General features: G+C 48.0%; 72 protein-coding genes and 1 tRNA gene. 41 read left to right on the top strand and 32 right to left on the bottom strand.

Annotated features, from left to right (window positions below; translation table 11 throughout):
* Positions 1-626 (top strand): T9SS type A sorting domain-containing protein (locus NDK19_RS14490; protein WP_250632620.1); only part of this gene is annotated, 626 nt, incomplete at its 5' end.
* 84 nt (positions 627-710) lie between these two features.
* Here the strand turns inward: NDK19_RS14490 and NDK19_RS14485 are convergent.
* Positions 711-2,249 carry an FAD-dependent oxidoreductase gene (locus NDK19_RS14485; protein ID WP_317207175.1) on the bottom strand — a complete coding sequence of 513 codons (1,539 nt, stop codon included), beginning with the start codon at positions 2,247-2,249 and terminating at the stop codon, positions 711-713.
* Between the two features lie 107 nt (positions 2,250-2,356).
* Here NDK19_RS14485 and NDK19_RS14480 point away from each other — a divergent pair, with 107 nt between their 5' ends.
* The 3 genes from NDK19_RS14480 to NDK19_RS14470 all read left to right on the top strand — a co-directional run bounded on the left by NDK19_RS14480 (position 2,357) and on the right by NDK19_RS14470 (position 4,968).
* The gene (locus NDK19_RS14480; RefSeq protein WP_250632619.1) at positions 2,357-3,406 is read left to right on the top strand and encodes a M28 family peptidase; all 1,050 of its coding nucleotides are present in this window, start codon (positions 2,357-2,359) and stop codon (positions 3,404-3,406) included.
* Positions 3,407-3,635: 229 nt separating this feature from the next.
* Positions 3,636-4,457, top strand: a complete 822-nt coding sequence (gene pyrF, locus NDK19_RS14475; protein WP_250632618.1) for an orotidine-5'-phosphate decarboxylase — start codon at positions 3,636-3,638, stop codon at positions 4,455-4,457.
* A 4-nt stretch (positions 4,458-4,461) separates the two neighbouring features.
* The gene (locus NDK19_RS14470) at positions 4,462-4,968 is read left to right on the top strand and encodes a methylated-DNA--[protein]-cysteine S-methyltransferase (RefSeq protein WP_250632617.1); all 507 of its coding nucleotides are present in this window, start codon (positions 4,462-4,464) and stop codon (positions 4,966-4,968) included.
* A gap of 58 nt (positions 4,969-5,026) precedes the next feature.
* On the opposite strand, the gene NDK19_RS14465 is transcribed toward NDK19_RS14470, so the two are convergent.
* Positions 5,027-5,860 carry a formylglycine-generating enzyme family protein gene (locus tag NDK19_RS14465; protein WP_250632616.1) on the bottom strand — a complete coding sequence of 278 codons (834 nt, stop codon included), beginning with the start codon at positions 5,858-5,860 and terminating at the stop codon, positions 5,027-5,029.
* A 66-nt stretch (positions 5,861-5,926) separates the two neighbouring features.
* Between NDK19_RS14465 and guaA the strand changes: the two genes are divergently transcribed.
* Positions 5,927-7,453 (top strand): glutamine-hydrolyzing GMP synthase, encoded by a 1,527-nt coding sequence (gene guaA, locus NDK19_RS14460; protein WP_250632615.1) that lies wholly within the window; start codon positions 5,927-5,929, stop codon positions 7,451-7,453.
* Positions 7,454-7,517: 64 nt separating this feature from the next.
* Here guaA and gpmI read toward each other — a convergent pair whose 3' ends face one another.
* The 3 genes from gpmI to NDK19_RS14445 form a co-directional block, all read right to left on the bottom strand.
* Positions 7,518-9,044 carry a 2,3-bisphosphoglycerate-independent phosphoglycerate mutase gene (gene gpmI, locus NDK19_RS14455; protein WP_250632614.1) on the bottom strand — a complete coding sequence of 509 codons (1,527 nt, stop codon included), beginning with the start codon at positions 9,042-9,044 and terminating at the stop codon, positions 7,518-7,520.
* A 25-nt stretch (positions 9,045-9,069) separates the two neighbouring features.
* Positions 9,070-9,498: a putative quinol monooxygenase gene (locus NDK19_RS14450; RefSeq protein ID WP_250632613.1), complete on the bottom strand. Its 429-nt coding sequence runs from the start codon at positions 9,496-9,498 to the stop codon at positions 9,070-9,072.
* A gap of 104 nt (positions 9,499-9,602) precedes the next feature.
* Entirely contained in the window at positions 9,603-9,887 is a 285-nt protein-coding gene (locus NDK19_RS14445) for a hypothetical protein (protein ID WP_250632612.1), read from the bottom strand.
* A 219-nt stretch (positions 9,888-10,106) separates the two neighbouring features.
* Between NDK19_RS14445 and NDK19_RS14440 the strand changes: the two genes are divergently transcribed.
* The 4 genes from NDK19_RS14440 to recG all read left to right on the top strand — a co-directional run bounded on the left by NDK19_RS14440 (position 10,107) and on the right by recG (position 15,365).
* Complete coding sequence (locus NDK19_RS14440; protein WP_250632611.1) at positions 10,107-10,496, top strand: BlaI/MecI/CopY family transcriptional regulator; 390 nt, start codon at positions 10,107-10,109, stop codon at positions 10,494-10,496.
* On the top strand, positions 10,493-12,577 hold the full coding sequence (locus NDK19_RS14435) for a M56 family metallopeptidase (protein WP_250632610.1): 2,085 nt from the start codon (positions 10,493-10,495) through the stop codon (positions 12,575-12,577). Before NDK19_RS14440 ends, NDK19_RS14435 begins: the two co-directional genes overlap by 4 nt.
* A gap of 197 nt (positions 12,578-12,774) precedes the next feature.
* A complete protein-coding gene (locus tag NDK19_RS14430; protein WP_250632609.1) occupies positions 12,775-13,188 on the top strand; it encodes a hypothetical protein in 414 nt (137 codons plus the stop codon).
* 83 nt (positions 13,189-13,271) lie between these two features.
* The gene (recG, locus tag NDK19_RS14425; protein ID WP_250632608.1) at positions 13,272-15,365 is read left to right on the top strand and encodes an ATP-dependent DNA helicase RecG; all 2,094 of its coding nucleotides are present in this window, start codon (positions 13,272-13,274) and stop codon (positions 15,363-15,365) included.
* 53 nt (positions 15,366-15,418) lie between these two features.
* Here recG and NDK19_RS14420 read toward each other — a convergent pair whose 3' ends face one another.
* The gene (locus NDK19_RS14420; protein ID WP_250632607.1) at positions 15,419-17,062 is read right to left on the bottom strand and encodes a SulP family inorganic anion transporter; all 1,644 of its coding nucleotides are present in this window, start codon (positions 17,060-17,062) and stop codon (positions 15,419-15,421) included.
* A 228-nt stretch (positions 17,063-17,290) separates the two neighbouring features.
* Here NDK19_RS14420 and NDK19_RS14415 point away from each other — a divergent pair, with 228 nt between their 5' ends.
* Both NDK19_RS14415 and NDK19_RS14410 read left to right on the top strand, forming a co-directional pair.
* Positions 17,291-18,604: a dicarboxylate/amino acid:cation symporter gene (locus tag NDK19_RS14415; RefSeq protein ID WP_250632606.1), complete on the top strand. Its 1,314-nt coding sequence runs from the start codon at positions 17,291-17,293 to the stop codon at positions 18,602-18,604.
* A gap of 10 nt (positions 18,605-18,614) precedes the next feature.
* On the top strand, positions 18,615-19,625 hold the full coding sequence (locus NDK19_RS14410) for an ABC transporter ATP-binding protein (RefSeq protein ID WP_250632605.1): 1,011 nt from the start codon (positions 18,615-18,617) through the stop codon (positions 19,623-19,625).
* Here the strand turns inward: NDK19_RS14410 and hemW are convergent.
* A complete protein-coding gene (gene hemW / locus NDK19_RS14405; protein ID WP_250632604.1) occupies positions 19,622-20,752 on the bottom strand; it encodes a radical SAM family heme chaperone HemW in 1,131 nt (376 codons plus the stop codon). The genes NDK19_RS14410 and hemW overlap by 4 nt on opposite strands.
* 79 nt (positions 20,753-20,831) lie before the next feature.
* Between hemW and NDK19_RS14400 the strand changes: the two genes are divergently transcribed.
* The 3 genes from NDK19_RS14400 (at position 20,832) to NDK19_RS14390 (ending at position 24,982) form a co-directional block, all read left to right on the top strand.
* Positions 20,832-20,905 (top strand) — tRNA-Arg (locus NDK19_RS14400).
* A 168-nt stretch (positions 20,906-21,073) separates the two neighbouring features.
* On the top strand, positions 21,074-23,614 hold the full coding sequence (locus NDK19_RS14395; protein ID WP_250632603.1) for a DUF5686 and carboxypeptidase-like regulatory domain-containing protein: 2,541 nt from the start codon (positions 21,074-21,076) through the stop codon (positions 23,612-23,614).
* 93 nt (positions 23,615-23,707) lie between these two features.
* Complete coding sequence (locus tag NDK19_RS14390; protein ID WP_250632602.1) at positions 23,708-24,982, top strand: sterol desaturase family protein; 1,275 nt, start codon at positions 23,708-23,710, stop codon at positions 24,980-24,982.
* Positions 24,983-25,070: 88 nt separating this feature from the next.
* Here the strand turns inward: NDK19_RS14390 and NDK19_RS14385 are convergent, their stop codons facing one another.
* Together NDK19_RS14385 and NDK19_RS14380 are read right to left on the bottom strand one after the other, a co-directional pair.
* On the bottom strand, positions 25,071-25,367 hold the full coding sequence (locus tag NDK19_RS14385) for a putative quinol monooxygenase (RefSeq protein WP_250632601.1): 297 nt from the start codon (positions 25,365-25,367) through the stop codon (positions 25,071-25,073).
* A gap of 15 nt (positions 25,368-25,382) precedes the next feature.
* Entirely contained in the window at positions 25,383-26,099 is a 717-nt protein-coding gene (locus NDK19_RS14380) for a pyridoxine 5'-phosphate synthase (protein ID WP_250632600.1), read from the bottom strand.
* Positions 26,100-26,278: 179 nt separating this feature from the next.
* On the opposite strand from NDK19_RS14380, the gene NDK19_RS14375 reads away from it, so the two are divergent.
* The 10 genes from NDK19_RS14375 to NDK19_RS14330 all read left to right on the top strand — a co-directional run bounded on the left by NDK19_RS14375 (position 26,279) and on the right by NDK19_RS14330 (position 33,803).
* Entirely contained in the window at positions 26,279-26,728 is a 450-nt protein-coding gene (locus NDK19_RS14375; protein WP_250632599.1) for a GatB/YqeY domain-containing protein, read from the top strand.
* A 23-nt stretch (positions 26,729-26,751) separates the two neighbouring features.
* Complete coding sequence (locus NDK19_RS14370; RefSeq protein ID WP_250632598.1) at positions 26,752-27,309, top strand: CvpA family protein; 558 nt, start codon at positions 26,752-26,754, stop codon at positions 27,307-27,309.
* Positions 27,310-27,320: 11 nt separating this feature from the next.
* Positions 27,321-27,971, top strand: coding sequence for a ribulose-phosphate 3-epimerase (gene rpe / locus NDK19_RS14365; RefSeq protein WP_250632597.1), 651 nt, complete (start codon positions 27,321-27,323; stop codon positions 27,969-27,971).
* Between the two features lie 52 nt (positions 27,972-28,023).
* On the top strand, positions 28,024-28,836 hold the full coding sequence (locus tag NDK19_RS14360; protein ID WP_250632596.1) for a crotonase/enoyl-CoA hydratase family protein: 813 nt from the start codon (positions 28,024-28,026) through the stop codon (positions 28,834-28,836).
* A gap of 91 nt (positions 28,837-28,927) precedes the next feature.
* A complete protein-coding gene (locus tag NDK19_RS14355; RefSeq protein ID WP_250632595.1) occupies positions 28,928-29,821 on the top strand; it encodes a Dam family site-specific DNA-(adenine-N6)-methyltransferase in 894 nt (297 codons plus the stop codon).
* Complete coding sequence (locus NDK19_RS14350; RefSeq protein ID WP_250632621.1) at positions 29,790-30,557, top strand: type II restriction enzyme; 768 nt, start codon at positions 29,790-29,792, stop codon at positions 30,555-30,557. The genes NDK19_RS14355 and NDK19_RS14350 overlap by 32 nt, the downstream gene beginning before the upstream one ends.
* A gap of 90 nt (positions 30,558-30,647) precedes the next feature.
* On the top strand, positions 30,648-31,601 hold the full coding sequence (locus tag NDK19_RS14345; RefSeq protein ID WP_250632594.1) for an L-threonylcarbamoyladenylate synthase: 954 nt from the start codon (positions 30,648-30,650) through the stop codon (positions 31,599-31,601).
* A gap of 74 nt (positions 31,602-31,675) precedes the next feature.
* Positions 31,676-32,941: a voltage-gated chloride channel family protein gene (locus NDK19_RS14340; RefSeq protein WP_250632593.1), complete on the top strand. Its 1,266-nt coding sequence runs from the start codon at positions 31,676-31,678 to the stop codon at positions 32,939-32,941.
* 35 nt (positions 32,942-32,976) lie between these two features.
* Positions 32,977-33,516 (top strand): inorganic diphosphatase, encoded by a 540-nt coding sequence (locus tag NDK19_RS14335; RefSeq protein WP_250632592.1) that lies wholly within the window; start codon positions 32,977-32,979, stop codon positions 33,514-33,516.
* A gap of 74 nt (positions 33,517-33,590) precedes the next feature.
* Positions 33,591-33,803, top strand: a complete 213-nt coding sequence (locus NDK19_RS14330) for a YgaP family membrane protein (RefSeq protein WP_250632591.1) — start codon at positions 33,591-33,593, stop codon at positions 33,801-33,803.
* 91 nt (positions 33,804-33,894) lie between these two features.
* On the opposite strand, the gene NDK19_RS14325 is transcribed toward NDK19_RS14330, so the two are convergent.
* Positions 33,895-34,221 (bottom strand): HesB/IscA family protein, encoded by a 327-nt coding sequence (locus tag NDK19_RS14325; protein ID WP_250632590.1) that lies wholly within the window; start codon positions 34,219-34,221, stop codon positions 33,895-33,897.
* An 82-nt stretch (positions 34,222-34,303) separates the two neighbouring features.
* Here NDK19_RS14325 and NDK19_RS14320 point away from each other — a divergent pair, with 82 nt between their 5' ends.
* Together NDK19_RS14320 and NDK19_RS14315 are read left to right on the top strand one after the other, a co-directional pair.
* Positions 34,304-35,554, top strand: coding sequence for an MFS transporter (locus tag NDK19_RS14320; protein WP_250632589.1), 1,251 nt, complete (start codon positions 34,304-34,306; stop codon positions 35,552-35,554).
* A gap of 148 nt (positions 35,555-35,702) precedes the next feature.
* Positions 35,703-37,763 (top strand): SpoIIE family protein phosphatase, encoded by a 2,061-nt coding sequence (locus tag NDK19_RS14315; protein ID WP_250632588.1) that lies wholly within the window; start codon positions 35,703-35,705, stop codon positions 37,761-37,763.
* On the opposite strand, the gene NDK19_RS14310 is transcribed toward NDK19_RS14315, so the two are convergent.
* Entirely contained in the window at positions 37,764-38,666 is a 903-nt protein-coding gene (locus NDK19_RS14310) for a histone deacetylase family protein (protein WP_250632587.1), read from the bottom strand.
* Between the two features lie 95 nt (positions 38,667-38,761).
* On the opposite strand from NDK19_RS14310, the gene NDK19_RS14305 reads away from it, so the two are divergent.
* Positions 38,762-39,556 (top strand): hypothetical protein, encoded by a 795-nt coding sequence (locus NDK19_RS14305; RefSeq protein ID WP_250632586.1) that lies wholly within the window; start codon positions 38,762-38,764, stop codon positions 39,554-39,556.
* 158 nt (positions 39,557-39,714) lie between these two features.
* Here NDK19_RS14305 and NDK19_RS14300 read toward each other — a convergent pair whose 3' ends face one another.
* Together NDK19_RS14300 and NDK19_RS14295 are read right to left on the bottom strand one after the other, a co-directional pair.
* Positions 39,715-40,356 carry a Crp/Fnr family transcriptional regulator gene (locus NDK19_RS14300; protein ID WP_250632585.1) on the bottom strand — a complete coding sequence of 214 codons (642 nt, stop codon included), beginning with the start codon at positions 40,354-40,356 and terminating at the stop codon, positions 39,715-39,717.
* A 109-nt stretch (positions 40,357-40,465) separates the two neighbouring features.
* Positions 40,466-41,368, bottom strand: coding sequence for a universal stress protein (locus NDK19_RS14295; protein WP_250632584.1), 903 nt, complete (start codon positions 41,366-41,368; stop codon positions 40,466-40,468).
* Between the two features lie 110 nt (positions 41,369-41,478).
* Here NDK19_RS14295 and NDK19_RS14290 point away from each other — a divergent pair, with 110 nt between their 5' ends.
* Positions 41,479-42,774: a Gfo/Idh/MocA family protein gene (locus NDK19_RS14290; protein ID WP_250632583.1), complete on the top strand. Its 1,296-nt coding sequence runs from the start codon at positions 41,479-41,481 to the stop codon at positions 42,772-42,774.
* 179 nt (positions 42,775-42,953) lie between these two features.
* Here NDK19_RS14290 and tamL read toward each other — a convergent pair whose 3' ends face one another.
* Entirely contained in the window at positions 42,954-45,365 is a 2,412-nt protein-coding gene (gene tamL / locus NDK19_RS14285; protein WP_449619095.1) for a translocation and assembly module lipoprotein TamL, read from the bottom strand.
* Positions 45,366-45,554: 189 nt separating this feature from the next.
* On the opposite strand from tamL, the gene NDK19_RS14280 reads away from it, so the two are divergent.
* Positions 45,555-45,734: a hypothetical protein gene (locus NDK19_RS14280; protein WP_250632581.1), complete on the top strand. Its 180-nt coding sequence runs from the start codon at positions 45,555-45,557 to the stop codon at positions 45,732-45,734.
* Positions 45,735-45,983: 249 nt separating this feature from the next.
* Here the strand turns inward: NDK19_RS14280 and NDK19_RS14275 are convergent, their stop codons facing one another.
* A complete protein-coding gene (locus NDK19_RS14275; RefSeq protein ID WP_250632580.1) occupies positions 45,984-46,676 on the bottom strand; it encodes a YjjG family noncanonical pyrimidine nucleotidase in 693 nt (230 codons plus the stop codon).
* Positions 46,677-46,758: 82 nt separating this feature from the next.
* Between NDK19_RS14275 and NDK19_RS14270 the strand changes: the two genes are divergently transcribed.
* Complete coding sequence (locus NDK19_RS14270; RefSeq protein ID WP_250632579.1) at positions 46,759-48,024, top strand: M24 family metallopeptidase; 1,266 nt, start codon at positions 46,759-46,761, stop codon at positions 48,022-48,024.
* A gap of 321 nt (positions 48,025-48,345) precedes the next feature.
* Here the strand turns inward: NDK19_RS14270 and proC are convergent, their stop codons facing one another.
* Positions 48,346-49,146, bottom strand: a complete 801-nt coding sequence (gene proC / locus NDK19_RS14265) for a pyrroline-5-carboxylate reductase (protein ID WP_250632578.1) — start codon at positions 49,144-49,146, stop codon at positions 48,346-48,348.
* A 76-nt stretch (positions 49,147-49,222) separates the two neighbouring features.
* On the opposite strand from proC, the gene NDK19_RS14260 reads away from it, so the two are divergent.
* Positions 49,223-50,596 (top strand): cystathionine beta-synthase, encoded by a 1,374-nt coding sequence (locus tag NDK19_RS14260; RefSeq protein WP_250632577.1) that lies wholly within the window; start codon positions 49,223-49,225, stop codon positions 50,594-50,596.
* A 207-nt stretch (positions 50,597-50,803) separates the two neighbouring features.
* On the opposite strand, the gene NDK19_RS14255 is transcribed toward NDK19_RS14260, so the two are convergent.
* Positions 50,804-51,562, bottom strand: a complete 759-nt coding sequence (locus tag NDK19_RS14255) for an RNA methyltransferase (protein WP_250632576.1) — start codon at positions 51,560-51,562, stop codon at positions 50,804-50,806.
* A 77-nt stretch (positions 51,563-51,639) separates the two neighbouring features.
* Between NDK19_RS14255 and fmt the strand changes: the two genes are divergently transcribed.
* Positions 51,640-52,554 (top strand): methionyl-tRNA formyltransferase, encoded by a 915-nt coding sequence (gene fmt / locus NDK19_RS14250; protein WP_250632575.1) that lies wholly within the window; start codon positions 51,640-51,642, stop codon positions 52,552-52,554.
* A 271-nt stretch (positions 52,555-52,825) separates the two neighbouring features.
* On the opposite strand, the gene NDK19_RS14245 is transcribed toward fmt, so the two are convergent.
* Positions 52,826-53,344, bottom strand: a complete 519-nt coding sequence (locus NDK19_RS14245; RefSeq protein WP_250632574.1) for a hypothetical protein — start codon at positions 53,342-53,344, stop codon at positions 52,826-52,828.
* A complete protein-coding gene (locus NDK19_RS14240; protein WP_250632573.1) occupies positions 53,341-54,396 on the bottom strand; it encodes a hypothetical protein in 1,056 nt (351 codons plus the stop codon). The genes NDK19_RS14245 and NDK19_RS14240 overlap by 4 nt, the downstream gene beginning before the upstream one ends.
* 76 nt (positions 54,397-54,472) lie before the next feature.
* Between NDK19_RS14240 and NDK19_RS14235 the strand changes: the two genes are divergently transcribed.
* Both NDK19_RS14235 and NDK19_RS14230 read left to right on the top strand, forming a co-directional pair.
* Positions 54,473-55,093, top strand: a complete 621-nt coding sequence (locus NDK19_RS14235; RefSeq protein ID WP_250632572.1) for an HAD family hydrolase — start codon at positions 54,473-54,475, stop codon at positions 55,091-55,093.
* A 26-nt stretch (positions 55,094-55,119) separates the two neighbouring features.
* The gene (locus NDK19_RS14230; RefSeq protein ID WP_250632571.1) at positions 55,120-55,752 is read left to right on the top strand and encodes a DUF4178 domain-containing protein; all 633 of its coding nucleotides are present in this window, start codon (positions 55,120-55,122) and stop codon (positions 55,750-55,752) included.
* Here NDK19_RS14230 and NDK19_RS14225 read toward each other — a convergent pair.
* Both NDK19_RS14225 and NDK19_RS14220 read right to left on the bottom strand, forming a co-directional pair.
* Complete coding sequence (locus tag NDK19_RS14225) at positions 55,739-57,982, bottom strand: sensor histidine kinase (protein ID WP_250632570.1); 2,244 nt, start codon at positions 57,980-57,982, stop codon at positions 55,739-55,741. The two genes, NDK19_RS14230 and NDK19_RS14225, sit on opposite strands and share 14 nt — an antisense overlap.
* 67 nt (positions 57,983-58,049) lie before the next feature.
* Positions 58,050-59,138 carry an aromatic ring-hydroxylating oxygenase subunit alpha gene (locus NDK19_RS14220; protein WP_250632569.1) on the bottom strand — a complete coding sequence of 363 codons (1,089 nt, stop codon included), beginning with the start codon at positions 59,136-59,138 and terminating at the stop codon, positions 58,050-58,052.
* 150 nt (positions 59,139-59,288) lie between these two features.
* On the opposite strand from NDK19_RS14220, the gene NDK19_RS14215 reads away from it, so the two are divergent.
* Positions 59,289-65,567: an alpha-2-macroglobulin family protein gene (locus tag NDK19_RS14215; protein ID WP_250632568.1), complete on the top strand. Its 6,279-nt coding sequence runs from the start codon at positions 59,289-59,291 to the stop codon at positions 65,565-65,567.
* A gap of 71 nt (positions 65,568-65,638) precedes the next feature.
* Here the strand turns inward: NDK19_RS14215 and NDK19_RS14210 are convergent, their stop codons facing one another.
* From NDK19_RS14210 to pheT, 5 genes are read right to left on the bottom strand one after another with little or no spacing between them, the layout of a single operon-like run.
* Positions 65,639-66,067, bottom strand: coding sequence for a DUF6166 domain-containing protein (locus NDK19_RS14210; RefSeq protein ID WP_250632567.1), 429 nt, complete (start codon positions 66,065-66,067; stop codon positions 65,639-65,641).
* A complete protein-coding gene (gene pdxA, locus NDK19_RS14205; protein WP_250632566.1) occupies positions 66,064-67,164 on the bottom strand; it encodes a 4-hydroxythreonine-4-phosphate dehydrogenase PdxA in 1,101 nt (366 codons plus the stop codon). Before pdxA ends, NDK19_RS14210 begins: the two co-directional genes overlap by 4 nt.
* Before the next feature lie 16 nt (positions 67,165-67,180).
* Positions 67,181-68,038, bottom strand: a complete 858-nt coding sequence (locus NDK19_RS14200) for an Rpn family recombination-promoting nuclease/putative transposase (protein WP_250632565.1) — start codon at positions 68,036-68,038, stop codon at positions 67,181-67,183.
* A 9-nt stretch (positions 68,039-68,047) separates the two neighbouring features.
* Complete coding sequence (locus tag NDK19_RS14195) at positions 68,048-69,499, bottom strand: leucyl aminopeptidase family protein (protein WP_250632564.1); 1,452 nt, start codon at positions 69,497-69,499, stop codon at positions 68,048-68,050.
* 14 nt (positions 69,500-69,513) lie between these two features.
* Complete coding sequence (gene pheT / locus NDK19_RS14190) at positions 69,514-71,943, bottom strand: phenylalanine--tRNA ligase subunit beta (protein WP_250632563.1); 2,430 nt, start codon at positions 71,941-71,943, stop codon at positions 69,514-69,516.
* Between the two features lie 143 nt (positions 71,944-72,086).
* On the opposite strand from pheT, the gene ccoG reads away from it, so the two are divergent.
* The 3 genes from ccoG to NDK19_RS14175 all read left to right on the top strand — a co-directional run bounded on the left by ccoG (position 72,087) and on the right by NDK19_RS14175 (position 74,758).
* On the top strand, positions 72,087-73,514 hold the full coding sequence (gene ccoG, locus NDK19_RS14185; protein WP_250632562.1) for a cytochrome c oxidase accessory protein CcoG: 1,428 nt from the start codon (positions 72,087-72,089) through the stop codon (positions 73,512-73,514).
* A gap of 74 nt (positions 73,515-73,588) precedes the next feature.
* Positions 73,589-74,029, top strand: coding sequence for a FixH family protein (locus NDK19_RS14180; RefSeq protein ID WP_250632561.1), 441 nt, complete (start codon positions 73,589-73,591; stop codon positions 74,027-74,029).
* Positions 74,030-74,041: 12 nt separating this feature from the next.
* Positions 74,042-74,758, top strand: coding sequence for a sulfite exporter TauE/SafE family protein (locus tag NDK19_RS14175; RefSeq protein ID WP_250632560.1), 717 nt, complete (start codon positions 74,042-74,044; stop codon positions 74,756-74,758).
* A 71-nt stretch (positions 74,759-74,829) separates the two neighbouring features.
* On the opposite strand, the gene NDK19_RS14170 is transcribed toward NDK19_RS14175, so the two are convergent.
* Entirely contained in the window at positions 74,830-76,170 is a 1,341-nt protein-coding gene (locus NDK19_RS14170) for a tetratricopeptide repeat protein (RefSeq protein WP_250632559.1), read from the bottom strand.
* A 119-nt stretch (positions 76,171-76,289) separates the two neighbouring features.
* Here NDK19_RS14170 and NDK19_RS14165 point away from each other — a divergent pair, with 119 nt between their 5' ends.
* Entirely contained in the window at positions 76,290-77,063 is a 774-nt protein-coding gene (locus NDK19_RS14165) for a hypothetical protein (RefSeq protein ID WP_250632558.1), read from the top strand.
* Between the two features lie 2 nt (positions 77,064-77,065).
* Here the strand turns inward: NDK19_RS14165 and fahA are convergent, their stop codons facing one another.
* The 5 genes from fahA to NDK19_RS14140 all read right to left on the bottom strand — a co-directional run bounded on the left by fahA (position 77,066) and on the right by NDK19_RS14140 (position 84,805).
* Positions 77,066-78,307 carry a fumarylacetoacetase gene (gene fahA, locus NDK19_RS14160; protein ID WP_250632557.1) on the bottom strand — a complete coding sequence of 414 codons (1,242 nt, stop codon included), beginning with the start codon at positions 78,305-78,307 and terminating at the stop codon, positions 77,066-77,068.
* Positions 78,308-78,313: 6 nt separating this feature from the next.
* Complete coding sequence (xylA, locus tag NDK19_RS14155; protein ID WP_250632556.1) at positions 78,314-79,642, bottom strand: xylose isomerase; 1,329 nt, start codon at positions 79,640-79,642, stop codon at positions 78,314-78,316.
* A gap of 307 nt (positions 79,643-79,949) precedes the next feature.
* A complete protein-coding gene (locus tag NDK19_RS14150; RefSeq protein WP_250632555.1) occupies positions 79,950-80,486 on the bottom strand; it encodes a hypothetical protein in 537 nt (178 codons plus the stop codon).
* Positions 80,487-80,601: 115 nt separating this feature from the next.
* Entirely contained in the window at positions 80,602-81,369 is a 768-nt protein-coding gene (locus NDK19_RS14145) for a LytR/AlgR family response regulator transcription factor (protein ID WP_250632554.1), read from the bottom strand.
* Between the two features lie 4 nt (positions 81,370-81,373).
* Positions 81,374-84,805 carry a ligand-binding sensor domain-containing protein gene (locus NDK19_RS14140; RefSeq protein ID WP_250632553.1) on the bottom strand — a complete coding sequence of 1,144 codons (3,432 nt, stop codon included), beginning with the start codon at positions 84,803-84,805 and terminating at the stop codon, positions 81,374-81,376.
* Between the two features lie 257 nt (positions 84,806-85,062).
* Between NDK19_RS14140 and NDK19_RS14135 the strand changes: the two genes are divergently transcribed.
* Together NDK19_RS14135 and NDK19_RS14130 are read left to right on the top strand one after the other, a co-directional pair.
* Positions 85,063-86,367 carry a hypothetical protein gene (locus NDK19_RS14135; RefSeq protein WP_250632552.1) on the top strand — a complete coding sequence of 435 codons (1,305 nt, stop codon included), beginning with the start codon at positions 85,063-85,065 and terminating at the stop codon, positions 86,365-86,367.
* 147 nt (positions 86,368-86,514) lie between these two features.
* Positions 86,515-86,802 (top strand): TRL-like family protein, encoded by a 288-nt coding sequence (locus tag NDK19_RS14130; RefSeq protein ID WP_250632551.1) that lies wholly within the window; start codon positions 86,515-86,517, stop codon positions 86,800-86,802.
* Positions 86,803-86,995: the final 193 nt, after the last annotated feature.

The raw sequence follows: 86,995 nt of genomic DNA, 5'->3' as shown, positions 1-86,995 counted from the left end.
TCTTGGTAAGCTCTCAGACCCACAATTTGCCTGTGGGTACTTACCGCGTGCGCATTGACGTAGCAACAGCCGAAGGCACTATCATCGGCATCCCGTCTGCGGCAAGTTTCCAATTGGTGTCGGCTACGCAAGCACTGGGCATCAATCAGGGGGTATCTGCAAGCGGCAGAAGAACATTGAGTTCACCGATAGCCGGCGGCAACAGTTGGACAAGAAACGGCCAAGCAATCGGCAACAGCCAGACCATAGAGGCTACTCAGCCGGGCTGGTACGTTCTGACCGTACAGGCAGGTAGCTGTACCTTCACGGCAGCCACCTTCATCTCTGAAAACTTCCGTGCCGAAGAGGCAGAAGCAGCGGTAAGTGCATCTGAAGGCAGAATCGGCTTCAAAGTGTATCCGAACCCAAGCAACGGCATGTTCACCGTTCAAGGCAGACAGGCAGTGGATGGCCAAGCCGAAGTAGTCATCAGCGACATGCAAGGGCGCGTTATCAGCCGCCAGAGCATCAGCGGTCGCCGTATGAACGAAACCATTGACCTGAGCCACATGGCGGGCGGCGTATATCTGCTGCAAATCCGTCAGGCAGACGGCCAAGTTTGGACGGAGAAATTAGTGAAGCAATAAGCTGAGTTTTGAGTAAAACTAACCCCGACGGGACATTGAGTCCTGTCGGGGTTTTTTTTCCGTAAGGGCTTGCGGCGTGGTCTATTAAGTCAATTTTTCTCCCAGCCAGCGTCCCAAAGCTACGGCCGGTGTAAGCAACATTCCACCGCAAAATACGTTGCCTGTTGTTGCGCCTGCACCCAGTATTTCGCCAACGGCATATAAGCCTTTAATGGGTTTGCCTGCTTTGTTTAATACTTGCAATGCGCCGTTGGTATGTAATCCTCCAAAGGAAACAAGGCAGAAACCGTAAGTCAGCAATGCATAAAAGGGTGCTTGCTGCACAGGGAATTGCAGATTTTTCCTGCCGAACAGTTCATCATTGCCTTTTTGCACAGCCTCATTGTACTGTGCAATGCTGTTCATCAAAGCATTTTCGGGCAGTCCTGTTTTTTGTGCCAGTTCACGAATGGTATCGGCTTTCCAAAGGCACTGCCCTTTTTCGGCTTCCTCACGGATTTTTCCGACAGACCATGGCAGAACAAGGGATGCTCCTGCCGTGAGTGCCGTTTCGTCAAAAATCAGCCAGCACTTTTGGTCGGGTTGCGCGGCGATGGCTTTTTCGCGCCTGTCCACCTCAGGTTCATCTTCGGCCATAAAGCGCTGCCCGTTAGCATTGACATATATCTCGCGGGGCGCTCTTGTTGCGGGGGTAGAAATTCTGGCCCATGCCGTCCAAAAATCGGCACGCCCCGACTGCGGTTGCAGTTCTATTCCGCCAATCGTAACGCCGTGTTTTTCTGCATTGCGGAAAGCAGCCCCTATTTCCATTGCCGCCTGAATACCTTCTCCCTGCGAACTGACACGAGCACTGCTGATTAGGCGCTTCACGTTTGGCGTTACCTGCCGGAAAAAAGCGGGGTTGGCAGCATAGCCACCGGTAGCTAATACGGTATTGCGGGCAAATACCTTTTCCGTGCGACCGTTTTTGTGCTGCACAACTGCGCCGCGCACTTTGCCTGATTGAACTGTCAGACGGCGTAAAGTAGTTTCCGGCAATAGTACGATATGCCCGCTTTGCAAATGTTTTTCCCAAAGCGGCAGCAGCGTTTTTAACAGCGACTTGCCTGCATCTTCACCGGGTTTGGCGGGGTTGTAATCGGTTTTGCCCCAATAGGTGCGGGCACGGCTGTAAGCAGGATGGTTATAAACTACTGCCGGTGCTTCATCGGCCATCGGGTAGCCTATGCTTTCCAGCCAGTCTATCAGGCGCGGGGCTTCTGTAACGGCCAGCCTCACGATGGCGGGGTCTGCTGTGTCGTTGCTCAATCGCATGACTTCTTTAAAATGCTCCTCGGGGCTGTCTGTAATGCCTTTGCTGCGTTGGAGTCGTGTTCCGGCGGCACTCATTTGTCCGGCGGTAATGTTGAGTGTCCCGCCGATTTTGCTGTCTTTTTCTACCACCAATACCCTCAGCCCGCGTTCAGCCGCTGCAATGGCACAAGGCATACCTGCCGAACCCGCACCAATAACGAGCACATCATAGCGCATTGCGGGTTTGCGTCGGGCACTGCTCAATAGCGTCGTGGCACTGATAATGGCAGGTAAACGAAACAGAAAGCGGCGGCGGTTTTCTTTATTCATACAAAGTGTACTAAGTTTGCATGGAAATCTATTCAATCCGCCGCATAAAACCTTCATTTTCAAATGGCTGTTAGATGGGCGGCTTACCATGCTGAAAGTCCCGACATATGAATTTTATCCCGCTTGTTAAAGGTATTCGCTTACAAAACTTGCTCATTGGCAGCATCTTACTTTTTATGACCTTTGCCTGTAAAGAAACACCGACAGAAAGCAACACGGCCGAAGAGCCGCGCATTACTTTACAGCCCATCCCTGAATTTAATCCCGATACAGCCTATCGCTTCATAGAACAACAGGTAGCGCTTGGGCCTCGTGTTCCGAACACCGAGCCGCACAGAAAAGCTGCGGAGATGTTTTTGGCCACATTCCGACGTTATGGTTGGGAGGTGCAATCGCAAGACTTTGAGGCAATTGCCTACAACGGAACTATCCTCAAATCGCGTAATATCATTGCCTCTTACAACCCCGAAGCAAAGCGCAGAATCCTTTTGGGTGCGCATTGGGACACGCGCCCCTATGCAGATATGGATGAAGACAAAAGCCGCCGCCGTGAACCCATCAACGGAGCCAATGACGGCGGAAGCGGCGTAGGCGTATTGTTGGAAATTGCACGCGTAATAGCTCAGGACAGCTTGAAAATCAAGAATATAGGTATTGACATCATTCTTTTTGACAGCGAGGACTACGGACAGCCCGAAGATGAGCAACAAGTTGCTTTCAAAAAAGACAGTTGGTGCCTTGGCTCACAGTATTGGGCAAAAAACAAGCATAAAGAAGGCTATTCGGCCTACTACGGCATTTTGTTAGATATGGTGGGCGCTGCCAACGCCCGTTTTCTGCTGGAAGGCCACTCGATGGAGTACGCGCCTACGGTAGTGAAAAAAGTATGGGATACTGCCCGACAACTTGGTTTCGGGAAGCACTTTGTTTATGAATCTACTGCTTCGCTGATTGATGACCACCTGTATATCAATCAGTTGGCGGGTATTCCGATGATTGATATCATCCAATACGAAAACGGTGCATTTGGCAGTTTCTGGCATACGCACAATGACAACATGGACATCATCAGCAAAGAAACGCTGTATGCCGTCGGGAAAACGATTTTGCAGGTGCTGTACAACGAAGATTACGAAGCAGCTGCTGCACAGCAGTAGCATCATTTTATACACAAACCTGACGGGATTTAGGGCTTGTCAAGTTTAAATGCTTCTTTTTCAATAGCTTACACGAAAAAAATTGCAAATGGCTTGCGCTTTTTTGTATAATGAAATCGGCATTTCGGATTAAAAACCGTGTCATCTGCCGTACTCGCGCACGTGTGCAATGCGCTTAATTTGCTCCATTGCTTGCTTCCGTCAAACAAACCGTTACCAAAGAAAGAAAGTGAATCGCCAAGCGCTCAAAGAACAGATTTTCAGTAAAGGCAGCTACCTCTGTGTAGGGCTTGATACAGACATCAGAAAACTGCCCGCATCGGTGCGAGGTGAAAAAGACCCTGTATTTGCCTTTAACCGACGCATTATTGATGCTACGGCCGACTATTGCGTGGCTTATAAGCCCAATTTAGCATTTTATGAAAGCCTCGGCGCGGCAGGGTGGGAGAGCCTTGCCCGCACGGTGGAGTACATACCGAAAAATATTTTTACCATTGCCGATGCCAAACGCGGCGATATCGGCAATACATCGGCCATGTATGCCCGCACTTTTTTTGAACAATATGCATTTGATTCGGTAACCGTAGCCCCCTACATGGGCAGCGACTCAGTGCAGCCATTTTTGGGCTATGAAGGCAAATGGGTGATTTTGCTGGCGCTGACTTCCAACGACGGCAGCCGCGATTTTCAGCAACTCAGCGTTTCACCCGAGGGGCATCCGCTGTATCGCGTGGTGATGGAGCGTGCCATGCAGTGGGCTACTCCCGAGCAACTGATGTTTGTTGTGGGCGCAACGCAGGCCGAATATTTGGCAGAAATACGCAGTTTTGCACCCGAGCATTTTCTGCTTGTGCCCGGCTACGGTGCGCAGGGAGGAGATTTGCAGGCGGTCTCCCGCGCAGGGCTGACAAAAGACGGCGGCTTGCTTGTCAATTCCTCACGTGCCATTATTTATGCCTCCGACGGCAGCGATTTTGACAAAGAAGCCGGCAAAAAAGCAAAGGAAATAGCCGCTGAAATGCAGCGCTATCTAGAATTGTATGGCCAATAGTACGATGGAAAAAATAACTGCCTGCTATCATTCCCCCATTGGTGATATGCTCATCAGCGCCACCGATACAGGCATTTGTGAACTGAGCATAGCGCCGCTCAACAGCCGCGAACATCTTGCTTACTGCCAGCCGCCTACTGCCCATCACCTGTTGCATGAAGCGGTGAAGCAACTGACAGAATATTTTGAAAGCACTCGCAAACAGTTTGATTTGCCGCTCGATTTGCAAGGGACACCTTTTCAGCAGCGCGTGTGGGAAGAATTGTGCCGCATCCCTTTTGGCCAAACCATCAGCTATGCCGATTTGGCACGACGCATTCGGCAACCCGATGCTGTGCGAGCCGTAGCTGCTGCAAATGGGCGCAACCCTGTGTGGGTAATTGTTCCCTGCCACCGCGTCATTGGTGCAGACGGCAACCTGACGGGATATGCAGGCGGTTTATGGCGCAAAGAGTGGCTCCTCAATCACGAACACTTGAACGGTGTTTACAGGCAATTGAGTATGTTTTAAGCCTTTGCCGGTTAAGTTTGCTCAATTGCAGACAATCGGCTTGCAATCTGCATTTGTGTTACTTTTTGGCGCTCATTGCCACGCGGAATCCGAAAAAAGGCCCTGTATCGTTAGGCATGTTGCTGATTCGGATGGCTATGCGGTTATCTTCCTCGTAGTTAATCCATGAGCCGCTGCGCATCACACGCATAGAACCTCTGGGCGGCCCTTGTGGGTCTTTCTCGGGGCTTTTGGCGTAATAATCGCTGTCAAACCAATCATTGACCCATTCCCACGTATTACCACTCATGTCGTAGAGTCCTAACTCATTTGGTGCTTTTTCGCCTACGGGTTGAGCTTTTTTGCCGGCATTTTTGTCAAACCAACCGACTTCTTCCAATTTATTGGAGCCTGCAAATCGGAACTTTTTGGTTTTTGTTCCGCCGCGTGCCGCAAACTCCCACTCTGCCTCCGTAGGCAATCGGAAGGGTTGCCCTGTTTTTTGCGCCAACCACTTGCAATAGGCCTGTGCATCGTTCCAACTTACATTGACAATCGGTGCGGTATCCTGCCAGCCCCATTTGGGTGTTTCCGGCATCGCACGCCCTGTTTCTTTGCAAAATTCGCGGTATTGAGCGACCGTAACCTCGTATTTGGCTATGTAGAAACTGCTCACGGTTACTTTGTGGATAGGTTGTTCTTCGGGTTCACCATCTTCGCTGCCCATTAAAAAATTGCCGCCTTCTACAAACACCATCTCGGGAGGATTGGTAAGCAATGCGCTTTTGTCGTTGTCTTGTTTGTACGATGCACTTGCAAGAACTCCTTTGCCGTTGATTTTTGAAGGCACCTGCGCCACTCCCGCGCAGGCAAACAGTAGTGAAATACAGGCGAATGATATGTGTTTTCTCATAGAAATATCTCCCGGTTGTAGCAGTAGCAATAAATATACCTAACCTAAAAATAGTACCTTTGGGGCATGACAGCAAAGATTCTTATCCTCGATTTTGGCTCGCAATATACCCAGTTGATTGCACGTCGGGTGCGCGAACTGAACGTTTATTGCGAAATCCATCCGTATAACCATTACCCTGCCATTGATGCAGCGGTTAAAGGAATTATCCTATCAGGAAGCCCCTGCTCGGTTCGCGACGAGGGCGCGCCGGATGTCAATTTGGCTGATTTTGGCAACCTGCCCGTATTAGGGATTTGCTATGGTGCGCAACTGATGGCGCAAAAAACAGGAGGCAATGTGTTGCCTTCTACCATCCGCGAATATGGCAGAGCCAATTTGAGCTTTATCCATGAGCACGACCCGCTGTTTCGCTATTTGTCGCCGCAGTCGCAGGTGTGGATGTCGCACGGGGATACCATCTCTGCCATTTCTGACGATTTTGAAATTACTGCCAGTACTGCTACCGTGAAAGTGGCTGCTTACAGGCACAAGTCGGCTCCCGTTTACGGTATTCAGTTTCACCCCGAAGTAACGCACTCGCTCGAGGGGCGGCAGTTGCTGCGCAATTTTGTAGTGGACATTTGCGGCTGTGCGCAAGACTGGACTTCGGCGGCATTTATTGAAACAACCGTTGCGGAACTGCGCGAAAAACTGGGTAACGATAAGGTCGTGCTTGGGCTTTCGGGCGGTGTGGATTCTTCCGTTGCCGCACAGTTGCTGCATCGCGCCATTGGTGCTAACCTGCACTGTATTTTTGTGGATAACGGGTTGCTGCGCAAGGGAGAATTTGAGCAGGTATTACATTCGTATCAGGATATGGGACTGAATGTGCGCGGCGTGGATGCAAAAGCACGCTTCTATGATGCCCTGAAAGGTTTGACCGACCCTGAACAAAAGCGCAAGGCTATTGGCCGAGTTTTTATAGAAGTTTTTGACCACGAGGCACATGCTATCAGCGATGTGAAATGGCTGGGGCAGGGAACTATCTACCCCGATGTGATAGAGTCGGTATCGGTAAAAGGGCCTTCTGTTACCATCAAAAGCCACCACAATGTGGGCGGCCTGCCCGAAACCATGAAACTGAAAGTGGTAGAACCGCTGCGGCTGCTTTTCAAAGATGAGGTGCGTGCCGTAGGCCGTACGCTGGGTATGCCCGATAACCTGCTGGGCAGACATCCTTTCCCCGGCCCCGGATTAGCCATTCGCATTCTGGGAGAGGTTACACCCGAAAAAGTAGCTGTTCTACAAGAGGTAGACCATATTTTCATCAACGGGCTGCGCGAGCACGAACTCTACGACCAAGTATGGCAAGCTGGTGCTGTATTGCTGCCCGTGCAAAGCGTCGGTGTAATGGGCGATGAACGCACCTATGAGAATGTGGTAGCCCTTCGCGCCGTAACCAGTGTAGATGGCATGACGGCCGATTGGAGTCGCCTACCTTATGAGTTTTTGGCAGAAATATCCAATCAAATCATCAACCGCGTGAAAGGCGTTAATCGCGTGGTGTACGATATCAGCAGTAAACCGCCTGCAACCATTGAGTGGGAATAAACATAACAGCCCTGAAAGCGTCGGCCGTTTTCAGGGCTGTTTTTTTTATCAAAGTTTCCGATGCTTAAAACAACGGTACGCCGTCCATTTCGGCAGGCTGTGCAATGCCCATCAGTTTCAGAATCGTAGGGGCAATATCGGCCAATTTGCCGTTTTGTAAACTGATTTTTCCCGCAAGTTCATCATCTGCCAAAATGCAGGGCACAAGGTTGGTAGTGTGTGCCGTGTTGGGCGTGCCGTCGGGGTTAATCATGATGTCGGCGTTGCCGTGGTCGGCGATGATGATGGCAGTATAACCGTTGGCAAGAGCGGTTTCCACCACCTTTTGCGTGCAACTGTCCACCGTTTCACAGGCTTTAACCGCCGCTTCAAATACGCCCGTATGTCCTACCATATCAGGGTTGGCAAAGTTGAGGCAAATGAAGTCGGCGCTGCGGGCTTGCAGTTCGGGGATGATGGCATCGCGGATGTCGGCGGCACTCATTTCGGGTTTCAAATCATAGGTAGCTACTTTGGGCGAAGGGCAAAGGATGCGTTTTTCACCTGCGAAAGGCTCTTCTCTGCCCCCTGAGAAAAAGAAAGTAACGTGCGGATACTTTTCGGTTTCTGCAATGCGGATTTGGGTTTTGCCTGCCGCTGCCAGCACTTCGCCGAGCGTGTTTTGCATGTTGTCGTCTTCGTACATGATTTGCACGCCTTTGAAAGTATCGTCGTAGCGCGTCATGGTCAGGTAGTGCAGGGGCAGGGGCTGCATCCCTTGTTCGGGGAATGCCTGCTGCGTCAGCACCATGGTAATTTCGCGCCCGCGGTCGGTGCGGAAATTGAAGCACAGCACCACATCGCCTTCGGCAATGGTGGCCTGCGGCTGACCGTTGGTATCGGTGCAGATAATCGGTTTGATGAACTCATCGGTAACGCCTGCGGCATAGGAAGCGCGGATGCCTTCGGTCGCCGAGGCAAACTTTTCGCCCGTTCCGTGCACCATGGCATCGTAGGCCAACTTGACGCGCTCCCAGCGTTTGTCCCTGTCCATGGCATAGTAGCGCCCTGTAACAGAGGCAATTACGCCCGTAGTGCTTTTTAAATGCGCCTCCAATTCCTCTATAAAACCCAGCCCCGATTGCGGGTCGGTATCGCGCCCGTCGGTGAAAGCATGAATGTACACATCCGAAAGGCCGTATTTGTGCGCCGCTACGGTCAGTGCTTTGAGGTGGTTGATGTGCGAGTGGATGCCGCCATCGGATACCAACCCGATGAAGTGTACTTTTTTATGATTGGATTTAGCATATTGGAAAGCCTGCAAAAGCACGGCATTTTCCTGCATTGAGCCGTCGGCAACGGCTTTGTTGAGTTTCACAAGTGTTTGATTGACCACGCGCCCCGCGCCGAGGTTCATGTGGCCGACTTCGGAGTTGCCCATCTGCCCTTCGGGTAGCCCCACGGCAAGACCTGATGCCTCTAATTTGCTGTGCGGATAGCGTCCCCAAAGGCTGTCCATGAAAGGTGTTTTGGCCGCATCAATTGCCGAAGCAGCTTTATTGACGGCAATTCCCCAGCCGTCCAAAATGATGAGAATGACTTTCTTATCCATGCCCAAATTTATGGATATTTCAATTTCACCGACCGATTTTTCGGAATATCTGTTGCATGGTTTCGCGGTCTATCGCCTCCATATCCACCAATCGCAACGATTTGACCATGTGAAGTGTGGAAGACTTGTATTGTTTGAAATGCGGGGTTTGCAGGTGCGCCTCGTAGGCTTCTTTGCTTGTATAAATCTCTAAAATCCTGATTTCCAAAGGTTTTTCTTTTTGAAACATCGGGTAAATGGCAATTACGCCCGGCTCTGCCCTCACGGAAGCGGCTGCATTTTCTTTGAGGATGGTAATATATTCCTCCCGATAGGCCGAATCAATTGTAATTTCTGCAATACGAACTACCATTGGTGCATGGTTTTTCCCCTGCCGAATCCTGTCGGTATGGGTACAGGCGCAAATCATCAGCATGAACGCCGTTATTTTCAGGCCGGTTGGTAAGGTTGGCATTTTTTGAGTGCAATATCGGCAATCGGCAGCACATCCGGCATTATTCCCTGTTTTCATAATCTGCGTTCATCGGTGCTATCTGCCGAAATCCGCATGAAAACAGGCTACGCTTGTTTATATCTGATGTAAGCCCCTGCAACCACACAAAGGCCAAGTGCCGCCACGATTCCGATAACGGATGATGATGATAGCTGTGCTTGCTGTACGGCTTGCTGACGTATGGCAGGCTTTTGCCGAGCGGCTACGGGCAGTTGTTTCGTTTCCATTGCAAGCGGATGACTGACAGGCGCAGTTAAATCAGCTTCGCAAATGGTTATGGGAAGCGCCTTGCGTGCAGTACTCACATGCGCACAAAACAGCAAAAGGAATAATATAACCAGCGATTTCATAAGTGATAAAGTTTAAGTTTTTGTGATTTGACATACCATAGATGTTCGCAGGCGGACAAAGGTTGCAACAGCGGACAGAAAAAATTTTGGAAAGAACCGGTTACGAAAATTTTCGTAGAAAAATTTGCATTACGAAAAACTTCGTATATCTTTGAACTACGAAATGAATCGTACTTCATTGGCAGGTTCATTTGTATAAAAACTTAAACCATTTCGGCAATGAAACAGGAACATTTGAAACCTACGGAATCTGAATTGGAGATTCTGCAAGTACTGTGGGCAAAAGGTGCATCTACGGTGCGCGAAGTCAATGAGCAGCTCAATTTGCGCCGCGAGACCGGTTATACGACCACCCTCAAAATCATGCAGATTATGACCGAAAAGGGTTTGCTCACCCGCGATGAAAGCCAGCGCACACATGTGTACAGTGCTGCCGTACAAGAGCAGGATACGCAAAAGCAGTTGTTAGACAAATTTTTAGACAGCGTATTTAAAGGCTCAACCACAAACTTGGTGATGCAGGCATTGGGCAACAGCCAAACCACCGCCGATGAACTGCGCGAAATCCGCAAGTTGATTGACGATATAGAGAAAGGAGGTGCAAAATGACACCTTTTGAGCAACTCATTAGCAACCACTCACTGACAGACGCTTTCGGCTGGGCAATTATCCATTCTTTCTGGCAAATTACGCTGATAGCGCTGCTTTGCGGCGTAGCACTGGGTGTCTTGCGCAAGCACCGCGCAAACGTTCGCTACAATGCCGCGCTTGCATTTATGGCAGCCGCTTTTGTAATTTTTGCAGCTACTTTCATCTGGTTGTATGAACCCTCACAACCTGCTATGACATGGGCAAGCGCCAAAGACGCACACTTTACCCTAACGCAGCAATTATTTACACATGCACCCCTGCAAAGTTGGGAAGATTGCCGCACCGTGGCAGACTATTATTTCTTTGTTATGAATTGGCTGGGTTCGCAACTACCTGTAATAGTAGCTGTTTGGTGCATTGGCGCTGCGGTTTTTTCTATTCGGCTGGGGATTGGCTTGCTGCAAACCCATCGCCTGCGCACCACAGGCATACGTCCGGTATCGGAAGAGTGGGGGGCTGTTTTGCAACAAATGGCCGACCGTATGCAGCTCAAAATACCCGTGCGTATGGCAGAGTCTGTCATGGTGCGCGTACCGATGGTCATCGGCTGGTTGCGGCCTGTCGTTTTGTTCCCCGTCGGGCTGCTGACCGCCCTGCCGCCGCAGGAGATAGAGGGTATTTTGGCGCATGAACTGGCACATATCCGCCGCCATGATTTTATGGTACACATTTGCCAGTCGGTAGTAGAGGTAGTGCTGTTTTATCATCCTGCTATTTGGTGGCTGTCGGCACAGATTAACCACGAACGGGAAAACTGTTGCGATGACCTTGCCATTGCGGCCACAGGCAACACGCTGGCATACATCAAAGCATTGGCCAATCTTGCCGACTTAGCCGCACAGCCTGCAACTCCTGCCTATGCAATGGCAGCTTCGGGCAAACCCAAAAGCGGACTGCTGCAACGCATCATGCGCATTGCACAGCCTAACCGCTCCAATGAGTGGGCTTTGCAGTCCTTCCCGATTCGCTTTGCCGTAGCCCTTACCCTGTTTTGTTCGCTGGCACTTTTCACATCAGCAACCGAAGCAACCGAGTTGGCAGCGGAGGTAACAACCCAAGCGCAAAAAATCGTACACCGTGCAGAGGTAAAACTGAGCAACTTGTTCAATCTGCAAACCGAGGACACCACCAAAAAAGAGCGTCAGAAACTGACGGTCATTAAAAAAGACGGCGACCGCCACGATACCGTCGTAATAGAAGCAGATGAGATGGTGGTCAATTTTGGCAACCGTGCTACGGCCTTCATTCAGGGCAATGCGTGGCATAGTAACCCTGATTCAGTCTTTCGCTACAACCTGAAAACCATCAACCAGCAGATTGACAGCCTGATGCGTCGCTTTTATGTACGCACCGACAGCAGCAGTTTTCAATGGAATTACAAGGAATTTTCAGCTCCTATGTATGACAGCCGCAGTGGACGGTGGTTGGTCATACCTGCACCGCCTGAAATCCGCGTGCGCATTGACACGCATCAGGTAATTGGTAAGCGTTTGCGAATCATACCGTCAGATAGTTTAACGCTTCGCTCATCATCCTTCTTTTTTGATGTTGCCGAGCCTTCGGAAAAAGAGTTGCTATTGCTGGAAAAAACAATGGAAGCGTTAGAAAAAAATCAACGACTCAGCAAAAAGCAACTCAAAGAAACACGGGAAGCGCTGCAAAAAACACTGAAAGAAGCCCGTGAAAACCGCAAACAGCAATTGCAGAATGTACGCAGTCAGGTATATGTTAATCAACCCAAAGCCTTTACAGATGAGTTTGCTAAACTTGACAGCATCTTCCGCAAGCGCAATGAATGGCTCATGGAGGTACAGCTGGAAAATGTAGAGAACGCTGTTAAGGTATTAGAGAATATCACTATCATCAGGCCCGATGGTATTACCTCAGTACGCCGTTTCCCCGAAGATGCCGACTACTTTATTGACGGCAAAGCAGCAACTAAAGCCGATGTTGATAAAATCGCACCCTCAACAATCAAATCGGTAGAGATAGAGAAAAAAGACGGCAAGCGCAGCATCATCCGCATTACCACCCGATAAGAAAAATCTTAGTAAGCCTCCTGACCCATACAAACCTGCCGACCTAAACAGCAAGCCGGCAGGTTTTAATTATTTCCTCATGGCGGCGTTTCCAAACAATCGCAATATTTTTATAGATTTGTTATGATAACCTGATGCCCCGTTCTTTCAATCTAACATGCGACATCAGATTACTTTTACCTTTATTGATATCAAACATGACTACTTTACTCGACAATCGGTTTGTCAAAGTTCAATTGGATGAAGCCCGTAATCTTCTGTGGCTGGAATGGCTGCCTTCTACCGCCGACATGTCCGAAGAGGACTACAAAACCATCCTGATGCAACTGGCGGATTTTGTCAGCGAACATCAGGTGAAATACTGGCTGGGCGATACGCTTCATTTTACCTATGTGATTGTCCCTGCATTGCAAGAGTGGACGGCAAAAACATTTAACACGCGGCTGGCGACTACCGGTTTGCAAAAAATGGCACTAATTATTCCCCGCGAACTCATTGCCAACCTATCGGTAGAGCAAACAACTGACGACATGGAGGCGACCGATATGGGTAAATTTACGGTCAAATACTTTGATAACACGGAAAGCGCCGTTCAATGGCTAACCCCGTAAGACTCTTTTAGCCTGTAAATGGCAGTATTGTATATTTTTGTGCGGATTGTGTATAACGGTTTGAACGCATAAATTCTGCCGCCTTGGCTGACATCTTAGACACTAAAATAGAATATCTCAAAGGCACAGGCCCCCAAAAAGCAGCCCTGCTGAATACAGAGTTGGGGATTTTCACCTATCGGGATTTGTTGGAACACTACCCGTTTCGGCACGAAGACCGTACGAAGTTTTACGACATTGCCGAAATCACGGAAGACTACCCCTATGTGCAACTGCGCGGTGTGATTGATAACGTGCAATTGCACGGCGAAGGCAACAAAAAACGCCTGACTGCGCAACTTTCCGATGCTACGGGTACGGTAGAACTTGTCTGGTTTCAGGGTATCCAATGGGTGATGCCCAAACTCAAACGCGGCGTTGAATACGTAGTTTTCGGCAAGCCCAATCTGTTTGGCAGAAGGTTCAATATTGCCCACCCCGAAATAGAGCCGTACATCGCGGGGCAAAGCGAAGCCACAGCGCTTACTCCCGTTTACCCTACCACGGAAAAACTCAAAAAGCGCTTTTTGGACAGCAAAGGCATTGCTTTGCTGCAAAAGAATCTGCTGGAAACCGTTTACAAGCAAATTGAGGAAAATCTGCCGCCGTCGGTGATGGAGAAATACAAACTTATGCCGCGCCGTCAGGCATTGCTCAATGTGCATTTTCCAAAAACGTCCGAACTGCTGCGCAAGGCTTTGGCGCGGATGAAGTTTGAAGAATTTTTCTTTATCCAATTGCGGCTACTGATGCAAATGGGCGCGCGCAAGCGGCAAAACGCAGGGCAGGTATTCCGCAATGTGGCACTGCTGACAGAGTTTTACAACAAACATCTGCCCTTTGACCTGACCGATGCACAAAAGCGCGTCATCAAAGAAATTTTTGGCGATATGAAGTCCGGCAGGCAGATGAACCGCCTGCTGCAAGGCGACGTAGGCAGCGGCAAAACCATTGTAGCCTTCATTTGTATGCTTATTGCGATAGACAACGGCGCACAGGCCTGCCTGATGGCTCCTACGGAAATACTTGCCGACCAGCACTACAACGGGCTGAAAGTCTTTGCCGATAAAATCGGTGTTCGCATTGCCAAACTGACAGGCTCTACCAAAACTGCCGACCGCCGCCCCCTGCTGGAAGACCTGAAAAATGGCAGCCTGCACATCGTTGTCGGTACACATGCGCTGATTGAAGACGCGGTGCAGTTCGGCAATCTGGGGCTTTGCGTGATTGATGAGCAACACCGCTTCGGGGTAGCCCAACGCGCCAAACTTTGGGAGAAAAACCCGCAGGTGCTGCCTCACGTGCTGGTGATGACCGCTACGCCCATTCCGCGCACGCTGGCCATGACCCTCTACGGCGACTTGGACGTTTCGGTGATAGACCAACTGCCCGCGGGTCGCAAACCGATTCAGACCGTTCATTATTACGATGCCCACCGACTGAAAGTCTTCGGCTTTATGCGGCAGCAAATCGCGCTGGGTAGGCAAGTTTACGTGGTCTATCCGCTCATTGAAGAGTCGGAAAAAGTGGATTACAAAAATCTGATGGATGGCTACGAAAGCATTTGCCGAGCTTTTCCCGATGTGCCCGTGAGCATCGTACACGGCAAAATGAAGCCACAAGACAAAGACTTTGAGATGCAGCGTTTCGTGCGTGCAGAAACCAAAATCATGGTAGCTACCACCGTAATTGAGGTAGGCGTAAACGTTCCCAATGCCAGTGTGATGGTGATTGAAAATGCCGAAAAATTCGGATTGGCACAGCTCCATCAGCTGCGCGGGCGTGTCGGTCGCGGCGCAGAGCAGTCCTACTGTGTCCTGATGACCGATTTCAAACTCAGCAAGGAAGCCAAACTACGCATAGAAACAATGGTGCGCACCAACAACGGTTTTGAAATTGCCGATGTGGATTTGCGGCTGCGCGGCCCCGGCGACTTGGAGGGCACTCAGCAAAGCGGCATATTAGACCTCCGATTGGCAGACATCAGCCGCGACCAGAAGATTTTGCAGGCAGCCCGCGAAACTGCCGCCGAGATTCTTGCAGAAGACCCCGAGCTTTCCTGCCCCGAGCATTTGCCTGCCCGCCAACAACTGCAACGCCAACGCAAACAACAAAAAGGCTGGGGGCAAATCAGTTGATATTGAGGTGGTTGTATTGAAAATTGCTTGCAAAACTTATGGAAAAGGCAACTCTATGAGTTTTGCTGTGCGGCTTTCCCAAGGCTGATATTTCTGCGTCCTGCCAGCGGATGTGCCGAAAACGGCTGGTGATATTCCATGCCTATTAAATGTATTTCGCCGCTGTTTCGTTCATATTCATGCTGCAAATGATGCAGCCGCTCAAGAAACGTGTGGTCTATGATAGGGGCTTGCGAGAAATCTATGATAATTTTTTTGCCTGCGGGAATGTGGTCTATTTTCTTCTTAAACAGCAAATAGTTGGAGAACAGCGCATCGCTTTGTATGCGAACAATCACTTCATTATCAGACGGATACTCCATGCCAACCTGTGCCTTGAACATGTTTTTCGAAGAGGCTCCGCGCAGCCACAGCGTCAGGTATTTGACTAATATGCCGGCAGCTACGCCCAAAAGCAAGTCGGTTGCAAGTGTTGCCACAATCGTTACCACAAAAATGAGCAATTGTTCTTTGCCGATTTCCCATGCGTGTTTAAAATGCGTGGGGGCTGTTAAACGGTAGCCTGTAAATACAAGCATGGCAGCCAGTGCAGCAAGCGGAATTTGATGAATCAGGCCGGGGAGCAGTGCCGCAAAAAGCAACAGAAACAGCCCGTGAAACCAGTTTGCCCACCGTGTTTTGGCTCCATTGCTAACATTTGCCGAACTGCGTACCACTTCGGCAATCATGGGCAACCCGCCAATAAGGCCACATACAACATTGCCTGCACCTACTGCCAGCAAATCTTTATTGGCATTTGACTTTCGCTTGTATGGGTCTAAATGGTCTATCGCTTCCACGGTCAAGAGCGACTCCAAACTGCCCACCAGCGCAAACATGACAATATATTGCCACGATATGCCGGTAAAAATTTTTGAAAAGTCGGGAAAAGTAATGCCGCTGATGATGTTATCGGGCATATTGACCAAAAAAATCGGGCTGATAGAATAGCTCCGGCCGTTGAAAATGTAGTCATGTGCATGGTCAAGGTTGAATAAGCGCCCAACAGGAATGGCAACCAGAACAACCACAAGCGGTGCCGGTATTTTTTTCACGGCAGGATGCTTTATCATCGGCATTGTGATAAGAATCAATAAACTGATGATGCCTATCAGTGCAATTTTGGGGTTGAGATTGGCAATACTTTGCGGTATTTCGGCCAGCAATTCCAGCGGCTCTTTGGCGATAGGTTTTACACCCAACAGCACGTGCACCTGTTTGCTGATGATAATAATGCCAATGGCGGCTAACATGCCGTGTACGGCCGATGCGGGGAAAAACGCACCTAATTCGCCTGCTCGCAGCAAGCCGAACAGCACTTGTAGTATTCCGGCAACAACAATAACAGCCAGCGTCAGGCGGTAGCCCGATGTCATATCGCCTTGCCCAAGGGTTTCCACTGCACCTAACGCAATGGCAATCAGCCCTGCCGCAGGGCCTTTAATGGTCAGGGGCGAGCCTGCAAACAGCCCGACTAACAAACCGCCTACAATAGCCGTCAGTACTCCTGCCAGTGGCGGGAAACCACTGGCCATGGCAATTCCTAAACACAGTGGCAAAGCAATAAGAAAGACCAAAAAACCCGAAACAACATCGGTTTTGTAGTATTGTGAGAGGCCTGCCAAACCATCGGCAGGAGGGGGAATAGTATTTTTCATAGCCAATCAGGCTGGAAAGATAAAAAATCATTGCAAAAAGATAAACAAGCCTGTTTCGCGCCTGCCGAGGGTAAAATGCACACATCGGATATTGCAACGAGGTGCTTATCGGCAGTTGAAATATGCGAATTAGTTTCTGATTTCAAAATTTTACTGCCAAATTGCGGGATATTTTCAGGGTTTTACCCCTTGGTTGTTATTGTGTCATAGTGCAGTAATTCAATTCAAATGAAAACAAAAAAGTTGCCGTTGTACGTTCAGATTCTCATAGGGCTTGTGTTGGGGCTGTTTTGGGGGCTGGCGAGTGCTTGGTTTAAATTTCCCGCTTCTCTGACCATAGAGTTTATCAAACCATTAGGGACAATTTTTGTAACCTTACTGAAAATGATTGCCGTGCCGTTGGTGTTGGCATCTCTGATTGTGGGGGTGGCAAGTTTGCACGACATTCGCAAACTGTCCCGCATTGGCGGTAAAACCATAGCCATTTACATAGGCACCACAGTAGTTGCCATTACGATTGGCTTAACCATTGCCAACCTTGTAAAACCCGGCGAGCGCTTGCCCGAGGCTACACGGCAGCAACTGATGAGCGTTTATACCGATAAGACTTCAAGCAGTGTAAATACGGTTGCCAAATTAAAAGAACGCCCGATTTTGCAGCCGTTGGTAGATATTTTCCCCGACAACATCACCAGTGCGGCGGCTGATAATACCCGCATGTTGCAAGTAGTGTTTTTTGCCATGATTATGGGGGTGGCACTTATCAAAATAGCGCCGGAGAAGCGCAATACACTTGTGGCATTTTTTGATGCGCTCAACGATGCCATTATCCAGATTGTAGATTTTATTATGCTGCTTGCTCCCGTAGGCGTATTTGCACTCATCGGTTCGCTGATTGTGGAAATTGCCGGCGATGATATTTCACAGGCAGCCAGTTTGTTAAGCGGGCTTGCTTGGTACACGGCCTGCGTAATCATCGGTCTTTTCATTCATGCCTACCTGTTCTATCCCATACTGTTTCGCTCGGTGGCGAAAATCGGCTACATGCAATTTTTCCGCGCCATTCGCGCCGCGCAGTTAGTAGGTTTCAGTACGAGCTCGAGCAATGCCACATTGCCCGTTACCATGAAACGTTGTCAGGAAGGTTTGGGCATTCCCGAAGAGATGACCAGTTTCATTCTGCCATTAGGTGCTACTATCAATATGGATGGTACAAGTTTGTATCAGGGTGTAGCGGCTGTGTTTATTGCACAGGCATTGGGCATAGACCTCACCATAACTGACCAGTTGATGATTCTGCTGACGGCAACACTTGCTTCCATTGGCTCGGCGGGTGTACCCGGTGCAGGTATGGTAATGCTGGTAATTGTGTTGGAATCTATTCAGGTGCCTTCGGCAGGTATTGCGCTGATTGTGGCGGTGGATAGAATCTTGGATATGATGCGTACCGTTGTGAATATTACCGGCGATATTACCGTAGCGGCAGTAGTTACAGCCACCGAAGGTAAATTTGAACCGGTAACGGCCACAGACGATAACTAAAAAAACTCCCATGCTGCTGAGTTTCTTAGAAGTAGAACATCTTCATAAACAATATGCAGGGCAGGCACAACCTGCACTTTCAGGCGTATCGTTTACTGCCAACCAGAGTGAAATCATAGCTATTCTTGGAGAAAGCGGTGCAGGGAAAAGTACCTTGCTGCGCATTATGGCAGGTTTGGAGATGCCTGACAGCGGTCATGTATGGCTGGACGGACGACCTGTGCCCGACCCTTCCCAAAAATTGGTGCCCGGCGACCCGCGCGTGGCACTGATTCAACAAGACTTCGGTTTGTTCAATAAAATGAATATTGCCGATAATATCTCCTATCCGATTTTATCGCAGCCCGCCGCTAAACAACAGGCGCGAGTGAAGGAGTTGCTGGAGCTGATTCGCCTGCCCGGGATAGAGAAAAAACTGCCTGCCCAACTTTCGGGAGGTGAACGGCAGCGAGTGGCAGTAGCCCGTGCATTAGCAGCCAAGCCGCGTTTGTTGCTGATGGACGAACCTTTCAGCCAGATGGACTACCCCATGCGCCGCAGCTTGCGCAAAGACCTCAAAAGAATCATTTTGCACGAGCAAACAACCGTTGTAATGGTTACACACGAGCCGTTGCACGCACTTGCGGTAGCCGATAAATTAGCCGTGATGCGCAACGGTAAAATCTTGCAAATAGGCACTTCCGAGGAGATTTACCGCTATCCGAACACCGAATACGTGGCCATGGCTACCGGCGAAGTAAATATTTTACCTGCCGAGGTGCTGCCCTTGTCGCTGCGGGCTAATTTGGAGCGCCCGTCGGCCAAAATTTGCCTGCGCCCCGAAGATTTGGAGTTAGTACCGGAAAAAGAGGCACTGATGCGCGGCACCGTATTGAGCAGCGAGTTTGCCGGTGCATACCGATTAGTAACCGTACTTTTGCCAAGCGCACACGAGGTCAAGGTGCTTTACACGGGTAAACCGCCCGTAAGCGGTTCGCAAACAGGCTTAGTGATTCGCCGTATTCATTCGCTTAAATCTTAATCGTCAGGCAGAAATAATTCCAGAGCGATGCTGTCGGCAAGTAGCCTGCCTTTGTTGGTCAGTATCAGGTGATTATCTTTGATAAAAGCCTGCTCCGATGCCGTCAGCCGAAGCAGGTAATCACTTTGCGATGCCATTAAATCGTAACCGTAAGTCCTTGAAAGCCACTGCAAATCGGCTCCCCACTGTGTTCTTAGCGAAGTCATCAGGTATTCGTTGATGTGGTCGCGGCGGGTGAGTGTTTCTGTTTCCGTCGGCAACTGACCCGATAGAATGGCTTTGATGTATTTTGCATTATTGGCTATGTTGTAGCTGCGCTGCGTGCCGTTGTAGCTGTGTGCCGAAGGGCCTATGCCGATGTAAGTCCCTTTTTTCCAGTAGTTGGAGTTATGGCGCGAATAGTATCCCGAACGGGCAAAATTGGAGATTTCATAGTGCTCAAAACCTGCTGCCGTGAGTCGTTCGGTCATTATCTCAAACTGTCGGGCAGCAAATTCATCATCTACGGACTGTATGCGCCCTTTTTTCAGCCAGTTGCCAAACGCCGTTCGTTCCTCAATCGTCAGGCAGTAGGCCGAAATATGTGTAACGCCCAAGTGAATGGCTGTCTGTAAATCTTGTTCCCAGAGGCTGTGATTTTCTGCGGGCAGTGCATAAATCAGATCAATACTGATGTTGTCAAAACCTGCCTGTTTAGCCCATGTAACACATGCAAGTGCTTCCTGCGCATTGTGTGCCCGATTCATCCAGCGGAGGTGCGCTTCGTGAAAACTCTGAATACCAATGCTCAGGCGGTTGATGCCCAGCTGTCGCAATTGCCGCAATTTTTCGGGTGAAAGGTCGTCGGGGTTGGCTTCCAGCGTGATTTCGGCATCGGGCAAGATACCGAAAACCCGTCGGGTTTGGGCTAACAATTGCGCCAAGTTGCCGGCGGGTAGGAGGGAGGGAGTGCCTCCGCCAAAATAAACACTGGCAGCGGGTGTTGAGCGTTCGGCAGCACGGAGTTCCGTTTCACGCAACAGCGCTTCCGACATTGCCGCCATTCCTTGCAGCGAAGTGCTGAAATGAAAGTCGCAGTAGTGGCAAGCCTGTTTGCAAAAAGGAATATGAAAGTAGATGGCAGACATGGATAAAGCAAAATTAAAAAAACATGGGCAAAAGTTTGGAAATAAAATTGCGCTTTGTACCTTTGCACTCCCAAACGCTGTTTTCGTAGCTTAATTGGATAGAGCATCTGACTACGGATCAGAAGGTTGCAGGTTCGAGTCCTGCCGAGAACACGTGTCAGACAGGTAGTTTTCAACTGCCTGTCTTTTTTTATGTCTTCTGCCGACATTTTTATTTGTCAAACAATGCAACTTTGAGCATCTGTTTTGCATTATTGTTTCTAAAAAGCGGCATCTCAATCAGCTATTTTTTCGTAACTTGAAACGACTATTTCTTTTTTTATGGCATTGAAGACTTTTACTGCGGCACTACTTTTTTTGTTGGTTTCGGGCACACACCACCTGTATGGTCAGGCGCTCACCCGCGTTTCGGGAAAAGTTACCGATGCAGAAACCGGTGATGCCATACCGTTTGTGAATATCCTTTTTAAAGGCACTACAATTGGCACTACAACCGATTTTGAGGGTAATTTCAGCCTGCAAACACAAGCCCCGGTAGATTCGTTGGTAGCGTCTTATTTGGGCTACCAAGTACTGGCGAAGGCTGTTCAACAAGGTAAAACACAGGTAATTAACTTTCAACTGAGACCTGTTGCAACCGTTTTGCAGGCTGTTGTTGTGCGCCCGGGCGACTATGAAAACCCCGCTTGGGAAATTTTAAGGGGGGTGATGGCTCATAAAGACCGCTACAATTACGACCGCCTCACCGCCTATCAGTATGAAAGCTACACCAAGCTCGAGCTTGCTTTGGACAATATCTCCGATAATTTCCGACAGAAGAAAGTAATTCAACAGGCGTTAAGAGCGATTGACAGCGCCAAAACGGCACAAGGAGATGACGGCAAACCTATATTGCCCGTTTTCTTTTCCGAAACCATTTCCGACTATTTCTACCGCAAATCGCCTGAACGGAAACGTGAATTTATCCACAAAACACAAGTCAGCGGCATTGGTGTTACCGATGGCAGCGTAGTGTCGCAAGTGATTGGCAGCACATTTCAGCAGTACAATTTTTATCGCAATTGGCTGCGTATTGCGGGCAAAGACTTTATTTCGCCCATAGCCGACGGTTGGAAGGGTTTTTACGAATACGAACTGAAAAAGTCGGATGACCAACTTAATGGCAGGCGTTGTTTCCGAATAGAGTTTCAGCCCAAACGACCGCAGGATTTGGCTTTCAGCGGGGTAATGTGGATAGCGGACTCCTTAGATGCCGTTTCGCCGTATGCACTGTTGCAAATTGATGTCAGCATTAACAAAACTGCCAATTTGAATTTTATCGAGAAAATCAAAATCCAGCAGGAAATGGCACTTGCCGACTCGGCCACGGGCATATGGCTACCTGCCAAGAACAGAATTTTGGTAGATATCGGAGACATTAAAGACGATTGGGCAGGTCTGTTGGCCAAGTCCTATTCTTCCAATAAAAACTTCAAAGTCAATTTTCCGCATCCTCTGAAATTTTATGAAGACAATGTAACGTTGGCAGAAGATGCGCTGCAACCTGATGCGCGCTATTGGGACAAACGCCGCCACGATTCGCTCAGCATTGTAGAGAAGCAAACCTATCAGATGATTGATACCATCAAAAATCTGCCGGCGGTGAAAAGCTATGTAGAAATTGCCGACCTGCTCATCAACGGCTTTCGCCGTGTGGGTAAGATAGATTTGGGGCTTAACAGTGCCACTTATGCCTTCAACGATTTGGAAGGCCACCGCATCAGGCTGCAATTGAACACCAATTATTTGTTGAGTCGGAAAATTATTTTGCATGGCGCAGTGGCCTACGGCACTGTTGACCGACGTTGGAAGTTCAGTACAGGGTTCGACTATATTCTCAGCCGCAAGCCATGGACACAGTTTGGCTTTGTGCATACGGAAGACTATAACCAGTTGGCTCTTGTTTCCGAAAATTTTCTGGACAAGAACAATGCGCTTTTCATGGCTTTTACCCGTTGGGGCAGTTTGAGCAATCGCCGACCATTCTTTCAAATCAGCAATCAGGCCTATTTCCAAACCGATATAGCCCGCGGATTTACCCAACGCATCCTATTCAATCGCCAATTTACCGACCCGCTGTTCGATTTTGAATTTATTGACCTAAAAAACGATGCCATCCGTCGTCGGGAGTTTATCACCTCTGAACTGGCTTTTGAATCGCGCATTGCATTTGGAGAGCAATATATACAGAGTGAGAATAAGCGACTGATTGCCAATTTCACAACCAAACCGATTATCACCCTGCGCTATGTACTGGGTTTAGACAATGTAATGGGCAGCGACTTTGGCTATCAGAAATTTCAGGCAAACGTTACACAGAGTTTTCCGCTGGGCGCATTGGGCAACACTACCTATTCTGCCACACTGGGCTATATTTCCTCTCGCGTGCCGTATCCGTTGCTGGCCGTTCATTTGGGCAATGAAACTATTTTTTACAATGCACAGGCATTTAATATGATGCGCTTTTTTGAATTTGTCAGCGACCGTTACGCCGCATTGAATTTTACGCATCGCTTCGAGGGGTTGATGTTCAATCGCATTCCGCTGATGCGCCGCCTCAAATGGCGCACGCTGGCAACCGCTAACGTGCTATACGGCAGCCTGAGTGAAACCAACCGACACCTTACGCCTCCGCAACGACTGAACGGAACGCCCTTGCCTAATGTGAACGGCATGGGTGCGATGCCTTATGTGGAAGTAGGCTACGGAATTGAAAATATTTTGCGCTTTATCAGGGTAGATTTTATTCATCGCCTTACTTACTTAGACGACCCTGCCACAAGACGTTTTGGCGTAAAAGTTTCGGCACAGTTCAGGTTATGATGCAATATTATTTGGCGTAATGAAGCATTTCCCCTATTTTTAGCGTTATCATTACGAACATTACAAAACACATAAAACACCTGCTTACGCATCATGGAGCTGTACGGTCAAATTCTACTGATTGCAATGCCCATTTTCCTGCTGGCTGTTCTGCTGGAAAAATGGTACGGATGGTACAAAGGCAAAGATACCTATCGCAACATGGACATGATTTCCAGTTTAAGTTCGGGTATCACCAACGTAGTAAAAGATGTGCTCGGCCTAAGCGTTTCTATCATCACGTATAGTTGGATGGTGGAACATCTGGCCGTTTTCAAAATTGAATCCACCGTATTAACAGTTATTGTAGCATTTGTAGCCCTTGATTTCAGCGGCTATTGGGTGCACCGCATTGCGCATCAGGTCAATTTCTTTTGGAACAAACACGCCATTCATCACAGCAGCGAAGATTTCAACCTTGCCTGTGCTTTGCGCCAAAGCATTTCCTCATTTGTCAATTTGTTTACATTCTTTTTATTGCCGGCAGCCATTGTGGGAGTTCCTGCCAATGTAATTGCCATTGTAGCACCTATTCATTTGTTTGCTCAGTTTTGGTATCATACGCAGCATATCGGCAAAATGGGATGGCTGGAACATATCATCGTAACCCCTTCGCACCATCGCGTACACCATGCCATCAACCCCGAATATTTAGACAAAAATCACTCGCAGATTTTTATCATCTGGGACAAATTATTCGGCACATTTCAGGAAGAACTCCCCAATGTTCCCGCGGTGTATGGCATCACGCGCCCTTCTGCTACATGGAATCCGATTAAAATTAACTTTCAGCACTTGTGGCTTCTGACAAAGGATGCATGGCGTGCCGAAAGTTGGTGGGACAAAGTGCGCATATGGTTTATGCCAACAGGATGGCGGCCGGCTGATGTGGCGGCCAAATATCCGGTGCGAAAAATAGAAGACATCTACCACTACGAAAAATACGAACCTGAAAGCTCGGCCGCATTAAAAGCGTGGGCATGGGTACAATTTGCAGTCGTTACTACTTTGGTGTTTTACATGTTCGGCAATTTGGCAACCATTGGTATGCCGATGCTTTTCTATTACGGCGGCTTTGTGTTTTTAAGCATTTATGCCTATACGGAATTGATGGATAAAAATCCGTATGCGCTTGTTTGGGAGGCAATAAAAGTTGCTTATGGCGTGGGGGTAATTCTTATTACGGGGGACTGGTTCAACATGAGCAATGTATTTCCTCTCGGAAAATACCTCATCATTGCTTATTTTGTTCTTTCGCTGGCCGTTACGGCATGGTTTGTAGCTATAGACTTCAAGCGCGAAACATCTGAAAAAATCGCAACAGTCTGATAAAATATAGTGAAAATTTTTACAAAAAAATAGCCTGTAATTAATCGCAGGCTATTTTTTTGTGCTCAAAACCGTTGCAAATATTGTTCTATGCTATTTCCTGAGCCTGAAAATGACTGAATGCCAACGGTTTGTCTGCAAATAAGGCTTTTGTTGCCGCCCATGTGTTTTGGAATAATTCCGACTGTCGGTACTTTTCCAAATGGTCGGGGCTTTCCCAGAGGCTGTAAGTGGTGTAAATCGCAGGGTTTTGTGCATCTTGCAGCAGCGCCAAATAGCGGCAACCGTCAAAGTGACGGATTTTATGTTTAGAGGCTTCAAAAATTGCCAAAAAGTCGGTTGTTTTATCAGGCTGAAAAGTCATGCGTACAATGCGGATAAGCATAGCAATGATGTTAAATTAGTTTTCCAATTGTCTTCTGTAAAGGCGTATTGTATTTTCCAGACCATAGTAAATCGCATCGCAAATCAGCGCATGGCCGATGGAAACTTCATCTAAGAACGGAATCTGCTGCTGCAAATAGCGAAGGTTGTGCAAATCAAGGTCGTGTCCGGCATTTACTCCCAAGCCCAATTCTTTGGCAAGTTTGGCACAGCGAACATAAGGCGCAACTGCTTCTGCGGGGTTGCCATGAAACTGCTTTGCATATTGCTCCGTGTAAAGCTCGATGCGGTCGGTACCGGTTTTGGCTGCTCCCTCAATCATGGCTTCCACAGGGTCAACAAAAATAGAGGTACGGATACCGTGCTTTTTCAGCTCGCTGATGATATCGGTCAGATATGCCTGATATTCAACCGTATTCCAACCTGCATTAGAAGTAAGCACATTTTCTGCATCGGGCACAAGCGTTGCCTGATGCGGCTTCACCTGCAATACCAAATCCATATAGCGGTCTTTGGGGTTGCCCTCTATGTTAAATTCCGTGGTCAGCACGGGTTTCAGGTCTAACACATCCTGATAGCGAATGTGTCGCTCATCGGGGCGCGGGTGCACTGTAATGCCCTGAGCGCCAAAGCGTTCGCAGTCTAAAGCAACTTGCAGTACATTGGGGTTATTGCCGCCGCGCGCATTGCGCAAAGTAGCTACCTTATTGATATTTACACTCAGTCGTGTCATTGCTTTTCTGATTGATTTTGTTATATTTGCCATGCAAAGGTTCAATTAAAACTTGAACTTGCACCGTAAGCAAGTTGTCTTTTTGAGATATTACCTTGCAGCACAAATTTAGGCGATGATTACACCCTTTTGATGCATCTGTTTAACTTTGTTGCGCAGATTAAGCAAGTTTTTTGATTATGAGTCTGAAAAAACGCATAGAAGAAGATATTAAAAACGCCATGAAGGCGCAGGATAAAGACAAACTGCGCGCGCTGCGTGCCATTAAGTCGTTAATTTTATTGGCAGAAACCGCAGAAGGCCGAAGCGGCGAACTTACACCCGAAGAGGAGCTGAAACTGTTGGTAAAAGCCGCCAAGCAGCGCAAAGATTCCGCCGAAATCTACGGGCAACAAGGCAGAACCGACCTGCAAGCCGTTGAATTGGGCGAGCTTGCCGTTATTGAAGAATATTTGCCGAAAAAATTATCTCCCGACGAATTGAAAGCCCGTTTACAGGAAATTATTCAGCGCGTGGGTGCTGCCTCTGCCAAAGATATGGGCAAAGTGATGGGTGTGGCAAACAAAGAGTTGAGCGGACAGGCAGACGGTAAAGACATTGCCGCAACAGTGAAAGAACTACTCAGTTAATTCATCGGAAACCTCTGAAAGCCATGCTTTTACTTGCCAGCCTGCTTGCCGAACGATTTTCAGTGCTCGATATTGTCGTGCTGTTTATTGTGGGCTGGGGTGGCTACAAGGGCTTTCAGAAAGGTTTTTTTGTGGAGTTACTGTCGTTGTTTACGTTTATTCTGCTGCTGTTTCTCGTATTCTGGAGTATTTCTGCAACTTTTCAACTCAGTGCAGACCGCATCGGATTTGCCCCGCCTAAGGCTGGTGCATTTATTACTTTTGTCTTGTTATATGTGCTGATTGCACTCGGGGTCAGTTGGTTCGACAAAACAGTCAAAAACAAGTTAGACCTTGAAATTTTTGAAGGGTTTGACAGTTTTGTCGGTCTGATTTTCGGTGTTATTAAATACGCGCTCGGTCTCAGTATCGGTTTGGAGTTGGTGGTGAGTGCGGGTATTACCAGCCGCAACGAATTGATAAATAACACCGTTACCTACCCTTATTTGAACGGACTGTTCAATTACATGCTCGACATTGGCAGAGCGCTTGCGCCTTCGGTAGCCGAATTGGTGCAAAATATCCGATATTTGCTGCGCTAAATATCGCTCATATGCCTTTAATTGCCCCCTCAGTACTTTCTGCCGATTTTGCCAACTTGCAACGCGATGTGGAAATGCTCAACAGTAGCCGCGCCGATTGGTTGCATATAGACATCATGGACGGCGTTTTTGTGCCGAATTTGTCTTTTGGTCTGCCCGTTTGCCATGCCATCAAACGCCATGCGGAAAAGCCGATGGATGTGCACCTGATGATTGTTCAACCCGAACGCTACTTGGAAGCCTTCCGCGATGCAGGCGCTGCCGTGCTGACGGTGCATTACGAAGCCTGTACGCATTTGCACCGCACCATCGGGCAAATTAAAGAGTTGGGTTGCAAGGCTGGCGTTGCCATCAATCCGCATACTTCCGTTCATTTGTTGGGCGACATTTTGCCGGATATTGATTTGGTTTGCCTCATGTCGGTCAACCCGGGTTTTGGCGGGCAAAAATTCATTGAAAACAGCTATCGCAAGGTGCAGCAACTGCGCCAAATGGCAGATGCGCTCAATCCTAAGTTGCATATAGAAGTAGATGGCGGCGTAAACAGCCAAAACGCGCCGTTGTTGGTGGCGGCAGGCGCGGATGTGCTGGTGGCAGGCAATTTCGTATTCAGCTCACCCGACCCGCTGCAAACCATCGCCGACTTGAAAAATATTGAATAATTTAAATTTCGGAATCATAAAATCCCAAATCCGAAGTCCAATTCTCACTGCCATGTACACACGTTTTCATTTACATATTGCCGATTATATCGCCGAAGTGGTGATTAGCCGCCCCGACAAAGCCAATGCACTTGACCGCACAGCTTGGGACGAAATGCGCACCATTTTTACCGAACTTTCTCAGCGCAACGATGTGCGTGCGGTCATCCTGCGCGGTGAAGGTAAGCATTTTTGTTCGGGTATTGACATTAGTTTGCTGGGCGGCATTCAGCAACAAATGCAGGGCGTAAGCACCGACGAAGGTCGCCGCCGCGAACAGTTGCGCCGCTTAGTGCTTGATTTACAGGCATGTGTAAATGCCGTTGAGCAATGCGAAAAGCCCGTGCTGGCTGCCATCCACGGCGGTTGCATCGGCGGCGGTGTGGATATTGCCTGCGCTGCCGACATGCGTTATTGCACCGAATCAACTGCGTTTTGCATCCGCGAAATAGACATGGGCATGGTGGCAGACTTGGGAACACTGCAACGAATGCCCAAACTGATTGCACCGGGCATTGTTGCCGAACTTGCCTATATGGGCAGAAACATGTCGGGGGCAGAGGCAGCTGCCAACGGTTTTGCCAACCGCTGTTTTGCTTCGGAAGAGGAAATGCTGGCAGGCGTGCGCGAAATTGCCCGACAGATTGCCGCCAAGTCGCCGTTGAGCATTCGCGGCACGAAGGAAATGCTGCGCTACACCCGCGACCACAGCACCGCCGACGCACTGAACTACATCGCCACATGGAACGCCGCCATGCTGCTATCCGCTGATTTACAGGAAGCTATGACGGCACAAATGCAAAAAAGAAAGCCGTTGTTTGAGTAGTGTAATAAAAGAAAATATTGCCGAAATCTGAACATTCCAAATGATAAAAGCAAGACCGTTCGTTAAATGGGTAGGCGGTAAAAATCAACTGTTGGAACAGTTTGAAAATTACTATCCTAACGAACTTAGAAAAGGTATTATCAAAAATTATGTTGAGCCTTTTCTGGGTGGCGGCGCCGTGTTCTTTTTAATTGCACAACGCTACAAAATTCAAAATGCTTACCTTTCCGACCTCAACAAAGATTTAATTTTAACTTACCAAGTCATTCAGCAGCGCCCGCATGATTTACTTGATTTTTTGGAACAATACCAAAAAGATTATGACCAAACCGAACTGGAAAAGCGAAACGATTTATTTTTAGCGGTACGCAAACATTTTAATTCACAACGATTTGAAATTAACTATAAAAAAATTTCTGATAATTGGATTCCGCGAGCTGCCCAATTTATCTTTTTAAATAAAACATGTTTCAATGGACTTTTTCGCCTGAACTCAAAAGGTGAATTTAATGTGCCTTACGGAAAATATAAAACTGCAACAATTTTTGATGAACCGAATATTTTGGCGGTTTCAAAAGTATTGCAAAATGCTGAAATCAGACAAGCAGATTATTCCGATTGTTTTGAAAAAGTAAATGAAAATACTTTTGTTTACTTTGACCCGCCGTACAGACCTATTAGCCAAACGGCAAGTTTTACAACGTACACAGGCACGGAATTTACCGATAAAGAACAGTTACAATTAGCCCGATTTTTTCAAAAGTTAGACCGAGAAAAAGGCGCAAAATTGATGCTTTCCAATTCAGACCCCAAAAATGAAAATCCCGAAGATGATTTTTTTGAAAAAGCCTTTTCAGGATATAATATTTTCAGGGTTTCCGCAAGCAGAGCCGTAAACTGTAACGGTGATAAACGAGGAAAAATCAACGAATTAATTATTACCAATTATCCGTATGAACCACAAACCTTGGCAATCAATTTTTGATGCTTATCGTATTTTGCAACACGATTTTTCAAAAAGTCTTTTTATTTTGACGGCAGAACAAATTAAAAAGGCAACAGCACACTTTACAACTACAACCGAAAGAGAAGTTCGCGTATTATGTAAGCAGGATACAAAAGAAAGCAGACCTCAGGTATTTACGGATAACAATTTGTTCATTTTGCCTGTTAAAAACGGGGTTTACGCTATTTTGCAAGGCGAAGGATATGTAGATATTCCCGAAATTGATACACCGACGAAAATTTACAAGTCTAAACTTGATTTTCAATTGGAAACTTCGCAAATCGGAAACTCTGAAATGCAACATTTGGATTTTGCTTATGCTTCAAGTCTGATACGCAGTTTCTTGGAAGATGAGAGTTTGGTTTTAACTATTCGCGGCAGAAAATACACACCTAAGTTTGAATTTTACGCAGGGAAATACAGACAACTTATTACGGCAGAAAGCGTACAAACAGAAGTAGATGCAGGCTATGAAGGCAAAAATCAAGTTGTTTTGATAGAAGCCAAAAACGCCGAGGCAAATAATACGATAATCAGGCAATTGTATTATCCGTTTCGCCAGTGGCAAACTTATACCAAAAAGAAAGTAAACGTGCTTTTTTTCGCCAAAAGAAAAAACGAATATTCTCTTTGGGAATTCGGATTTTCCGATAAGCGTGACTATAACAGCATTCAACTGCTCAAAAGCGCCAAGTTTGAGATACAGGATAAATAACAAATGTTTTTCTGAAAATTAATTTTCAGCTGCTTTGTGATTACAAAACAATCCTACCCGTTCGCATATATAAAATCCGCAAACTCCCCGATGATTGGAACTTCCATAGAAACAGCCGCGGCGCACTTGCAGGCGGGCGAGGTGGTCGCCATACCGACGGAAACCGTTTACGGGCTGGCAGGCAATGCTCTTTCCGAAAAGGCACTTGCCACCATTTTTGAAGTAAAAAATCGTCCGCAATTTGACCCGCTCATTGTACACATTGCCGAGGTGAGCCACATCAGCCGATATGCAACGGACTTTCCCGAAAAGGCGCAACAATTGGCAGCGCAATTCATGCCCGGACCGCTGACGCTACTGCTGCCCAAACGGGACATCATCCCCGACCTTTGTACAAGCGGGTTGCCGCGTGTGGCGCTGCGCGTACCGAACCATCCGCTCACGCTGGAACTGTTGAAAAAATTATCCTTTCCGCTGGCAGCGCCGAGTGCCAATCCCTTCGGCTACATCAGCCCGACCACTGCGCAGCACGTCGCCGACCAATTGGGTGATAAAATTCCTTACATTTTGGACGGCGGGGCTTGCCGCGTAGGGCTGGAATCTACCATTGTGGGTTTTGAGGGCGAGAAAGCGGTTATTTATCGCAAAGGGGGGCTTTCGGTGGAAGCTGTTGAGGCAGTCATCGGCAAGGTGCGCGTGATGCAACATTCCTCTTCGCAACCTGCCGCCCCGGGTATGCTCAAAAGCCACTATGCGCCGCGCATTCCGTTGGTTTTGGGCAATTTGGACGAACTGGTTGCACAAGCCGACCCGAAAACAACAGGCATTTTGTCATTTAAGAAAAAATTTTTGCAAATACCTGAAAATCATCAGGTTGTACTGTCTTCAACAGGCGACTATGCTGAGGCAGCGCAAAGACTTTTTGCTGCCTTGCGCTACTTAGACAGTTTGCCGATTCGTGTTATATTTGCCGAACTGCTGCCCGAAGAGAGCTTGGGAAGAGCCATCAACGACCGCTTGCGACGCGCCGCGGCGGTGCGGTGATGGGGTTTGCAAGTAGGGACAAGCGACGTGCAACGGGCATGCCCTGTCCCTACAACGATAATTTTTAAAATAACATGTTGAAAACCAATAAAATAGAACAAATCCCGCTGCTGACGGACACTTTCAAATGGCTGTTTTTTGCGCTGTTAGTGGGTATTTTGGCGGGGTCGGCTTCGGCATTTTTTCTGGTTGCCTTGGATTGGGCAACGCACTTTCGGGAAAGCCATCTGTGGATTATCGCTTTTTTGCCGCTTGGTGGGTTTGTTATCGGTTGGTTGTATCATCGCTACGGGCAGGAAGTGGCAGGCGGCAACAATCAGATTATTGACGAGTTTCATCAGCCGCGCCGCGTGATTCCTTTCAAAATGGCGCCCTTAGTGTTGTTCGGTACGGTTGCCACGCACTTTTTTGGTGGCTCTGCAGGGCGCGAAGGAACAGCGGTGCAAATGGGTGCTGCCATCGCCGACCAATTCACGCACTTTTTCAGGCTCAAACAGCGCGACCGCCGCATGTTTTTGGTCATGGGTATCAGTGCGGGGTTTGCATCGGTTTTCGGTACGCCGCTGGCGGGTGCCGTTTTTGCGCTGGAAGTCCTGATTTTGGGCAGGATGCGCTACGAGGCTATTTTGCCCGCTTTTTTTGCCGCCGTCATTGCCGATTACACTTGCCATGCCTGGCAGGTGGCGCATACGCATTATGCCATCCCGACCGTGCCACCGATGAATCCGCAAAACTTTTTGTGGACTATTCCCGCGGGTATTTGTTTCGGGCTGGCGGCGTTGTTGTTTTCCAAAATGGCGCATTTTTGGCAAAACCTGTTTAAAAATCACATACAATATGCGCCGCTTCGTCCCGTTGTCGGCGGGGCAGTGATTGCCCTTTCGGTGTGGGCTTCAGGAACGACCAAATACATTGGCTTGGGCGTGCCGACCATAGTAGCCGCATTCAGCGAAGATTTACCGTTTTACGATTTTCTTGTCAAAACGCTGACAACTACTTTTACACTTGGCGCAGGCTTCAAAGGCGGTGAGGTAACGCCTCTGTTTTTCATAGGCGCAACCTTGGGCAATGCACTTAGCCAGCTCATTCCGCTGCCTGTTGCTTTGCTGGCGGGCATGGGCTTTGTGGGCGTATTTGCAGGGGCTACCAACACCCCGATTGCCTGCACGCTGATGGGGATTGAGTTGTTCGGTGCGGAAAGCGGCGTTTTCATTGCTCTTGCCTGTGTGGTAGCCTATCTTTTTTCGGGACATACAGGCATTTACGGTTCGCAAATTGTTGGCAGCACCAAGCATCAGGTATTTCTTCGCAAAAAAACACGCCGAATCGGGGAATTATAGCCTAACTTTGCGCCCTTTTAAATTTTTTATACAGCATGAACTCATTCAATCCTTGGCATCACGTTCATCCGGGCGAAAACAGCCCCAAATTAGTGAACGGCATCATAGAAATTCCCAAAGGAACACGCGCCAAATACGAGTTGGACAAAGAAAGCGGCTTGATTAAGTTAGACCGCGTATTGTATTCGTCAGTTTACTACCCTGCCAACTACGGCTTCATTCCGCAAACCTATTGCGACGACAAAGACCCATTAGACATCCTGATTTTTTCACAAATCACAATCGTTCCCTTGTGCATTGTGGAGGCAAAACCCATTGGGGTGATGCGCATGTTAGACAACGGCGAGGCTGATGATAAAATCATTGCCGTAGCGGCAGGCGACCCGAGCGTAAACCACGTGGAAGATATTACATCGCTGCCCAAATACTATATTTCCGAAATGCGCAACTTTTTTGAGGATTACAAAAAGTTGGAAAACAAGACCGTAGTGGTAGAAGACTTTTTGAATCGCGAAATGGCAGAGCAAATCATTGCCGAAAGCATTGAACTGTACAAAAAAGTATTTGTGAAATAATGGCTGTTGTGTAACAAAAGTTACACAACAGTTGCCCGATTTTTCGTAATTTGTCTTCAAATGCAAGCCAAAATATGAAAAAGAACATGGGAACTATTGACCGCATCATCAGGGTGTTGATAGCGGTTGTTATTGGCGTGTTGTACTACATGCAAATTATCACGGGCACAATAGGCATTGTATTGCTTGTGGTGGCGGGCGTATTTGTGCTGACAAGCGTAGTAAGTTTTTGCCCGCTTTATGCACCTTTGGGGATTAACACCTGCCCTCATAAGCAAGGCAATTGAAATTGATATCAACAGCTATATTTTACTGCCGTAAACAAAAACAGCCGCCCCGAACAGGAGACGGCTGTTTTATTTTGACGTATTGTTTGGCTTAAACCGCAAAACTTTCACCGCATCCGCAGGTGCGCGAAGCATTCGGATTGATAAATTGGAAGCCTTTGCCGTTTAAACCGTCGGAAAAATCGAGCGTAGTGCCTGCCAAATACAACAGACTTTTCTTATCTACCATAATTTTGATGCCTTTATCCTCAAAAATTTGGTCGTTGGGTTGGGTGGTGTCGTCAAATACAAGGTCGTACATCAGCCCCGAGCATCCGCCGCCTTTCACCGCAACGCGGATATTGTGATTATCGGTTTTGCCTTCTTGCGAACGCAGTTCGGTTATTTTATTTTTGGCTTTTTCGGTAACGCTTATCATAAAAAACAGGATGGATTTTTTTGCTGTTGAAACCATTCAGTTAATTGTGGTAACAGCAAAATTATGCAAATAGTTCGTCTCTATGGCTGAAATTGGGAATTATCGCTGGCGCATTCTGGCACTGTTGTTTTTTGCCACCACCATTAACTATATCGACCGTCAAGTTATCGGCATTTTAGCCCCCGTGCTGCAAACCGAAATCGGCTGGAACGAGATAGATTACAGCCGCATTGTGATGGCGTTTCAGATTGCCTATGCAATCGGGATGGCATCTACGGGCTACTTTTTAGACCGATTCGGCACGCGCATCGGTTTTGCCGTTGCCATTGTGGTGTGGAGTTTGGCGGGCATCGGGCACGCTTTGGCGCGCAGCGTAGCGGGTTTTGCCTTGGCACGTTTTGTGCTGGGCATCGGTGAGGCTGCCAACTTCCCCGCCTGCCTGAAAACGGTTTCCGAGTGGTTTCCCCAAAAAGAACGGGCATTGGCAACGGGCATTTTCAATTCGGGTTCAAACATTGGGGCTATCCTTGCGCCGCTGACCGTGCCTTTTATTGCTACACAATACGGCTGGCAATGGGCATTCATCATTACGGGTGCTGTCGGTTTTATATGGCTGATTTTTTGGTGGCAGATGTACACCAAACCCGAGTTGCACCCTGTTTTAAGTCAGGGCGAACTTGCGTACATCCAATCGGGCAACCAAGCGGCTGCTGCACCCGTTCGGTGGGGGCAGTTGCTGGCGTTCCGTCAGACCTGGGCGCTTTGCCTGATGCGTTTCATCACCGACCCCGTTTGGTGGTTTTTCCTGTTTTGGGTGCCTAAATTTTTGTATGCCCAATACGGATTGCAGTTGCAGGCACTTGGTTTACCGCTTATTGTGCTTTTTTTGGTAGCCGATGTAGGCAGCATATCGGGCGGTTGGCTGTCGTCGTTTTGGTTGAAACGGGGGCGTTCGCTTGATTTTGCCCGCCGCAACACCTTGCTTGTGTGTGCATTGTTAGCCATGCCTGTTGCCTTGGCTGCGCAAATGCCATCCGCTGCCGGAGCGGTAGCACTGGTTGCGCTGGCTGCCGCTGCTTATCAGGGCTGGTCTGCCAATATTTTCACAATTGTTACCGACCTGTACCCCAAAAATGCCGTAGCCTCTATGTCGGGGCTGGCAGGCATGAGCGGGGCAATCGGCGGTACGTTGTTTTCTTCGCTGATAGGCTACGTACTGGAAACCACGGGCAACTATGCACTGATTTTCGGTGGTGCGGGGTTTGTTTTTATCAGCGCATGGCTGCTGCTTCGGATACTACTTCCTTCGCTGCAAGTAGTCAAATATGAGTAGTTATACTTATTTTTGCGTTACTTAGCGGTCAAACTACAATATTTTTGCTTTTAGCATGTTAATTGGTTAATAGGTTTAGATACAAAAATCCGCTACTTTTACGGATTTTAACCCAATGGCGATGTTTCAACTCTTACTATGATTTCCGATGAGGAGCATTTCGTTCAAAATGGTGGTGCTTTGTGTAGCAATGGTTTTGCTTGGCAGTATGCCGGCATTCTACTTTGCCTATACTGAAGCCCGTCAGGCAACGGAATCGGATATTAAGGAATCATTACTGAAAGAAACAGCGCTTACCATTACGGGAATTGATAGATTCTTGTATGAAAGAAGAAAAGACCTCTTCTCAATAGCACAAGACCCTGCTTTTATCGCTCCGATTACTACCAATGCACTCAAACAACGGGAGCGCACGGCACTCATCCAACGCCGCTTAGATGAACTCATTATCGCTTTTCCGCTGTACCAAAGCCTCACCTATTTTGATACACTGCGCAATTACATAGCTGATACCCGCATAGAAAATGTAGGCAAGAAGCACAGTTACTCTAAATACTGGCCGGAGTTGGAATACAAAGAATTTGTCATGGAGGTTTCCAAATCCGAATCCTTGCAAATTCCTGTTATACATTTTGCCAAAAAAATCCGCGATGAAAAAGGGCAGTATGTGGGCGTACTCGTAGCGCGAGTGTCTATGAACAAGTTACATGAACTGTTCAACCAAATCATCAGCGGGCCGGGCAGGCAAGATGAATTGCGCAGGAATTTGGAAATTGTATTGGTAGATAACGACGGCTACATCTTATTTTCCAATAAAAACAAATTTGCAGCCCTTACCAAACGCTATCCGGATATCAAATACATCAAAAAAATCATTGAATCTCCCACATTCGGCCAGCAAAACCGATTTGTGAATATGGAGAAAGAAATCTTTGTGTTGGATACACAAAAAGGATATCTGGACTATGCAGGCAGCGGATGGATTATTATTGCCAAAGCATCTAAGGAAGTTATTTTCAAGCCAATTTTGTTTTTGGGCGACCGCTACGCACGCATTGCATTGATTATTTGCGGCATAGGTACCATCATTGCCATTGGTGTGGGAAGATATTTTGCACAACCCATTATTTCCCTCAATCAGGCTGCCGAAGAAATGGCAGAAGGCGAATGGAATGAAATTGTATCCGACGGAAGAATGTTCAGACGGCACGATGAAATTGGGGAGCTCGCCCGTAGTTTCCGCAATATGTCGCAGCAGTTGGACAAAAAAATTAAGGAACAGAAAGAACTGAACACACAACTTATTTACAAATACGAAGAAGTTCAGCAGAAAACTGAGGAAATCCAAAGCCAAAACGAGAAAATCGCGCAGCAAAAAAGCGAGATAGAAAAGGCGCTTGCCGAGATTAAGCTGAAAAATAAGAACATTACATCAAGCATCAACTACGCACAGCGCATCCAAGCAGCGTTACTGCCTGAAAAAGAGGCTATTGCGCGCTGTTTTAATCAGTCATTTATATTATACAAGCCCAAGGATATTGTCAGCGGCGACTTTTACTGGTTCCGCCAAATGGTAAACGACCAAGGCGATCCTATTGCCATCATGGCTGTTGTTGATTGTACCGGACACGGTGTGCCGGGGGCGCTTATGTCTGTAATTGGCAGTAACCTGCTGTATCAGGTGGTTGTGATGGAGCGCCTTTTAGACCCTGCCCAAATCATCAAAAAAATGGATTTGGGGGTGATTAAGGTGCTGAAACAGAACGAGCTTTCCTCCAACCGTCAAGACGGTATGGATATTTCCATTTTTGTTTATAATCAGCACACCAAAGAATTGATAATTGCCGGCGCACATCAGTCTGCATACATGTTGCGCAACGATACATTGTATGAAATTAAAGGCGATAAGTTCTCGGTAGGTGGCATTATTAATACCAAAGCCATTCGTACAGTGAACAATCACATATGGCACTGTATGCGTGGTGATATGTTGTACCTCTGCACCGATGGTTACACAGACCAGTTCGGCAATGCCGATGGAGGACAGCCTCCCGTGAAATTCGGTAAAAAATTCCTGCGTCAGTTGCTAAAAGATATATCCCGCGCCGACACTTGCCGTCAGGAAAGCATTTTGTTGGAAACACACGAAATGTGGCGTGGCGACGAAACGCAAACCGATGATATTACCATTATCGGCATTCGCTTCTAACTAAAAGAAAATTTCCTGTGCCAGCCTGTAAGTATTGCTGTGCGCCTCAATGATGTCGGCAATTCGTGGCGAATAGCCGCCCCCCATACTTACGGCTACGGGTATGCGATTGTCTTTACAAGTTTGCAGCACAAATCGGTCGCGCTCCTTGCAGCCTTGCCGACTTACGGCAAGTTTGCCCAACTTATCGGTTGCCAAAATATCTGCGCCGGCAATGTAAAAAATGAAGTCCGGTTGTACGGTATCTATCAGGCGGGGCAGCGTCTCGTACAAAGTTTTCAGATATAAACTGTCGTCTGTCCCATCAGGCAGGCCAATATCAAGGTCGGATTGTTCTTTTTGCAGCGGATAATTTTTTTCCCCGTGCATACTGAAAGTAAACACGCGGTCGTCGCCTGCAAAAATCTGTGCGGTGCCATTGCCCTGATGCACGTCCAAATCCACCATTAGAATACGCTTTGCCAACTGTCGGTTGAGCAGGTAATGTGCCCCTACGGCCACATCGTTCAGCAGGCAAAAACCTTCGCCGCGATTAGTAAAAGCATGGTGTGTGCCCCCGGCAATATTCATGGCAATGCCATATTGCAAGGCAAAAAGTGCCGCCTGAATAGTTCCCTGCAAAATGACTACTTCGCGCTGTACCAAACTTTCCGATAGCGGGAAACCGGTTCGGCGCACTTCACTTGCCGAAAGTTGCTGTGTTTTCAGTTTTTGCCACCATTCCGCATCGTGGCTTGCCAAAATATCCGCTTCGCAGGCAGGCGACGGGGCAAAAAAATTATCATGATTGGCAGTTCCTTCGTATAAAAGTTGTTCGGGCAACAGTGTGTATTTCTCCATCGGGAAGCGGTGTCCCTCCGGCAGCGGGTGATGATAAACGGACGACCATGCGATTTTTAACATACCTCAATATCTGTTTGTAGCGGCATAATGTTTGCCGCATGCACAAAGCTACTCCCTTAAAATTTAGTACATTCGCATTATCTAATCACACGGATATGATAAGAAGGCTTTTGTTGGGCTTACTCTTACTGATAACGACAACCGCATTTGCCGACATAGGCGATATTGCCGCCATCAATCAGTTGAAACGCGAGGCAGAAGCTGCTTTTCGCAACAAATTTTGGAATGTAGCCATCAACAAGTATAAGCAATTGACAGATACGTATCAAGTAAAAGAACCTGCTGTATTGTTGAATCTGGCACATGCTTATTTCAATGCCGGCGAAATGTCTATGGCATTGATACAGTATGAGCAAGCCGCAAAAACAGGCGATAAAGCCGTTCAGACTGTGGCTTACCAACAAGCAGCCGTCATAAAAGCACAAAGCGGGCAATTGGAAGATGCGCTTAAATACCTGCGCAACAGTTTGCGCGCCTCGCCCGGCAATCAGGCTGCGCGCTATAATTATGAAGTTGTGTACGCTTTGCTGATAAAAAAACAACAGCAACAAGGGCAAAGCGAACAGAACAACGCTGACCAATCGCAACAAAATAAAAATCAGCAGCAACAGCAGCAAAATGCCGATAAGCAACAACAGCAGCAGAGAGGGCAGCAAAGCAAAGAAAATGCACAAAGCGGCGAGCAGGATGAGCAAAGCTCTGAGCAAGGAAAAATGGAAGACAAGAGTAGCAACAGCAAATTGCGCAGCAAAAAGTTAGAACAGATTAAAATGACGGAAGAACAGGCAAAGGCCATGCTGGATGCTATTCGCAACAATGAAGTGCAGTACCTGCAACAAATGCAACGACAGCCAAGCCGCCGCACCGACCGCAGCAAACCCGACTGGTAAACACATTGTTAAACAGTTGGATGATTAAACGTGTATCGCGTGAGTGTGAGGATTTTGGCGGATAACACGGATGAACGACAATTATAGCATACAATGCGAATGCATCTGCGTAACCCGTATTATCCGCATTAAAAAGAATGTAAAAATTTGCTTACTTTTTAATCATACACGTTGCTGATGTGTATCAGCATTTGCGGATTGAGAATGCGAATCTTTCGCTTATCAATGCTGATAATATTGGCATCGCGCAACTCTGAAATAACACGAATCGCCGTTTCTTTTACTGTACCAACAAAACTCGCCAAGTCTTCTCTGGTTAAAGAGATGGCGTGTTCCTCATCGGTGGAGGAGTTGGCCAGTAGCAACAAGGCTTCGGCAATGCGGCTGCGTACAGGTTTGTGCGCTAAATCACTCAATTTGGCTTCTGCTTCATCTGCCTCTCTGCATATCATCTCCATCAGTGCCTGATAGAAATCGTTATTGTTTCGCAGCAAAGCAAAGAAATCTGCTTTGGGAATCACGCAAACCCTGCACTCTTCTAAGGCAACAGCCGAATAGGTATAGCGGCTTTTCAGTATCAGCGAACGATACCCCAAGAAATTACCTTCCTGTGCTATGCGCATGATTTGCTCTTTCCCGTTGGAACTTAATTTGCTGATTTTTACTGTACCGCTGTTGATACAATAAAGCGCGGCCGGTACGCCGTTTTCAAGGAAAATATGGTCTCCTTTACGGAAAGTTTGAGTAGATTTAGTAGAGTTAATCTGTTCAGTTTCAGTTATTTGGCAAAAACTGAACAATGATTGCCCTCTACTTTTGCAATTACGGCAAACAGGAACTGCTGATTTCATGATTTTGCACTTTGAAGTTTGTTGTTTCAAATATACAAAATCACGAAAAAAATTATGCTTATTTTTTTAGAATCAACAGCGGAATATCGGACGTAAAAGCAAACTCCTTGCTGACACTTGGGTCAAAAATGCGCTCAATAAAACTGCGCTGCTGGTTAAGCAGTACCAACATATCGGTCGGATTGTCGTGGATATAGCGGCGAATACCACTGGTGGCGGTGTCTGCTGTTTGCAATACAAAACCTATATTGGCTGTCGATACGTGCCAATAAGTATCTTTCAAAGTGTCTAACAGCAACTTGTCCGATTCGGCACGGCTGCTGTCGGTAGTGATGTGCAGGCAAGTAAGTTTGCCGTCAAACAATTGACAAAACTCCAAAAGGCCGTCTATTACTGCTGTGTCGGTGCGGTCAAAATCAGTAGCATACACAACGTTGCGCAAGCCGTTGTAAACTGCTTTTTGCGGCACAATCAGAATAGGGCAGGTTACTTGGTCGGCTACTGCTCCGGCAATAGAACCCAGTACTATTCGCTCTAAACCGCTTGCACCTTTTGTGCCCATAACTACCAACTGATATTCGCCGCGACGCACCATTTCACCGACATCATCGGCCACTAAGCCCATTTTGACCAATACTTTTACCGAAACAGGCGTGCCGTCAGCATATTTTTTATCGCTGAGTTTTTCTTTTAATCCTTCCAAACGCTCATTCCAGTAAAGCTCCTGATTGTCTATCTGCATGTTCAGATAGCTCGGGTCTATGGTGGCAAACTGCACCTCTGTCATTACATAAAAACCATGATACAAGGTGATTTCGGCACCGACTTTGGCGGCAATGGCTACGGCATAATCCAATGCGGCCAATGAGTTTTCGGAGAAATCAATGGGGACAATTATTTGCGTGCGTTCCTGAGTGGCATTAGCGGCAGACGCGTTGGTATTTGTTTGCAGGATATTCATGGCTATCGGTAGAAGAATGTTTGTGAAACCAAAGATAAACATACAATCTGCATCAATTTAATGACTTTCGTCATCATTTTGCTAAATTTCGGAAAATCAATCCGGTAAATATGATGGACAATGCAATGTTTGATGAATCCAGAAGGGATTTTTTAAAGTCGGCAGGTCTGCTGACGGTAGGTGCGGCGACTATTCCTTGGACAGTTCAAGGATTTAGCCCCAACAGCGATACCCTGCGTGTAGGGTTGGTAGGTTGTGGCGGACGCGGAACCGGCGCTGCAAGCCAAGCCCTTAAAGCAGATAAAAACACGGTGCTGGTAGCTATGGCAGATATTTTTGCAGACCATTTGGAAGAGTCTTACAAAAATCTTGCGGCCAAGCACGGTGATAAAGTACAAGTACCTAAAACACAACGCTTTGTAGGGTTAGATGCCTACCGTAAACTGCTCAATTCAGGTGTGGACGTGGTTATTTTAGCCTCTCCGCCTGCTTTTCGCCCGCAGCACATGGAGGAGGCTGTGGCGGCAGGCAAACATATTTTCACCGAAAAACCGATGGCGGTAGATGTGCCGGGGTTAAAGCGAGTATTGGATGCTGCCCGCAAAGCACGTGAAAAAAAATTGGCAGTCGTTTCAGGATTTTGCTGGCGCTACGATTTCCCTAAACGTGCCATTTTCTCAAAAATCGTGAACGGCGAAATCGGTAAAGTAACCTCTATTCTGAACACTTACAATACAGGCCCGGCATGGCAAAAAGACCGCAAGAACGAGTGGAGCGATGCGGAGTTTGTATTGCGCAACTGGCCGCATTATACTTGGCTTTCAGGTGATTCCATTGCCGAACAGGCCGTTCACAGCCTTGATATGATGAGTTGGGCGCTGGGCGATAAACCACCCGTTCGGGTATTCGGAACAGGCGGACGGCAGGTTAATACAGGCAAAGAATTAGGCAATATTTTTGACCATTTCGCCATTGTGTATGAGTACGAAAACGGTGTAAAAGGTTATCATTACAGCCGCAAGCAGTCGGGATGTTCCAACAGCTATCTGGTTGAGGTTTCAGGAACCAAAGGCCATGCGCTGATTGACTGTATGAAGAGTAAACACATTATCACACCGCATGAAGGGCAGCCTTGGGAATATCGTGGCGATAAAAATGACATGTACCAAACCGAGCATGATGAACTTTTTGCTTCCATTCGCAAAGGGCAACCCATCAACGACGGCGAATGGATGACGCAAAGCACCATGCTGGCACTCATCGGGCGGATGGTGGCCTACACCGGCCAAACCATTACATGGGAAGAGGCGTGGGCATCAAAAGAAGTGTTAGTACCCGACAATTTGCAATGGGGGCAAACCCTGCCTGCCCCTATGGCGGTACCGGGCATTACCAAACTGCTGTAATGAGTCAGTAATCACATGAGAGCTTAACTTTTTACCGCAGCTTTCGCAAAGGCTCAATTGCGGAGTACGCTTTAAAAAACTGCTCGCTCACTTATCATTGCGGCATTTTATGTCGGATTTTTTAGCATGTGCCTGTTGGAGAAAACCTCCGACAGGTGCAGTTTTTATGTCCCCAAGCATCAGAACGGATAGCCGATGCCCACGTTAAAGGTAGGGTTTCGGAAGGCTTCGCGGCCTAATACGAAGCGCTGTTGCAGCGGGAAGGCGGGGTCCCAAACGCGCAGGCCTATGTCAAAACGCAAAATCACGATGGAAAAATCCATGCGCAAACCTGCCCCTGTTCCAACGGCTATCTCCTGTACAAATCGGTTCAGTTTGAAGTCGGAGCCGGGGCGCGAATCGGGCGTGAGCATCCACACATTGCCTGCATCAATAAACAATGCGCCATTGACAAAACTGAACAGTTTGGTGCGCAGTTCCATGTTCATTTCCAGCAAAAGCTCGCCGGGTTGTTCAAAACGGAGGTCAAAAAGGCCGGTGTTTTCATTGAAAGGTGGGGTATAGCTGCCCGGCCCGAGGCGGCGCGGTCGCCAAGCACGTATGCTGTTGCTGCCACCCGTGAAAAAGTATTTTTCGTAGGGCAATACCGTGCTGCGTGCATCTTCGGTTTTGCCGTAAGGGTTCGCAACTCCCAGATTGGCACGCATGGCAAGCGTAGTTTCTTTGCTCAGGGGCAAGTAGTAGCGGCCTTCGGCATTGAGCTTAAAAAACCGAAAATATTCCAGCCCGAAAATGGTGCTGCTGCTCCGCAAAAATTTGTCGCTCAAAAAGTTAAGCGTAGTGCCTCCCGACTCTCCAAATAGCCTGACATAAACGGCATCCTGTCTTTTGGTGTCGGAATAAACAAAATTGGCCGAAATACTTGACACAAGAAGCCTGCTGAAACTGCGCAATAAGGTGTTGCCCCCGGCTGCCAATTGCAACAGGTACTCAATAAAAGCGTCTTGATAGCGCGGTGTATTGACAATGGTCAGGTCTAAGGGGGTCAGTGTAAACTGTTTGTCGCGCAGGTTTGTCCATTCGTAGTTGAAGGTGGACTGGAAATTCAAGCGGTCATACTCCGGCCTTCTGATAAAGGTATAGCCCGTAGTGAGCTTTGTTTTTGGAGAAAAAATGTTCAAAGCGCGTTTTTTGTCCAAACTGATGGGAAAAATCAATTTGGGGAAACTGATACTTGCGTTCAGGCTGAGTTCTTGCGAGTTGTAGGTATTTTGCACCTCTGCGGCGCTGCCTTGCGCTTCCAAAGAGCCCCGCGCCCGAAACTCGATGATTTCGCAACCGTGGAAAATATTGCGGTTGCGCCACGAAGCACTGAAAAACGGGCCGGGTAGTGCTTGTGCTACGTTCAAGCCTCCTTCCAAACTGACCTCATTGATGGGCAGGGGGCTTACAAAAATGCGAGGGTTCAGTATGCCGCCGCTTGTGTCTTGTGCAATATTGACAAACTTGAACATATCCAGCCCTGCCAATGCCCGCTGGGTTTCTTCTGCATTGGCCTGGCTGCTTAACTGAAAAGGTTTCAACCGAATGCGGTCTTCTAATAGTTTGGGGGAATAACGCTCCGTATTGAAAGAAACGATGCGCAAGCCTTTGTAATTCAGCGTATCACGCGCAGGCCGCTCGCTTTCCGTGTTTACGTCTGTAATGATTTCAACCTGACCAATTGCAAACTGCCGATGCGGGTTTTTTTCATCAATGGTCTCTATGGTAACGCGCAAATCGGCACGGCGCGGCTTGCCGATTAGGGTATCTACGTCAAAAAAAATGAAGTCGCGGGTAAACTCATAGTAGCCGTTGTTGCGCAGGTGGCGGGTAATGCGGTCGCGTTCCTGTGCGAATACCCCCTCGTCGTAGCGCATATTGCTTCGCAGCAGGCTGTTGAGCGTATCCTGACGAACAATTTTAAGCAATACAGAGTCGCTGCTGCTGTAAAAAATGCGGTTAATCGTATGCGCGGCTCCCTCTGTTACCTGATAGGTAACGGTTGCCAAACGTTTTTTGATGTGGTATGATGGCTTTACCTGTGCGGCAAAAAAACCGCGCTGCCGGATGGCCAATTGCATTTGTTGGGCAGTGCGGTACATCAGTGCAGAATCAAAAATGACGGGCTTTTCGCCAACGGAGCGCATGAGCCAGTTGCCTTCGTCTATCCAACGGCGAAGTTTGCCTAATTCCTTATCACGTTTGGCCAAAATTTTCCGCTCTTGCCTGAAATCCAATGTCGTATCCTGTAAAAGTTGCTCGTAATAGCTTTCCCGTTTTGCCAACTCCGCCTGCTTTTCGGGCAGTTTGCGCTCGTAGGGCTTTTTGCCTTCATAATAGGCAATTACATAGGGCGAAAAAGCAAAGAGCAACAGTTTGCGATTGGGGCGCTGCCTGTAAAAGGCTTCCAGTTCATCGGTGGCAACCTGCCGATTGCCTTTGATAATTTGCGTGTATAGCAATTGCTCTCCTTCCTGCAAGTAGCGCACACCCGTACAACTCATCACGGTAGAACAAATAATTATAAGCAATAAGCAGCGGCGAATCATGTTGCACATGGGTAATTCATTCGGCAGACAAAAGTACCAATTTAGATTTTTTATCTGTCCAATATTTGGCAGTATGAATTGATAATCTGTTTACCGCTTGTACAATGGCAACTGATTTTTTTCAAAAAATCGGGGAACGTTTGAGGAATTGAGGGAATTAAACCACGTAAACCAACTTACAATAAGACAATGCTAACCTTCATTGCAGCCATCATCGGCTATTTCGCAGGAGAATTTCTTATCGGCGGCATTTTATTCGCCTTGTTCGGTAAAATCGGAAGCGACCCTAACGCTCCTGAAAATGCTATTTATTCGTGGATAGGTAAAATTGCAGGTGCGTTACTTGCTATTTGGCTCACGTCTAATTAATTGCTCTACATCGGAAAAGCAGGTGGGGTTGCGCGTGCAGTTCCATCTGCTTTCCATGAAATTTACAACCAATTTGAGCCGCTAAGCAAATTATACGCAAACCTTACAGGTTTTGGACAACTGTTAGGTTTAAATGTTTGTTTTTTTAGTAATTTACGCGAAAAAACTTCACAAAACCTTCTGCTTTTGTATGTTTGCACAATATTTTTTCAAAGCAACTTTTTCTTGACAGAAGACATTTCTATTCGGCTATAAATGCCGCTGCAATTCGCTTAGGCAGTGAATTTCCAGCGTAACCTCCGTTTCGTGGGCGATTCGTTCGGGATTGTAGAAGATGGTATCCAGCCCCAGCACCTTTGCACCGCCAATGTCTGTTTCCAAATTATCGCCAATCATGGCCGAATCGTGCGTGCCTGCGCCTGTTTGAGCGAGCGCATAATCAAAAATTGCCCGATGCGGTTTCTTGTGCCCCGAATTTTGGGAAGTAACCAAAGCCTCAAAGTAGTGCGCAATGCCTGCACTGCGGATTTTGGTTTGCTGAATATCGTCAAAACCGTTGGTAATGATGTGCAGGCGATATCGGTTGGCTAAATAATCCAGTGTTTCGCGGGCATGTGGCAGCAGGTGCGGCTTGGTCGGGCAGATGGCCAGATAGTCTTCGCCTAATTGGGGTGGGGGAGTGCCCGCTGCCCCGAGTCGCTCCCAAATGCGGATAAAGCGCTGGGCGCGAAGGGTTTGCTGGTCTATTTTGTTGTGGTTGTACAAATCCCACAACTGCCGATTAACTTCACTGAATGCGTTAAGAAAGTCGGCAACGGAAAAGTTGCCCCACTGCTGCAATCGGTAGGTTTCGTACAAATCGGCAAGTGTTTCGTTAGAGTTGCGCTCAAAGTCCCACAGCGTATGGTCTAAGTCAAAGAAAAGATGCGTGTAAGCAGCCATTAAAGCGAAAGTTGTAACTTCTCAAAGATACGGCAGATTTAGTACATTGCGGTTAAGCTATTGTAAATATCCTGATACCACGATGACACTCAAACGACGTTCGTTTCTCAATCTGGCGGCGCTGACCCCTGCGCTGGCGCTGCCACAATGGTCATTTGCCCGTCCGCAAAACGATGAATTGCCGGCTGCCATCCGTGCCTTGAAACCCATGACCGACGGCATTGTACCCATCAGCCGCGAAGAACGGCAGGCGCGAATCGCCAAAGCGCAAAGCCTGATGCAGGCGAATAAAATAGATGCCGTATTCTTGGAGCCGGGCACTACCATGCGCTATTTTCTTGATTTTGACTTCTTTACTTCTGAGCGCATGGTGGCCGCTGTTATCCCTGCCAAAGGTGAAATTGTTTACATCTGTCCTAAATTTGAAGAAGGGAAGGTCGGCGAATTAGTCAAGTTTGGTAAAGAAATTCGCACATGGGAAGAACATGAAAGCCCTTACAAGGTAGTAGCCGGCATCCTGAAAGACCGTGGAACACCCAACAGCACGGTCGGCATAGAAGAACGCACCCGTTTTTTCCTCTTTGAAGGTATCCGTCAGGAATTGCCGCGCCTGAAATTTGTTTTGGCCGACCCTGTAACGGCAGGTTGCCGCATGTTTAAATCACCTGCCGAGCTTGCCTTGATGCAAAAGGCCAACGACATCACCATCGCTGCCTACAAAGCCGTTTTTGATTCACTCTACGAAGGCATGACACAAGCCGATTTCAGCCGTTTGGCGGCCGCTGCCCATCGTGCCTTGGGTATTCCCGGCTCTATCGGTGCCAACTTTGCCGAAGCCTCCGCTTTTCCGCATGGCAGCAGCAAGCCGCAGAAATTGAAGGAGGGCGATATTATTCTGGCCGACGGCGGCTGTACGGTAGAAGGCTATAAGTCCGACATCAGCCGAACCATCGTATTCGGCAAGCCCTCTGCCCGACAGTTGGAGGTGTGGAACGTAGAAAAAGAAGCACAAACCGCTGCCTTTGAAGCTGCCAAATTAGGTGCGCCCTGCGAGGTTGTGGATGCTGCTGCACGTGCTGTTATTACAAAGGCCGGCTTTGGCCCCGACTACAAATATTTCAGCCACCGCACCGGACACGGCATCGGTATGGACGGCCACGAGTGGACAAATTTGGTGAGAGGCAACAAAACACCCTTGCAAGAGGGCATGTGCTTCAGCAATGAGCCGGGTATTTACATTGTCGGGGAGTTTGGGGTTCGTTTGGAAGACTGTTTCTATATGACCGCCTCAGGGCCGAAATATTTCAGCGAGCCGAGCCCGTCGTTGGACAAGCCCTTTGTCCTGTGAGCCTATCCGAAGTAACACGCGAACTATTTGCTGCCAACTTGATAGCAGGAACAGGCGAAGTTCATGCTCAATGTGCATTGGCTGCCCCTCATACTCAAACCTGACAGGTTTTCAAAACCTGTCAGGTTTAAATAGTTGTTTTTCAATAACTTACACAAGGTATTTTGCAAGCTACCTACGCTTGTATATATCGGTTCCAATGGCTATGACTGCTACGGACATGTGCGCAGTCTTGAATCAAACAGAACTTTTCCGAGCGTTTATTATCTGATTCACGCGGAATCTCTAATCTGAATGCAGCACAATGCCGAGGGGTTGTATTTACCTGCCCAGCTCAATGGCACGCTGCCAAGCTGCGCGCAGGCCGTCACCTATCAGGTTGTGCAGGTCGTGTGCGTGAAACTGGTGCAAAGCGGCTTCGGTTGTGCCTCCGCGAGAGGCTACCTTGCCTATCCAATCGCTGCAACTAAGGTTGTAGGTATTGAGCAGGTGTACAGCGCCCATAAAAGTCTGCTCCACCATCATTTCGGCCTGAACTTGCGTGAAACCCATCTCCATAGCGGTTGCAATCATGGCATCCATGAAATAGAAAACATAGGCAGGGCCGCTACCCGAAATGGCCGTAACAGCATCCAACTTATTTTCATCGTCAAAATACAGCGTTTTACCGGTTGTATTTAACAGGTTTTGGATATTGAAGACTTCTTCTTTGGTAACGGCATCGGTAGAAGTAAAGCCCGTCATACCCATACCTATCTGGGCGGGCAAATTGGGCATGGCACGTACAATTTTAGGCGTGGGTATTGCTTCCGCAATGCTTTGCATTTTGACTCCTGCCATAATGGAAAGAATAATTTGGTGTGGCTTTACCAACGGCGCCAGCCTTGGAAACAGGGCTTTTGTATCCTGAGGTTTAATTGCCAGAATAATCACATCCATTTCGCCTACGTAGTCGCCAACTTCAAAAAATACATTTTCAAAGCCCAATGATTTAAAAAAGGTTACTTTTTCGGGGTAATGTTCCAAAATATACAGGTCGTCCTGTGAGATGGCGTGGTTGGCTATAAAGGCATCCGCATAGGTTTTACCCATATTGCCGCCGCCTGCGATGAGTATTTTCATAGAAATGCAATCGTTCGAACAACCAAAAATAGCAGAAAAACCAAGTAATTTTGTCTTCAACTTTCTAAATCAACACATGAAGTACTATCAGTCCATCATCGATACCATCGGACACACGCCGCTGATTAAGCTCAATAAGGTTACGCACGGCATCAAAGGAACTGTGCTTGCTAAGGTAGAGTATTTCAATCCGGGCAATTCTGTAAAAGACCGCATCGCCTTGCGCATGATTGAAGATGCCGAGCGCGAAGGCCGCCTCAAACCGGGCGGAACAATTATTGAAGGTACTTCCGGCAATACAGGGATGGGACTTGCGCTCACTGCCATTGCCAAAGGCTATAAATGTATTTTCACCGTTTCCGATAAGCAATCGCAGGAAAAAATCAACATTTTGCGAGCCTTAGGCGCAGAGGTGGTGGTTTGCCCCACCAACGTAGAACCCGATGACCCGCGTTCTTACTATTCGGTGGCGCGTCGCCTGAACCAAGAAATTCCAAACTCGATTTACCCGAATCAGTACGACAACCTCTCTAATACTGCGGCACACTATGCAACCACAGGCCCCGAAATCTGGGAAGATACCGAAGGCAAAATCACGCACCTTGTGGCGGGCGTAGGCACGGGCGGCACTATTTGCGGCACTTCCAAGTATTTGAAAGAGCGCAACCCTAAGTTAGTTACCATTGGCATTGACACTTACGGTTCCGTTTTCAAAAAGTACAAGGAAACAGGCATTTTTGACGAAAAAGAAATTTATCCGTACCTGACCGAAGGTATTGGCGAGGATATCTTGCCCAAGAACGTGGACTTTGATATGATTGACTTGTTTATCAAAGTAACCGATAAAGATGCGGCCATTATGGCGCGTCGTATGGCACGTGAGGAAGGCTTGTTTATTGGCTGGAGCTGCGGTTCTGCCATGTATGGCGCATTGGAATATGCCCGCCAACACCTCAAAGAAGATGATGTGATGGTTGTAATTCTGCCCGACCACGGCACGCGCTATCTCAATAAAATCTACAACGATGTATGGATGAAAGACCATGGATTCTTGGAACAGCGTCATTTTGCTACTGCGCGCGACATTATCCGTGCCCGTAATGGCGCTACTCCGCTGATTACCGTGGACAAGAGCGATACCATTGGTTTTGCAATTAAAATGCTCAATAAGGCAGGTATTTCGCAGTTGCCGGTGGCAGACGGGGACAATATTGTCGGCAGCCTAAACGACAGCACGCTGCTGAATATGTTGATTGACAACCCTTCGGCCAAAGATTTGCCGGTTGCGGAAGTAATGGGGCCTCCTTTCCGCTTTGTTGGCATTGACAATACGGTGGATGCACTTTCCGGATTGATAGATAAAGAAAACAAAGCCCTGTTAGTTCGCGATGAAGCCAATCAGGTGCATATCATCACCCAGCACGATTTGCTGGTAGCGCTGACCAATTAACGCTTTGCAACGGCGGCGTGCAACGGCGGCGTGCAATGTTCTGCAACAATGCAACAATTTATACCAAAGCGCAAGAGGTTTGTGAAATTTTGTGTAAACTGCTGAAAAACAGTTGCTTAAACCTGACAGGTCTTGGAAGCCTGTCAGGTGTTATTTATAAGGCACACTGCGCGCGTATGTGAGTTGATGCTGTTTGGTTTGGCTTACTCAACACATCCCGCGCCCAATGAGGTTATCGCAAAAGATGGCCGTAGCAATGCCTGCATTCAGCGATTCGGCACCGCCGATGCGTGGAATGGTGAGCGCATGAGTAATCACCGGCAGCAGGTCATCGGCAATGCCTTGCGACTCGTTGCCAATCAGAATGGCTCCTTTGACTTTTGCTTGAAATTGGTGAATGTTGCTGCCGTTGAGCAAAGCGCCGTACACGGGTAACGGGTAGGTACTGAAAAATTGTTTAAGGTCGGTGTAGAAAGGTTTTACACGCAAAAAAGACCCCATGGAAGCGGCTATTACTTTGGGGTTGTACCAGTCGGCGGTGGTAGGCGAGCATACAATGCGGCGGATACCGTACCAGTCGGCAATGCGAATCATAGTACCCAAATTGCCCGGGTCGCGGATATCGGAAAGTGCCAACAGCCACTCGTTGGTGGGTATATCATTGCTTGGTACGGGTATTTCTACCACTGCCAGCGCAGCGTTGTTGCTTTGAATCGTTCCTGCCTGCTCCAACTCGTCAGGCGAGGCGGTTTCCAATAAAAAACGGCCTTTGTGCTGCCCCATTGCGGTAGCAATGAACTCTTCGGTGGCAAATACAGCCACTGTCCGAAAACCGTTTAGCGTACCTTCCGCCATGAGTTCGGAAACGCTTTTAGCCCCTTCTACCAGAAAGAGTTGCTCTTCCTGTCGGTATTTTTTTTGGTGCAGCGAGCGGCACAGTTTCAGCCATTTTTTAGAGATTGCCATTGTGCAAAATTGCCCGACTTCTGCCAAAATAAAAACCCTGCCGCAGGGTTTTATACCGATAGTATATCTTTGCCGCTATGCGCATCGTATTTATGGGTACGCCCGATTTTGCCGTACCGTCTTTGGAAATATTGGTTAAAAACGGTTATGAGGTAGTGGCAGTAATTACTGCCCCCGACAAACCCGCAGGCAGAGGTCTGAAATTACAGCCTTCTGCCGTAAAAGTAGCTGCCGAACGCTTGGGTTTGCCTGTGTTACAACCCGAAAAACTCAAAAATGAAGATTTTTTAAACCAACTGCGAGCGTTAAATGCCGACCTGCAAATTGTGGTGGCATTTCGTATGTTGCCTGAGGCAGTTTGGGCAATGCCGCGTTTGGGTACATTCAACCTTCACGCATCGCTACTGCCCCAATATCGCGGTGCAGCACCCATCAACTGGGCAATTATCAACGGGGAAACCGAAACAGGTGTTACTACTTTTTTCCTGCAACACGAGATAGATACGGGCGATTTGATTATGCAGGCAAAAGAGCCCATCCATCGCAGCGATACAGCGGGCACACTCTATGAACGACTGATGTATAAAGGTGCGGAACTTGTGTTGCAAACCGTTCAGGCCATTGAAAAGGGCAATGTAAAAACTACTCCGCAGCAGCAAATCGCAGTGGAAGAACTGAAAAATGCCCCCAAGATTTTCAAAGAAACCTGTGAAATCAATTTTCATCAGTCATCGGAAGATGTGTTCAACTTTGTGCGCGGCATGAACCCCTTTCCAACGGCATGGGCACGCCACAACGGTCATACGTATAAAATCCACAAGGTAGTACCCGTGCACAACGGCAACCGATACCAACCTGCAGAGTGGCACACCGATAACAAAACTTTTTTGCACATCGGTACCATAGACGGCTATGTGATTGTAGAAGAGTTGCAGGCCGAAGGTAAAAAACGCATGGGCATCGCCGAGTTTCTGCGCGGAAACAGACTCTGACAGTATCGGGAAGGCGTTGGGGGTGTATTATCCATCAAGCACTCATTCTTGTTATCAGCCCTAACTAATACTTTTGGAAAGCAAAATCTGAAGCCCGAATTTAAAATATCGGTTTTTTACATAAAATCCCGACAGCTTTTTAAAGCCTGTCGGGATTGTTATTTTGATTTTCAATAATTTTCGCAAAATTTACCTGCCAATCACCTGCAATTTTAATTACGGCATGTCAGGCGGGCATCCCAACGAATTTGCCGTAGCTCATCGGAGATTTTCAGGCTGTCTTGTTTTTGTCTATCACCTCTTTCTTAAAATTCTGCACTACTTCTTGGGTCTTTTTCAGCGACTGAAAAACCGTTTGGAGTTTTTCCATGGTTTCCACATCTTCCGCCGAGTTAAATTTGGCTTTCAGTTGGCTTTCAATTTTCTGAAACTCTTGAAGAGCAATCATTGCCTGCTGCATACCTTCTGAAATGCGGCCGGTGGTTGCCACTATTACCTGACGGATGTTCTGCACATCTGCCGTAATTTCGCCAAGTTCGGCTGTCAGGCGGCGCAACTCTGCGCTGCGAGCCTGTATGTTTTTAATCGAGCCGTCAATAATGGCTGCCGACAAATCTTCTTTAAACGTTTTGGCAATGTTCAGCACGTCGGTAGGAACTTCGGGGTTTTGCATAAACTCCCGCAACTCCTGACGCACTTTCATTTGCTCATCCAAATTTTTACTGCTGACCGCTTCTTCGGCTCTTTCGGTAAGGGCTAACAATTTGGCTGCCCAACTGGCTCTGCTCATCTCCTTGATGGGTTAAAAGGTCTTTCGTAGGCTTGGTGAATTTGCTGAATGTTTTGCACTGCCGTTACAAATTCGGCAAAACTGAATGATTTACCAACGGCATCTATTTTTTTAAGCGATGCATGTGTTTGTGCCCATACCTGCAAGGCTGCTACCGTATTGCGATGCAGCATTTCCGATTGCACCAACTGCGCATTAATGGCAGCACTGCCCTGTGTGTATTCTTTGTAGATAGATTCGTTATTTTTTAAAAATTCCTGATTGGCATTGTATACCTGCAAAATATCGGCCTCGCGGCGTTTGACCAACTCTTCTTCGGAAGCAGGTTGTGCAGGGTTGCGGTCTATATTGATTTCCTGCAATAAATTGGCCTTTCGGGCTTGCAGTTTGGCTTGTTTGTACTCGGCAATGGCCAGCATTTCAGGCATCAGCGATTCGTTGATTTTCAGCCGCTCTTCGTATTGTCGGGCTGTTTTGGCATATTTTACGAACAAGTCGTCAAGATTATCTTCCAATACTACGCGATGCACGCGCTGCAAATCGGTCAGGTTTTCTTGTATGAGCACGGCCATGCGTTGAATGACCACGTCGGAGTCGTCTAAAAGTAAGCCCAATTTGCGGCGGGTAGCGGCCAATTGCGCCTGTTTAATCAAAAAAGTAGCCAGCGTAGCTATCTCACTCGCCGCCCTGCCTTGTACAGGTGCGAAACTGCGGGCAGTGGTTGCAAGGCGAGTAAGCTGTGTCCCCAACTGATTGAGTGCTTTGGGGTCGTTGTTGGAAGCCGTACATTTGGCAAGCGCATCGGCGTAGGCTGCCATGGCGGCGAGTGCTTGCTGAGTAGGCTGCCAAGCATTACGCAGCGTGTCAATGATATATCTGCGATTAGTTTTGATATAGCGCTGGGTTACGTCGGTTTCGGTTTGGGTGTAAGATTTATTGACCGCCGCCGACAATTCCCTTGTTTGCTGGGCATACCCCGAAAGGTCGGGCAGCGCAGCGCAACTGCTGAGCAAATACAGGCATAGAAGCCCTGCTATGAGTCTATTCATCATTCGTTTAGTGAAAACTTTGGCGAATATGGTAAAAAGTTCCCCAATTTCAGCCAAATTTGGCACAAAAAAGAAAGCCATGCGGCCAACCGATTTTCCTAACATCATTTTTGACCTCGGCGGTGTAATTCTCAACTTGGATATTTTGCGTACCATTCGAGCATTTTCGGAAATTTCGGGTAAAGATTTTGCCCAATGGTACACCCAGCGCGAGCAAAAGGCCTTGTTTGATGCATTTGAGACGGGTCAAATCAGTTCCGAAGAGTTTCGCCATGCCATTCGCGCAGAGCTCGAGTGCCCGCTGACCGATGAGGTGATAGATAACTGCTGGAACGCCATGTTGTTGGATTTGCCTTTGGAGCGGCTGCAACTACTCGAACGGCTCAAATCGCAAAAGCGGACGTTTTTATTGAGCAATACCAACGCCATTCATAAAACTGCTTTTGAGCAAATTATTGAAAATCAGCATGGTATATCATCGCTGAGCCACTTGTTTGAGCGCGATTATTACTCTCATTTGCTGGGAATGCGCAAACCGCATCCGGAGGTTTTTCATTACATCCTCCAAACACACGGGTTGCGACCCGAGGAAACGCTGTTTATAGACGATTCTATTCAGCACGTTGAGGGGGCCAAACAAGCGGGTTTACATGCGTTGCATATTGCGGGAGACACAGATATTATTCGTATTTTTGGTTAATCTCATTCACCCAAGCCGGTTGTTGTATGCAAATCAATTGCCCATCCTGCGGAGCACCGCTCGAGCTGAGTTATCGGGCTGCCAAAGTAGTGGTCTGCAACTATTGCGGTCAGACAAGTTTTATCAATGCCGGCCAATTGGAGGCGTATGGCGGAGCCAAGGTGCTGCTGGCCGATTACGGTTCGTTGTTTGAGTTGCACCAACGCGGAAAAATCAAAAATCTGTCTTTTGAAATCATGGGCAGGTTGCGCTTTGAGTATTACGAAGGCTTCTGGGATGAGTGGCTGGTACTGCTCAACGGCGAAGAAGAGGCTTGGTTGCAGGAAGATGAGGGTGAACTTACGCTGTTTCGCAAGGCGCGGATAAGCGGCGAAACACCTGCTTTTGATACTATCAGAGTCGGACAAACCGTTACGCTGCAACTGCAACTCCCCGACAACGGCAAAGTGGGCAATTATCCGATATTTATCATTGAAAAACACAAAGCCACCATTCAGGGTGGCGAAGGCGAACTGCCCTTTCTCATTGAGCCGGGTGAACAGGCCGATTATGCGGACGGCATTTGCAACGGTGCACCCGTCAGCATTGACTACACAGTAGAAGGAATTTCCGTCAGTTGGGGGCTGCCGCTGGCCGTAAAGGATATCAACTTTGTTTAAGTGCCATTGCAGACTCTGCCTCCAATGCTTTGGGGCTTAGCGAGGGGTCTTTGGGAAGTACTACCGTAAATTCAGACCCTTTGCCTTCCACGCTGTTTACCATGATGCGACCGCCCAACCGTTCGGTCAGCAGTTTAACAATGGAAAGTCCCAACCCTGTGGAACTTTCTCCACCGGTTGGACGGGCTGACAATCGCTGAAATTTTTTGAACAGCCGCTTATGGTCTTCTTCGCCAATGCCGGGGCCTTCATCTTTCACTGAAATGTACAGTTGCATGTTGGCCTCTTTGACTTTCAGGTAAATATTGCTGCCGTGCGGCGAAAACTTAATGGCATTGGACACCAGATTTTCCATGATGCGCTTCAAGTATTCGCGGTCTGTGCTAATCATGGCATCGTCTGCTTTGTTTTGGAAATGCAAACGAATGGATTTCATATCGGCCTGATGGCGAAAACTCTTCAATAATTCGGGCAGGAAAATCGCCAGACTCATTTTCTCGTGCGAAATTTCAATGGTTTGCCCCTGTTCGATGGCATTGATATCGAGCAAGTCATCAATAAACCGCGTGCCATCCAATGCCGACTTGCGAATGATGGTTACATAGTTGCGCTGTTCTTCGTTGAGTTCGCCTACTACGGGCAGCAATTGGGCAATGTTCACCACCTTGCTCAACGGAGATTTGAGGTCATGCGCCACAATGTCCATCAAACTGTTTTTCTCGTTGTTTAATTCTTCCAAGCGGAGATTTTTGCGTGCAATTTCTTCCTGTTGCATCATCAGCAACTCATTTTGCGAACGGATTTTGTCGTTTTGTCTGTTGATTTCTTCCATTCGCAAGGCGAGTTCTTCTTTCTTTCGGTTGATGCTCTTATTAACAATGAAGAATACCAACACCACTAAAAACAGGAAACCTGCCACGCTGATGGCTGCCAACAGTTGAATGCGCGATTTTTCTCTGTTGGCTTCCTGCTCCTGCAAGATGCGCTCTTTATCCTCCTCGGCTTTGCGCAATCTCTCATTAGCCAAGGTTAACTCTTTTTCCATGAGCGTATCGGCAGAAGGTCGTTTGCCTATTTGCTTTAAAATGCTTTTGATTTCCAAGTGAGCTTTTTTATAGGCTTCGTCATTTTTATCGGTAATGTTTTCCAGTATCTGAATTTGTCGGGTCAGTCTTTCGCGTTGCTCCTTGGTAAAACTGCGGTCGGCATTGATGCGCAGTTTAATTTTTTCAATTTCTTGTTCCATCAGGCTGTTGCGGTCGCCTAACATGCGGATGAAACTCTCCAATTGTGCTTCCAGCGTAAGAGCGTCGCCTGAACTATCTGCAGATTTGACAACAGGCTTAACAAATACTTTAACCATGTAGTTGTTGTCATCAACAATTTGATTTTCAATATCGTAGCCTTCAATGTCGAGCTCATTACCGATTTTTAGCACAACAATGCCTTGTGCATCGGTTGCAACCGATTGTCCACCGATAACAAAGCGTTTATTGGTCAAAGCCTGTTTGGTCGCATAATTAAGCAACATCAGACGGGTTTCATCGCTCGGGCGTTTTTCCGCTATCGGCTGTTTCTGTTCGGCTACTTTGGCGCGCGCCGCTATAATGCGTACGATACCGCTCCGTTCCGACACGGCATTGGCCGGCAGCCCGTCCACAAAAAAACTGTAGTTCTTATCTCCGACAACATCTGCCTGATAGGGGATATTGAACTTGATAAGTCCCCCTTGCGAGGCTTTGATTTGCAACGTATCATTGTTTTTAGGCCCTTTGAAAACGATGGTTGCATTGCCGCAGGGTTGCCCGTCGGGATAATTAATGGAGAGTGTAACAGGCTTTACTTTTTGTAACTTAACCGTGATTTTTCCTGCCTCCTTATCTATCGTCCAGCCCTTATAAACAGGCTGATACACCACGTCTCCATCCGATTGCAGGTTGGTCTTTACATCAAATATCCATTGGGCATTGCGAGGCAGCAGCAGCAGACCTTTTCCTTTGGAAACGCTTGCCTTTTCCTTTTTGTTGAAAATGACTGTGCCTTGTTCTGCAACAAGAGTACCTTCTTCATCGGTTAATTCTACCCTGTACTCGGCTTTTTTTTGCGCATATGTGCTAAGGGCTGCTCCTAAACCTGCTCCTAAACACAGGCAGCAATACAGAAAAACCTGTAATATCTTTTTTACAGGCGCTTTTGCTATGAGTGTGTTAAACACAGGCAAGATTTGCATATGTCGGGATGCAACCATTGATGATAACAATTCAATATAGCACAATTTTAACGAAAAATGCCCAAAATTATTGAGTGTTCATGCTGTCGGCTATCAATTGATGAAAATGATGCACGCCCGTCTCATAGCGCGGCGAGTAACGCCCCGATTTGTAGAAGCGCGAGCGAACCCCCAACTGCACACTTTCTACTACCGCTTCATCTTCACGCTCTACCTTATCGGTCTGTGCGGCTGTTTGCCGATTAAATCGCTGAGGGTCATACACATAAGTAATGAAACTCACCTTGCACAAATCGAGCTGCAAGGGCTTGACCACATTTACTGAAAGCCCCCAAGGGTAGAAATTCAGCATCAAATTCGGGAAAATCCAGAAGTAATAGGCGGCTATTTCCTTGCCTTCGTCGGGGTGTCCTTGGGGCAGCGCGAAACAGTCCGAACCTTTGCTTGCATAGCCTACTTGCAAATTCATAAAGCCGTGAATTTCAGTGTTGTATGTAGCAAAGTCTAAAAGTGCATTCAAATCGGGATGCACGAAGGGGATGTGGAAACCTTCCAAATAATTTTCGCAATACAGTGCCCAGTGTGCCCGCACGAGGTAGTCGCGAGAGGTCAGCGGGTCGTAGCGGAAACGCTCAAAGTCCAGAAAACCGATGCGCTTGTCCATTTCGGCAAGTACGGGTGCTAAATCCCACTGCGGATTGAGTGCGGCAAACAAAAACCGATGCCATTTTTGCAGCGGCACCTGCGCGAGGTTATCGGCTTCCGACGGGAAATCGCAAACGTCCTTAAATTCAGGCATGTGCTCAAACTTCCCGTTGAGGGCAAACCGCCGCCCGTGATACCCGCAGATGATTTTGCGGCACTTGCCCGGCTGCTGCACCAACACCTTGCCCCGATGCGTGCAAACATTGCTCAAACAGCGAATTTCGCCCTGTTCGTCGGAGGCAAGCAGCAGCGGTTCGTTCAAATAGCCTTCCAACAGCGTGAGCGGCTGCACATGCTGCGGCAGTTGCACCGCGGCATCATCGCCGAGCCATTGCCACGAGCGGGCAAATATTTTCTCTTTCGCTGCCTCAAAGTACAACGGTTCGGTATAAAACTGCGTAGGGAGGGTGTGTGCCTTGCGAATATCCGAAGAGATGTTAAAAATTTCCATTTTTTAGATTCGTTCGTAACGTTTGGTATGATTCGGGAATTAAAAATATGCTAACAATAACAAATGCATGGTAGAGACAGGGCGCGCCCTGTCTCTACACAACACCCGAATATCACATTTTTCGTAATTTACTCACAAACTAACATCGCCATGAGCTTATTGCCTGTTTTTTGGAGCTTGCTTTCTCTTTGGTTAGCATCGGCTTCCGTGCAAACACATCAACAAACTTCTGACCGTCAAATTGTTACAACCATGCCGCCCGATTCGCTCTATTACCGCCGCCTGTGGAAATCGGTGGATTCGCTTTTGCAAAAACGCCTTGAAAAACAGGCACTTGTAAAGGTTACGGAAATCTACAAACGCGCCGCAGCCGAGCAAAACCATCCGCAGCAAATCAAGGCATTTGTGCAGCAAATCGCACTGCGCAGCACTACCGAAGAGCAGGAGCAAAACCTCTTCAAAGCCCTGCGCGAAGAAGCCGAACGGCAGCCCGCACCCGCCAAACAGGTCTTGCGTTATTTTTTGGCAAAAAACTATGCCGACTATTTGAGCAACAACTTATGGCGCATGGAAGACCGCACCGCCACTGCCGATGAAGACAGTTCGGACGACCCCGAAACGTGGAGCATACGCAAGTTGCGCGCTGAAATCCGTCGGCTTTACTTGGCTTCGTTGGAAGATGCACCCGCGTTGCAAAAAATCCGCATAGAAGAGTGGCGCGAGCTGTTCAGTGCCAGCCTCAACCCTAACCAATCGGAGTTGGAAGGCAGCCCCAACCGCCGCTATCGCCCTACGCTCTACGACTTTTTGGCACATGCCGCCGTGGATTACCTCATCAATTCGGAAAGTATCTATGAAAAGGTAGCACAACCTTTTGAAATCGGTTCGGCAGAGTTTTTTGCACCGCTGCCCGACTTTGAAAAGCTCACGTTCAACACCCGCGATACGGCAAACACCCAATTGGCAGCCGTGCGCATTTTGCAGCAGTTGGCATCTTTCCACAGGCAGGCTAACCGCATGGACGCGCTGGCAGACTTAGACCTCAAACGCCTTGACCTCATGCATCGGCACGCCACCTTTGCCAATAAGGACAACGCCTACGAGCAGGCACTTGTTGCAGCCGAAAAAACCTATGCCGCCACGCCCGTTGCCGCCGATTTTGCCTACGAGCAGGCGGTTTTGTATCGGGAACGGGGGCAAAAGTTCAACCGCCTGATGCCCGACGACCCCAACCGCTTCATGCTGAAAAAAGCACTGGAAATTGCCGAAGCAGCCGTTAAAAAATACCCCAAAACGCAAGGGGCAAACAACTGCCAACAACTGATTCAGCGGCTGAAAATGAGCAGTTTTTCGGTCAAAGCCGAAGCCGTGAACCCGCCGCGGCAGCCCTTCCGAATCTTGCTGACGCATCAAAACCTGCCGCAAGTGTGGTGCAAAGCCGTTCCGCTGACCGATGAGGACATACAACAAATTGAAAACTGGAACACCCGCGATGTTGCCTTGCGGAAGCTGTTTGCAGCACAAGGCATCGCTTGGAACGTCGCTCTGCCTTCCGACGGCGGCGACATGCAAAGCCATGCTACCGAAATAGCCGCCCCCGTGCTTAACTTGGGCAAATATTTGCTCATTGTTGCCGATAACCAACGGTTTGCAAACAGCGAAAAAGGCGAAAAAGTAGCCTACGGCGTGCTGACAATCAGCAATATGGCGTTTATGGAACGCCGCCGCGAAGGGTTTGCCGAGTACTTCCTTGCCGACCGCACAAGCGGGCAACCCGTTGCAGGCGCAAAAGCAGAAGTAGCCTTGCGGCAGTACAACTACCGCAATAGCCGCTACGAGCGCAAGCCCTATCAAACCCTTACCACCGATGCAGAAGGCATGGTGCGCGTTGCGGAACGCCCCGAAACCAAACCCGCAGGTTTAGAGCAGGGCTATGCCGATTTTTCCGTTACGTTCATTCATCCCGACGGCAAAGACCGACTTAGCAACGTTGCACAAGGCACAATTGTGTTCAACACCTATGGCGAAAGCCCCGCGCCGCAGGTTAAAACCGACGTGCATTTCTTCACCGACCGCAGCATCTACCGCCCCGGACAAACGATTTACTACAAAATCCTGCTTACGCAACAGCACAACGGCGAGCGGCGACCGCTTGCCAATGCAGGCAAAATAACCGTTTTCCTCTTTGATGCCAACGGGCAACAGGTCGCCGAGCAGGAAGTTACCATCAACGAATTTGGCAGCGGCAGCGGCAGTTTCTTAGCCCCTCCGGGCGGCTTGAACGGGCAAATGCGCTTGGTTGCCCTTCAAACTTCGCACTATTTCCGCGTGGAAGACTACAAACGCCCCAAGTTTGAGGTAAAAACCGATGCCTTAGCCAAAGCCGTCCGCTTGGGCGATGAGGCAGAAATTACGGGATTTGCCAAAGCCTATTCGGGTGCAGCCGTGGACGGGGCAACGGTGAGCTATCGCGTGGTGCGCAAGCCCTACAACCGCTTTCGCCCGTGGTGGTATTGGTATCCGCAAGACGAAACCCCGACCGAAATTGCCAAAGGAACGCTTCAAACCGATGCCGAAGGCAGGTTCAGCATCAAATTCCCTGCCCTGCCCGATAATGCCACCGCCCGCAGCCTGCAACCGCTGTTTGATTTTGAAATCAGCGTGGACGTTACCGACATCAACGGCGAAACGCAAAGCACGGTCAAAAATATTTTCATCGGCTACAATGCCCTCAGCCTGAATGCCGACATCGGCGAGAAAATCGCCCTTGAAAAAGGCAGCGAAAAGGTGAAAATCAGCGCCTTAAACGCCGAGCAGCAGAACGTAGCCGTGCAAGGCACTGCCAAACTTGTCAAACTGAAAGCCCCAAGCCGCATTTTCCGCGAGCGCTTGTGGGAACAGCCCGATTTGTTTGCCATGAGCAAAGAGGAATTTTACAAGCAATTCCCCAACGACCCCTACGCCGCCGAACACCTGATGCCCAACTGGGAAGCCGAAAAAACCATCGGCACGTATGCTTTTGATACCGACAAACAGCCCGAAATCAGCCTGCCCGTAGGCGAAGCAGGTGCTTACTTGCTGGAAATCAGTGCGAAAGACCCGTTTGGCAGCGAGGTTACAAGCCGCCGCTATTTCACGGTTTATTCCGAAAAAAGCAATCGTTTGCCCTATCCCGTTGCTTTGTGGGAAGCAGCCTTGCCTTCGGCGAAAGGCAGCAGCGGCGCAGTAGAACCGTCCGATGCGGCACGCTGGCAAATCGGCAGCGGCTTTTCGGATGCCTACATCCGCTACGAAACCGAAGCACTAAATCAATTGGCTTCATCTAACGTGCTGAAAATCAGCAATCAGGCGCAAGTTCAAACCTTTGCCGTGGAAGAACGGCACCGCGGCAACGTAGCCATGCGCGCCGTGATGATTCGCAACGGGCGATTCTATCAGGCGAGCCGATTGGTGCAAGTGCCGCATACAAATAAGCAACTCAACATCCGCTTTGAAACTTTCCGCAACAAATTATTGCCCGGTGAAAAAGAAGAATGGCGGCTGAAAATCAGCAACAAAGACGGCACGGCAGACCGCGCCGCCGCCGAGATGGTCGCCACGCTCTACGATGCCTCTCTGGATGTTTTCGGGGTGCACGAGTTCAATTTCCCTGCCCCGCCGACTTTCGGCATTGCTTACAATTGGCGCGGGCAAACCTTTGGCAGTCAGTCGTTTAACCAAACGGGTAGCAATCCGTACACGGGCGGCTTGCAGCAGCGTTACTACGACCAACTGCAATGGCTGAACGCAAGCCTTAACCCGGACAGCCGCTTGATGTTCAGGCTGTCGTCTAAACGAATGGCGGCACGTGCAGAGGAAATGGCTATGGCAGCCCCTATGGCGGCAATGGCAGACGGCGACAGCGAGGATGAATCAACGCCCCGCGAGCAGGCAGCCGCGGCAACGACCAATCAACAACAGCCCGAAAAGAACCCCGTTGAGCAGCCCAAAGTGCGCACCAACTTCAACGAAACGGCGTTTTTCTATCCGCACCTGCAAACCGACGAAGAAGGCAACTTGATAATCCGCTTTACGCTGCCCGAATCGCTCACGCGCTGGAAAATGCTGGGTTTTGCCCACAAAAAAGACATGCGCTACGGCTTTGCGGAAAACGAATTGGTGGCGCAAAAAGACCTGATGGTTGTGCCTAATCCGCCGCGATTCTTCCGCGAGCGCGACGAAATGACGTTTGTCGCCAAAATCACCAATTTGAGCGACAACGCACTGACGGGCGAAGCGCAAATCCGATTCTTTGACGCAATCACCATGCAGCCGATTGACGTGCAGATGTACCCGCGCATGGTAGAGGCGATGTCGCCGCAAGCCATTGCCGAAGCGCGTTCCAAAAAGCCTTTCACCGTAGCCAAAGGTCAAAGCACTGCCGTCAGTTGGACAATTCAAATCCCCGACGGAACGGTACAGGCAATCACCTACCGCATCACGGCACAGGCAGGCAATTTCAGCGACGGCGAAGAAATGACCCTACCCGTGCTAACCGACCGCATGTTAGTTACCGAAACGCTGCCGTTGCCCGTTCGCGGCGGACAAACCAAGACTTTTGAGCTGAAAAAATTGACCGAAAACCGCAGCCAAAGCCTTCGCCATCAAAGCCTTACGCTGGAATTTACCAACAATCCGGCGTGGTATGCCTTGCAGGCGCTGCCCTACCTGATGGAATACCCGCACGAGTGCGCCGAGCAAACGTTCAGCCGCTTTTATGCCAACAGCATTGCCACACATGTGGTACACAGCAGCCCGCAAATCAAGGCAGTATTTGACGCATGGCAGCAACAAAACGGCGGCTCTGCACTGGCTTCCAATTTGCAGAAAAACGAAGAATTGAAGTACCTACTCTTGCAGGAAACCCCGTGGGTGCGTCAGGCACTCAACGAAGCCGACCGCAAGCGCACCGTTGCCGTGCTGTTTGACCTGATGCGCATGACCCGCGAGTTGGAATCTGCCATTACCAAGTTGGAAAAAATACAGTACCCGAGCGGCGGCTTTCCTTGGTTTGAAGGAATGCCCGAAAGCCGATGGGTTACGCAGCACATCGCCGCGGGTTTGGGGCATTTGAACCGCTTGGGCGTGCTCACCGTCCGCCCCGATGCTTCGGCGAATGCCAAACCTGCCTACAACGCCCCGATTGACGCAAGCCGCACTTGGGCGATGCTGCAACGCGCCGTCAGTTTCCTTGACAAAAAGATTTTTGAGGATTATCAGCAACTCAAAAAGTTGGAAAAAGAGGGCAAAATCAAGATGAGCGACCCGCACATCGGCTACGAGCATTACCACTACCTCTACATGCGCAGTTTCTTTGGCGATATTGAGCCGCTGCCCAACTTTAAAATCGCCATTCAGTACTTCACCAATCAGGCAGAGCAATATTGGACGCAAACAGGACTCTACACGCAAGGCATGGCAGCCCTTGCCCTGCACCGCACGGGCAAAACGGCAAGTGCCAAAACCATTGTGCAGTCGCTCAAAGAACGCGCCATCAACAGCGAAGAAACGGGCATGTATTGGAAAGCCAACCGCAGCTATTGGTGGTACGAACTGCCCATTGAAACGCAAGCACTGATGATTGAAGTTTTCGCCGAAGTTGCGCAAGATGCCCAAGCCGTTAACGACCTGAAAATCTGGCTGTTGAAACAAAAACAAACGCAGGATTGGAAAACAACCAAAGCCACCGCCGAAGCCGTTTACGCGCTCTTGCTGCAAGGCGATAACTGGCCGGCGGAAACGGCAATGGCAGACATCCGCGTGGGGGCGCAAAAAATTGACCCCGCCCGAATGGACGAGGTGAAAGTGGAAGCGGGAACGGGCTATTTTCAGGTCAAATGGAATCGCGGCGAAATCAAACCCGACATGGGCAAAGTAACCGTGAGCAAACCCGGCAAAGGCATTGCTTGGGGCGGCTTGTATTGGCAATATTTTGAAGATTTGGACAAAATAACCCCTGCCGAAACACCGCTCAAACTGCGCAAGCAACTCTACATTGAGCGCGTTACCGAAAAAGGGCTTGTTTTAGAGCCGATTACCGAACAAACAACCGTCAAAATCGGCGACAAGGTGAAGGTACGTATTGAGTTGCGCGTTGACCGCGCCATGGAATACGTCCACTTGAAAGACATGCGCGCCGCAGGTTTTGAGCCTTTGAACACCCTGAGCGGCTACCGTTGGCAAGGCGGCTTGGGCTACTACGAAAGCACCCGCGACGCTGCCACTAACTTCTTTTTCGGTTGGTTGCCGCAGGGCACGCACGTGTTTGAGTATGCCTTGCGCGCTACGCAGGCAGGCGATTTTTCCAACGGCGTAGCCACTATCCAATGTATGTACGCCCCCGAATTTACCGCTCATTCGGCAGGCATTCGCGTGCGCATTGCGGAATGATGACATAATTACAATAAAAAACCCGACAGGCCTCAAAAGACCTGTCGGGTTTAAGTATCTGACTATGAGTATCAAAACAGGGTTTGCGTTTTACCTGCAATCCATTGCTTGATGCGTTTACCTTCTATCTTCATGCCTTCTTTGGGGGCTTTTTCCAGAAAGTCCTTCTTGAATTGCTGGTGCCAAATAATGGCAATGTCGGCGCGTGTGAATTGCAGCAGAATATTAAGCGCCAAGTCGGCAGGGCCTTTGCCGTTAAATCCCCATTCGTAGCCTGTCGGGCTGTGCATCAACACTTTGTGCGGGATGTTCGTCATCGGTGCACCATCGGCTCCGCGCATGAGCACCACATCGCCGTCAAATTTACCGCAGTAGCGGTCGGCAAAGTGGCGGCTGTGCTTTTCCATAGCCCCTTGCAGCATTTGCCAGCAGTCGGGGCCTACGCCGCGCTCCAAACTGACCGCATCGGTGATGGGCTTGTTGCAAACTACGCAGTTCATAACAAACTTTCGGGTTTGGCATCTTCTTCCTGCATAATGGCGGCCAGTGTTTTGTTGGAAGCACTGCCGGGTTTGCGTTCCAATTTTGCCAGTTCCCGATTTTTCAAAATGGCCATAGCCTCAAAAATGGCACCCCGCAGCGAGCCTTCATCTGCAATGCCCTTGCCTGCAATGTCGTAGGCGGTGCCGTGGTCGGGGGAGGTGCGCACTACGGGCAGTCCGGCGGTGAAATTTACACCGTGCTCAAATGCCAGCATTTTGAAAGGAATCAGTCCTTGGTCGTGGTACATGGCCAATACGGCATCAAATCGGCGGTACTGATGTTTACCGAAAAATCCATCGGCGGGGTAGGGGCCAAAAACCAACTGCCCTTTATCGCGGAAAGATTGTACGGCCGGTGCTATAATGGCGCTGTCTTCTTCTCCTAACAGCCCGTTTTCGCCTGCGTGCGGGTTCAGCCCGAGCACGGCAATGCGTGGCTTGCGGATGGCAAAATCCAGACGGAGGGATTGCAACAACAGGTCAATTTTTTGGGCAACCTTATCTCTTGTCAATACTTGCGACACCTGATGAAGCGGTATGTGCCCCGTTACGGTGCCTATGCGCAACTCTTCGCTTGTGAGCAGCATCAGATGTTCTTTTGCCTGAAAAACATCGGCATAATACTCCGTATGCCCGGGATAAGGGAAGGTTTCGCTCTGGATATTGTGCTTATTGATAGGTGCGGTTACAACTGCCTGAATGCGACCATTTTTCAAGTCTTCGGTGGAGGCTTGCAGTGCTTGACAGGCAGCTAAACCCGCTTCCTGTGTTACTTGCCCGGGGATAGGCTCATGTGTATCGTCCCAGCAACTTACCAAATTGATTTTTTTGTCGCTGAAAGGCTGCCCTGCCTGCACGGTTTGGTAGCTGAAATGCTCGATGTTGAGCAGTTTGCGGTAGCGCGAGAGTACCTTATGTGAACCGTACAGCACAGGAGTAAACAGTTTCAGTATTCGGTTGTCCTGCAAAGCCTTGATAACCACCTCCGGCCCGATGCCGTTGTAGTCGCCCAGCGTAATGCCGATAACAGGCAATTGTTCTTTTATATCTTCCATGTTTTACTGTTGTGCGTTATTGCTCGATTTGCTCCAACTGTTCCAAAGTCAATCCGGTATATTTAATAATTTTATCAACAGGTTCACCTTCGGCTAAGATTAATTTGGCCAGATTTATTTTCTCCTGCCAGATTTTTTCTTCGGCTTCTATTTTTAAAGAAAGTGCTTCGCTTGCTTTCAAATGCAGATAATCCAGATAGCGGTTATAGCCATACTGCGCTTCTTTATCTAATCGCATGATATCCAATACTTCCTTTGCTTCGGCTAAACCTTTTGCTTGGAACTCGTCTTTTACCTCACTGTTTTTCAAGAAATAAATCCACTCATCCAACTTATCTTTGGCGACATCGTCAAACTGATTGACTTTGATGATGTAGTACTCAGGAAAAATATTGGCCACTTGGATGCTGTTGAAGGTTCGTTTTTGCCTGCCCGAAAGTTGCAAAGTATCCTTTTGCCTCAAACCTTGAAAGGTAGTAGTGCCTTTGTAAATATAATCCTGTCCTTGACCTAAATCAAAGTAAACAATGTTTACGGATATGATTTTTTTGACATTAGAATAGGGTTCCCCGATATTGAGATTTTCTGTGAGTGCTTTGGCAGCGCCGTATATCATGCGATGAAAATAATCAATTTCGTAGGTATTCTGTATTTCAATAATTACCAATTCATTGCGGGAGTTGAGGGTAAGAATATCTACACGATTGTATTTGTCATCTTCGGAAAGTTGATTGCTTTCACTTTCCAAAATGCGCTGAATTTTAATATCATCAAACAATAATTCAGACAAAAAACCTTCAAGCACAACAAAGTTTGCTTTGTTGCGGAGCAACCTTTTAATAGCCCAGTCAAAACGGATTAACTTTTTGCTCATGGTTGATTATCAGGCAAAAAAACCTTTCACAAAATCATATAACAGCCTTGCGCCGTAACCTGTTCCGTTAGGGCCGCGATAGTGGTCGGCAGATTTGATGAAAGTTGGCCCGGCAATGTCTAAATGTATCCAGTCGTATGCCGTAAAATGTTCCAGAAACTTGCCTGCCGTAATAGCACCGGCCTCAGGAATACCTGTATTTTTGATATCAGCAATCTCTGATTTAATGTATTGGTCGTAGTCATCCCACAGCGGAAACTCTACTATCCGCTCGTAAACAGCTCTGCCCGATGCGATGAGTCGCTGTTTTACTTCGTCGGGTGCCGTGCCCATCATTACGCAGGCTTCGCGACCAATGGCGCGCATGGCTGCGCCTGTCAGTGTTGCCAAATCAATGACTAACTGCGGCTCGTATTTTTGTGCGTAAATGAGTGCGTCAGCCAGAATCAATCGGCCTTCGGCATCCGTATTAAGTACCTCTACGCTTTTGCCGTTGGCATATGTAATAATATCGCCGGGCACATAGGCGTGCGAGGAAATGCGGTTGTCGGTAGAAGGAATCAGCCCTACGACGTACACAGGCAACTTGTTGGAGGCAATGGCCGTCAGTGCGCCAATTACGGCAGCAGCGCCGCCCATATCGCATTTCATGGTTTCCATGCCTTCGGAGGTTTTGATGCTGTAACCACCTGTGTCATAGACAATTCCTTTGCCAACCAACACCAACGGTTTTGCATTGACGGCATTGGCGGGCTTGTAAGTCAGGATATTAAAAGCCGGTTCTGTGGCGCTGCCTTTATTTACGGTCAGCAAGCCGTTCATGCGGAGGGCTTCTATTTGTGCTTTGTGCAAAACTTCCACCTCAAAACCGGCCTCTTGGCCTGCTGCAATGGCACGTGCGGAAAGTTCCTGTATCGTCAGCGTCATTGGCGGCTCGTTTACTAAATCACGCACAAGAAAGTTGGCCGCCGTTACCCTTGAAAGTTCATCTAATGCAGGTTGAATATTGTTAGCTGCATAGCAATAAATCGTCGGGGTTTGCTGTTTTGCCTGTTTGGCAGGTTGGTAGTTTAAAAATTGATAAGAACCCAAGGCTATTCCTTCTGCCAATGCGAGCAGCGCAGCGGTTTCATCATTGCCAACGGTGAGTTGTATTTGTGTGCTGCCGTCTTCCTGCATCAGTTTGGCAATGCGGTTGCCTCCGCGTCTGATTTTTTCTAATCGCTCATAATCAGGCAGTTGTTTCCCTTTTTGCTGATTCCATGCGGCGATGCAGTAGACTTTGCGCATCCACTGGTTCAAAACAATTACTTCGTCGCCTTTTTCGGCTTTCTGCACCAGATAGTCGTATTCCGGTTTGCCGGAGCAAAACGCAAAAGCCTCTTCCGGACTACTAACCATCAGCACCGCAAGGTCGGCGTTATTTTCAATAGCACCGGTGTGTAAAATTTTTACCTGCATGATTTATGTTGTTTTTATTTTCTGATAACTGCTCCAAGTTGTCGCTCAAATGCGCCCATCAGTTTTTCCATGGTTTTGTCAATGACTTGGTCGGTCAGGGTTTGATGTTGGTCTTGGAGGATGAAACTGAGCGCATAGGCCTTTTTGCCGCTGCCAAGACTTTCGCCCGTGAACACGTCAAAAACATTGATTGTTTTAAGCAACTGTCGTTCGGTTTGATAAGCTAATCGGCGAATTTGGTCAAAACTCACTTGATTGTCAAGCACTAAGGACAGGTCGCGGCGCACTTCGGGGAACTTGGAAAGTTCGCTATATGTCGGTTGTTTCAATTTGCCGGCCAAATATGTCCAGTCTATTTCGGCATAAAATACTTCCTGCTTGATATCAACCGATTTGGCATGTTGCATCTGCACCAACCCGACTCTGGCCACCTCGCGCTTGTTCATCACAAAGGCCAGCCCGTAGGCAAACAGGTTGCTTCCATCTATTTCCTGCGGGGCGGCTTGTGTTGCGCCTAACTTTTGCAGCACTTTTTGCACCGTGCCTGCCAGTTGGAAAAAGTCGGTTTTCTTTTCGGCAACCTGCCAACTTTCCGAATGTTGGTTGCCCGTAGCAAACAACACGAGTCGGTCATTTTCTGCATAGAAAGTTGTTCCGTCGGCTTTGGGTTGCTTTTGATAGGTTTTACCGAACTCAAAGAAGCGAAAATCTTTTTGGCGATGGCTGATATTGTGGGCAAGTACTTCTAAACCCGAAAACAGGAGCGACTGACGCATCACGCCCAGTTCGCTGCTGAGGCGGTTGGCAATTTCCACATTGTGTTCCACAGGCATGGCCAGCGCTTCTGCATAGGCCGGTTTGGTCAGCGAGTTGGTAATTATTTCGTGATAACCGATTGCTGCCAGCATTTTGGTTAGTTCCATGCGGATTTTGAACAAGTCGGGCGCTGCATACTCCGCCAGATAGTCTGCATTGAGCGAAGATTTCAGTTCTACGTTGTCAAAGCCGTAAATGCGCAAAATCTCCTCGGCGATGTCCGCATCTTTGAATACGTCCACGCGATAGGGCGGAACTGAAACGGTAAAAGTTGTTTCGTCTTCTGCCAAAATCTGAATTTCAAGGCGTTGCAAAATTTGACGAATCAACGCACGGTCTAACTGCTTGCCAATCAGGCGGTCTATGTTTTTGTATTTAACCGTGAATTGCCGATGCGGAATCGGCTGCGGGTAAACGTCAATAATATCCGAAGAAATTTCTCCGCCTGCAATGTCAATAATGATGGAGGCGGCACGTTTCAAGGCTTTAACCGTCATATTAGGGTCGGTTCCGCGCTCAAAGCGATAGGCTGCATCTGTTTTCAGCCGATGATGCATGGCGCTGGAACGGATATAGCCCGGATGAAAGTATGCACTTTCAAGGAAAATGGCCGTCGTGCTGTCAGAAATGCCCGATTCTTTGCCGCCGAATACGCCCCCGATACACATGGGTTGGCTGTTGCCGTCGCAAATCATCAGGTCGCGGGCGGTGAGTTTGCGCTCCACATCGTCTAAGGTGCGGAAAACCGTGCCTTCGGGCAAAGTTTTCACGCGAATGGTACGCCCTGCAATTTTGTCTAAATCAAAAGCGTGGAGCGGTTGGCCTAACTCGTGCAGTACGTAGTTGGTGGCATCTACTACATTGTTAATAGGGGTGAGGCCAATTGCCTGCAAGCGTTTTTTGAGCCATTCGGGCGATTCTTTTACTTGTAAGCCGCTGATAGTCAAGCCTGAATAGCGCGGACAGGCTTCCGTATTTTCTACAATGACCTCTATTTTTTCCCGACGACTGCCTACCTTGTGTTCAAAAGATTCGGGGAAGCAGATTTGCAGACCTGTCAGTGCGTGCAGGTCGCGAGCTACCCCGTAGTGAGAGGCTGCATCGGCATGGTTGGGTGTCAGCCCGATTTCAAACACGTAATCATTTTCCAATTGCAGCAACTGCGCCGCAGGCGTTCCGGGAGGCAGGTCGGTGTCCAATACCATAATGCCGTCGTGGGAAGTGCCCAGTCCGAGTTCATCCTCGGCGCAAATCATGCCTTCGGAGGCTTCGCCTCTGATTTTGGCTTTTTTGATGGTAAAAGGTTCACCTTGCGTAGGGTACAAAGTTGCACCAACGGTTGCTACAAGCACCTTTTGCCCGGCGGCTACGTTAGGAGCACCGCAAACGATGGGTGCAACCACTCCTCCGCCAATATCTACGGTAGTCAGGCTGAGTTTGTCTGCGTTAGGGTGTTTTTGGCAAGTCAGCACATGGCCAATGACCACACCTGCCAGTCCGCCTTTAACGGTTTCTACGGGATAAATTGCTTCTACTTCCAGCCCTACGCCGGTCAGCATTTTGCCGACTGTTTCGGGCGATTCGTTTATGTTGATAAACTGTTTAAGCCACTGATAGGAAATCTTCATAAAAAATTGATTTGCAACAATGGCAAAGTTATGAAAAAATGGGGGAGATGACCTACATCATCTTTTTTGAGCGGTGGTTGTATCATATTTGCATGGAATAAACCCGATGAGTTTCGTCAGGTTTACGACATATAACAATAGCTATGAAAGATATCACAGACCATCTGCTGCATCAGGACGAATCGTTTCGCGACCGTCTGACAACCGTTGATGAAAAAGGTAAACGCAAATGGGTTTACCCAAAGAAGCCTTCCGGCGATTTTACACGTTATCGGCATTGGTTTTCAGCCATTTTGCTGATTTTTCTGTTTGCCGGGCCGTTTATTAAAATTAACGGCTATCCGCTGCTGCTGATTAATATTCTGGAACGAAAGTTCGTTATTTTGGGCAATGTATTCTGGCCGCAGGATATGTACATTTTTGTGTTGATGCTGCTGGCGGGGGTTGTCTTCATTATCCTGTTTACGGTGGTTTATGGCAGACTTTTTTGCGGGTGGGCGTGTCCGCAAACAATTTTTATGGAGATGGTTTTCCGCAAAATCGAGTACCTTATAGAAGGCGACTACATGCAGCAGAAAGCCTTGGACAAAATGCCGTGGAATCGCGAAAAAATCTTGAAAAAAGGCACCAAATACGCTGTTTTTTACGCCATTTCGCTACTGATTGCCAATACGTTTCTTGCCTACATCATCGGTATTGAGGAATTGTACAAAATTGTTACCGAACCTGTCAGCCAACATCTGGCTGGCTTTACGGCCATGTTGATATTCAGCGGCGTATTCTATACGGTTTTTGCCTATTTCCGTGAGCAGATTTGTACGGTCGTTTGCCCTTACGGCCGCTTGCAAGGGGTTCTGTTAGATAAAAATTCGGTGGTGATTACCTACGATGAGGTGCGCGGCGAACCTCGCGGCAAGATGCGCAAAAACGAAGAGCGCACCCTTGGCGACTGTATTGACTGTATGCAGTGCGTACATGTTTGCCCGACAGGCATTGACATTCGCAACGGCACACAGTTGGAATGTATCAACTGCACGGCCTGCATTGATGCCTGCGACAGCATTATGGACAAAATCGGCAAACCACGCGGCTTGGTGCGCTATGCCTCCCGCAATGAAATCGAGCAAGGTCGCTATCCCGATGCAGAAAAACCTAAGCGATTCACCGCGCGTATGGCTGCTTATTCGGTAGTGTTGTTGGCGCTTTTGGGTATTATCGGTGGCTTTTTGTTCACCCGTGGCATGATTGGCGTGCGAGTAATGCGTGCACAAGGTACGTTGTTCCAAAAAAATGAAAACGGGAACATTACCAATTTGTACAATATCAAAATTATCAACAAGTCGCACGATGCTTTGCCCGTGCAAATCAGATTGCTGGAACCGCAGGGCAAAATTCGTCTTGTAGGCGATGCGCTGACAGTACCTGCCGAAGGGCTTGCCGATGGTGCATTTTTTATCGAGTTAGATAAAAGTCAGTTGACAGGTATGAAAACTCCTGTTAAAATCGGTATTTACAATGCCAATGATGAATTGCTGGAAACAGCTAAAACAAGTTTTATGGGGCCTATGTAGCAATGGCTGCTGCCCAAAAACTTGCCGGGTTTATATAGCAAACATTTACTTTCAAACATAAACGAATCAGACATATGAGATTTCACTGGGGACACGGAGTTGTGGTAACTTTTGTACTTTTTGCAATGATGATTGGGTATATGGTAGTAGTGGCCGTGCGCAGCGATGTACCTATGGTAAGTAAAGATTATTACCGTCAGGAAGAGAACTTTAACGCACATGCAGAGGCAGTGAGCCATGCAAAAGAGGCGGGAAACTTGCTTCGCATGGAAGAAACAGCCACCGGATTGACTTTCATATGCCCCAAAGAATGGGTAAAAACAAGCCAAGGGGAAATTTATTTTTACCGCCCCTCCGATGCACGGCTGGATTTTAAAGTTGCTTTTACCCCCGACGAAGAAGGCAGGCAAAGTATTCATACCGAGCCGCTTGCCAAGGGTTATTGGCGTGCCAAGTTGCAACTGACAAGCAACGGCAAAAGCTATTTTAAAGATTATGCATTTCAGGTGCAATAAATATACAGAGTCATGATTGGCCTTTGGAGTGGATTTCTGATGGGTTTGCTTGGCAGTTTTCACTGTGTCGGGATGTGTGGTGCCATTGCACTCTCCATCCCGATGGATTTGAGCACCCGCTTGGCATTAATTCGGGATGCCGTTCTGTATAACAGTGGTAGAGTGATTACTTATACACTGATTGGTGTGCTGCTGGGGTATTTCGGCGAAACCTTTTTCAAATCGGGTTATCAGCAATGGATAGCTTTTGAACTGGGCATCCTGATTGTGATTGTTTATTTTGTGCCGGGCACACTCGGCAGCAAGTTCAGCCGCTGGCTGGGGTTGAGCTACCTTACAGATTTCATCAAAAAGGGCTTCAGTTGGTTGTTGCACCGTCCTTCACCTGCTACTTTCGTATTAATTGGTATGTTGAACGGGCTGCTGCCTTGCGGCTTTGTTTACATGGCGGGCGCAACGGCTGTTCTTGCCGACAGCATGACGGATGGCGTGTTGCACATGGCAGGTTTTGGCATGGGTACCGTTCCTATGATGCTTGCCACTGCCATTTCCAGTCAGTTGATAAGTATCAAGGTGCGTAATGTCATCAAAGGGGTTCGTCCGTATCTGGCGATGCTTTTGGCTACACTTTTCATCTTGCGCGGTTTAGGGCTGGGGATTCCTTACATCAGTCCCAAACTGCCCGACCCTAACCAAAAAGAGGCTGTTTACTGCCACCCCGTAAAATAACACTTTGATTCACCTCGGCAGATGGCGCAGATTTCTGCCGATTTTTTTATCCGAAATCCCGGCTTGAAAGGCTACTGCGTCTGCGGCAGCGGAATATCTTCTGCAACAAAATCAGGGGCTTTGAGCGTACCTTCCATATCGGCCAACTCCAACTGCACGGTTCTGGTGAAACTTCCCGCTTCGGCTTTTTTATAGGCAGCTTTTGCCTTATCTGTTTGTCCGGTTATTTTGTAGATGGTAGCAATGGCAAAATTTACCATCGCGCGGTTTTCCACATCTAATGCCTGATTGCCTGAAATAATTTCCAGTACTTTCAGCGACTCTACATACTGTTTGGCACGGTAGTAGGCCATTGCCTGCAAAAAAAGCATCTGATAATCGCCCGGCGTATGTTTGAGTCCTTGTGAAGTAATATTGACTACGTCCGTAAATCGCTGCGATTCCATCAGTGCGTTGGCAAGGGCTTTGCAAATTTCACCTTTTTTGGAAGGCTCGCTTTCGTTGGTCAATGCGGTTTGATAGGCGGCAATAACAGCATCCTGTTTGAGTTCCTTTTTTGCCATTTCTGCCTGTAACATGTAGGCAGGGGTCAGGTTCGGCTGGATTTTAATAGCAATGTCCAAATTTTCGCGGGCTTTGGCAAAGTCGTATATTTTGTAGTAGCACATGGCCGTTGCTAAGTATGTCCGCGGATTGTAACTGGCAATCTGATTTTTAAAATAGCCGTAGTCAGCGTTTTTCCAATAGTCAAACGCCAGTTCAAAATTACCCAACTTGTAGCAGGCATAACCCATTTCGTAGTAGTACTTGGCTGTAATTTTGGGGTTTTTTTCGGTTAAGGTGCTGATAAGTTTGTTTAAAATCTCTTTTGCTGCACGAAAATCGTTGAGTTCATTGAGAATTTTTCCTTCCAAATACATCAAATTTTCGTCGCTGGGAGCCAGTGCTCGGGCTTGAATCACATGCGGTTTGGCGCGCGCATATTCCTTGTTGCGCAGCAGGGCTATTACGATATTGGTTTTGTAATCAACTTTTTTGGGTATGTCTGTTTCATATTTGAAAGCGTTGTCTAAGGTGAGGATGTATTCATTGTTTTTTTGCGATTGCTTGTAACATTGTGCCAACAGCAAAAGCCCCGGAACAAAGTCTTTTTTCACTTGCAGGCACTTTTCCATTGTCATAATGGTGTTGGGCAAATCTTTCAGACCGTAGTAGCAAAGCGCTTTGGAGTGGTAGTACTTAAAATTGTTGGCTTCAAGGCTAATGGCTCTGTCATACATTTCTATGGCTTCAATGAAGCGTTTGCCCGTACGGAACTTTTCAGCCTTCATGTAATAATCCAATGCCGTAGATTCGCTGTCGGCTTGCGCATACAGTTGAGCAGTTAAAAAAGGCATTATCAATGCAATCATTGCAATGGATTGTAGAAAATATTTACGCATACGACAGGTTATCTGATTCAAAATTGTTGCAAAATGTTTGCCGCAAATTTGTGATTTTCCTTTAATTTGCTACTCAAGATAACGCACAAATGGACAGGCTATTATATCAAACCTACTTGTTGCTGTTGCCGGCTTTGTTGGTATGGATGTTACAAGGCGAGGCGCGAGCGCAAAAGGATGCGGAGAAAATAATGGCAGCATTGGAAAAAGCAGGAATTGATAAGCCTAATGCCCAACTGCTCGGTGCGGAAATTGATGCAATTGCAGTGCTGTACCGCCAACTCAGCGACAGTACCATTCAGTACACCTCGTTGATAAAATACCAAAAGCATTACCAGACCGTAGGCAGCATTTTGTCGGGTAAAAAAATTAAGCCTGAGATTATTATGACTGCATGGCCTGCTACCAAGGATATGCTTTCCTCGGCAACCATGCGCGTTGTCAAACGGAAAATCATAGAAATGGAAGCCTCCGACGAATCGGTTAAATACCTGAAAGCGTTTATTGCGCTTGAAAGCGAAATGATGAAGTCGGATTTGGCAGCCAAATCGCGGCAATATGACTACATGTCGCAGGAATACCTGAAAAAAATAGAGGCATGGAAAAAAAGCAGCCCCGAATACGAAAGTTTTTTCCTTGACTTGCGGATAACCATCAACGGCTTGCTTGATATACACAAAGCGCTACAAAACGGAACAGGCGCAGAAAACCTCAAAATCAGCAAGGAATTCCGCGCCTCTGTTAAAAGACTTCGTAATGTGGACTTTCACCGCGACAATGAGTTTGTGCAGAAGTTTAAAGCCTCTTCGTTAGTGGAGCAAACCATTGTAACAGGTGAATTTCTTTGCGACAATATCAAATGAGCCTACTCCGCAGGTAGTAGCAGCGTTTCCACTTCGCCAAACCCTACGCGAATGCCGTCTTTTTCGCAGTGGCCGCGCATGATGACTACGTCCAAATCGTTGATAGCGGTTCGTGTGCTGCCGTCGCTCATGGTGAGCGGGTTTTTCCAGTTCCAAGTCAGTTCCAGCATAGAGCCGAACGAATCGGGTGTCGGGCCGCTGATGGTGCCGGAGGCCATCAGGTCGCCTACGCGGATGTTGCAGCCATTGACGGTGTGGTGTGCCAACTGCTGTGCCATGTTCCAATACAGGTATTTGAAATTTGAACGGCAGACAACCGTTTCTTCCTCTACCGCCTTGGGAATGATGGCCACTTCTAATTGGATATCAAATGTGCGTGCACCTTCGGTTTGCAGGTAGGGGAGCACGGGTGGGTTTTGTTCAGGCCCTTGCGTGCGGAAAGGTTCCAGCGCATCTAAGGTTACAATCCACGGCGATATGGAAGAGCCGAAGTTTTTACCCAGAAAAGGCCCCAGCGGAACATACTCCCACTTTTGCAGGTCGCGGGCAGACCAGTCGTTGAAGAGCACCAGCCCAAAGATGTAGTCTTCGGCGTGCTCGGCAGGAATGCGCTCGCCAAGTTCTGTGTCGCGGCTGACGATGAAGGCAACCTCTAACTCAAAATCCACTGCTTTGGAAGGCCCGAAAACAGGCGGTTCGTTGTCGTTAGGGCGCGACTGACCCATCGGGCGGCGGATAGGCGTACCCGAAATCACGATGGAAGACGCTCTGCCGTGATAGGCAACAGGCAGATGTTTCCAGTTGGGCATCAGTGCGTTAGCTTCGCCGCGGAACATTTTGCCCACGTTGGTGGCGTGCTCTTCGCTGCTGTAAAAATCGGTATAATCGCCAATTTCAACGGGCAGGTGCATAGAGGCTTCCTCCATCGGTACAAGCAATTTGTGCTGATAGCGGAACAGCAGACTTGTAGGGTCTTGCAGTTGCTCCTGCAAGCGCTCGCGAACTGCACGATGCACGGGTTTCCCCAAGCGGATGTAGTCGTTCAGTACAGGTTTATCAAAAACTTTTTTGGGGATTTTGATATCCTCAAACACTCCTTTTTTGTGTGCCCGTTTCAGGTCTATGATGAAATCGCCGATGGCAACTCCGGCACGCGGCTTTTTTTTGCCGTACGAAAAAATGCCATAGGGCAGGTTGTAAATGGAAAAATCAGAGTTTTGAGGGATGTCAAGCCAACTTTGCATGGTTTTTTATCGGATGTATTGATTGATAATATTTTCGTATAGTTCCTGTTTGCCGCTGATGAGTTTCGGTTCGGGGCTTTCCGAAGCGATGCGGTGCAAGTCTTCCAATGAAAGTTTGCCCTGCTCAAAATCGGCACCCGCACCGCTGTCAAAGCTCGCATAGCGGTTTTGGCGCATTTGCAGGTACGGCGATTTTTTGAGAATGTTGTCAGCAATCATCAGTGCACGGGCAAAGGCATCCATTCCGCCGATGTGGGCAATAAACAAATCTTCCAAATCGGTTGAATTGCGGCGCGTTTTCGCATCAAAGTTAATGCCGCCGCTCGTAAATCCGCCTGCTTCCAAAATAATCAGCATGGCTTCGGTGAGTTCAAACAGGTCGGTGGGGAACTGGTCGGTGTCCCATCCGTTCTGGTAATCGCCGCGGTTGGCATCTATGCTGGCAAACATACCCGCATCGGCCGCTACGCGCAACTCATGCTGGAAACTATGCCCCGCCAAGGTGGCATGGTTGGTTTCTAAGTTGAGGCGGAAATCGTCCTGCAAGCCGTATTGGCGCAAAAAGCCGATGCAAGTGGCTGCGTCAAAATCGTATTGGTGCTTGCTGGGTTCTGCGGGTTTGGGCTCTATGTAGAAATAGCCCTTGAAACCCTGCTTGCGGGCGTAGTTGCGTGCCATGGTGAGGAAACGCCCCATGTGTTCCAATTCGCGCTTCATGTCGGTATTGTGCAGGCTGAGGTAGCCTTCGCGCCCGCCCCAGAAGGTATAGCCTGCCCCGCCAAGCTCAATGCAAACGTCTAAGGCGTTTTTCACCTGCGCACCCGCATAAGCAACTACACTAAAATCGGGATTGGTGGCTGCGCCGTTCATGTAGCGGCGGTGGCTGAACAAATTAGCGGTGTTCCACAGCAACTGCACGCCCGAAGCCTGCTGTTTGGCTTTTGCATAATCGGTCATGATGCGCATCCGGCGCTCGCTTTCGGCTATTGATGTGCCTTCTTCCACTACGTCAAAGTCGTGGAAGCAGTAGAAGCCTGCGCCTAACTTGGTGATAAATTCAAAAGCCGCATCCATTTTTTCCTTGGCTTGGGCAATGGGGTCGGAGGCGGTTGCCCAAGGGAAATCTTTGGTCGGTACACCGAACGGGTCGCTGCCTGTGCCACAGAACGAATGCCAATAGGCTACCGCAAAACGCAGGTGTTCTTTGAGCGTTTTGCCTGCTACCACGCGGTTGGCATCATAATATTTAAAAGCCAGCGGATTGTCGGAGTCTGCACCTTCGTAGGGAATTGCGCCGATGCCGGGGAAGTATTCTTTGTCGCCAAGTGTAATCATTTTCGTATTTGTCTGAGTGGAGATTCAGGCAAATTTAACAAAGTTGAGATGGATAAGGCGCAGAAGTTGAGCAATTAGATTTGTAGGGACAGGCGACGTGCAACGGGCATCCCCTGTCCCTACAGGTGCAATACCGAATCAAATTAAATTTTTCTACGATTCTATCGCAAAACTCGCGTGATTTTGCGAAAATTTTTATTTAAGTTGTTGAAAACAAAGCATTTAAACCTGACAGGTATTGGACACCTGTCAGGTTATTAGGTTTAAAGTATATTCGCGTTGAATGAAGCAAAGCTATGGCACGGCATCAGCCCGAAGCGGTGGCCGTTGTGTAATTTACGTTGCGAAAGCGATAGGCACGGACGGAACCCGTATAGGAAACAGCAATCAACAGCACTTGCTGAGCAGGCAGCGACGGCACAACTTCCGATGCTGGGAAACTATTAATTTCGTCGCTGTGTTTTTGTTGGAACTCTTCCCACGAAGCATAACCGATATAAGCCATCAGCATCTTTTTGATTGATACTTGCAAGAAAGAGGGCAAGCGCTTACTGTCCAGCAGGCGTTTAAGCGATGATTCGCTGATACCTATTTTTTCGTTATGTCCTTGTTGGTTATAGACGGCAAGAATGTCATCACCCAGTTGGCTGATGAAAGCCGAGTAGCTGCGGATGCCGCGACAATCTGCAAGTGAACTGCCTAAATTAAGCGGCTGCCATTTTTCAGCCCAATCAGTTGCTATTTTGGCGTGTAGCTTTTGGGATAACAGTCGTACATAGGGCGCATCGGCAAGCAAGTGCTTGCGGGTGTTGAAGCCTTTGGGAGGAATAAAGCCTTTTTTCATAGCGATTGAGGGTTAACGTGAAACAAACTTGCTTAATGCTATTTCAATATTAAGCAGTCCCTCAGTGTCGCTATACGCACCTGTAGCAAAGGGGTATTTGGGTGTTGCAAAAGGCTTAGATTTTGGGCGGCAGGTATTTTTTGAGTTCCTCCTTGTAGGTGTCGCCAATAGTAAAAGATTTTTCTCCCAGATATATTTCGTCGCTCACGCGCTTGCTGATGTAATGCTTGTTGATAATCGTATATTTGTTAATTCGGATAAAAACGTTAGAAAGGTTCAGTTGTGGGAATTCCTTATCTAATTCTTCAAGGAAACTGCTCAAAGTATGCCCATTTTTGTAGGAGGTGATTTTCTTCCCGTCAGTAACGCGCAGCTCAATACGCGATGCCCTGTTGCCGGCTTGCGTATCTATCCAAACAATCTTTGCTATAGGAATGAATAACTCTACGCCGCGGTTTTCCGTGTCGGTAATGCGGATGTGTGCTGTGTCGTAGCTTGTTTGTTTAGGTGTGTGTTTGTTACGGGCTTGTATGCGTATCAAAGCGTTTTTTAGGCTGCGTATATCACCTTTAGCAAAGTGCTCGGCCTCGTATTGATCAACTAATCTGGCAGTAGAGCCATCGTCCAGCCCGGAGTAGAAAATAAAAGGTACGTGATACTTTTCTGCCAAAAGTTCGGCAACGTCAAAACCTTCGCGGTTGTCTTCATCGCCAAGGCATAAGTCCAGAATAGCCGCATCGGGTAGTTGTTGCGTGTTTGCTAACCACTCTACAGCTTCTTCGTAGCTGCGTGCATGAAAGGCTACCGTATGGTTCCATTTTCCCAATTGGTCGGCCAATCCGCGGGCAAAAGGCGGGTCATCTTCCAATATAAAAATTTCCATATCGCTATGCCTGTTGAGGTTGTTGTCGTTTCTGTTTGTTATCGGTACTATTATTAACAATTAACTCAAAATAAGCACCATTGTTATTGGCAATACGCATCTCTCCGTAAAGGTCGCCGGATGTGCGGTACAGGTCGGCAAGTGCGCTGGCACCTTTTTGCAGCACGGCTTCAGGGTAGCCGCTGCCATTGTCTTGGTAAGTAAACATCCAGCCCGTATCGGTTTTTTTGATGGCAATGTGGATATGAGGCGCATAGGGCAAATTTCGCAAATACTTTTCGGCATTGTGGTAAAGTTCGTTCATAATGCGTTCCAAACCGCTCATTTCTTTGGGTTGCAACTGCATATTTTCCACCGAAGTACTCCATTGCAACTCATCAAAATTGCTGCCGGCGGCAATGCTACTAAGTTCGTAGATGATTTCATTAATGTAGGTAGGCAGGTCGTACCGATAGGTAGCATCTTTTTTTTGTTCCTCATAAATTCTGCGCGACAAGTGAGCACGAATAGAAGCGACAGTAGCAATTTTTTCAAGCGATTCTATAGCTTTAGGGTCGGTTTGGTACTTTATTTCTTCCTTAATCAGCTCTATAAGGCGTTGGTAATTATTCTTGGTGTCGTGCGATTGCGAAGTCCGTAGGTCTGCCAGTTCTTGCCGCTGCTTTTCAATGAGTTCATTTTGGGTTTTAAGCTCTTCCGCCTGCGCACTGATTTCTTCTTTTTGCTTTGCCAGTTCTTCGTTTTTTTCTCTCAATTCGGCGGTAGCCTTATCCACTTCTCGTTGTAACTGAAGGTTGCGTTGTTCAAGCTCTTTGCGTTTTTTTCTTTCGCGGTATCGCACGGCGGCAAAAATGCCGCCTGCCAGCAAGAGCGCCGCTCCGAAAACAAAGGCTTTGGCGGCATAAAAAGGTGGGCAAACGGTTAAGTACAAGCGGAGCATTTGCTCGCCGCTGCTCCAGATGTCGGGGGCGGCAGAGGCGCGCACTTCCAGCACATACTCGCCGAAACTCACGCGGGGCAGGTTGAGCAGGTTATTGTTACCCATGCTTATCCATGTTGTATCGGGGCGGCTGAACAGGTTAAACCAGCCGTCGTTTTTCAGGATAAGCCTGTACTGATAGCGGTTGTTGGCAGGTGCGCTTAAATCCAAAGCCGCAAAGGTGAGTTGCAGGTCGTTTTCGTCGTGTGCCAATGTAATCGCCTTGTGAAACTCTAATGCCGTATCTTGCGACACATATTCCTTGTTCATCACTTTCAAGTGGGTGAGCACCACGCGCGGCGCGGTTTGCTTTTGTCGGGCAATAACACTGTCGGGATGGAAGTAGTTAAAACCGTTGGCGCCGCCTACGTAAATTTCGCCGCTGCTGCTTTTGAAAATGGCGTTATCATTAAAGCCGCCGCTTTGCAGCCCGTTGTGTTCGTTGTAGTAAATGTATTTTCCGTCTCGTGGATTGAATCTACAAAGTCCGTTTTGTGTAGCTATCCACAAAAAGCCTTTGTTGTCTTCTTCAATGGCGACAATGTAATTGTTCGGGAAGTTTTGGAAGCGCTCAAAGGTGCCGTCTTTTTTCAGGCGATTGAGTCCGTTTTCCGTGCCTGCCCAAACTTCTCCTGCCTTGCTGACAAATACCGTAATTACTTTGTTGCTGGAAATAGATTTAGGGTTGGCGGCATCGTAACTGTAACGCCGCTCAAAGCAAAGTTTTTTTCGGTCAAACTGATACAGCCCGCTTACCTCCGAACCTACATATATTCTTTCGGGGCTGATGGCAAAACTCATCAACTGCCCGCCTGCTACGCCGCTTGTGTCGGCAAAACAATTCTTGTTAGATCTATCAACCAGATACCGTCTGAATGTTTGCGTGCGCGGGTTGTAGCGCAAAAGGTCTAAACCTATCCCCCAATCTATTGCCCAAAGATTGCCTGCTTCATCTGTTTTGGCTTGCCTAATAAAAGGCAGTGATTGACTTAATGGCTTCTCAATTTCTAATTTATCCTCCTTGTCTTCGTTAAGCAGGGCGGGCGATAGATACTCGGCTTTTCTGTTGTCGGGATTAATTTTATAGATGCCTGCGCCCCAAGTGCCTGCGTATATGGTATTTTCCAAAAAGGCTATACTGCGTATGTTTGACATGTTTTTGATTGACTTATTGAAAACCGGTTCTTTCGGCGGCGGAAGAGGTAGGGTATCATAATCGGTTTTGTTCCAATAAGAGATATGCTTTGCGGTAGCTACCCAAATGCGTTTTTGATTGTCCTCAGCAAAGCCTGTTAAGTTGGAATTAGAAAGTGGGATTTTGTTTTCTAATATGCGCGGGTACTCATGAAAAAACTGCGGACGCGAAGGAAAGTAGGCTAATCCGTTAGAAGTACCTGCCCATATATTCCCGTTCGTATCGCGGAACAAAGCAACAACTTGGGGGTTGGGAAGAGAAAAATTATCAAAATCGTTAGGGGTATGAAGAAAATGGCGCTTCTTTTCAAGGTCTATTTCTACCAAGCCGCCGAAACTTGCCAGCCATATCCTGCGGGATAGGTTATCATACAGCGCGGCAAATGTCGTGCCTGCACTCTGCATATAGTGCCTGTTTGGAAAAGGAATATCCTTTTGAAGAGGACTATTGGCAACTAATTGTATTTTGTGATTATTAAGGTCATAGTGCCAGATTTCACGACCTCTTTCTGCACCAAAATAATAAACATTGCCATACTCATCGTGGGTCATGGCAAAGGTACGTAAGTTGTAAGGCAGTCCTTCGCCTGCATAGATTTGCACGAAGGTATCGCGGGCTTTGTCGTATTTCATAAAGCCCCCTGCAGCGTAGAGTTCTCCTTTGTACTCCAATAGGTTCGGATAAACGTTTTGTTTTTTGCTCGTGTCTTGTTTGGGCAGGCTGAAACGACAAACATAGTCCTTTATTTCACCCGTTTTGACGCGGTAGGATTGGTAAACATAAGCAATGGATACACTGTCTCTACTCACCTCATTTTTTTTAAGCCACCAAATATTGCCATCGTGGTCAGCAAATAAAATGGCTTGTTCCAGCATTCCATAAGGACTGAGACGAGGGTAATATTTCCACTGCTGTAAAACGGGGTCATATTGGTTCAAGTGGGTACCGGTTAATATCCACATATTGCCTTTTCCGTCCTGAGTGATTTTGTAGATAGTATTGTCGGCAATGGAATTTTTATTGTCAGGCTGATGCTGAAAAATCTGCATATTTTTGCCGTCGTAGCGTGCCAGCCCTGCGTCCGTACCAATCCATAGAAAACCTGTTTTATCCTCAAATATGGCAGTAATACCATTGCTGGGCAGCCCGTCGGCGGTGGTGAGGCGGTGGAATTTGGGCGGGGTTTGTGCCCATAGCTCCGTACTGCTTAAAAAGTACAACAGCAGAGAAAGTGCGACTGTGGGTAAAATATAACTTTTCATAGTCAGAAATGAAATTTTTGCGCTTGCCACAGGTTTTTGCAATTTATTGAATGTTTGCTTGTTTTTTGCAAGATGTGATTTTTTGTTGAAATAGTATTGTGCGACAAGCAATTTTATCAAAAAAAGCGGTTGTCTTGTTTATATGAAGGAAGAGCCATTATATAACCAAATTGCCTGACAACAACAGTTGTTTAAAGTTGTTAAAATTGCACATAAGCATTTTGCTTATTCCCTGTGGCGATTTATCAACTTGACCTATGAAGTATAACTTTATCCTATTGATTATCCTACTGCTTGCCGGTACAGGCACAGCCCTTGGGCAGGACTTCACGCGGGAGTTCCCTTACGCAGGGGTTACGTACCGCTACCGAATTGTCTCCGCACAAGATAGTTCGGGATACTGGCTGCACATTCAGGCACTGAAAAGCCGCGAGCAGGGTACAACTGTTTATAAAGGGCGCATGGCTACCGTGTTCAATCATCCGCGGCGCTGGCGCATCACCATTTTCGGTGCCCAAAAGAAGAAAAACAATTGGGTAAACCTGCCCGACAGTTATTTGGAAACCACCTTTGACCTGCAACAGCAAACAGCAACCCATTTTGACAATGGCGCGATGGTACAGGCCGCCGAGCAAGAAACCGTAGAAAATTTCTCTGCCGAATGGGGGCAAATCAATCGCAGCACCGTGCTTGCCGCCACAGTGGAATATTTTATCATGAACTACAACCGTGCCTTGGGGCAGCACGAAGCCGGCGAAGAATTGGAAACCGAAGAAGCCCTCATGCTTGACCAAATGATGGCAACAAGGCAGGCACAACGCGACAGCGTAGTAACCGCCCTTGTGGAGCAACGGCAACAGGCCGCCGCCACAAATGCCGAATTGGCGGAGGCAACGGCGCAAATTCCCATGGAAAACCCTCTCCCCACAGACTCGGCGGCAGTAGCCGACAGGGACAGCGGCCTTATCAGGCAGATGTCGGCAGAAAGCCCCGTTCTGACAGATTCGGCAGCAGTGTCCTTGTCCGCAGACCTCGCCCCGGTCGCAGCAGACTCGGCAGCAACAGCTCTGGCAGTGCTGCAACCCATCCGCTTGGCCGGTAATTTTGAGTTGCCTTTTGTGAGCCAGTTGCCAGTAGATGACAAAATATATTTTGTGGAAGCCCGCCTTGACGAGCTCAACCGCATTGAGTTGAAAATCCGTCGCTACGATGCGGAGAGTAAAAACAACGAATTAGTCTATGTTACCTACATCCGCGTGAAAGACAGCACCGACCAAAGCGGCAACTATGAAGTCTGTATCCATTTGGCAGAGAACAAAGGCTATTCTTGGCAGACATACCCCGGCAGTTACCTTGCCTGTTCGTTAGATGCGGCAGGACATAAAATCTGCTACAAAACAGTCGGCAAGTTGGTGGCACAACTCCGCAGCCCCGAAAGCCATCAAGCAGAAGAAGAACTGCCGACCACTGTAGAGCAGATGCAAAAACAGGATATCCTGCTGGCCGCCGCCCGCTATTTCATCAGAGAGTGCCCCAAAGTGCTGCTGGTAGCGACGGAGTGAGAAGATTTTATTTCCCCGAATAAAGATAATGGTCTGTATGTGGACTGACCACCCACGCTTACCCAAAAGTGGAGTCCAGAAACCACTTAAAACAACGGGGCGAACCCGAAAAGCCTTATGAGTAGGAAAATAAACCTAAACAAAAGTATGTTTAAAACAATCAAAACAATCTTATCCCTATTGGCCACTGCTGCCGTGATGTCCGGTTGCGCACTGACTTTGCCTGTTAATGCAACAAGCAACACCATAGGCAGCAAAGTAGGTACCGCAAAAGCAACGGGTTATTTTGGTGTACTGTTTTTTGATGCTGATGCCAGTATCAGAACGGCTGCTAAAAATGGCGGTATTACCAAAATTTCAACTGTTGACATCAAACACACAAGCGTACTGAACATTATCGTTACTTACGAAACTATTAGACCTTTTGGTTGGTGATTATCAGTGAATTACCTAATTTTACTTGGTGATTCTTTCAAATTTATATAACTATGGCAAGTATTTTTCATAATCTTAAAAGTGACAAGAAATGTAAGGCTGCCACAGGTTTAAGCCTTGAACAATTTAATGCCTTGGCAGACGTTTTCAACCAATACTACAAGCCCAAATTAGGTCATCAGTATTCCAAACC

Source organism: Rhodoflexus caldus (genome assembly GCF_021206925.1).
Lineage (GTDB): Bacteria > Bacteroidota > Bacteroidia > Cytophagales > Thermoflexibacteraceae > Rhodoflexus > Rhodoflexus caldus.
This window is presented reverse-complemented; position numbering and strand designations above follow the sequence as displayed.

What these genes read in the sequence shown, in the direction of transcription:
- NDK19_RS14485 (WP_317207175.1), bottom strand. Translation starts at nt 2,249, where the DNA reads ATGAATAAAGAAAACCGCCGCCGCTTTCTGTTTCGTTTACCTGCCATT.
- NDK19_RS14480 (WP_250632619.1), top strand. Translation starts at nt 2,357, where the DNA reads ATGAATTTTATCCCGCTTGTTAAAGGTATTCGCTTACAAAACTTGCTC.
- NDK19_RS14470 (WP_250632617.1), top strand. Translation starts at nt 4,462, where the DNA reads ATGGAAAAAATAACTGCCTGCTATCATTCCCCCATTGGTGATATGCTC.
- NDK19_RS14465 (WP_250632616.1), bottom strand. Translation starts at nt 5,860, where the DNA reads ATGAGAAAACACATATCATTCGCCTGTATTTCACTACTGTTTGCCTGC.
- guaA (WP_250632615.1), top strand. Translation starts at nt 5,927, where the DNA reads ATGACAGCAAAGATTCTTATCCTCGATTTTGGCTCGCAATATACCCAG.
- gpmI (WP_250632614.1), bottom strand. Translation starts at nt 9,044, where the DNA reads ATGGATAAGAAAGTCATTCTCATCATTTTGGACGGCTGGGGAATTGCC.
- NDK19_RS14450 (WP_250632613.1), bottom strand. Translation starts at nt 9,498, where the DNA reads ATGCCAACCTTACCAACCGGCCTGAAAATAACGGCGTTCATGCTGATG.
- NDK19_RS14445 (WP_250632612.1), bottom strand. Translation starts at nt 9,887, where the DNA reads ATGAAATCGCTGGTTATATTATTCCTTTTGCTGTTTTGTGCGCATGTG.
- NDK19_RS14440 (WP_250632611.1), top strand. Translation starts at nt 10,107, where the DNA reads ATGAAACAGGAACATTTGAAACCTACGGAATCTGAATTGGAGATTCTG.
- NDK19_RS14435 (WP_250632610.1), top strand. Translation starts at nt 10,493, where the DNA reads ATGACACCTTTTGAGCAACTCATTAGCAACCACTCACTGACAGACGCT.
- NDK19_RS14430 (WP_250632609.1), top strand. Translation starts at nt 12,775, where the DNA reads ATGACTACTTTACTCGACAATCGGTTTGTCAAAGTTCAATTGGATGAA.
- NDK19_RS14420 (WP_250632607.1), bottom strand. Translation starts at nt 17,062, where the DNA reads ATGAAAAATACTATTCCCCCTCCTGCCGATGGTTTGGCAGGCCTCTCA.
- NDK19_RS14415 (WP_250632606.1), top strand. Translation starts at nt 17,291, where the DNA reads ATGAAAACAAAAAAGTTGCCGTTGTACGTTCAGATTCTCATAGGGCTT.
- NDK19_RS14410 (WP_250632605.1), top strand. Translation starts at nt 18,615, where the DNA reads ATGCTGCTGAGTTTCTTAGAAGTAGAACATCTTCATAAACAATATGCA.
- hemW (WP_250632604.1), bottom strand. Translation starts at nt 20,752, where the DNA reads ATGTCTGCCATCTACTTTCATATTCCTTTTTGCAAACAGGCTTGCCAC.
- NDK19_RS14395 (WP_250632603.1), top strand. Translation starts at nt 21,074, where the DNA reads ATGGCATTGAAGACTTTTACTGCGGCACTACTTTTTTTGTTGGTTTCG.
- NDK19_RS14390 (WP_250632602.1), top strand. Translation starts at nt 23,708, where the DNA reads ATGGAGCTGTACGGTCAAATTCTACTGATTGCAATGCCCATTTTCCTG.
- NDK19_RS14385 (WP_250632601.1), bottom strand. Translation starts at nt 25,367, where the DNA reads ATGCTTATCCGCATTGTACGCATGACTTTTCAGCCTGATAAAACAACC.
- NDK19_RS14380 (WP_250632600.1), bottom strand. Translation starts at nt 26,099, where the DNA reads ATGACACGACTGAGTGTAAATATCAATAAGGTAGCTACTTTGCGCAAT.
- NDK19_RS14375 (WP_250632599.1), top strand. Translation starts at nt 26,279, where the DNA reads ATGAGTCTGAAAAAACGCATAGAAGAAGATATTAAAAACGCCATGAAG.
- NDK19_RS14370 (WP_250632598.1), top strand. Translation starts at nt 26,752, where the DNA reads ATGCTTTTACTTGCCAGCCTGCTTGCCGAACGATTTTCAGTGCTCGAT.
- rpe (WP_250632597.1), top strand. Translation starts at nt 27,321, where the DNA reads ATGCCTTTAATTGCCCCCTCAGTACTTTCTGCCGATTTTGCCAACTTG.
- NDK19_RS14360 (WP_250632596.1), top strand. Translation starts at nt 28,024, where the DNA reads ATGTACACACGTTTTCATTTACATATTGCCGATTATATCGCCGAAGTG.
- NDK19_RS14350 (WP_250632621.1), top strand. Translation starts at nt 29,790, where the DNA reads ATGAACCACAAACCTTGGCAATCAATTTTTGATGCTTATCGTATTTTG.
- NDK19_RS14345 (WP_250632594.1), top strand. Translation starts at nt 30,648, where the DNA reads ATGATTGGAACTTCCATAGAAACAGCCGCGGCGCACTTGCAGGCGGGC.
- NDK19_RS14340 (WP_250632593.1), top strand. Translation starts at nt 31,676, where the DNA reads ATGTTGAAAACCAATAAAATAGAACAAATCCCGCTGCTGACGGACACT.
- NDK19_RS14335 (WP_250632592.1), top strand. Translation starts at nt 32,977, where the DNA reads ATGAACTCATTCAATCCTTGGCATCACGTTCATCCGGGCGAAAACAGC.
- NDK19_RS14330 (WP_250632591.1), top strand. Translation starts at nt 33,591, where the DNA reads ATGAAAAAGAACATGGGAACTATTGACCGCATCATCAGGGTGTTGATA.
- NDK19_RS14325 (WP_250632590.1), bottom strand. Translation starts at nt 34,221, where the DNA reads ATGATAAGCGTTACCGAAAAAGCCAAAAATAAAATAACCGAACTGCGT.
- NDK19_RS14320 (WP_250632589.1), top strand. Translation starts at nt 34,304, where the DNA reads ATGGCTGAAATTGGGAATTATCGCTGGCGCATTCTGGCACTGTTGTTT.
- NDK19_RS14315 (WP_250632588.1), top strand. Translation starts at nt 35,703, where the DNA reads ATGAGGAGCATTTCGTTCAAAATGGTGGTGCTTTGTGTAGCAATGGTT.
- NDK19_RS14310 (WP_250632587.1), bottom strand. Translation starts at nt 38,666, where the DNA reads ATGTTAAAAATCGCATGGTCGTCCGTTTATCATCACCCGCTGCCGGAG.
- NDK19_RS14305 (WP_250632586.1), top strand. Translation starts at nt 38,762, where the DNA reads ATGATAAGAAGGCTTTTGTTGGGCTTACTCTTACTGATAACGACAACC.
- NDK19_RS14295 (WP_250632584.1), bottom strand. Translation starts at nt 41,368, where the DNA reads ATGAATATCCTGCAAACAAATACCAACGCGTCTGCCGCTAATGCCACT.
- NDK19_RS14290 (WP_250632583.1), top strand. Translation starts at nt 41,479, where the DNA reads ATGATGGACAATGCAATGTTTGATGAATCCAGAAGGGATTTTTTAAAG.
- tamL (WP_449619095.1), bottom strand. Translation starts at nt 45,365, where the DNA reads ATGATTCGCCGCTGCTTATTGCTTATAATTATTTGTTCTACCGTGATG.
- NDK19_RS14280 (WP_250632581.1), top strand. Translation starts at nt 45,555, where the DNA reads ATGCTAACCTTCATTGCAGCCATCATCGGCTATTTCGCAGGAGAATTT.
- NDK19_RS14275 (WP_250632580.1), bottom strand. Translation starts at nt 46,676, where the DNA reads ATGGCTGCTTACACGCATCTTTTCTTTGACTTAGACCATACGCTGTGG.
- NDK19_RS14270 (WP_250632579.1), top strand. Translation starts at nt 46,759, where the DNA reads ATGACACTCAAACGACGTTCGTTTCTCAATCTGGCGGCGCTGACCCCT.
- proC (WP_250632578.1), bottom strand. Translation starts at nt 49,146, where the DNA reads ATGAAAATACTCATCGCAGGCGGCGGCAATATGGGTAAAACCTATGCG.
- NDK19_RS14260 (WP_250632577.1), top strand. Translation starts at nt 49,223, where the DNA reads ATGAAGTACTATCAGTCCATCATCGATACCATCGGACACACGCCGCTG.
- NDK19_RS14255 (WP_250632576.1), bottom strand. Translation starts at nt 51,562, where the DNA reads ATGGCAATCTCTAAAAAATGGCTGAAACTGTGCCGCTCGCTGCACCAA.
- fmt (WP_250632575.1), top strand. Translation starts at nt 51,640, where the DNA reads ATGCGCATCGTATTTATGGGTACGCCCGATTTTGCCGTACCGTCTTTG.
- NDK19_RS14245 (WP_250632574.1), bottom strand. Translation starts at nt 53,344, where the DNA reads ATGAGCAGAGCCAGTTGGGCAGCCAAATTGTTAGCCCTTACCGAAAGA.
- NDK19_RS14240 (WP_250632573.1), bottom strand. Translation starts at nt 54,396, where the DNA reads ATGATGAATAGACTCATAGCAGGGCTTCTATGCCTGTATTTGCTCAGC.
- NDK19_RS14235 (WP_250632572.1), top strand. Translation starts at nt 54,473, where the DNA reads ATGCGGCCAACCGATTTTCCTAACATCATTTTTGACCTCGGCGGTGTA.
- NDK19_RS14230 (WP_250632571.1), top strand. Translation starts at nt 55,120, where the DNA reads ATGCAAATCAATTGCCCATCCTGCGGAGCACCGCTCGAGCTGAGTTAT.
- NDK19_RS14225 (WP_250632570.1), bottom strand. Translation starts at nt 57,982, where the DNA reads ATGCAAATCTTGCCTGTGTTTAACACACTCATAGCAAAAGCGCCTGTA.
- NDK19_RS14220 (WP_250632569.1), bottom strand. Translation starts at nt 59,138, where the DNA reads ATGGAAATTTTTAACATCTCTTCGGATATTCGCAAGGCACACACCCTC.
- NDK19_RS14215 (WP_250632568.1), top strand. Translation starts at nt 59,289, where the DNA reads ATGAGCTTATTGCCTGTTTTTTGGAGCTTGCTTTCTCTTTGGTTAGCA.
- NDK19_RS14210 (WP_250632567.1), bottom strand. Translation starts at nt 66,067, where the DNA reads ATGAACTGCGTAGTTTGCAACAAGCCCATCACCGATGCGGTCAGTTTG.
- pdxA (WP_250632566.1), bottom strand. Translation starts at nt 67,164, where the DNA reads ATGGAAGATATAAAAGAACAATTGCCTGTTATCGGCATTACGCTGGGC.
- NDK19_RS14200 (WP_250632565.1), bottom strand. Translation starts at nt 68,038, where the DNA reads ATGAGCAAAAAGTTAATCCGTTTTGACTGGGCTATTAAAAGGTTGCTC.
- NDK19_RS14195 (WP_250632564.1), bottom strand. Translation starts at nt 69,499, where the DNA reads ATGCAGGTAAAAATTTTACACACCGGTGCTATTGAAAATAACGCCGAC.
- pheT (WP_250632563.1), bottom strand. Translation starts at nt 71,943, where the DNA reads ATGAAGATTTCCTATCAGTGGCTTAAACAGTTTATCAACATAAACGAA.
- ccoG (WP_250632562.1), top strand. Translation starts at nt 72,087, where the DNA reads ATGAAAGATATCACAGACCATCTGCTGCATCAGGACGAATCGTTTCGC.
- NDK19_RS14180 (WP_250632561.1), top strand. Translation starts at nt 73,589, where the DNA reads ATGAGATTTCACTGGGGACACGGAGTTGTGGTAACTTTTGTACTTTTT.
- NDK19_RS14175 (WP_250632560.1), top strand. Translation starts at nt 74,042, where the DNA reads ATGATTGGCCTTTGGAGTGGATTTCTGATGGGTTTGCTTGGCAGTTTT.
- NDK19_RS14170 (WP_250632559.1), bottom strand. Translation starts at nt 76,170, where the DNA reads ATGATTGCATTGATAATGCCTTTTTTAACTGCTCAACTGTATGCGCAA.
- NDK19_RS14165 (WP_250632558.1), top strand. Translation starts at nt 76,290, where the DNA reads ATGGACAGGCTATTATATCAAACCTACTTGTTGCTGTTGCCGGCTTTG.
- fahA (WP_250632557.1), bottom strand. Translation starts at nt 78,307, where the DNA reads ATGCAAAGTTGGCTTGACATCCCTCAAAACTCTGATTTTTCCATTTAC.
- xylA (WP_250632556.1), bottom strand. Translation starts at nt 79,642, where the DNA reads ATGATTACACTTGGCGACAAAGAATACTTCCCCGGCATCGGCGCAATT.
- NDK19_RS14150 (WP_250632555.1), bottom strand. Translation starts at nt 80,486, where the DNA reads ATGAAAAAAGGCTTTATTCCTCCCAAAGGCTTCAACACCCGCAAGCAC.
- NDK19_RS14145 (WP_250632554.1), bottom strand. Translation starts at nt 81,369, where the DNA reads ATGGAAATTTTTATATTGGAAGATGACCCGCCTTTTGCCCGCGGATTG.
- NDK19_RS14140 (WP_250632553.1), bottom strand. Translation starts at nt 84,805, where the DNA reads ATGAAAAGTTATATTTTACCCACAGTCGCACTTTCTCTGCTGTTGTAC.
- NDK19_RS14135 (WP_250632552.1), top strand. Translation starts at nt 85,063, where the DNA reads ATGAAGTATAACTTTATCCTATTGATTATCCTACTGCTTGCCGGTACA.
- NDK19_RS14130 (WP_250632551.1), top strand. Translation starts at nt 86,515, where the DNA reads ATGTTTAAAACAATCAAAACAATCTTATCCCTATTGGCCACTGCTGCC.